At 47.7% G+C, this 114,251-nt stretch carries 102 protein-coding genes and 1 tRNA gene (1 of these 103 only partly in view); 50 read left to right on the plus strand and 53 right to left on the minus strand.

All coding sequences use genetic code 11. The features are described 5' to 3' along the window. Window positions 1-2,042, minus strand: partial view of a chromosome segregation protein SMC gene (smc, locus tag ACO0LE_RS09270; protein WP_422960102.1) — the 5' portion only. Its footprint begins 1,483 nt before the window's first position; 2,042 of the gene's 3,525 nt are visible here — the first part of the coding sequence; the start codon lies at window positions 2,040-2,042; the stop codon falls past the left edge of the window. A 415-nt stretch (window positions 2,043-2,457) separates the two neighbouring features. Here smc and dapC point away from each other — a divergent pair, with 415 nt between their 5' ends. The 7 genes from dapC to ACO0LE_RS09305 all read left to right on the plus strand — a co-directional run bounded on the left by dapC (window position 2,458) and on the right by ACO0LE_RS09305 (window position 10,416). Next, complete coding sequence (dapC, locus tag ACO0LE_RS09275) at window positions 2,458-3,696, plus strand: succinyldiaminopimelate transaminase (protein ID WP_422960103.1); 1,239 nt, start codon at window positions 2,458-2,460, stop codon at window positions 3,694-3,696. Window positions 3,697-3,788: 92 nt separating this feature from the next. Further along, window positions 3,789-4,619 (plus strand): 2,3,4,5-tetrahydropyridine-2,6-dicarboxylate N-succinyltransferase, encoded by an 831-nt coding sequence (dapD, locus tag ACO0LE_RS09280; protein WP_422960104.1) that lies wholly within the window; start codon window positions 3,789-3,791, stop codon window positions 4,617-4,619. 97 nt (window positions 4,620-4,716) lie between these two features. After that, window positions 4,717-5,853, plus strand: a complete 1,137-nt coding sequence (locus ACO0LE_RS09285; protein ID WP_422956698.1) for a PilT/PilU family type 4a pilus ATPase — start codon at window positions 4,717-4,719, stop codon at window positions 5,851-5,853. A gap of 8 nt (window positions 5,854-5,861) precedes the next feature. Beyond that, window positions 5,862-6,242, plus strand: coding sequence for an ArsC family reductase (locus ACO0LE_RS09290; protein ID WP_422960105.1), 381 nt, complete (start codon window positions 5,862-5,864; stop codon window positions 6,240-6,242). Window positions 6,243-6,247: 5 nt separating this feature from the next. After that, window positions 6,248-7,375 carry a succinyl-diaminopimelate desuccinylase gene (gene dapE / locus ACO0LE_RS09295; protein ID WP_422960106.1) on the plus strand — a complete coding sequence of 376 codons (1,128 nt, stop codon included), beginning with the start codon at window positions 6,248-6,250 and terminating at the stop codon, window positions 7,373-7,375. Next, window positions 7,372-8,268, plus strand: a complete 897-nt coding sequence (prmB, locus tag ACO0LE_RS09300; protein ID WP_422960107.1) for a 50S ribosomal protein L3 N(5)-glutamine methyltransferase — start codon at window positions 7,372-7,374, stop codon at window positions 8,266-8,268. The genes dapE and prmB overlap by 4 nt, the downstream gene beginning before the upstream one ends. A 156-nt stretch (window positions 8,269-8,424) precedes the next feature. After that, the gene (locus tag ACO0LE_RS09305; RefSeq protein ID WP_422960108.1) at window positions 8,425-10,416 is read left to right on the plus strand and encodes an ATP-binding cassette domain-containing protein; all 1,992 of its coding nucleotides are present in this window, start codon (window positions 8,425-8,427) and stop codon (window positions 10,414-10,416) included. A 72-nt stretch (window positions 10,417-10,488) separates the two neighbouring features. On the opposite strand, the gene ACO0LE_RS09310 is transcribed toward ACO0LE_RS09305, so the two are convergent. Beyond that, on the minus strand, window positions 10,489-11,061 hold the full coding sequence (locus ACO0LE_RS09310; protein ID WP_422960109.1) for a hypothetical protein: 573 nt from the start codon (window positions 11,059-11,061) through the stop codon (window positions 10,489-10,491). 878 nt (window positions 11,062-11,939) lie between these two features. On the opposite strand from ACO0LE_RS09310, the gene ACO0LE_RS09315 reads away from it, so the two are divergent. The 3 genes from ACO0LE_RS09315 to ACO0LE_RS09325 all read left to right on the plus strand — a co-directional run bounded on the left by ACO0LE_RS09315 (window position 11,940) and on the right by ACO0LE_RS09325 (window position 14,146). Then, entirely contained in the window at window positions 11,940-12,473 is a 534-nt protein-coding gene (locus ACO0LE_RS09315) for a GNAT family N-acetyltransferase (RefSeq protein ID WP_422960110.1), read from the plus strand. A gap of 48 nt (window positions 12,474-12,521) precedes the next feature. Then, a complete protein-coding gene (locus ACO0LE_RS09320) occupies window positions 12,522-12,902 on the plus strand; it encodes a tautomerase family protein (protein ID WP_422960111.1) in 381 nt (126 codons plus the stop codon). Window positions 12,903-13,033: 131 nt separating this feature from the next. Beyond that, window positions 13,034-14,146 (plus strand): NADH:flavin oxidoreductase/NADH oxidase, encoded by a 1,113-nt coding sequence (locus tag ACO0LE_RS09325; protein ID WP_422960112.1) that lies wholly within the window; start codon window positions 13,034-13,036, stop codon window positions 14,144-14,146. An 88-nt stretch (window positions 14,147-14,234) separates the two neighbouring features. On the opposite strand, the gene ACO0LE_RS09330 is transcribed toward ACO0LE_RS09325, so the two are convergent. From ACO0LE_RS09330 to ppsA, 10 genes are all read right to left on the minus strand, one after another. Further along, a complete protein-coding gene (locus ACO0LE_RS09330) occupies window positions 14,235-14,825 on the minus strand; it encodes a hypothetical protein (RefSeq protein WP_422960113.1) in 591 nt (196 codons plus the stop codon). Between the two features lie 32 nt (window positions 14,826-14,857). Beyond that, the gene (locus ACO0LE_RS09335; RefSeq protein ID WP_422960114.1) at window positions 14,858-15,421 is read right to left on the minus strand and encodes a hypothetical protein; all 564 of its coding nucleotides are present in this window, start codon (window positions 15,419-15,421) and stop codon (window positions 14,858-14,860) included. A 319-nt stretch (window positions 15,422-15,740) separates the two neighbouring features. Then, window positions 15,741-16,127, minus strand: coding sequence for a 2OG-Fe(II) oxygenase (locus ACO0LE_RS09340; RefSeq protein WP_422960115.1), 387 nt, complete (start codon window positions 16,125-16,127; stop codon window positions 15,741-15,743). Between the two features lie 99 nt (window positions 16,128-16,226). After that, a complete protein-coding gene (locus ACO0LE_RS09345) occupies window positions 16,227-16,943 on the minus strand; it encodes a DNA alkylation repair protein (RefSeq protein ID WP_422960116.1) in 717 nt (238 codons plus the stop codon). A 292-nt stretch (window positions 16,944-17,235) separates the two neighbouring features. After that, window positions 17,236-18,129 (minus strand): DNA ligase, encoded by an 894-nt coding sequence (locus ACO0LE_RS09350; protein WP_422960117.1) that lies wholly within the window; start codon window positions 18,127-18,129, stop codon window positions 17,236-17,238. Between the two features lie 266 nt (window positions 18,130-18,395). Then, window positions 18,396-21,044: a polysaccharide deacetylase family protein gene (locus tag ACO0LE_RS09355; protein ID WP_422960118.1), complete on the minus strand. Its 2,649-nt coding sequence runs from the start codon at window positions 21,042-21,044 to the stop codon at window positions 18,396-18,398. Window positions 21,045-21,352: 308 nt separating this feature from the next. Further along, on the minus strand, window positions 21,353-23,293 hold the full coding sequence (locus ACO0LE_RS09360) for an SPFH domain-containing protein (protein ID WP_422960119.1): 1,941 nt from the start codon (window positions 23,291-23,293) through the stop codon (window positions 21,353-21,355). 146 nt (window positions 23,294-23,439) lie between these two features. After that, complete coding sequence (locus ACO0LE_RS09365; protein WP_422956681.1) at window positions 23,440-24,396, minus strand: SPFH domain-containing protein; 957 nt, start codon at window positions 24,394-24,396, stop codon at window positions 23,440-23,442. Between the two features lie 80 nt (window positions 24,397-24,476). After that, the gene (locus ACO0LE_RS09370; protein WP_422960120.1) at window positions 24,477-24,911 is read right to left on the minus strand and encodes an NfeD family protein; all 435 of its coding nucleotides are present in this window, start codon (window positions 24,909-24,911) and stop codon (window positions 24,477-24,479) included. Window positions 24,912-25,335: 424 nt separating this feature from the next. Further along, a complete protein-coding gene (gene ppsA / locus ACO0LE_RS09375) occupies window positions 25,336-27,753 on the minus strand; it encodes a phosphoenolpyruvate synthase (protein WP_422960121.1) in 2,418 nt (805 codons plus the stop codon). Between the two features lie 273 nt (window positions 27,754-28,026). Between ppsA and ppsR the strand changes: the two genes are divergently transcribed. Together ppsR and ACO0LE_RS09385 are read left to right on the plus strand one after the other, a co-directional pair. Beyond that, window positions 28,027-28,875, plus strand: coding sequence for a posphoenolpyruvate synthetase regulatory kinase/phosphorylase PpsR (gene ppsR / locus ACO0LE_RS09380; RefSeq protein ID WP_422960122.1), 849 nt, complete (start codon window positions 28,027-28,029; stop codon window positions 28,873-28,875). A gap of 48 nt (window positions 28,876-28,923) precedes the next feature. Next, window positions 28,924-30,513, plus strand: coding sequence for a methyl-accepting chemotaxis protein (locus tag ACO0LE_RS09385; protein ID WP_422960123.1), 1,590 nt, complete (start codon window positions 28,924-28,926; stop codon window positions 30,511-30,513). A 226-nt stretch (window positions 30,514-30,739) separates the two neighbouring features. Here the strand turns inward: ACO0LE_RS09385 and ACO0LE_RS09390 are convergent, their stop codons facing one another. The 8 genes from ACO0LE_RS09390 to ACO0LE_RS09425 all read right to left on the minus strand — a co-directional run bounded on the left by ACO0LE_RS09390 (window position 30,740) and on the right by ACO0LE_RS09425 (window position 37,275). Then, entirely contained in the window at window positions 30,740-31,540 is an 801-nt protein-coding gene (locus tag ACO0LE_RS09390; protein ID WP_422960124.1) for a TrmH family RNA methyltransferase, read from the minus strand. A 21-nt stretch (window positions 31,541-31,561) separates the two neighbouring features. Then, window positions 31,562-32,170: a ribonuclease HII gene (gene rnhB / locus ACO0LE_RS09395; RefSeq protein ID WP_422960125.1), complete on the minus strand. Its 609-nt coding sequence runs from the start codon at window positions 32,168-32,170 to the stop codon at window positions 31,562-31,564. Beyond that, entirely contained in the window at window positions 32,163-32,450 is a 288-nt protein-coding gene (locus tag ACO0LE_RS09400; RefSeq protein WP_422960126.1) for a glutaredoxin family protein, read from the minus strand. The genes rnhB and ACO0LE_RS09400 overlap by 8 nt, the downstream gene beginning before the upstream one ends. Before the next feature lie 406 nt (window positions 32,451-32,856). After that, window positions 32,857-34,350, minus strand: coding sequence for a DegQ family serine endoprotease (locus ACO0LE_RS09405; protein WP_422960127.1), 1,494 nt, complete (start codon window positions 34,348-34,350; stop codon window positions 32,857-32,859). A gap of 7 nt (window positions 34,351-34,357) precedes the next feature. Next, complete coding sequence (locus ACO0LE_RS09410; RefSeq protein WP_422960128.1) at window positions 34,358-35,365, minus strand: MucB/RseB C-terminal domain-containing protein; 1,008 nt, start codon at window positions 35,363-35,365, stop codon at window positions 34,358-34,360. Between the two features lie 5 nt (window positions 35,366-35,370). After that, window positions 35,371-36,090: a sigma-E factor negative regulatory protein gene (locus tag ACO0LE_RS09415; protein WP_422960129.1), complete on the minus strand. Its 720-nt coding sequence runs from the start codon at window positions 36,088-36,090 to the stop codon at window positions 35,371-35,373. A 92-nt stretch (window positions 36,091-36,182) separates the two neighbouring features. Beyond that, complete coding sequence (rpoE, locus tag ACO0LE_RS09420) at window positions 36,183-36,785, minus strand: RNA polymerase sigma factor RpoE (protein WP_422956671.1); 603 nt, start codon at window positions 36,783-36,785, stop codon at window positions 36,183-36,185. Window positions 36,786-36,849: 64 nt separating this feature from the next. Next, on the minus strand, window positions 36,850-37,275 hold the full coding sequence (locus ACO0LE_RS09425) for a hypothetical protein (RefSeq protein ID WP_422960130.1): 426 nt from the start codon (window positions 37,273-37,275) through the stop codon (window positions 36,850-36,852). On the opposite strand from ACO0LE_RS09425, the gene ACO0LE_RS09430 reads away from it, so the two are divergent. Further along, complete coding sequence (locus tag ACO0LE_RS09430; protein ID WP_422960131.1) at window positions 37,274-37,405, plus strand: hypothetical protein; 132 nt, start codon at window positions 37,274-37,276, stop codon at window positions 37,403-37,405. The genes ACO0LE_RS09425 and ACO0LE_RS09430 overlap by 2 nt on opposite strands. Window positions 37,406-37,421: 16 nt before the next feature. On the opposite strand, the gene fabF is transcribed toward ACO0LE_RS09430, so the two are convergent. The 8 genes from fabF to ACO0LE_RS09470 form a co-directional block, all read right to left on the minus strand. After that, the gene (gene fabF, locus ACO0LE_RS09435) at window positions 37,422-38,663 is read right to left on the minus strand and encodes a beta-ketoacyl-ACP synthase II (protein WP_422960132.1); all 1,242 of its coding nucleotides are present in this window, start codon (window positions 38,661-38,663) and stop codon (window positions 37,422-37,424) included. A 76-nt stretch (window positions 38,664-38,739) separates the two neighbouring features. Beyond that, on the minus strand, window positions 38,740-38,979 hold the full coding sequence (acpP, locus tag ACO0LE_RS09440) for an acyl carrier protein (protein ID WP_008449912.1): 240 nt from the start codon (window positions 38,977-38,979) through the stop codon (window positions 38,740-38,742). Between the two features lie 135 nt (window positions 38,980-39,114). Continuing rightward, complete coding sequence (gene fabG, locus ACO0LE_RS09445; RefSeq protein ID WP_422960133.1) at window positions 39,115-39,867, minus strand: 3-oxoacyl-ACP reductase FabG; 753 nt, start codon at window positions 39,865-39,867, stop codon at window positions 39,115-39,117. Next, window positions 39,864-40,805, minus strand: a complete 942-nt coding sequence (fabD, locus tag ACO0LE_RS09450; RefSeq protein ID WP_422960134.1) for an ACP S-malonyltransferase — start codon at window positions 40,803-40,805, stop codon at window positions 39,864-39,866. The genes fabG and fabD overlap by 4 nt, the downstream gene beginning before the upstream one ends. Before the next feature lie 105 nt (window positions 40,806-40,910). After that, the gene (locus tag ACO0LE_RS09455) at window positions 40,911-41,897 is read right to left on the minus strand and encodes a beta-ketoacyl-ACP synthase III (RefSeq protein ID WP_422960135.1); all 987 of its coding nucleotides are present in this window, start codon (window positions 41,895-41,897) and stop codon (window positions 40,911-40,913) included. Next, window positions 41,894-42,970, minus strand: coding sequence for a phosphate acyltransferase PlsX (gene plsX, locus ACO0LE_RS09460; RefSeq protein ID WP_422960136.1), 1,077 nt, complete (start codon window positions 42,968-42,970; stop codon window positions 41,894-41,896). The genes ACO0LE_RS09455 and plsX overlap by 4 nt, the downstream gene beginning before the upstream one ends. Window positions 42,971-43,185: 215 nt before the next feature. Beyond that, window positions 43,186-43,368 carry a 50S ribosomal protein L32 gene (gene rpmF, locus ACO0LE_RS09465; protein WP_186945318.1) on the minus strand — a complete coding sequence of 61 codons (183 nt, stop codon included), beginning with the start codon at window positions 43,366-43,368 and terminating at the stop codon, window positions 43,186-43,188. A gap of 121 nt (window positions 43,369-43,489) precedes the next feature. Then, window positions 43,490-44,008 carry a YceD family protein gene (locus ACO0LE_RS09470; RefSeq protein WP_422960137.1) on the minus strand — a complete coding sequence of 173 codons (519 nt, stop codon included), beginning with the start codon at window positions 44,006-44,008 and terminating at the stop codon, window positions 43,490-43,492. A gap of 157 nt (window positions 44,009-44,165) precedes the next feature. Between ACO0LE_RS09470 and ACO0LE_RS09475 the strand changes: the two genes are divergently transcribed. The 3 genes from ACO0LE_RS09475 to ACO0LE_RS09485 all read left to right on the plus strand — a co-directional run bounded on the left by ACO0LE_RS09475 (window position 44,166) and on the right by ACO0LE_RS09485 (window position 46,998). After that, window positions 44,166-44,780, plus strand: coding sequence for a Maf-like protein (locus ACO0LE_RS09475; RefSeq protein ID WP_422960138.1), 615 nt, complete (start codon window positions 44,166-44,168; stop codon window positions 44,778-44,780). Between the two features lie 125 nt (window positions 44,781-44,905). Beyond that, window positions 44,906-45,706 carry an SAM-dependent methyltransferase gene (locus tag ACO0LE_RS09480; RefSeq protein ID WP_422960139.1) on the plus strand — a complete coding sequence of 267 codons (801 nt, stop codon included), beginning with the start codon at window positions 44,906-44,908 and terminating at the stop codon, window positions 45,704-45,706. A gap of 131 nt (window positions 45,707-45,837) precedes the next feature. Beyond that, window positions 45,838-46,998, plus strand: coding sequence for an iron-containing alcohol dehydrogenase (locus ACO0LE_RS09485; RefSeq protein WP_422960140.1), 1,161 nt, complete (start codon window positions 45,838-45,840; stop codon window positions 46,996-46,998). Window positions 46,999-47,121: 123 nt separating this feature from the next. On the opposite strand, the gene ACO0LE_RS09490 is transcribed toward ACO0LE_RS09485, so the two are convergent. From ACO0LE_RS09490 to ispD, 3 genes are all read right to left on the minus strand, one after another. Beyond that, window positions 47,122-47,394, minus strand: a complete 273-nt coding sequence (locus ACO0LE_RS09490; protein ID WP_422960141.1) for a DUF4404 family protein — start codon at window positions 47,392-47,394, stop codon at window positions 47,122-47,124. 41 nt (window positions 47,395-47,435) lie between these two features. Beyond that, the gene (gene ispF / locus ACO0LE_RS09495; RefSeq protein ID WP_422960142.1) at window positions 47,436-47,972 is read right to left on the minus strand and encodes a 2-C-methyl-D-erythritol 2,4-cyclodiphosphate synthase; all 537 of its coding nucleotides are present in this window, start codon (window positions 47,970-47,972) and stop codon (window positions 47,436-47,438) included. Window positions 47,973-48,302: 330 nt separating this feature from the next. Then, the gene (gene ispD, locus ACO0LE_RS09500) at window positions 48,303-49,022 is read right to left on the minus strand and encodes a 2-C-methyl-D-erythritol 4-phosphate cytidylyltransferase (RefSeq protein ID WP_422960143.1); all 720 of its coding nucleotides are present in this window, start codon (window positions 49,020-49,022) and stop codon (window positions 48,303-48,305) included. A 93-nt stretch (window positions 49,023-49,115) separates the two neighbouring features. Between ispD and ACO0LE_RS09505 the strand changes: the two genes are divergently transcribed. The 5 genes from ACO0LE_RS09505 (at window position 49,116) to ACO0LE_RS09525 (ending at window position 56,267) form a co-directional block, all read left to right on the plus strand. Continuing rightward, on the plus strand, window positions 49,116-49,298 hold the full coding sequence (locus tag ACO0LE_RS09505) for a hypothetical protein (RefSeq protein ID WP_422960144.1): 183 nt from the start codon (window positions 49,116-49,118) through the stop codon (window positions 49,296-49,298). Then, entirely contained in the window at window positions 49,288-52,710 is a 3,423-nt protein-coding gene (gene mfd / locus ACO0LE_RS09510; RefSeq protein ID WP_422960145.1) for a transcription-repair coupling factor, read from the plus strand. The genes ACO0LE_RS09505 and mfd overlap by 11 nt, the downstream gene beginning before the upstream one ends. A 32-nt stretch (window positions 52,711-52,742) precedes the next feature. Continuing rightward, window positions 52,743-53,609: a phosphoserine phosphatase SerB gene (gene serB / locus ACO0LE_RS09515; protein WP_422960146.1), complete on the plus strand. Its 867-nt coding sequence runs from the start codon at window positions 52,743-52,745 to the stop codon at window positions 53,607-53,609. 236 nt (window positions 53,610-53,845) lie between these two features. After that, window positions 53,846-54,913: a phosphotransferase gene (locus ACO0LE_RS09520; RefSeq protein WP_422960147.1), complete on the plus strand. Its 1,068-nt coding sequence runs from the start codon at window positions 53,846-53,848 to the stop codon at window positions 54,911-54,913. Window positions 54,914-55,007: 94 nt separating this feature from the next. Continuing rightward, window positions 55,008-56,267 (plus strand): acyl-CoA dehydrogenase family protein, encoded by a 1,260-nt coding sequence (locus tag ACO0LE_RS09525; protein WP_422960148.1) that lies wholly within the window; start codon window positions 55,008-55,010, stop codon window positions 56,265-56,267. 106 nt (window positions 56,268-56,373) lie between these two features. Here the strand turns inward: ACO0LE_RS09525 and ACO0LE_RS09530 are convergent, their stop codons facing one another. Continuing rightward, entirely contained in the window at window positions 56,374-57,258 is an 885-nt protein-coding gene (locus tag ACO0LE_RS09530; RefSeq protein WP_422960149.1) for a DMT family transporter, read from the minus strand. Between the two features lie 802 nt (window positions 57,259-58,060). Between ACO0LE_RS09530 and ACO0LE_RS09535 the strand changes: the two genes are divergently transcribed. From ACO0LE_RS09535 to ACO0LE_RS09560, 6 genes are all read left to right on the plus strand, one after another. Further along, window positions 58,061-58,753 carry a glutathione binding-like protein gene (locus ACO0LE_RS09535; RefSeq protein ID WP_422960150.1) on the plus strand — a complete coding sequence of 231 codons (693 nt, stop codon included), beginning with the start codon at window positions 58,061-58,063 and terminating at the stop codon, window positions 58,751-58,753. 7 nt (window positions 58,754-58,760) lie between these two features. After that, on the plus strand, window positions 58,761-59,984 hold the full coding sequence (locus ACO0LE_RS09540; RefSeq protein ID WP_422960151.1) for a DUF2863 family protein: 1,224 nt from the start codon (window positions 58,761-58,763) through the stop codon (window positions 59,982-59,984). Window positions 59,985-60,331: 347 nt separating this feature from the next. Continuing rightward, complete coding sequence (locus ACO0LE_RS09545; RefSeq protein ID WP_422960152.1) at window positions 60,332-61,522, plus strand: acyl-CoA dehydrogenase family protein; 1,191 nt, start codon at window positions 60,332-60,334, stop codon at window positions 61,520-61,522. A 10-nt stretch (window positions 61,523-61,532) separates the two neighbouring features. Further along, window positions 61,533-62,672 (plus strand): acyl-CoA dehydrogenase family protein, encoded by a 1,140-nt coding sequence (locus ACO0LE_RS09550; RefSeq protein WP_422960153.1) that lies wholly within the window; start codon window positions 61,533-61,535, stop codon window positions 62,670-62,672. 185 nt (window positions 62,673-62,857) lie between these two features. Further along, on the plus strand, window positions 62,858-63,322 hold the full coding sequence (locus ACO0LE_RS09555) for a MaoC family dehydratase (RefSeq protein WP_422960154.1): 465 nt from the start codon (window positions 62,858-62,860) through the stop codon (window positions 63,320-63,322). Between the two features lie 24 nt (window positions 63,323-63,346). Beyond that, window positions 63,347-63,799, plus strand: coding sequence for a MaoC family dehydratase (locus ACO0LE_RS09560; RefSeq protein WP_422960155.1), 453 nt, complete (start codon window positions 63,347-63,349; stop codon window positions 63,797-63,799). Window positions 63,800-64,107: 308 nt separating this feature from the next. Here ACO0LE_RS09560 and ACO0LE_RS09565 read toward each other — a convergent pair whose 3' ends face one another. The 4 genes from ACO0LE_RS09565 to ACO0LE_RS09580 form a co-directional block, all read right to left on the minus strand. Continuing rightward, window positions 64,108-64,593 (minus strand): CYTH domain-containing protein, encoded by a 486-nt coding sequence (locus ACO0LE_RS09565; protein WP_422960156.1) that lies wholly within the window; start codon window positions 64,591-64,593, stop codon window positions 64,108-64,110. 25 nt (window positions 64,594-64,618) lie between these two features. Then, a complete protein-coding gene (locus ACO0LE_RS09570) occupies window positions 64,619-65,749 on the minus strand; it encodes a M14 family metallopeptidase (protein WP_422960157.1) in 1,131 nt (376 codons plus the stop codon). Window positions 65,750-66,012: 263 nt separating this feature from the next. Further along, a tRNA-Pro gene (locus ACO0LE_RS09575) sits at window positions 66,013-66,089 on the minus strand. Window positions 66,090-66,173: 84 nt separating this feature from the next. Then, window positions 66,174-67,220, minus strand: coding sequence for a patatin-like phospholipase family protein (locus tag ACO0LE_RS09580; RefSeq protein ID WP_422960158.1), 1,047 nt, complete (start codon window positions 67,218-67,220; stop codon window positions 66,174-66,176). 204 nt (window positions 67,221-67,424) lie between these two features. Between ACO0LE_RS09580 and ACO0LE_RS09585 the strand changes: the two genes are divergently transcribed. Further along, window positions 67,425-67,691, plus strand: a complete 267-nt coding sequence (locus ACO0LE_RS09585) for a hypothetical protein (RefSeq protein ID WP_422960202.1) — start codon at window positions 67,425-67,427, stop codon at window positions 67,689-67,691. Window positions 67,692-67,784: 93 nt separating this feature from the next. Here the strand turns inward: ACO0LE_RS09585 and tssA are convergent, their stop codons facing one another. The 12 genes from tssA to ACO0LE_RS09645 all read right to left on the minus strand — a co-directional run bounded on the left by tssA (window position 67,785) and on the right by ACO0LE_RS09645 (window position 80,663). After that, on the minus strand, window positions 67,785-68,831 hold the full coding sequence (gene tssA / locus ACO0LE_RS09590; protein ID WP_422960159.1) for a type VI secretion system protein TssA: 1,047 nt from the start codon (window positions 68,829-68,831) through the stop codon (window positions 67,785-67,787). 89 nt (window positions 68,832-68,920) lie between these two features. Continuing rightward, window positions 68,921-70,174, minus strand: a complete 1,254-nt coding sequence (locus ACO0LE_RS09595; protein WP_422960160.1) for an SEL1-like repeat protein — start codon at window positions 70,172-70,174, stop codon at window positions 68,921-68,923. Between the two features lie 63 nt (window positions 70,175-70,237). Then, complete coding sequence (gene tssH, locus ACO0LE_RS09600) at window positions 70,238-72,973, minus strand: type VI secretion system ATPase TssH (RefSeq protein WP_422960161.1); 2,736 nt, start codon at window positions 72,971-72,973, stop codon at window positions 70,238-70,240. 32 nt (window positions 72,974-73,005) lie between these two features. Continuing rightward, a complete protein-coding gene (gene tssG, locus ACO0LE_RS09605) occupies window positions 73,006-74,085 on the minus strand; it encodes a type VI secretion system baseplate subunit TssG (protein ID WP_422960162.1) in 1,080 nt (359 codons plus the stop codon). Continuing rightward, entirely contained in the window at window positions 74,049-75,893 is a 1,845-nt protein-coding gene (tssF, locus tag ACO0LE_RS09610; RefSeq protein WP_422960163.1) for a type VI secretion system baseplate subunit TssF, read from the minus strand. The genes tssG and tssF overlap by 37 nt, the downstream gene beginning before the upstream one ends. A gap of 1 nt (window position 75,894) precedes the next feature. Continuing rightward, window positions 75,895-76,389 (minus strand): type VI secretion system baseplate subunit TssE, encoded by a 495-nt coding sequence (tssE, locus tag ACO0LE_RS09615; RefSeq protein WP_422960164.1) that lies wholly within the window; start codon window positions 76,387-76,389, stop codon window positions 75,895-75,897. A gap of 228 nt (window positions 76,390-76,617) precedes the next feature. Beyond that, window positions 76,618-77,064 (minus strand): STY0301 family protein, encoded by a 447-nt coding sequence (locus ACO0LE_RS09620; protein ID WP_422960165.1) that lies wholly within the window; start codon window positions 77,062-77,064, stop codon window positions 76,618-76,620. Further along, window positions 77,061-77,441 (minus strand): BPSL0067 family protein, encoded by a 381-nt coding sequence (locus tag ACO0LE_RS09625; RefSeq protein WP_422960166.1) that lies wholly within the window; start codon window positions 77,439-77,441, stop codon window positions 77,061-77,063. The genes ACO0LE_RS09620 and ACO0LE_RS09625 overlap by 4 nt, the downstream gene beginning before the upstream one ends. Window positions 77,442-77,588: 147 nt before the next feature. Further along, entirely contained in the window at window positions 77,589-78,080 is a 492-nt protein-coding gene (locus tag ACO0LE_RS09630) for an Hcp family type VI secretion system effector (RefSeq protein ID WP_262835752.1), read from the minus strand. Window positions 78,081-78,115: 35 nt separating this feature from the next. Continuing rightward, window positions 78,116-79,600 (minus strand): type VI secretion system contractile sheath large subunit, encoded by a 1,485-nt coding sequence (tssC, locus tag ACO0LE_RS09635; protein WP_422960167.1) that lies wholly within the window; start codon window positions 79,598-79,600, stop codon window positions 78,116-78,118. Window position 79,601: 1 nt separating this feature from the next. After that, window positions 79,602-80,111, minus strand: coding sequence for a type VI secretion system contractile sheath small subunit (gene tssB, locus ACO0LE_RS09640; RefSeq protein ID WP_422960168.1), 510 nt, complete (start codon window positions 80,109-80,111; stop codon window positions 79,602-79,604). 72 nt (window positions 80,112-80,183) lie between these two features. After that, window positions 80,184-80,663, minus strand: a complete 480-nt coding sequence (locus ACO0LE_RS09645) for a hypothetical protein (protein WP_422960169.1) — start codon at window positions 80,661-80,663, stop codon at window positions 80,184-80,186. A gap of 356 nt (window positions 80,664-81,019) precedes the next feature. Here ACO0LE_RS09645 and tssJ point away from each other — a divergent pair, with 356 nt between their 5' ends. From tssJ to icmH, 3 genes are all read left to right on the plus strand, one after another. Then, the gene (tssJ, locus tag ACO0LE_RS09650) at window positions 81,020-81,628 is read left to right on the plus strand and encodes a type VI secretion system lipoprotein TssJ (RefSeq protein WP_422960170.1); all 609 of its coding nucleotides are present in this window, start codon (window positions 81,020-81,022) and stop codon (window positions 81,626-81,628) included. Window positions 81,629-81,771: 143 nt separating this feature from the next. Then, the gene (gene tssK / locus ACO0LE_RS09655; RefSeq protein ID WP_422960171.1) at window positions 81,772-83,112 is read left to right on the plus strand and encodes a type VI secretion system baseplate subunit TssK; all 1,341 of its coding nucleotides are present in this window, start codon (window positions 81,772-81,774) and stop codon (window positions 83,110-83,112) included. Between the two features lie 14 nt (window positions 83,113-83,126). Continuing rightward, window positions 83,127-83,903, plus strand: coding sequence for a type IVB secretion system protein IcmH/DotU (gene icmH / locus ACO0LE_RS09660; protein ID WP_422960172.1), 777 nt, complete (start codon window positions 83,127-83,129; stop codon window positions 83,901-83,903). A 92-nt stretch (window positions 83,904-83,995) separates the two neighbouring features. On the opposite strand, the gene ACO0LE_RS09665 is transcribed toward icmH, so the two are convergent. The 4 genes from ACO0LE_RS09665 to ACO0LE_RS09680 form a co-directional block, all read right to left on the minus strand. Further along, a complete protein-coding gene (locus tag ACO0LE_RS09665) occupies window positions 83,996-84,772 on the minus strand; it encodes an OmpA family protein (RefSeq protein WP_422960173.1) in 777 nt (258 codons plus the stop codon). A 4-nt stretch (window positions 84,773-84,776) separates the two neighbouring features. Then, a complete protein-coding gene (gene tagF / locus ACO0LE_RS09670) occupies window positions 84,777-85,763 on the minus strand; it encodes a type VI secretion system-associated protein TagF (RefSeq protein ID WP_422960174.1) in 987 nt (328 codons plus the stop codon). Continuing rightward, complete coding sequence (gene tssM, locus ACO0LE_RS09675; protein ID WP_422960203.1) at window positions 85,763-89,665, minus strand: type VI secretion system membrane subunit TssM; 3,903 nt, start codon at window positions 89,663-89,665, stop codon at window positions 85,763-85,765. The genes tagF and tssM overlap by 1 nt, the downstream gene beginning before the upstream one ends. A 207-nt stretch (window positions 89,666-89,872) precedes the next feature. After that, window positions 89,873-90,715, minus strand: a complete 843-nt coding sequence (locus ACO0LE_RS09680; RefSeq protein WP_422960175.1) for a M15 family metallopeptidase — start codon at window positions 90,713-90,715, stop codon at window positions 89,873-89,875. Window positions 90,716-90,949: 234 nt separating this feature from the next. Between ACO0LE_RS09680 and ACO0LE_RS09685 the strand changes: the two genes are divergently transcribed. From ACO0LE_RS09685 to ACO0LE_RS09775, 19 genes are all read left to right on the plus strand, one after another. Continuing rightward, complete coding sequence (locus ACO0LE_RS09685; protein ID WP_422960176.1) at window positions 90,950-91,897, plus strand: hypothetical protein; 948 nt, start codon at window positions 90,950-90,952, stop codon at window positions 91,895-91,897. Between the two features lie 317 nt (window positions 91,898-92,214). Then, window positions 92,215-92,922 (plus strand): hypothetical protein, encoded by a 708-nt coding sequence (locus ACO0LE_RS09690; protein WP_422960177.1) that lies wholly within the window; start codon window positions 92,215-92,217, stop codon window positions 92,920-92,922. A 7-nt stretch (window positions 92,923-92,929) separates the two neighbouring features. Continuing rightward, complete coding sequence (locus ACO0LE_RS09695; protein ID WP_422960178.1) at window positions 92,930-93,316, plus strand: hypothetical protein; 387 nt, start codon at window positions 92,930-92,932, stop codon at window positions 93,314-93,316. A gap of 62 nt (window positions 93,317-93,378) precedes the next feature. Next, window positions 93,379-95,619, plus strand: a complete 2,241-nt coding sequence (locus ACO0LE_RS09700; protein WP_422960179.1) for a type VI secretion system Vgr family protein — start codon at window positions 93,379-93,381, stop codon at window positions 95,617-95,619. Window positions 95,620-95,621: 2 nt separating this feature from the next. Next, window positions 95,622-96,236 carry a DUF6484 domain-containing protein gene (locus ACO0LE_RS09705; protein WP_422960180.1) on the plus strand — a complete coding sequence of 205 codons (615 nt, stop codon included), beginning with the start codon at window positions 95,622-95,624 and terminating at the stop codon, window positions 96,234-96,236. 47 nt (window positions 96,237-96,283) lie between these two features. Next, entirely contained in the window at window positions 96,284-97,378 is a 1,095-nt protein-coding gene (locus tag ACO0LE_RS09710) for a DUF2169 family type VI secretion system accessory protein (protein ID WP_422960181.1), read from the plus strand. A 1-nt stretch (window position 97,379) separates the two neighbouring features. Then, the gene (locus ACO0LE_RS09715) at window positions 97,380-98,474 is read left to right on the plus strand and encodes a hypothetical protein (RefSeq protein WP_422960182.1); all 1,095 of its coding nucleotides are present in this window, start codon (window positions 97,380-97,382) and stop codon (window positions 98,472-98,474) included. A 12-nt stretch (window positions 98,475-98,486) separates the two neighbouring features. Then, window positions 98,487-98,876 carry a DUF4150 domain-containing protein gene (locus tag ACO0LE_RS09720; protein WP_422960183.1) on the plus strand — a complete coding sequence of 130 codons (390 nt, stop codon included), beginning with the start codon at window positions 98,487-98,489 and terminating at the stop codon, window positions 98,874-98,876. A 4-nt stretch (window positions 98,877-98,880) separates the two neighbouring features. Beyond that, a complete protein-coding gene (locus ACO0LE_RS09725) occupies window positions 98,881-100,140 on the plus strand; it encodes an HNH/endonuclease VII fold toxin-2 domain-containing protein (protein WP_422960184.1) in 1,260 nt (419 codons plus the stop codon). Between the two features lie 12 nt (window positions 100,141-100,152). Further along, window positions 100,153-101,202 carry a hypothetical protein gene (locus ACO0LE_RS09730; protein WP_422960185.1) on the plus strand — a complete coding sequence of 350 codons (1,050 nt, stop codon included), beginning with the start codon at window positions 100,153-100,155 and terminating at the stop codon, window positions 101,200-101,202. 11 nt (window positions 101,203-101,213) lie between these two features. After that, window positions 101,214-101,603 carry a DUF4150 domain-containing protein gene (locus tag ACO0LE_RS09735; RefSeq protein WP_422960186.1) on the plus strand — a complete coding sequence of 130 codons (390 nt, stop codon included), beginning with the start codon at window positions 101,214-101,216 and terminating at the stop codon, window positions 101,601-101,603. Window positions 101,604-101,607: 4 nt separating this feature from the next. Further along, the gene (locus tag ACO0LE_RS09740) at window positions 101,608-103,020 is read left to right on the plus strand and encodes a hypothetical protein (protein ID WP_422960187.1); all 1,413 of its coding nucleotides are present in this window, start codon (window positions 101,608-101,610) and stop codon (window positions 103,018-103,020) included. Between the two features lie 15 nt (window positions 103,021-103,035). Then, window positions 103,036-104,064, plus strand: a complete 1,029-nt coding sequence (locus ACO0LE_RS09745; protein WP_422960188.1) for a hypothetical protein — start codon at window positions 103,036-103,038, stop codon at window positions 104,062-104,064. A 298-nt stretch (window positions 104,065-104,362) separates the two neighbouring features. Then, complete coding sequence (locus ACO0LE_RS09750) at window positions 104,363-105,388, plus strand: hypothetical protein (protein WP_422960189.1); 1,026 nt, start codon at window positions 104,363-104,365, stop codon at window positions 105,386-105,388. A gap of 218 nt (window positions 105,389-105,606) precedes the next feature. Continuing rightward, on the plus strand, window positions 105,607-106,752 hold the full coding sequence (locus ACO0LE_RS09755; protein WP_422960190.1) for a hypothetical protein: 1,146 nt from the start codon (window positions 105,607-105,609) through the stop codon (window positions 106,750-106,752). 54 nt (window positions 106,753-106,806) lie between these two features. Then, on the plus strand, window positions 106,807-109,059 hold the full coding sequence (locus ACO0LE_RS09760) for a hypothetical protein (RefSeq protein WP_422960191.1): 2,253 nt from the start codon (window positions 106,807-106,809) through the stop codon (window positions 109,057-109,059). A gap of 176 nt (window positions 109,060-109,235) precedes the next feature. Beyond that, window positions 109,236-111,494: a hypothetical protein gene (locus ACO0LE_RS09765; RefSeq protein WP_422960192.1), complete on the plus strand. Its 2,259-nt coding sequence runs from the start codon at window positions 109,236-109,238 to the stop codon at window positions 111,492-111,494. A gap of 179 nt (window positions 111,495-111,673) precedes the next feature. Then, the gene (locus ACO0LE_RS09770; protein ID WP_422960193.1) at window positions 111,674-113,119 is read left to right on the plus strand and encodes a hypothetical protein; all 1,446 of its coding nucleotides are present in this window, start codon (window positions 111,674-111,676) and stop codon (window positions 113,117-113,119) included. Then, entirely contained in the window at window positions 113,116-113,544 is a 429-nt protein-coding gene (locus ACO0LE_RS09775; RefSeq protein WP_422960194.1) for a thioredoxin domain-containing protein, read from the plus strand. Before ACO0LE_RS09770 ends, ACO0LE_RS09775 begins: the two co-directional genes overlap by 4 nt. Window positions 113,545-114,006: 462 nt before the next feature. On the opposite strand, the gene ACO0LE_RS09780 is transcribed toward ACO0LE_RS09775, so the two are convergent. Continuing rightward, window positions 114,007-114,138 carry a hypothetical protein gene (locus ACO0LE_RS09780; RefSeq protein WP_422960195.1) on the minus strand — a complete coding sequence of 44 codons (132 nt, stop codon included), beginning with the start codon at window positions 114,136-114,138 and terminating at the stop codon, window positions 114,007-114,009. Between the last annotated feature and the right edge of the window lie 113 nt (window positions 114,139-114,251).

Genomic DNA, 114,251 nt, shown 5'->3' on the forward strand with positions numbered 1-114,251 from the left:
TCGGCCAGCATGTGCTGAGCGCGGGATTGCTTTGTAATATTGTCGATCTCTTGCTGACGGGCGAGCACGCCATCCTGCTCAGAATCCGCCGCATAAAAGCGCACACAGGTTTTGCTGATGACATGGCCTTGTCTGGTGATAAAGCAGGCACCGGCAGGTAGCTTATCGCGCTGCTGAAATGCGTTAACAACATCGTCGGCGGCATAAACCTGGTGCAACCAATCCTGCATCAGGCTACGCACGCCGGCATCATTGAGTTGCAGTAGGGAGAGCAAGGGCTGTAAGCCGGGAACCAGATCTATTGCGGGGGCAATTACTTGCGGCGTATATAAAGCAAGCTTGGCAGGCGGCGCATCGCTAAAGAAGGCTTTCGCCCAGTCGAGATTTGACATCTCCAGCGCTGACGTACGCTCGCGCAATACCGCTTCTAGTGCGGTTTCCCAGCCTGCCTGAATATGGAGTTTTTGCCAGAGCTTAGGCAATCCGCTCAGTTCATGCTTCTCTAACCAAGGCTGTACTTTGCCCTGACTTTGTACTTTTTCCTGTAACTGCTTGAGTGCCTGCAGACGTGCATCAAGCTGAGTCGATGCCGCAGTATCAAGATTCACTTGCTGCTGAGCGGCGCGGCGCTCCTCTTCCAGCAGAGGCAAACGCTCTTGCGCCTCTTCCAGTTGCATCGACGATTCTTCGAGCACCTGTTTTTTCTCTTCGAGTTGTAGCGAGAGATTTTCCAGATGCGCATTATCCGGCATGGTCAGACCTTGTTTTTCCTGCTGCAGACGTTCTTTACGGGTCGCCAGCGTGTTCAGGATATTCGATGCATTGCGCTGATGTGCGGACTCCAGCTCAATCTGCTGCTGCAACTGCATGATTTTGGCACGCGACTCGGTAGTCTTGAGCTGAGCCTCACGCCAGACCTGCTCTAATGCGGGAATTTTATCGTTATGTTGCTGCGCGATTTCCTGCGCCTGTTCGGAACGTTCGTTGAGCTCTTCAACATGGACTTCCGCCTCGGACAAATCGTCCTGAAATTGCTGCCCCTGACGTTGCCACTGATCTCGCTGCGCAGTCAGCGAATTTAACTGACTTTGCAAGCGGCTGCGAGATTCAATCACGAACTTGATTTGCGCTTCCAGGCTGCCGATTTCTGCATTGGTCTGGTACAAGTGACCTTGCGCCTGATGCATTTTGTCGCCGACCGCATAATGCGCCTGGCGCATCTGCTCCAGCTCCAGCTCAACGTGACGCAGCTTAGCAGTTTGTTCTTCCAGATCAAGCTGGGTTTTTTCTATTTCGGCAAAATGACGTGCCTGCTCGTCCGCGGCTTCATTTTTGCGCAACAACCATAGTAATTTTTGTTTTTCTTCCTGATCGCCTTGCAACTCATTATATTTATTCGCGACAATCGCTTGCGCTTCGAGTTTTTCTAGGTTGGTATTCAGTTCGCGCAAGATATCTTCCACCCGGACCAAATTTTCATGCGTGTCATGAATCCGATTTTCAGTTTCCCGGCGTCGCTCTTTGTAACGTGAGACGCCCGCAGCCTCTTCGAGGAAAATCCGCAACTCTTCAGGCCGCGCTTCGATAATCCGTGAAATCATACCCTGACCAATGATCGCGTATGCACGGGGACCGAGACCGGTTCCCATGAAAATATCCTGAATATCCCGGCGACGGACGGGTTGACCGTTGATGTAGTAGGTAGAGGTACCGTCGCGGGTCAGCGTACGCTTGACAGCGATCTCGGCATATTGGCTCCACTGACCGGCGGCTTTTCCCAGACTATTGTCGAAAACCAGCTCTACCGAGGAGCGTCCGGCGGGTTTGCGATGCGTAGAACCGTTAAAAATAACGTCCTGCATCGATTCGCCGCGCAGCTCTGATGCCTTGGACTCACCCAAAACCCAGCGCACTGCATCAATAATATTGGATTTTCCGCAACCGTTAGGGCCAACTACACCCACCAGCTGCCCTGGAACCTGAAAGTTAGTCGGATCAACAAAAGATTTGAATCCCGACAATTTAATGGAAGTTAAACGCACGTTATAAAATTTTGTTATCTTTTATGTTCAAATTCCGCTCCAGGAAACGACAAAATCGTGTCAAATTTGTCTGTATTTCTGTAAGCACCCGATCCTATCTGATCATCATAACATTTTGACGCCGCCGAAATCCGTTTTTGATACAGCATTCCACGACTGTTACTGTGCCGCAAGCCTGGTCTGAGCGCTATAATACGTTGCTTATGCGTCGACTATGTGCGGCTCATGTGTCGCTTATAGATCTCCTTATACGTCGTCGGTTAGTGCCGGTCAGCGTCGATAATATAGACGGCTTCATGCGCAGCTTAATCCGCTATCGGGTGTTTCACCTGGCTGCACCTAGTCGTATTTGCTTTACATGATGTTATGAGCCGCATTCTTCAACTTCAGTTCCACAACTAAATGTGAATTTCCAGTGAATCCTTTCCTGCAAAAACTTCAGCCCTACCCGTTTGAAAAACTAAAACGATTGTTTGCGGACGTCAAACCGAATCCTTCATACAAAGCGATCAGTCTCGGGATTGGGGAACCGAAGCATCCGACGCCGGCATTTATTCGCCAGGCAGTCACGGATCATCTGGATGGCTTGAGCGCCTATCCGTCCACCGCAGGCTCGGACGCATTGCGTCTTTCGATCGCACAATGGCTGGCACGTCGCTATGACATACCGGCGCTGGATGCTGCAAGCCAAATTTTGCCTGTCAACGGCTCCCGCGAGGCGCTCTTCGCGCTGGCGCAAACGGTCATTGACCCAAGTAATAATGAGCATGGCAAACCGATTATTCTGTGTCCGAATCCGTTTTATCAGATTTATGAAGGCGCCGCCTATCTCGCTGGCGCAGAGCCTTATTTTGCAAATGCCGATCCGGCACGTAATTTCGCCCCCGATTACAATAGCATTCCCGATGAGATCTGGAAGCGCGTCCAGCTACTCTATATCTGCTCGCCCGGCAATCCGACCGGTGCCGTGCTGACCATGCACGACTGGAAAGAATTGTTCGATCTCTCGGACAAATACGGCTTTGTGATCGCCGCGGATGAATGTTATTCCGAAATTTATTTCAAACCGGAGGCGCCATTAGGCAGCCTGCAAGCCGCACGCGCCTTTGGCCGCACTGATTATCGCCGCCTGATCACGTTATCGAGTTTGTCAAAACGCTCGAATGTGCCCGGCATGCGTTCCGGCTTCGTTGCAGGTGATGCAGAGATTATTAAAAACTTCCTGCTATACCGCACCTATCACGGCAGTGCCATGAGCCCCAGCATCCAGTCTGCATCGATCCTGGCCTGGAATGATGAAGCCCATGCGCAGGAAAACCGTGAGCAGTACTGTCAAAAATTTGCGCAAGTCACACCACTTTTACAAGAAGTTCTGGATGTAAATTTGCCTGATGCTGCCTTTTATCTATGGGCTAAGGTCGATAAATTAATTGCGATTTCCGACACCGACTTCGCCAAGCGTCTTTACCAAGAATATAATGTGACCGTTTTGCCAGGAAGCTATCTGGCACGTGATGCCCACGGCATCAATCCCGGTCAAAATCGCATCCGTATGGCACTGGTTGCCGAAGTCGAAGAATGCATGGAGGCAGCACAACGCATCGTCGCCTTCACCAAGAAACTTGCCGCTGAATCGTCCCAAACGCCGTCGTGACCGCCATGAGCAGGCTTTAAAATGATACCAAAGCGAGCAATACCTCATTCACTTACTTACTTAACTATTTTCTTCAAACTGACTGAACTAACATGACTCAACAATTACAGCAAATCATTGATCAAGCCTGGGAAGATCGCGCCAGTTTCTCACCAAAATCAGCGCCCGCAGAATTACGCGAGGCAGTTGCCCATGTATTGGCAGAACTCGATTCCGGCGCCCTGCGCGTGGCAGAAAAAATCAGCACCGGCAACTGGCAAGTCAATCAATGGATCAAAAAAGCCGTCCTGCTGTCCTTCCGCCTGGAAGACAATATCGTGATGCCATCTGGCGATCACATGCAGTTTTACGACAAAGTACCGACTAAATTTGCCAACTACACACAAGATGATTTCGTCAATGGCGGCTTCCGCGTGGTACCGCCTGCCGTGGCGCGTCGCGGCAGTTTTATCGCTAAAAACGTAGTCCTGATGCCGTCTTATGTCAATATCGGCGCCTACGTCGATGAAGGCGCCATGGTCGACACATGGGCAACCGTAGGTTCGTGCGCGCAAATCGGCAAGAACGTTCATCTGTCCGGCGGCGTCGGCATTGGCGGCGTTCTGGAACCGATGCAAGCCAATCCAACCATCATTGAAGACAACTGCTTCATCGGCGCGCGTTCTGAAGTTGTTGAAGGCGTCATCGTGGAAGAAAACTCCGTGATTTCCATGGGTGTCTACATCGGCCAGTCAACCAAAATCTACGATCGCGCTACAGGCGAAGTCACCTATGGTCGCATTCCTGCCGGTTCTGTTGTAGTCTCTGGAAATCTGCCGTCCGCAGATGGCAAATATAGCCTCTACTGCGCAGTGATTGTAAAGCGTGTCGATGCACAGACCCGCTCCAAAACGAGCATCAATGAATTGCTGCGCGGCGCGTAAATTTCCGTTTCACTCAGGGGAGCTGGACTCCTCTGACGGAAGATGTATTGTGAATGATCATTTTCGTTTTTGAATCGTTTTTGAATAGGGACACACCATGGCAATGGATCGCTTATTCCAGTTGATGAAAGAAAAACAGGCGTCTGATATGTTTTTCGCCATGAACTCGCCCATCCATCTAAAAATTAACGGCAACCTGCTGCCGATTAATCAGCAGAAAATGGATCAGGCGAATATCTTGTCACTGCTGAGTGAAGTGGTGGCCCCGGAGCACATGCAGCAACTCGAACGCGAAAATGAACTGAACATCGGTATCGGCGCACCAGGGATTGGCCGCTTCCGCTTGTCGGCGTTCCGTCAGCGCGGATCGGTATCGGCCGTATTGCGTTTTGTTCCCGGACATATTCCTGCGCTGAACACACTGCACTTGCCGCCGGTGTTATCCGATCTGATTATGGAAAAACGCGGCTTGATCCTCGTCGTCGGTGCAACAGGATCAGGTAAATCAACCACCATCGCATCCATGCTCGATCATCGCAATGAGCTGCGTACCGGGCATATTCTGACGCTGGAAGATCCGATCGAATATCTGTTCCGCAGTAAAAAATCGATTGTGAATCAGCGCGAAATCGGCACCGACTCCGATAGTCTGAAAACCGCACTGAAAAACTCTCTGCGTCAAGCACCAGACTGCATCTTGATCGGTGAGATCCGTGATCTGGAAACCATGCTGGCAGCGATTGCCTATGCGCAGTCCGGCCATCTGGTTCTTGCGACACTGCATGCGAATAATAGTTATCAGGCATTGAACCGGATTATCAGCTTTTTCCCGATGGAAAACCGCAATGCGCTGTTACTAGATTTGTCCTCATCGATCCGTGCCATTATTTCGCAACGCCTGATTCGCTCCATCGATGGCGGCCGCTGCCCGGCAGTCGAGATCATGCTCAATACCCGCTATGTCGCAGAGTTGATTGAGCAAGGCGACATCTTTCAGATTAAAGAAGCGATTGAAAAAAGTCTGTCACCAGGCTCGCAAACCTTCGAGCGTGCATTAATGCATTTGATCCGGGAAGGCCTGATCAGTCAGGAAGAAGGTCTGGCCAATGCAGACTCTGCCAATAACCTGTTGTGGCTGCTGAACAATGAAATGGATCAGACACAGTCCGCACCAGAACCCGAACCGGAAAAGAAAGAAGAAGCGTCTTTCACCGAGTTCACACTGAATATGTAAAGAGAAGAATGCACTCACTCGTTTTATATGGCATCCCGAATTGCGATACCGTCAAAAAAGCCCGCACCTGGTTGCAGGAGCAAGGTATCGCGTTCACCTTCCATGACTTTAAAAAAAATGGACTGGATCGCGCAACCATTCAAGACTGGTTACAACACAAAGATCTCGACATTCTGATCAATCGCAAAGGTACGACATGGCGCGCATTGACTGATGAACAAAAAGCCTCCGTCAGCGACGTCGATGCCGCCATCGCATTGATAATCGCATCACCATCCGTGATCAAACGTCCGGTTTTACAGATGCAAACAAGCTCTGCCGCATCAGCAACAACGTCGCATATCGAAGTCGGATTTTCGGCTCAACAATACCAACCTCTTTTCAAGTAATCGCCATGAGCAAAACACTCGCGCTGACAGAAAAACTGATCGCGCTCTCTTCCGTCACACCGGAAGATAAAGGCTGCCAGGACGAATTAATTTCCCTGCTGAGCCCACTCGGTTTTACCTGCGAAACCATCCAATCTGGCGACGTCACGAATCTGTGGGCACGTCGTGGTACAGCACAGCCTTTACTCGTATTTGCCGGCCATACCGACGTCGTCCCGACGGGTCCGGTCGATCAATGGCAATCGCTGCCGTTCACACCAACACATCGCGACGGCAAGCTATATGGCCGTGGCGCCGCCGATATGAAAACCTCGATTGCGGCCTTCGTCGTCGCCTGTGAAGAATTTATCGCGGCAAATCCCGACCACAAAGGCTCCATCGGCTTTTTGATCACTAGTGATGAAGAAGGTCCGGCAACTGACGGTACCGTCGTCGTCTGCAATCAGCTCAAAGCACGCGGTGAACAACTCGATTACTGCATTGTTGGCGAGCCGACGTCGGTTGATCAACTGGGCGACACCATCAAAAATGGTCGCCGTGGCACGATGTCAGGCAAGCTGACCGTCAAAGGCATACAGGGTCACATCGCCTATCCGCAGCTCGCCAAAAATCCTATTCACCTGGCAGCACCGGCATTGGCTGAAATGGTCGCCGAAGTCTGGGATGAAGGTAACGAATATTACCTGCCGACCTCATGGCAAATATCGAACATCCATGCGGGCACTGGCGCATCGAACGTCATTCCCGGTTCGATTGTGATCGATTTCAATTTCCGGTTTTCTACCGCCAGCACAGCCGAAGGATTGCAGCAACGTGTGCATGCGATTCTGGATAAAAACAGCATGGATTACGACCTCAAATGGACCATCGGCGGCCATCCTTTCCTCACACCAAAAGGCGAGTTAAGCGATGCCTTAGGTGCAGCGATTCACGCAGAAACCGGCGTCACCACAGAATTATCGACCACCGGTGGAACGTCGGATGGCCGCTTCATCGCCAAAATCTGCCCGCAAGTCGTTGAGTTTGGCCCCCCGAATGCCAGCATCCACAAGATTGATGAGCACATCGAAGTGCGTTACATCGACCCGCTCAAAAACATTTATCGCCGTACTTTAGAAAATCTACTGACATGAGCAACCTGCCCGCCTCCATCTTCCTAACCATCCGCGATTTATTGCGTCATGCCGTCACACGCTTTAACACCGAAAAATTATTTTTCGGCCACGGCAGCGCCAACGCGCTCGATGAAGCCGCCTATCTACTGCTACATACACTGAAACTGCCACTGGACAAGATTGATCCTTTTCTGGATGCCCGTCTGTTACCGCATGAAATCGAAGCCGCTTTAGCTGTCATCGAACGCCGGGCGATCGGCCGGGTACCAGCGTCCTACATCACTAATGAAGCTTGGCTAGGCACCTACAATTTCTACGTCGATGAGCGAGTCATTGTGCCGCGTTCGTTCATTGCAGAATTGATCCCCGAACATTTTTCACCTTGGGTTCAGGACCCGGATGCAATTACCAGCATTCTTGAATTGTGCACCGGCTCCGGCTGCCTGCCCATCATGCTGGCAGATGCCTTCCCCGACGCACAGGTTGATGCGGTCGATATCTCCAGGGATGCATTGGCGGTTGCACAGCGCAACGTCGACACCTATGAGTTGCAAAACCGAATTACCCTGATCGAATCCGATCTCTATGCCAATGTACCGGACAAAAAATACGACCTGATTATCACGAATCCGCCTTATGTCAATTCCGGCTCGATGAGCAAGCTCCCGCAAGAATATTTGCATGAGCCGCAAATCGCACTGGCAGGCGGCGAAGACGGCATGGATCTGGTGCGCAAAATCGTTGCAGGTGCAGCGCAGCGACTGAACAAGAACGGGATTCTGATGGTAGAAATCGGCAACGAACGGGCGTTTGCAGAACAGGCATTTGGCGATCTGGGTCTGACCTGGCTCACCACTAGTGCTGGTGATGACATGGTATTTTTGCTCCATGCAGACCAATTGACCGGATAAAACGTCGTCCCGTAGCTGAATCCGCCACACGGCGCACAGCCACAAAAAAACAGATACTAGGTACCAGTATCAACTAGCAGCAACCAAAGCCGCACAACTGATGTGCGGCTTATGCATTTTTAAACAGATACTCCCCATTTTTTAAGTTAGTACACAATGATACGTCTTCAACAAGTCATCCTGGCGCGCGGCACCAAGCCTTTATTCGATAGCGTCGATGTCACGCTCAATCCCGGCGACAAGATAGGCTTGATCGGCTCCAACGGCGCGGGCAAATCCAGCCTGTTCGCCATGTTGCGCGGCGAGCTGCATCCTGATCAGGGCAGCATCGAATTCCCCGCCAAATGGCAACTCGCCCACGTCGCCCAAGAAACACCGCCACTGGAACGCAGTGCGATTGATTACGCGATTGACGGCGATACCGCGTTACGCAAACTCGAAGCCCAGTTAGCCGAACTCGAAGCCCAGCCCGACACACCGGAGAATGGTCTCGCCATCGGTGAGATGTATGGCGCACTGGCCGATGCCGACGCCTACACTGTGCGCTCACGCGGTGAACAATTATTGATCGGCCTCGGCTTCACGCTGGCTCAAATGGAGCAATCCGTCGCCAGCTTCTCCGGTGGCTGGCGGATGCGCCTGAATCTGGCGCAAGCACTGATGTGCAAATCCGACTTACTACTGCTCGATGAACCGACCAACCATCTGGATCTGGACGCGATTATCTGGCTGGAAGACTGGCTCAAACGGTATACCGGCACTTTGTTGATCATTTCCCATGACCGCGATTTCCTCGATGGAGTAGTCAACGTCGTCGTACATATTGACGAGCGCAAACTCAAGCGTTATTCGGGCAACTACTCCGCTTTCGAGCGCCAGCGTGCTGCACAGCTGATTCTGGCCCAAGGTACCATCCTCAAACAAAACCGCAAACGCGCCCACCTGCAATCCTTCATTGACCGCTTTGCCGCCAAAGCCTCCAAAGCCAAGCAAGCACAAAGCCGTATCAAAGCACTGGAGAAAATGGAAGAGCTCGCACCACTGCGCGAAGCGGCTGAATTCTCATTTGAATTCCGCGAACCGCTCAGCGCACCGAACCCGATGCTGGTCATGGAAGACGTCAATTGCGGCTACCGCGTTGAGTCCAAAACCGATCACAGCTTTACCGAGAGAACGATCGTCTCCGACGTCAAATTCTCCCTACAAATCGGCCAGCGTATCGGCCTGCTCGGTGTCAATGGTGCAGGTAAATCCACCCTGATCAAAACCATCGTCGGCGACATCGCCCCGCTGTCCGGCACTATGCAGACAGGTAAGGGCCTGTCCATCGGCTACTTTGCCCAGCATCAGGTCGAAATGCTGCGCCATGACGAATCACCACTCTGGCATCTGGCCCATATAGCACCGAATGTCCGCGAACAAGAATTGCGTAACTTCCTGGGCGGTTTCAACTTCCCCGGTAGCATGGTCACTAGCCCGATCGCCCCGTTCTCCGGTGGCGAAAAAGCCCGTCTCGCCTTGGCCATGATCGTCTGGCAGCGCCCCAACCTACTGCTACTGGATGAACCAACCAACCATCTGGATCTGGAAACCCGCGAAGCACTGACCGAAGCACTCGCCCAGTTCGAAGGCACACTGGTCGTCGTCTCCCATGATCGCCATCTGCTGCGCGCCACCACGGATCAATTCATCATCGTTGCCGACGGAGAGTTATTGCCATTCGACGGTGATCTGGACGACTACAAAGACTGGCTGTTCAAAAACAAACTCGCCAAAGAATCCGCCCCGTCAGTACCAGCAAAAACCAAAGAAAAACAAGACGCTTTGCCACAAGCAAAACCAGTCCCCGTGGCCGAACAAATCGACGACAAAGAAAAGAAGCGCCGTGACGCCGAGCAACGACAAAAACTCGCCGCACAACGCAAACCCATCGAATCCAAGATCAAACGGCTAGAAGAACAAATGGCCAAACTCAACGCCAAGAAACAAGACATCGCAGCCCAGCTCGAAGGCAGCGACATCTACAGCGATGCCAACAAAGAGAAGCTAAAAGGTCTCTTACTGGATCAGGCGTATCTGGTGAAAGAGCTGGAGCAAACAGAAGCAGACTGGCTGGAGCAGCAGGAGTTTTTGGAGGCAGTGTCGTAAGAAATCCAGCGTCGTTGCATTAGGATGGTGCGAATGGCTTTGCGCAATCGCACCCATTATGGCCGCCCTCCCCTATAAGTTTGGACGAATTTTTTCTTTGGCATCCCACAAAACGTCGAATGCATCTCCGTAACCAAAAAAACAAACATTTTTTGAGTTATCGTCAAAAGCATAGCGCCACGTTTCAAATGCACGCGATGAACACAATAAAAGATTTGTTAGATTTAACTTTAGTTCATGGCCAAGAATTTCCTTTGCATGTCTTTTAATTTCTTTAAAGTCCTTATTTGCATCACATAATTTTTTAAAGGAATCATTTGCTTCTCGCTTAACAGGAGTGCTGATATTTTCATATAACTTAACTAAATTATGACCTGTCTCCCAAACTTTTGTTTCATAGTAAATAATTGCCTTTAAAAGTATTTCCAAACTAAAAGTAGCATTGACAATGTAAGGTGTATAAAAATCAGAATCTGGCTCTCCAATAGAAGAAGTGGCTACTAGAATATTTGGGGTTTTCCCAATGATAATAGGAAAATATTTCATCTGGTCTATTTGAGAGTTTGACGCTTTTTCAGCAAGGACAACTGTAGCTTTATGAAAGCGTCGAATTTGGGCTTCTAAATGAGCAACATTTACGTTCATATATAAATTCCCAAGAATTACATTATGGCCTTTAAGCAAATGTAAACAACATTTCCTCATCGCAATACGATATCTAACAATCCTTACCTAGCACTTTCATTAAACCCTCACAAAACCAATCCGCAGGATAAATCCTCATACCAACAGCTCGGTAAAGAGTTGAACATGGTCAATTAGCAACAAGCTGAACAAAGTCATATCTCAAAAGGTTGGCGCGTACATATTCCACATACCGACCACCGATAATCCATTTAATCACGAATTGGGCGCGCCCAAAAATGTCGTTTCCATCTACCCCGCCTGCCTCCCTGCATGCATCAAAGATGCGAGTGATACGGCTCTAGGAAAATCTCGCGAAAAACACGTTTTATCAGACGACATCCTGAACTGAAATCGCTGTCGCTTGGAGGTAAGCAAAAAACAAAAGTATATGTTCAGGTAAAACTACCCACTAACAATATTAAGTGATGCACAATGTCTGACAAGCTTCAACACGTCTCACAGCAATGCAAACTTGCGCACCAGAAAATCATTGCCATGTCTTAGGAGAGGGATAATGGTAGAGAATGATGTTCCTCTAGATACGAATACACATTAATAATTCGACATAAATTAGGCGATCATTTCAGCGATAAACCGTTTACTTGAAACTGCGTAATAGCACTAATGCTAACTGCAAACGGCATCAACCACAAACACTACGCAATATGAACATATACTCCTACTCAGTACATTTAATAAACCAGACGATCATTGGGCGATAGAGCCTATTTTGATAAAAACAGGTGGAGTATATTAAAATCAGTGCTACTTCAATCATTCATGTAATTTAGGCTTTGGATAACTATAGCGCTACCGGCAACCTTACGACCGTCACCATGCCCGTCATCATCACACCTGCAAGCAGCACACACACCGATGCCGTGCTCGATTTTGAGATGCAGAATCGCGCCTATTTCGAGCAATGGGTACATAGTCGTACCGACGCTTACTATCAGCCAGCGCGTGTGCGTGCCTCATTGCATGCGGCCGAGACTGAGCGTGAGCAGGATAAGTCGTTTCAATATCTGATCTGGACGACGGCATCAGATACGATTCAAGCAGAATTAATCGGCAGGATTAATCTGACGAATATCGTCCGTCCGCATTACAACAAGGCGACGCTCGGCTATCGCATGGCGCAGCATGCAACTGGCAAGGGGCAAGCCAGCGCGGCGGTACGACTGATCGTGCAAGAAGCCTTCGGCCCGCTCAAACTTTGGCGTCTCGAAGCTGTGGTGCGACCATCCAATATCGGGTCAACGAAGGTGCTGGAAAAAAATGGCTTTAGCGTCTTTGGCAAGTCGCGGCGCAGCGTTGAGTTACACGGCGAATGGCATGATCTTTTGCACTTCGAGCGACGGACCGAATAATCGATTAAGCTAGCTGTTCCTATTTTGCAGTTAGCCTAAGGAACGCGTATGCCACTCATTACACTTACTGTTCGCAAACCCAAATCCAGTGAATTCAAATCTGCCGTACTGGATGCCATTCATTCTGCATTAGTCACGTCCGGCGTACCCGACACGGACAAATTCCAGCGGGTATTGGAATTGGATGCTGACGACTTTCGGTACGATAGTCATTACCCGGATCTTAGCTCCGCACGCACAGACGATTTTGTGTTGGTCGAAATTCTCTGGTCGGCTGGTCGCAGCGTCAAAGTCAAGAAAAAACTCTTAGAAGATCTGATGCAAAAACTGACTCTGGCGGGGTTGCAACCCGAGAATGTGATGGTCTGCTTTAAAGAAACGACCTGGGAAAACTGGTCATTCGGCGGAGGCCGCCTGATTCATACTTAGCACCAACTTCAGTAATGAATCTGATCGCCTAGATCTTGTGACACTGATCACTAGCAATTGAGTATCGGTCATCGATCGTTGTATATCGATCACCACATCCTGTTGTATTCGTAAATACAGAAAGAATATCTATGAGCGCCCTTTTTACGCCAGTCTCTATCGGCACACTTGAGTTAAAAAATCGCATCATCATCGCACCGATGTGTCAGTACTCTGCAGATGACGGACAGGCGACTGACTGGCATATGTTCCATCTCGGCAGTCTCGCTTTGTCCGGTGCCGGCATGTTAATTATCGAGGCAACTGCCGTGGAGCCGGAAGGCCGTATCACACCAGCTGATTTAGGTTTATGGTCGGATGCGGCTGAAGCTGCATTAGCGCGTGTGCTGAAGGCATTGCGGACTTATTCGGCAATGCCGATTGCAATTCAGCTCGCGCATGCAGGACGCAAAGCATCGAGCCAGACGCCATGGGATGGCGGGCAATTGATCCCGGTTGCCCAAGGCGGCTGGCAGACCTCATCGGCATCGGCAGTACCCCATAGCGAACACGAAACTCCGCCACTGGCGCTGGATCAGGCAGGATTAACAAGGGTAAAAAATGCCTTCGTTGCAGCCGCAATACGCAGCCACAAACTAGGTCTTGATGCGATAGAAGTACATGCAGCCCATGGCTATCTGCTGCATCAATTTTTATCGCCCATATCGAATCAACGTAGTGACCGATACGGCGGCAGCTTGGAAAACCGCTTGCGTTTTCCGCTGGAGGTATTCGAGGCCATGCGAGCCGCGATACCCGCAGACACCCCTGTCGGCATACGAATTTCAGCAAGCGACTGGGTTGATGGCGGATGGAACGTAGAACAGAGCACCGTCTTTGTGAAAGCCTTAGAAGAACGTGGCTGCGCTTTCGTCCATGTCTCTAGCGGAGGTATTTCGCCACATCAAAAAATTCCGGTCGAACCGGGCTATCAGGTCGGTTTCGCCGCACAGATCCGCCAGCACACAAAGATGCCTGTCATCGCCGTTGGCCTAATCACAGAAGCAGAGCACGCCGAGTCGATTATCGCCGGCGGACAAGCCGACATGGTTGCCCTCGCCCGCGGCATACTCTACGATCCACACTGGCCTTGGCATGCTGCAGCAAAATTAGGCGGCACGGTAGACGCCCCGCGCCAATACTGGCGCTCACAGCCACGTGAATTAAAAGCCTTGTTTGGTGCGACGTCGATTGGTCAGCGTTAAAATTAGTTTCTAATACAATCGACCAACATAAAAAATGAGTGCGTTAAACGCACCCATTTTTAAAATATCAGAAACAACGTTACAAAAATTATTTTTGTAACTCAGGTGCTTCTAACAGGATTTTTTGCATTTTCACCAGGACATCCTCGGTCGCTCTTTTACCACTTAACGAATGATCTCTCTTAAATTCGTCAAATTCAGCTGACCCGTCACCTGATGCTTTTTTCACTAAAATCGTTTTCCCGGCAGCATCGCTGATACTACAGGTAAGTTCTGCATTGAACTTAGTCGGAGGCCATGTAAATGGACTTGGGGAAGATGAATTTGTCACTAAGCTAGGAGTGATGATGTAACTGATGCTATTTTTACTAATAGCATCGGCGTCATTTAAACTCTTTAGCTTTGTAACGCTGCCAAATGTATTGGATAACATTCTGTAAAATCCATTTTCAATATCACGATATGGCATATAGCTGACTTTATCTCCACCACCCCCAGGCGTAATCACTTCTTTACGTAAAATATCGTCTGCTATGTAATAGGCGACATTTTTATTGATTTTCTGAGCGGTAGCACTAGGTGCAATTTTATCTACCGCTGGAGAAATGACAATCGGGTGAGCGCAGGCACTTAGTAGTAGTGCAGTAAAGACGGCTGAACATAAACTTAAAACACGCATGTGAATTTCTTTCTAAAAATTAAATAAATACCCTATTTGAGCGAGTCAATAAACGCTTTATCGGCATACAAAGAAGCCAATAATTTTTGAACCGTTGGAGAATATTCCTGCACTGCACGAGGTATAGCTACAGCACCGGCAAAAGAAGAAGGGAATTCGCTGTTAATTGATTTCACCTGGTCGTATGTAGTTTTCCCGTCCTTCTTCACGATGAAACGCGCCTCTACAATGACAGTGCCGACACTAAATCCCGACGCATCAATGTCATTTTTCAGTAAAGTTCCTGTGATCTCCAGATTTGCATTTGGCGTAAATTTTCCCGCCAAGGTTAACTCTTGCTTGATAGCTTCTGACAGATAAATTGCATAGGAGGCTTGATAAGGTGAAGCGAGACTGGATCCACGAATGCTAATAGGATTCGCATTTTTAGGATCATTTTTTGACGCAAATTCACCTATCTTTGCGGAATAATTTCCAGCATCTTTTAAAGCCTGAATATTATTTTGTGAAGGGTCATACTTAGGCGCCATCATTGAGCAACCTGTACTTGCGACAACAATGGCGAGTCCTGCAAATGCGGTAATAATTCGAGACATTTTCTTCCCTTGATTTATGATTTTTATCGTTTAATTTCTTTAATAAATAACCAAAACATGTGAATGGATTGGTTATCGCTTGAATTGACAGGCCACAAAAATACACTTTATTGATCATTATTATTGAAACCAATACTGCTAAAAAAATGTTAACAACATTTTTCAATAAAGCAACATATTATGCATGTAGCAATAAGAGTTTGACAAGATAAAGAGCTCAAAAAAAACGGTATTCGCATCCTCCTTAAGCCAAGGAAGTTGGATTTACTATTACATTGCATGATTAACGCCAGGCTAGGACTAAGTAGCAAACTCGCGACTACCCGGATTTTGTTACTCGACCCAGCACCCAACCAATCGACAGCACATAGCGACTTCCGCCAGCAACGCGGGTGACGCTGTGTTCGCAGGTGTCGGGGCGAAATAGCTTGATTCTTTTTGAGCTGTAAATTGGTGTCGCACAGATAAAGTCGCCACCGGAACGCGGTGATTTCAGGATGAGATTGAGCCGGTAATGACGTCCATTTTGTACAGGATCGGTATGCGGCGGGATTTCGGTACCGTCGGGATAGCGGATGATGTAGCTGTCGAACGGAAGCGGCCAGGGTGCCGTGAGCAAAAGCATTTTGTCATACCCTGTGCCCTGCCTGCCTCGTTGCCAGCGAAAAGCTTTGGATAGATACATGCCCAGGGATGTGAGTGCCATAGCGGTGTGGTGGTTTGGTATTAGTGATGAATGTAGACGGCGAAGATGAACGATGTATTTTCGTGATGTCTATGCCCGATTCCGATGTGCAGGTCGTGGTCAGAGTTTATGTAAATTCTTACTGGTCTCGCGCACGCTCAATCCCGATAATTGTTCTTGGTGTGCCTGTAAAAACTGACGGATAAAATCAGGATCGTGCCAGGCATAATCGCGTAAAGCCCAGCCAATCGCTTTGCGAATAAAAAATTCTTTTTCTTCTGCGCAGAGTAATGCATAGCGGCTGAGCCGATCGACATCAGTCGCCTCACGCCAGCCAAGTTGATGCAACAAAGCGATGCGTCTCACCCAAAAATCAGGATGCTGAATTGCCGTATCCATCAAGGCTTGCACTCGCCTGTCTGGCGTGAGATGCGCTCTCAGCACATCACCAGTTATACCAGCCAAGCCATCAACGGTATCCCACCATGATTTGGATTGCGCCAGCGTGAGTAGCTGCGCAATCGTATTTGCCAGGGTTGCCGCTGTCAGAACAGGAATATATTTCGCCAGCAGATCAATCGCGACATACTGGTACTCACGTTCGGGTAAAGACCAGAGCTGATCTGCCATTTCAAAAAGTTGAGCGACAGTTGACGGCGTGAGCGCACGGATCAACGGCATGACAGCTTGACGACGCACCGGAGCAGCAATGCCAAGATAATCGAAGCGATCTTTCATGTAAGCGCGCATACCTAGAGCGCGCTGCGGATCGGCGAATGGGATCAAGGCTTGCTGAAAGTCAGGAATGATGGAGCTTTGGGTGATTCTGTCTGCCATGCAATACAATTCCTAAAACTCAATCCGCAATATCGGTGAGGCTTAGCGAGCAAAAACCGTCTGAAAGGCGCATCAACATTGCGCAATCTGTTTCGGAAGTTTCTAAAAACCTCCAAATTAAAAAATCCCATTGACAGGACTTACGCCAAAACCAAGACCTCTCAACACAGAGGCACGGAGTACGGAGCACATAGCGGAGAAAAGCAGGAGTAAGCGGTACGGAGTGTTTTCAGAAATCCCCTTTGCTGATACGCAACAGTCAATGTCATCCCTCGCCTGCTACGCTCGCTCACTACTCACTGGGTCTGCTGCGCAAAAAACTCGCAAACTTAGGCAACCCCGTCGAAGTCAGATCACGATAGCGATAAGTGACTGTGCTGCCGATCGCCGGCGGATCGCGGCGCTGTGCGTCACTCAATCCGGTTCCCAGGCGGAAGCGCTGCCCATCGGGAGTTTGCACGACCAGTGCACCTAACAAACCCTGATATTTACCATGCCCTGCTTCATGAGCGACGACAACGGCTTCGGCATCGAGCTGCGGTTTTAGCTTCAGCAATAACTCGGATCGCCCTGTCTGCCAGGTCGCATCCGCCTTGTGCAGCATCAAGCCTTCACCACCGCCATGAACAACTTGCGCAAGTTGTTGCTTGAGGCTTGCTTTGTCTGCGATACGTGTCTGCGCTAATACCTGCAACCAAGCGACATTCGCTTTCGCCACGCTTGCCTCTATGCTAGCAATCCGTTGCGAAAAGTCGCCCTCGTCGTTTGGCAGTTCATACAGTTGATAGCTAATTGACTTCCACTCGGTATCATCGGGCTCCTGGCGGCGTACCGCAGCGGACACCTGATCAAAGCGGCGGCGTCCCATCCACAGTTCGCCATCCAGAGCATGCTTTGGTAATGCCGCAGTAAACCAGGCTGGCGCGTGGATTAATTTGCCGCTGCGAAAACGCAAGTGCTGTCCATCCCAATATGCCCGCACGCCATCAAGCTTTTCACTCACCAGATAGCGTGCAACATCAAATTTATCTGTGTAATTTTGCGCTAGTAATAAAGGCGGCGCAGTAATTTCACTTTGAGCACTCGCAGACTGTGCTGCGTAGACAGAAACGGCAGGATGCAAGACGCCGCTGAGCAATAGTAGCGCAACTATTTTTCGCAATGGTGGGAGCTGAGGTGTTTTCATCAAAAATCCAATCGCATGAAGATTTTTAGTAAATTCGCTACAAAGGATACAAAGGGACGGACACAACCTGAATCAAGCAATACATAACGGCGACATAGAATGGTAATGCCGTTCAGTTCAGCCATAAAAACCTGAAGTCTTCATCTCTGGACAGCCAGAGACGCCAATAGATTCCGGCCTTCGCCGGAACGAGAAAACTAAGGCTAGGCTAGGCTTAACTGGACTGCATCACTCAAGAGGACTAATTTAACCCAGTTCGATTTAATTCAATTCAATTTTTTTAAAGCTTCTTTTACCGCCGCTGCGCTCGGGCTATTTGGCGCAAGTTGCAAGAAATTGTTGTAAGCGACTTTAGCCTTCTCATTTTCGTTCAGGCGAACGCGGGCATCACCAAGGTTCAAATACGCAACGGCTCTCGACGGATCGATCTGTAGAGTATTTTCAAACCAGCGAGCGGCCTCGGCGTATTTCTCTTGTTTGAAATAGACAAAGCCCAGGTTATTCGCCGCCAGACCGAAGTCAGGCCGGTATTTCAATGCCTCGGTAAATGCCACCTCCGCCTGCGCATATTGCTTCTCACGATAATGTTGCAAACCTTGATCATTAGCGCGCTGCGCTAGCTGACGAGACGAGGCATCGACGGGTTTGGGTGAGGCAATTTTTTGCTCGCCACCGTTCAGGTTCTTGATGACGATTGCAGTATCGTTACCTGCCTTAACACGTGCGCCATCGAGTTTGCTGTTGAGCGCAATTGCGTCGGCCGATAACTGATCCGTTTTTGCATTCAAAAATTCTGCTTCACTACGCACCTCGAACACAAATTCACCCCCCTCTGATCCGGGCAAACTGCCGAACGCTGGCGTTTGTTGTGAGACGCTGGAGACAGCAGGAGCGATGTAGGCGGCGAGCTCTGTCGCGGTGATCATACCGTCACCATTCAGATCCGCCTTGCCCGATAAGGCTTGCAACAGCGTCCAGGTAAAGACTGAGTGTCCGTTCGGACCGCCGTCGGCGACCAGCTGATCGGCACCGCCGGCCGTTAACATCTGGCGACCAAGTCGCTTCGCATTCTCACGCAAGAACGAACTGCTGCTACTGCCGCGCGTCAATCCCAGTCCGCTGTAACAGGCATCCATGACAAACAAGACGTGCTTGGCATTCAGGTTCTCGGCAATGTTCTGTAAGTCCGTCATGGGGATCGCATCAACAGAAACCTGCTCAGGATCAGAATCGACCGGAATAATGTAGCCAAGGTTACGACCTGAACTCAGTTTGCGCGTGGCGCCATGACCGGCGAAGAAGACAAAGACACGATCGTCTTTTTTCAATTGGCCGTGCCCCAGCTTATCGTGAAACACCGCAAGAATATTATTTCTGGTGGCATCAGCATTGGTCAGCGTGATTACCTTATCACCCGCAAAACCCATGCGATTGACCAGTGTGTCGCGGATCGCATTGGCATCTTGAACTGCGTATTGCAGTTTCGGCCATTTGGCATAGTCGTTAATCCCGATGACAACAGCCCAACTGTTTTGATAATCGGTCGTGACATTGAGTTTTTCTACCGGTGCCTTGTTATCTTTGCCGATCTTAAATTCATTACCATCCCATCCTGCAAAACGATAACCGTCCGCGATCAGCCTGCCTAATACCAGCGGCAAAGCCTTGACAGTACGTTCATGAATGTCATGGAACAAAATGATGCCGCGCTGCTCTTTATCGACCGTGGCGAGCACACGATTGGCAATCGAGTTCGGCACCGGATCGGCCCAATCTAAGGAGTCGATATTCCACATCACCGAGCGCAATCCCAGGCTAGACAAAATCTCCATGCCCTCTTTATTTTTCGCGCCGTAAGGGAAGCGGAACAATGACGAGCGCGCGGGATCGATTGCTTTCAGGAGCTGATCGGTTTGTGCAATCTCTGCATGCAGGCTATCGCCATTTTGTTTGGACAATAAGGCATGACTGAAACTATGGTTTGCTAATGTGTATCCTGCAGCGAGTAATTTTTTGCTGGTATCCGCATTCTTATTCAGTTTTTCTTTGCCTTGCGCATCAATGCTGCCGACATTGCGCCCCACCTGAAAAAAGACTGCAGGTACATTGTATTGCTTCAAAATCGCTGCGATTTCTTCGGTGTAGGTTGAGTGTGGACCATCATCGAAGGTCAGTACGACAGTTTTGGCTGGTAGGCCTGTTCCGAAAATTTCTTTCTCTTTTGCTGAGTTGCCAGCGACTTCTGGCATTTCCGGATAAGGCAAAATCACGCCGTAATCTTTCAGAATTTGTTCACGCGGATATAGTTTGCGCAATTTGGTCAGGTAGTCATCCCAGCGCTCGCGCTTGAGCTCAATCGAGCGCGATTCAAAACGGGAAAAGATATCCTTGAGTTCCTTGTCGTATTCTTTCTCGATCTCGTTTAAAGCTGCAAGATCCTCAGTGACCCGCTTGTGCAGTTTGATCGCGGGTAAAGTCTGTTCACTGGCAATGGCTTTTTGTAATTTGAGCAAAACTTCCTGGAACGCCAGACGGTCAGCATCGTATAAACCATCACCAGATTCGATGAAGCTTAGCATCGCATCAAATGCTGCTTCACGCTCAGTGGTTTTGTACGCTTGTACTGTTTTTAAATATGCATCAACATTCTCCAGCCGCACAAGATTCTCATGAAACAAGGCTTGACCTATGCGGTTCGCAGCGGCTTTCTCTTTGACCGACAACGTTTTTTCATCTGCCAGCAATACAATGACTTTGCGATACGCAGCAAGAATATCGTTGAATTCTTTGGGTAATCCGTTTGCCGCCCGATCAACTCCGGGTAGGGCTGCAACTCCGTCAACACTGTCAATGGACTTCTTGGGGGTCGGTTGAACAAAAAAATAAGCGGTAATTGCTACCGCTATTGTGATCATAACTGCGACAAGCGCTAGAAGAATTCGACGAGATTTCATCATGAAGATATTTGACTAAGGGAATGACGTATCTTAATTCAAATTAGCTCAGGCATGAAAAAAACATAACGATTTGACATTCAATGGTGTTTGATGCCGAACATCAGATGATAGAAATGATTTAGCCAGTCACCGCATCAGTAATTACATCACTCACTACAAGCGCACTTGCCTTACCCCCCCCCTCTCCCGCAGACAGGAGAGGGTTGTGTCTACAATCGTTTCTGCAATAGTTGCTACTTTTGTTTTTGCGTTTATATGAGAAGAGCTTACGACGCAATCACAACTTCTTTTTTCTCACTCTTATTCAACAAGTCTTTTGCAGCCAGCGCGAGAAAAGCATCGACCGCTGAGGCGCTGCCGCTACCCCCAGTTTGTATGCTTGGCACCATCGCAATATGGCCTTTCTCTATCGCCTCGGCAAAGCGCAGCAGCACAGTTTGCTGGAATTGCAGCTCTGGTCCACCGTAGGCTTCGACGTTCAGGCGAGTGGCCTTGGCCTGCGCTTCGCCCACTTGTTGCAGTTGATAGGCCTCGGCGTTCGCGAGCGTACGTTTGGCATCGGCCGCACCCGATGCTGCCTGGCGTGCTTCTTCGGCAGACTTGATTGCTTTCTGTACCGCTGCACTACCTTGGTTTTCAGCGATTTTGACAGCAAGCTCAGACTCGGTAATCGCGGTCTGTTGTTTGGCTTTAGCTTCGGCCTCGCGCAAAATACGTTCTTGTACTGCGGCTGTCTCTTTGGTTTTATAAGTTTCTAACTGTTCTCTGGAGACCTGACGCTCACGCAATTGTTTGAGGATGACTTCAATTTGTGTGTCACCCGCTTTAGCCCGCGGCGTGCCTATCAGAACCTCATTCAGAGTCAGGTTATATCCTTCAAAATTCTTGCGCATTTCGGCTTTGGCGCGCTCTTGAATGTCGGAACGTTCCTGCAATAATTCAATCAGGGTTTTGCCCTGACCAATATTTTTAAAATAAGCAGCAACCATCGGGTCCAGCGTTTGTTCGACCAATTTTTGAATATCGCCAAAACGCTGTATCACGAGCGGCGCCATTTTGTAATCGATGTTGACGACGACAGACAAAGGCAGATCGGGCTCGAATGCGTCCTTGGTAATCAGTGACACTTCGCTTAGATGTTTGTCGAGCTCATGCGAGCCGACCGCGCCTGATTGCCACTTCAGAATAAAATTCGTGGTCGGCACATCAATCACGCGCTTGGCATATGGATTTAATGCGTATTTACCCGGTAAAAGAGGTGTGACCTGCACGCCTTTTTCATCACTACTGACCAATTCACCATGACGATAGGCGTCACCAGTCACATCGTTACCAGCTTTGCCGGTATAGGACACGACGACACCGACGTAACCAACCGGAACCACGCGTTTTTCAACGATTTCATATGTGGCGAAACGGGCGTTCAGATAATACGTACCTTCGACCAGCACTTGCAGTTGACGGCCTTTGTAGCCACCGGACTCAATGAATACCTCGGGATTCTGGAAGTCGTGATGATAACTACTGCTTTCGTGCGGATCTGCACCGACAACAGGTGCGACGATCGTACCTTCAGGCAAAGACTGACCTTCATGAGTCGTGATCACAGCGAGCTTATCGTCACGTATCACTAAAGGCTGGAAGCCATTGCGGGTACGCAGTTCACCCAGCATCTCGGCCAACTGCCCGACTACTTCGCCGTCGGTACTGACGTTGCCATCACCCGGCAAAGGCAAGGCGCATACCTTATCTGTCGTCAGTACCACAAATTGAGCGAGATTGATCGCGTAAGTACCTTCACGCAAAATTTTTCTCTGCAAGCCTTTTTGACCGCCGCTGGTCAGAAACCCGCGCACATCGGTGAAGTCATTCGCGGTCTTGTTGCATGCCAGATTCTGCGTCGGTGCCATTGCCTGACCATCACGGGCAAACACGTACGCCAATGTCCCCTGCTGTATGGTCACCAGATCATGCCGGTGAATCGCATACTGGAATGGAAAGAACACATGAAAACCGCCGCGCAGCACTTCGGGTTGAAAACCGGCCTCCCCGTTCAGTGCGATAAAACCGTGTTCTAGAGAACCGGAAGTAGACCATTTCTTTTCAACGATACCGATTTTTTCATTCGATATATAGACCAGTATATTGCTGGTGTAGAGAAGGATCATCACTATAAAGACGATGATGCCTAAAATAATTTCAAACATGAGAATATCTCTTTCAAGTTAACTCCGATGGTTCGGAAATGCAGCAGCCCGACTGGCACTTTGTGAGCGCCTGCCTTACTGCTTTGCTGGGTATTGTTACTACGGGGCAGCGCTGAGTCTGTCACACTCCTCGCTGAATCAGGACATCAGGACGGTCGTCGCGGTGCAGCCACTTCGCTAGCGATGACTTTTTGGGATTTGGCTACTTGCATGGCGGTCGCAATCAGACCGCTCATATCGCCGAGATTAGCCGGGACGATAATTGAATTATTGGTTTTTGCTAAATTCGCAAAGGCGCTGACGTATTGTTCTGCGACTTTCAGATTGACCGCATCTGCGCCGCCGGGGGATTGAATCGCTGCCGCGGTTTTACGAATCGCTTCGGAACTTGCCTCTGCGATTGCGAGAATCGCAGCGGCCTGACCTTGGGCACGATTAATGGAAGCCTGTTTTTCGCCCTCGGATTTTGCGATCGATGCTTCGCGCTCACCCGTCGCAATATTGATCTGCTCTTGCTTACGCCCTTCGGACGCGGCGATCAGCGCACGCTTCTCCCGCTCTGCCGTAATCTGCGCCTGCATTGCATGCAGAATTTCTTTTGGTGGCGTTAGATCCTTGATTTCATAGCGCAGGACTTTGACACCCCAGTTAGCGGCAGACTCATCAATCGCGTTCACGATGGTAGTGTTGATGTGATCGCGCTCTTCGAAGGTTTTATCAAGTTCCATCTTACCGATGACAGAGCGCAAGGTCGTTTGTGCTAATTGCGTAATCGCAGCGATGTAATTCGATGAGCCGTAAGAAGCACGCATCGCATCCGTGATCTGAAAATACAAAATACCATCGACCTGTAACTGCGTATTGTCTTTGGTAATACAAACTTGCGGCGGTACGTCGAGCGGGATTTCTTTTAATACGTGTTTGTAGGCGATGCGGTCAATAAACGGCACCACGATATTTAAGCCTGGCCCAAGAGTCGCATGATATTTACCCAGTCGCTCGACGACCCAGGCATGCTGTTGAGGTACGACATTGATCGTTTTAACGACGAATACGATCGCCAGTACGAAGAGCACCAGAGCGACGCTTCCTATATTTTCCATATTCTTACCTTTATTGTTTTAAGTGATGATACGTAATTCTGCTGTTGGTCTTTGTGAAGACATTGATCAGATCAATTTATTTACGAAGGCCTTACAATCAAACGGCTACCTTGTATTTCTTCGATAATGAAAGCACCGGGATAGCCAGCCGAGTGCTGCAATTCCACATCCCACATTGCTCCGCGATACATGGTTCGTGCGGTGTATTTGCCGTTACCCTGATCCTGCCACTCCTTCACCTGAACACTCATACCGATATCCATATTGACGTTAGGATCGCGAGCCGAATCCTGATTCTTGGACCAGCCATACTTGCTGTTATGCAGAGCCAGAGTAGCGGCACTGCCGACGACGGCAACCGTGATCAACTGCATCGCAGGACTTAAACTCAATATCGCAGCCAGAGCACCCGCTACCAGACCAACTGCGATCATTAGTAAATAAAAGGTACCAGTAAATAACTCAAGTATCACTACTACGCCTGCCAGCACCAGCCATGTCATCCATGCATTCATATGATTAACTTCTCCTTATTTCTATTTATTGTGCTTGTTATGATTGTCGTGATTTTTATGATTATTTTATTAAATTCATTTCATCATTCTCTACGATGATATCGAAACAATCATCGGTAATCGTTATCAAAATTTACCCACAAAAAAGCCCCCGTTACCGGATGGTAGCGAGGGCTTTTCTTGGAATGCTGAGGAAGTTTTGATTTTCTTTTTATTACTGTTTCGACACGAGTAGTCTAGTCCAAATTTTAAAAATCACAAGCTTTATCTATCCCGTTTAGTGCAATTTTGTTGCGGCGCACCAACAAGAAAAAAGCGCGACTTATTGTCAGATGTCCTGATTAAAGTCGCGCTTTTTATAGCTACACCATTACTGTCGGGCGGTGCGGCGAGTCACTGCTCTACCTCGTTGGATCAGGCCGTATTACTTAGCTACTGCTGCCAGCTTCTGCCAGGTATCAATCACCGAGTCAGGGTTCAGGGAAATGGATTCGATTCCCTCTCTCATCAGCCATTCTGCAAAGTCGGGATGATCCGATGGTCCCTGGCCACAAATACCGACGTACTTATTGAGCTTGCGGCAAGCAGCAATTGCTTTGGATAGCAAGGCACGCACCGCAGGGTCGCGTTCGTCAAAATCAGCTGCTAGCAATTCCATACCCGAGTCACGATCCAAGCCCAGCGTGAGCTGAGTCAGATCGTTGGAACCGATCGAGAAGCCATCAAAGAATTGCAAGAACTCTTCAGCCAGAATCGCATTCGATGGGACTTCACACATCATGATCAGGCGCAGGCCGTTTTCGCCGCGTTTCAGACCGTTCTTGCCAAGCAAATTAACTACTTTTTCTGCCTGACCCAAGGTGCGGACAAACGGCACCATGATTTCGACATTGGTCAATCCCATGTCATTGCGAACACGTTTCATGGCGAGACATTCCATCTCGAATGATTCGGCAAAATCACTCGCCAGGTAACGGGCTGCACCACGGAAGCCGAGCATAGGATTTTCTTCATCCGGTTCGTAGCGTGAGCCGCCGATGAGTTTTTTATACTCATTCGATTTGAAATCCGATAAACGCACAATCACTTTTTTAGGCCAGAACGCTGCGGCAATCGTTGCCACGCCTTCGGCCAGTTTATCGACATAAAACGCTTTTGGGGATGCATGTCCACGCGCCACAGACTCAACTGCCTTCTTCAGGTCTGCATCAATGTTCGGGTATTCCAGAATCGCTTTGGGATGTACACCTATATTATTGTTGATGATGAATTCCAGACGCGCCAGACCAACACCTTCGTTCGGGACGGATTGAAAATCGAATGCCAGTTGCGGATTGCCGACGTTCAGCATGATTTTTAATGGCAGCTTAGGCAATTCGCCACGCAATTCCTCGGTCACTTCAGTTTCCAGCAAACCGTCGTAGATTTTACCTTCGTCACCTTCAGCGCAAGAAACCGTTACCAGCGTGCCGTCTTTGAGTATGTCGGTTGCATCGCCACAGCCAACCACGGCAGGTACACCGAGTTCGCGCGCGATAATCGCTGCGTGGCAAGTACGGCCACCGCGATTCGTGACAATCGCTGCAGCGCGCTTCATCACAGGTTCCCAGTTTGGATCTGTCATATCGGCAACCAAAACGTCACCTGGTTGTACACGCTCCATCTCGGATGGATCATGAATCACACGGACACGTCCTGCGCCGATCTTCTGACCGATGGCACGACCGGATACTAATACAGTACCAGTGCCTTTGAGTTTAAAACGTTGTTGTGCGTCGGTCGCTTTTTGCTGCGACTTCACGGTCTCCGGACGCGCCTGCAAAATATAGAGTTTGCCATCACGACCATCTTTGCCCCACTCGATGTCCATAGGACGACCATAGTGTTTTTCAATGATGACTGCGTATTTTGCCAGCTCAACAACTTCAGTATCGTTCAGCGAATAGCGATTACGCATTTCGACCGGCACATCGACAGTCTTCACAGAGCGGCCTGCTTTGGCTTCGCCGGTAAATTCCATCTTGATCAGCTTGGAGCCGATATTGCGGCGAATCACTGGTAACTTGCCGAGTTCCAGCATCGGTTTGTGAACATAAAATTCGTCAGGATTTACTGCACCCTGCACCACTGTTTCACCAAGACCGTAGCTAGAAGTAATAAAGACGACATCCTTGAAGCCAGACTCCGTGTCAATCGTGAACATCACGCCAGCCGCTCCCAAATCGGAGCGCACCATGCGCTGAACACCGGCAGACAGAGCAACTTCTGCATGGGTAAAGCCTTTGTGCACGCGATAGGAAATTGCACGATCGTTATACAACGAGGCAAAAACATGCTTCATTGCTTCCAGCACGTTGTCGATGCCGACGACATTCAGGAAAGTCTCTTGTTGACCGGCAAATGACGCATCGGGCAAATCTTCAGCAGTTGCGGAAGAACGCACTGCAAATGACATTTCCGCAGTTGACTCCGCAACGAGACGGTTATAGAACTCTTCGATTTCTTGTTGCAGGCGCGGCTGGAACGGTGTGTCGATAATCCATTGACGGATCTCCGCACCGGCTCTTGCCAGCTCTTTGACATCATCAATATCCAGATTGGCCAGGCGGTCGGCAATGCGCTGCGCCAGTGGTGCGCCGCCATTTTCGCTGTAAGACAAAAAATCGCGGAAAGCCTGTGCTGTGGTGGCAAATCCACCTGGCACACGGACACCAGCTGTTGCAAGCTGGCTGATCATTTCGCCTAAAGATGCATTTTTTCCGCCGACGGATTCAACATCCGTCATGCGTAAATGCTCAAACGAAGCGACGTAAGTTGCCCCGGTATTTGCTGCGTTGGACATAACAACCTCTTTTTTATGGTAAGAAATCTTTGCTGTTTTCCATACAAACTGCACCGTGTTGCTTCGTCCATCGCTGTTTTTTTGTTATTCTTAACGCTAATAGACTAAATAGACTCAGACACTAATACATAGACGAGAAAACCTATCGCCAGCCATTTTACATGGTGTCCTGCAAAATTTGCCCATGCGTCATGAGAATTTAGCGTCTTTTTTGTTATATGCATAGAAAGAGTTTTATTGTGCATTTCCTTCACAACATAGACAAAGCGCCCCATGCCTGATCCACAACACACCCCTATGCCTGCCGCCAACCGTACGGTATTTTTTGTTTCCGATGGTACGGGGATCACCGCAGAGACTTTTGGCCACTCAGTTTTGACCCAATTTGACCTGAAATTCAAACAGGTCAGACTGCCATTCATCGATACTGTAGATAAAGCCCATGATGCAGTGCGTCGCATCAATGAAGCCCTGGTCACTGACGGCAACCGTCCGATTGTATTTTCCACACTGGTTAAAACCGATCTGGCTGACGTCGTCTTTAAGTCCAAAGGTATGCACATGGATTTGATTCAGACTTTTGTTGCCCCTTTGGAGCAGGAACTCGGTGTCAAATCAACACATACCATCGGCCGCAGTCACAATATGACCGATTCGGAAGAGTACAAAAACCGGATTGAGGCAATTAACTTCTCTCTGGCCCATGATGACGGACAGTCACACAAAAATTTATCTGCGGCTGATGTGATTCTGGTAGGAGTGTCACGCTCGGGCAAAACACCGACCAGTTTATATCTGGCGATGCAATACGGGATCAAGGCGGCAAATTATCCGTTGATTCCCGATGACTTTGAGCGCGGCAAACTGCCATCGAATCTGCCGCCGTTTAAAGCGAAAATTTTTGGTCTCAGTATTGCGCCTGAACGCTTGTCCGAAATACGTAATGAACGCCGGCCGGGAAGCAAATACGCCTCGCTGGAAAACTGCCGCTATGAAATTAATGAGGCCGAAGCCATGATGCGTCGCGAGGGAATACGCTGGTTATCGTCTACGGCAAAATCGATTGAAGAAATCTCTACGACGATACTGCAAGAAATTAAGTCGGATGTCCGTGTTTACTGATGTAGTCTCCACATAACACCCCTATAAAAACACTCAAGAGAGGCGACAATGAAACTCCGTACCCGCATCATTTTATTGTGTATCAGCACTTTGCTAGGCATCACGGTCATCGCGTCCGTGTCGCTGTATACGTTGCATCAGACCATGATGTCCGAGAGAGTAGCGCAAATCTCAAACATGGTAGAGATGGCAAGCGGTGCGATTGATAAAGCCTATGCGCTGGAACAGTCAGGCAAACTCAGCAAAGAAGAGGCGCAGAAACAAGCCAAACTCGCAATCGGTAGCCTGCATAAAGATGACCTGTACTTTTTTGTCCGTGACTACACAACGGATCTGCTATACGTCCATCCCAATGCATCCCGCATCGGTGTGCCGCAGAAGGATATGAAGACATCAGGCGATCGTTATCGAGCAGCATTGGCAAAAGATAGAGTCGGTATCGTCAGAGCGGATGGCACCAGACCAGGAGTCAAAGAGCCGGTGGCAAAAATGTATGCCGTCATCAAATTTGCTCCATGGGATTGGCTGGTCGGAACGGGTACCTACATTGACGATATCAATGACGAATTCTGGAAACAGGCATTTACTCTTCTAGCTATTGGCGCAGCATTAATGATTATCGTCGCTAGTCTGGCATGGCATATGTTGCGCAAAATTCTCGGCCAACTCGGTGGCGAGCCGGATTATGCCGCAGGTATTGTAGAGCAAATTGCGGCTGGTGATCTCACCGTCGAGATTGATACCAGCGCATCCGATCAGCATAGCCTCCTATTTGCGATCAAGACGATGCGAGACAATCTTGCCAGCATTGTGAGTCAGGTACGCACTGGAGCAGAGTCGGTCACGACGGCATCGAGCGAAATCGCCGCTGGCAATCTGGACTTATCCTCCAGGACAGAACAACAGGCCGGATCACTAGAGGAAACCGCTTCGACGATGGAAGAACTCACGTCGACAGTAAGACAAAATGCTGACAACGCGAAACAAGCAAATCAGCTGGCCATTTCTGCCTCTGAAGTAGCGTCTCAAGGCGGTACCGTGGTCGGTCAGGTTGTCGACACTATGGGTTCCATCAATGAATCGTCCAGAAAAATTGTCGACATCATCAGCGTGATTGACGGCATCGCATTCCAGACCAATATTCTGGCGCTCAATGCGGCGGTCGAAGCCGCCCGTGCTGGCGAACAGGGACGTGGTTTCGCAGTCGTTGCAAGTGAGGTCCGTAACCTCGCACAACGCTCCGCGGCAGCAGCGAAAGAGATCAAGGTACTAATCGACAACTCGGCAGAGAAAGTCGACGCCGGAGGAAAATTAGTCGAAATGGCGGGCGCCACAATGCAAAAAGTAGTCGCCAGCGTCAAACAAGTGACGGATATTGTTGCCGAGATCTCAGCGGCAAGTCAGGAGCAAAGTTCCGGCATAGAGCAGGTAAATAATGCGATTGTCGAGATGGACAATATGACGCAGCAAAACTCAGCACTGGTAGAGCAAGCATCGGCAGCAGCACAGGCACTGAACGATCAGGCCGCGGGACTGGCCGGTATTGTAAGTGTGTTTAAACTCAATCACGGAGAAACACAGGCAGCAAACAAAAAAACACCAATACGCGCTAACCCGAGCTTGCATATGCTGCGCTGACCTTGGATAAGCACCTGAGTTGATGATGGCCTATTAAGAATTGCGCTACGTAAAACAAGCTAGTCTGAATTAGATCGCTAAATTAATTAAGTTAATTAAATTAATTAAGTTAATTAAGTCAGCAACCTCAACTAATCAGCGAAGTAACTGAAAAATAAAAAGGACATGGAAATTCATGTCCTTTTTTAATTTGCTTACTATAAATAATTGCTACAAATTATTTCGCCTAAAGCGATTGCCGCACTTGCTCAAAAAAACAGATCGCAGCACTGGCCGCCACATTCAGTGACTCAATCTCCGGGCGCTGCGGTATGGTCACAGAGTCCGTCGCAAGCGCCATTAAGTCTTCCGCTACGCCCTGCCCCTCATGGCCGAACAACCAGGCAACAGGGCGATTGAGCTGCGCCTGATAAATCGTTTGTATATTGTGCGAACTTGTTGCCAGAACCGGGATTGCCGCATGACTGATCAGATGATGCAGATCGGCATTTTCAACGATATTCAATAAAAAATGAGCGCCCATACCCGCTCGCATGACTTTGGGTGACCAGGCAAAAGCGGTGCCCGGACTGCAAAATACATGACGGATACCTGCGGCGGCGGCGCTACGCAAAATCGATCCTAAATTACCGGGGTCTTGCAGATTGTCGAGCATGACAGCCGACTCTTGCAGCACGTCTGGTGTCATTGCTTGCGGTGTCGCGACGACAAACATAATACCGACGCCGTGCTCAACCTGGCTTAAAGCGTTATACAAAGCATCCGGCAAACAAATACATTGCACTTCAGTAGTTTCAGCAGATTTAGCAGATGCACATAGGGCAAGTATCGAAGACACCTCGTGATGCTGGACACTGGATTCAGCGACGATACACATGTGCGGCGCACCAAGATGGTGCCAGTAAGCTTCGCATAGATGGACGCCATCAAGCAAAGTGCGCCCGGATTTACGACGAACCTGAGAACTGGTGGCGAGTTGCTTTAATTCTTTGTAGAGCGGATTATCGCGCGAAGTAATGGATTTCATATCAGCGTAGTTCAGCCATGGTTAACGTTGGATCAGCAGTGCTTTGACAGGCGCATAAGATTTGCGATGTATCGGCGAAACACCATGTTCACGCAAGAGCTCAAGGTGCAGCGCAGTCGGATAACCCTTGTGCTGATCGAGTGCATATTTCGGATATTGCAGATGCAGTTGTGCCAGTGCGTGATCTCGTGCCGTTTTTGCCAAAATCGATGCGGCGGAAATAGCCTGCACTTTATCATCTCCCTTCACAATGGCTTCAGACCGCACGGACATGACAGGACACCGGTTGCCGTCGATCAGTGCCAGCGTCGGCTGGATTTTTAATGCTTCGACAGCACGCCGCATCGCTAGCATGGTGGCCTGCAAAATATTCAGTCGGTCGATTTCTTCCTCAGAGCATTCGGCGATTGCCCAGGCCAAGGCATGTTGTTTGATCTCGATAGCGAGCTGATCACGTTTTTGCTCGCTCAGCTTTTTAGAGTCGCGCAGACCGGCAATCGGATGAAGCGGATCAAGAATAACGGCAGCGGCCATTACCGGTCCAGCCAAAGGGCCGCGACCTGCTTCATCGACACCACAAATTACTTCGCCCGCATAATCAAATAGCGAAAATGTCGCTGTATCACCCATGTAAAAACGCTTCCAATTTTGTTTGATCTAAAAAGTAATGACAAATCTGTTGTGCCGTCTGATGTTCTTTTTTCCCGATCAATACCGGCACCAGCTCATCATAGAGTGCCAGCAACGCCTCATCTGCATCGACATCCAGAACCTTAACAGCAAAGGCAGGACAATCCGGATAGGAATCGAGATATGCCTGCAATTGCTCAAGCATGTCGTCACAGAGATGGCAATAACTACGGGAATATAGAGTGAACTGTATCATCGGGTGGTTGCTGACAGAGGACATATACGGATACTCCCCATTATTTTTAAAAAAATAGGCATTAATCCGCTTATTTTATGAAGGGCATGAAAACATACTACTCCAGAGTATCTTAAAAATTCACACGCCACATCAGGCAAAAAGCAATCAACCTGGAATGTCGGCGCGATACACAACATAAACTAAAACCACTGAATACTGCGTTAAATGACAGCACCAGGAGACATTAAGAACGAATTAAGTAGATTAAGGCAGCATTATAGTCGGCGATGACATCAGGCGTAACGTTTGAGTGAGTTTGCACAATCGGGATTTTTGAAGCACCTCGTTTGCTGACAAATATCACGCAGCGAATAAAAAACTGCCCGCAGTTTTGCGGGCAGTTTTGATCGAATTACACTCTTAAGCTAAATCGATTCTTTGAGTACGGTTATTGTGACGTCGGACGTATCAGGATAAATTGAGAAAAATTATCACGGCGTACCAAGAGTGATGCCGCTTTTTTCGGATCTAGTTTGGACACCATCGCTGCGAATTGCTTGGCATCTTTGATGTCAATCTGATTCAGCATGAGGATAATATCGCCCTGATTTAAGCCTGCCTGTACTGCAGGCCCTTCAACCGACTCAATCACAACACCTGTTACGCCAGGCAGTTCTTTCTTTTGCGCGGCGCTCATATCGGCAACGTAGATACCGAGCGCATTGGTGGCCTGATCACGCTTCGGTTTTTTATCGGTTTTTTGCGCGGCTTTGGTATCCGGCTCTGCCTCAGAAACGGTGATAGCCAGATCGCGGGCCGCGCCTTTGCGCCAGACGGTAATCGTCGCCTTGCTGCCTGGCTTCGTCATACCGACAATACGCGGCAGATCCGCTCTCTTTTCAACAGTGATGCCATTGAACTTCAAGATTACGTCACCATCCTGAACGCCTGCTTTTTCTGCCGGTGCGCCAGGCTCCACTCGAGTGACCAAGGCTCCCTGAGCTTTTGGCAGGCCAATCGACTCTGCAACCTCTTTCGATAAATCATCAATCGCTACACCGATACGACCACGAGTCACGCGCCCTGCGGATTTCAATTGCTCAACGACACGCATCGCCTCATCAATAGGAATCGCAAACGAGATCCCCATATAACCACCTGAGCGGCTGTAGATTTGCGAATTAATACCGATAACTTCACCGCGCATATTAATCAGCGGACCGCCCGAGTTACCAGGATTAACTGCGACGTCTGTCTGAATTAAAGGCAGGAAGTCGCCTGTATCACGCGCCTTGGCGGAGATGATCCCTGCGGTCACCGTATTATCAAGATCAAATGGGGAGCCGATCGCCAGCACCCATTCACCCGCTCTGATCTTATCGGAATCACCCACTGTCAGGCGCGGAAGTTTGCTACCGTCGATTTTCAATACCGCGACATCCGTACGCTTATCCGTGCCGATCACTTTCGCTTTGAATTCACGCTTGTCCGTCAGCTTGACGTAGACCTCAGACGCGCCCTCAACCACATGGGTATTGGTCAGCACGTAACCGTCTTGTGAAATAATAAAACCCGACCCTACGCCACGCGGCACTTCCTCTTCTTGCTGCTGAGGAGCTTGCTTACGACCTTTTGGCGCCGGTGCTGGTTGTTGTTTCGGTATAGGCATGCCGAAGAAGCGACGGAAAAATTCCTGCATCTGCTCATCATCACCACCCATGCCTAGCTGGCCTTGCTGGATTTTCTCTGTCGTGCGGATGTTCACTACGGCGGGACTTGATTTTTCTACCAGATCGGTAAAATCCGGCAAACCGCCGACAACAGCGGGAGCCGCCTCAACTGGTGCAGCCCCAATGATTGGGGGAGTAATAAAGCCGAAACAGGTAGTAAGTAATAAAGTAGAAACGACTTTGTCGACAGAAATAAATGTAGATTTTTTCATGGCGTCATCATTTAGGTTTAAATTCAATAGAGTTCATGACTTGCTTAATTGCAGCTAAAGGCACTTCTCCTACTACCGTCAACCAATACTCACCCTGGCGCTTTCCCATAATAGTCACCGCCCCTTGCTGCAAACTACCTTCGGTCCGACCCTGAGTGTCCGGCTCGATAAACACGGAGATGGCAGCGAGTCCATCAGAAAAAATCATTTGTATGACCTGATGGGGCTTGGCTTGGCTGGCATCGGATGATGCCGCTGCATTATTGATTGGGATCAGACGCTTCATCTCACGAGTCTTTTTAAACCCCGCAGGCAAAGCCTTGACTACCCAACCGGAGTTAATGTTGGGTTGCACCGTCAGATTTTCAATATGCCATTGCGCCGTGTTTTGAAAACTTGGTTTGACGCGATTTTTATCGACTTCACCAACTAAAATCTGGGTGAAAGCGATCTGCTCGATCACTTCATTTTTTGCATTTACCGTCTGGGCACGTAACAGCAAACCAGTGGATTTATCCATGCAGAGACGATAGCCATAACGATACATATCCTTAGGCTCAAAGCTCAGTATCTGGCATTCCGCACCGGCAACGCGACTCTGCTCTGCTTTTTTAATCAGATAGGACTCAGGTAATGATTGTGCATTACTGGTCAATAAGGCCGGGAAAATTTCCTGGGTGACGTGCTTCTCGACTTGAATGGTTTTGCTCTCAGGTAGATAGCAACTGACCTCATCATTGCGCCGGATATATTCACGGGGTTTGCCATCCAGAATTTCTAATTTTTCCAGCTCTACGTTACCGTCCAGAAGATGCGTAATCCGTGAGGTACGCATCTGGTTCGCTTGCTGATAAACAAAAGTGCCGGTGTAATTTAATTTTTGTGCAGCAGTCTGCACTTTGCGCAGCATCGTCTGCACATCTTGTGCGTCCTGGCTTTGCGCGCACAAGATCGGCGATGCTACCAGTCCTGTCGTCAGCACAAAGAGAGAAAAAGATAAACGCTTAAACAACATAGAGTCTACTTTTCCGGAACAAATGAAGCGGATGAGGCGGAGGCCGCAGCTGGAACTGGAGCTGCTGCGTTTTCAATACCGTTGCTAACCCCACTGCCCACCGCGCTACCGGCTATGTGATTGGCCAATTGCGAACCACTGACAATAGACGGAGAAAATTTTTGATGCGCCTGTAAATAACTATCCAGCCGTGGATCGCGCAACATCTCGATTTCATCTGGCGCTTTATTTTTTGATTCCATTGCTGGCGCTGTAATAGCGTCGGCAACTAATTGCACAGGACTATTTGGAGCTTCAGTCGCTTTACTCATCTGAACTGAAGATGCACTGTTGCCGTGAATATAAGGTGTAATTTGTGGAACAAGCATAAAAGCCAGCACGGCCATTGCAGCAACGCTGAGCATGGCGGTATAACGGGTGAAACGAGATTTATCAGCATTCTGGCTTAGATTTGTCGCAAGATGTGCGATAGGTTTCGGCGCCAGGATTACCGGCTCGGCATCCAGCAATGCGCTCATTTTGGAGGAAAATCCAGGACTGACATTTATTGCTAAATCATCTGAACGCAAGACATCGCCGATCTGGTGGTAGATATTCCAGGCTTGTCGCTCGTCCACATCGGCATGCTGACTCAAACTGGCGAGCATCGCGTCCAGTTGTGCATTACTTAACTCATTATCGAGCAAAGCTGAAATGCTTTCTTTTTTGGTGTGATCTATGTTCATGATTTTATCCACATTTTTTACTGCCTGTTCTTTTGATCTGTTTTGCTGCTCATCTGAGAGCTTTCAGCTTACAGCTTACAGCTAGGGTCAGGTCACCATCGCTGATCCAGACTGGTGCCGAGCACCGGTCGTAATTTTTCGGCAATTGCCTCACGCGCCCTAAAAATCCGGCTTCTCACTGTGCCGATCGGACACAACATCACTTCCGCAATTTCATCGTAACTAAGTCCTTCAATTTCTCGCAGAGTAATCGCGTTACGTAGTTCTTCTGGCAAAGCCTGCATCGCGCTATTGACGGTATCGGCAATCTGTTTGCTGGCCAGCAGGGACTCCGGAGTATTAATGTCTCTTAGTCCCTCGGCGTCGGCAAAAGTTTCTGCTTCTTCGATATCTGAGTCCGTTGAGGTCGGGGCACGACGTCCCTGAGTGACCAGATAGTTTTTGGCAGTGTTGACGCCGATTCTGTATAGCCATGTGTAAAACGCAGAATCGCCTCTGAAATTCGCGAGTGCACGATAGGCTTTAATGAAGGCCTCTTGCACGACATCCTCCGCTTCTGCCTGATCATGGACGAGCCTAGAGACGAGCCGCATTAGTTTCCTTTGATATTTGGAAACCAGAAGCTCAAATGCCTTTTTGTCACCGCGCTGCACACGCTCAACAAGGAGTTGATCAATCTCGCGCTCTGTCGTCACTCACTCTTTCCTAGGTTCGGGGTAATCTCAACGCGATTATATGTAGATAGATGCATAGCGAGGCTTAAAAGTTCCCCATCGTCAGCGATGTATTTTTCTGATTACGTTCATGAACGGCAAGCCAGCGTAACGACACACTCAAAGCGCGCCAGGCAGATGCATCAACACTATCACGCAAAACCGGCACAATCTGCACAACACCCTGCTCCGGACGTAAATGCAACATCATGAGGCATGGCCAAAGTGTCGTTTCCCGGCACAGTTGAACCACCATCACCGTGGCATCTTTACCATTACCAGGAAATTTTCTGATTATCATACGGCCTGAAGCAGCGATATCCAGACTATATGCTGAGCGCCTTTTGATCAGTAGTATAAAACGCGCCACCATTAGCGTGCTCAGCACAAACAGCAAAGCAAATTGCAAGATGTTATTAAGCTGCAGCATGAAAATACTATATGCCGCCGCCACCATTGCAATGAGCAACATGGCACAGCTAGCTAAAAGTAATCCGCGCGATGGCAAAATACGGACAGAGACAGCAATTGACATGGCAGCACCAAAAGAAAACGGCACTTTAATCCAAAGAATCAAAGTGCCGGCAAAACTTACGCGTTAGTTATAACAGCAGCCAATCAAATTTTACTAAAAATCAATGTACCGTTAGTACCACCAAAGCCAAAAGAATTTTTCATCGCAAAATTTATGGTCATATCTCTGGCTGTGTTCGCACAATAATCGAGATCGCATTCCGGATCCTGATTAATGATATTGATCGTTGGAGGAGATACTTGGTTATGCAATGCAAGCACGGTAAATACAGACTCCAGGCCACCAGCACCACCCAACAAGTGACCTGTCATCGACTTGGTCGAATTAACTGTCATTTTGTAGGCATGATCTGCGAAAGTCGCTTTGATCGCATCCGTTTCATTTTTATCACCCAAAGGCGTGGAAGTACCATGCGCATTCAGATAATCAATTTGTTCCGGATTGATCTCGGCATTTTTCATCGCATTCAACATACTGCGACGCGGGCCGTCCATTGAGGGCGATGTAATGTGATACGCATCACCGCTCATGCCAAAGCCTAAAACTTCCGCATAAATTTTGGCACCGCGAGCTTTCGCATGTTCATACTCTTCCAGCACCATGACACCAGCACCTTCGCCAAGAACAAAACCATCACGGTCTTTATCCCAGGGACGAGACGCTGTCGCAGGATCATCATTACGAGAAGACAATGCACGGGCAGAGGCAAAACCACCGAGCCCCAACGGAGAAATCGTTGATTCAGCGCCACCGGCAATCATGACATCGGCATCACCATATTCAATCATGCGGGCAGCGGAACCGATGCAATGCAGGCCCGTAGTACAAGCTGTCACAATCGCCAGATTTGGCCCTTTCAAGCCAAACTTAATCGATAAATGACCAGAAATCATATTGATGATTGAGGCTGGAACAAAGAATGGACTGATACGACGGGGACCGCGTTCAGTCAACACCTCTTTGGTTTCCTCAATCAAAGGCAAACCGCCAATACCAGAGCCTACGATGACACCGATACGATCGGCATTTTCTTCCGTCACGGTAATGTCACTATCCCGGAAAGCCTGCATCCCGGCAGCGATACCAAAATGAATGAAGGTATCCATATTGCGGGCTTCTTTAGCCGGGAGATAATCCTCGACGTTGAAACCTTTTACCTCTCCAGCAAAATGCGTAGAAAAAGGCGTTGCATCAAATTTGGTAATCGTGGCGATACCGGATTTACCTGCCGTCACGGCTCCCCATGCGTCAGCAATAGTATTGCCAACTGGCGAAACGCAACCGAGACCGGTGACCACGACACGACGTTTAAGCGTACGGCTCAAGCGTTTCTCCTGGACTTGAAAACTGGTTATGCTTGGATTCTGGGCAGCACATCAAAAGCACTGCAGCGCTGCTGAATTAGGCCTTGACGTGCGCAGTAGCGTAGTCAATTGCTTGCTGAACAGTAGTGATTTTCTCAGCTTGTTCATCAGGGATTTCCATTTCGAATTCGTCTTCGAGTGCCATGACCAGTTCTACTGTATCGAGGGAGTCAGCACCGAGATCGTCCACGAAGGAAGATTCAATTTTGATGTCTGCTTCTGCGACGCCCAGTTGCTCGGCGACGATCTTCTTAACGCGTTGTTCGATATCTGACATATGGTTCTCCATGAGTGGTTACAGAAAGTGCGCGCATTTTAGCAGGTTTGTGCGCAAAAAAAGCAAGTAAGGATTTTACCAGCACATCTCCGTCTAATTTCGGCGATTGTTGTGATAAATATCAATAAAATCATTTTAACCTAAATACATACCACCATTCACATGGAGCGTTGTACCGGTAATATAGCCAGCATCAGGCGACGCAAGGAACAAAGTTGCAGCGGCAATATCCTCCGGCTGTCCCAATCTTGCCAGCGGAATTTGTTGCAAAATCGCCGCTTTTTGATCCTCAGTTAACGCCTTTGTCATATCAGTATCGATAAAACCCGGTGCCACGCAATTGACAGTAATATTGCGGCTACCAATTTCACGCGCCAGAGCGCGGCTCATTCCAGCAACACCTGCCTTGGCAGCGGCATAATTCATTTGACCCGGATTACCGGAGGAACCAACGACCGAAGTAATATTAATGATGCGGCCATGCTTGGCTTTCATCATGCCGCGCAAAACGGCACGTGACAGACGTCCGACAGCGCTCAGATTAGTAGAGATAACATTATCCCACTCCTCCTCTTTCATGCGCATCGCCAGCTGATCTTGCGTGATACCCGCATTGTTAACCAGTATAGATAAGCTACCAAATTCTTTTTGAATTTCTTCCACCAAAGAAGAACAGCGCGCGACGTCATTGACGTTGAAGGCCACGCCTTTACCTGCGTCCGGCCCAACTGCCGCCAGATACTCAGAAATAGCCAAAGCGCCCGATTCAGAGGTTGCCGTACCGATTACACGGGAACCCGCTTTAGCCAGCGCAATTGCGATGGCCTTCCCAATACCGCGTGAAGCGCCAGTGACCAGCGCAACCTGATTTGCTAATTGTTGAGTCATTTCAGAATTTCCATTACTTTGTCTAAAGACGCCTGATCAAATAAAGCGTCACCAATTAATTCGCCGTGAATTCGTTTGGTCAAACCAGCTAATACTTTGCCTGGACCGCATTCAATTACATGCGTAATGCCGCTGCTGCCAATTTTTTGCACGGTTTCTACCCAGCGCACCGGATTAGCTGCCTGGCGCACTAAAGCATCTTTAATCGCAACAATCTCAGTCACGATTGCAACGTCGACATTATTAATCAAAGGAATGGCAGGGGCATTAAAAGTCAATCCAGCCATGTAGTCACGCAATTTATCTGATGCAGGCTTTAACAGAGATGAGTGGAATGGCGCGGATACCGGCAACGCCAAAGCGCGCTTCGCCCCTTTGGCTTTAGCAATCTCACAAGCACGCTCAACTGCGGCCTTAGAACCGGCAATCACGACTTGCGCAGGCGCATTGAAGTTGACGGCCTCAACCACCTCGCCAGCATGCCCCGCAATAGCCTCGGCACAGGCGGCAATCACATCCTCATCAGACAGGCCGAGAATTGCCGCCATTCCGCCCTGCCCTACAGGCACAGCACTTTGCATCGCTTGCGCGCGGAAGCGCACCAGTGGCACTGCATCTTTAAAATTAATCACACCAGCAGCAACCAGTGCCGAATACTCGCCCAGACTATGTCCTGCCACCAAGGCTGGCAAAGCGCCTCCAGCTGCAATCCATGCGCGGTAACAGGCAACCGCCGCCGTCAACATCACTGGCTGCGTATTGGTCGTTAAATCCAGGGATTCTTTCGGCCCTTCAGCAATCAATTTAGCGAGATCGAACTGCAACGCATCGGATGCTTCTGCTACGGTTTGCTGGACGATACTGTTATCGGCAAAGCCATTCAACATACCAATAGCCTGCGAACCCTGACCGGGGAAAACAAATGCAAATTGAGTCATAAATCTTGGTTAATAAAGAAGTTAATGAAGGAAATGACAAAAATTTAGATGCCGTTGAGAAAAACCAGCCGTGCAAGACAACAATCATCTCAACGAGGTTCCATCTCACATCTTGATAATCGCAGCACCCCAGGTAAAACCACCACCTACGCCTTCGATCATAATTGTCTGACCCGGCTTAACCCGGCCATCCCTGACGGCAACATCCAAAGCCAGCGGAATCGACGCGGCCGAGGTATTACCGTGCTGATCGACGGTAACGACCACCTTTTCCATCGGCATACGCATCTTTTTGGCCGTGCTTTGCATGATGCGGATATTCGCCTGATGCGGTATCAGCCAGTCTATCTGCGAGGCATCCATGCCGGCGATTTCCAACGCTTCGTTCGCGACTTTTTCCAGCAATGAGACCGCAAGCTTAAAGACCGCCTGGCCGTCCATATACAAAAATGCATTACCGGTAATCGCACCAGAACTCACGTTGCCCGGTACGCATAAGATATTCGCGTAACTACCATCAGCATGCAATTTCGTTGCCAATACACCAGGCTCAGACGAGCGCGACAGAACAACGGCACCAGCACCATCACCGAAGAGGACGCAAGTAGTACGATCTTCAAAATTTAAAATACGGGAAAAAACTTCCGCACCAATCACCAGCACATTCTTGTGTGCACCAGATTTAATCATGCTGTCAGCCATGGCAATAGCGTACATAAAGCCACTACAAACCGCCTGCACATCAACCGCTGCGGCTCCGTTTGTAATGCCCAGCTTATTTTGTACAACGCAGGCAGTGCTCGGAAAGCCACCGAGAAAATCCGGCGTTGAGGTCGCCAGAATAATCAGATCGATATCGTTAGCCTGCATATCAGCGGCGTCCAGCGCACGCTTCGACGCCTCTACCGCCAGATCACTGGAAGTCACATCGGCAGCAGCATAATGGCGCGCAGAAATACCGCTACGCGAAAAAATCCATTCGTCTGAAGTTTCTATCCCTTTTGCAGCCAGTTGATCCGTTAATTGCTGATTGCTTACCTTGTTGGGTGGCAGATAGCTGCCAGTACCGATAATTTTACTGAAAAAAGTCATGCGGTTTTCTGTGCCATGGGTTCATTAAGTTCCTCCGACATCGCGTCCGTCGCTGGCATCAGTTCTGCCATGGATGTGGAGATACGAGACAATACATCATTTTTTGCCGCATCGAATGCGCGCTGTATCGCCCATTCGTAACTGTACTTATCGGCGCTGCCGTGACTCTTAAACACCAGGCCACGCAGACCCAGCAAGCTGCCGCCGTTGTAGTTAGATGGGTTCATTGTGCGGGAAATAGACTTCAGCGCACTACGCGCAATCAAAGCGCCCAGCATATTCAAAGGACTACTCTTAAAAGCATCAGTCAATGTACTCTTGACAAACCGCCCCATACCTTCGGCAGCTTTTAGCGTCACGTTACCGACGAAACCGTCACAGACGACGATGTCGGTTGTACCTTTGAAAATATCATTGCCTTCGACATTGCCATAAAAATTCAGCAATCCACGCTCATGATCCGCACGCAGCAGCTGTGCGGTTTTTTTTACGACGTCATTACCTTTAATATCCTCTTCGCCGACATTCAACAGACCAATCGTTGGCTTCGACTTGCCTTCCAGGGCCGACACCAGCGCCGAACCCATAATAGCAAACTGATGCAAATGCAAAGGTTCGCAGTCAACATTAGCCCCGAGATCCAGCATGTAAGTTGGTTTATTTTTTTGATTAGGCAACATACTGCAAATCGCTGGCCGGTCCACACCTTGCATTGTCTTTAGCACATAACGCGATACCGCCATCAGTGCGCCGGTATTGCCAGCAGAGACGCAGGCTTGCGCCTGACCATCCTTGACCAGGCTCACTGCAACGCGCATGGATGAATCTTTTTTACGGCGCAGAGCGATCTCGATAGGATCATCCATCTCCACCACTTCTGTGGCATTGAGAATCGAGAGACGGGGATGATTGAGTGCGCGATTTTTTTTCAGTTCTGCCTGAATATGTGATTCAAGCCCTACCAGAATAAATTCAGCATCGGGTTCGCGGTTCGCAAACGATACTGCCGCTGCAACTGTGACTGCCGGTCCGTGATCTCCGCCCATGCAGTCAATGGAAATTTTTATTGTCATGTAGTGATACTAAACTTCATCCCGAAGCAGCTATCTTATCAAGATTGAGATAGTCAGGTCGCACTATTTCTTTCTGGGATTAATAAAAACGCACCAAAAAGAGGGATTTTATGAGGGCAAAACAAGAGAAAATTTCTAATAAAGAATATTTCTCCCATAAAAAAAGCGGCGCCAAGTACGAGACTCGTTACGCCGCTTTACTATCTAAGAAGAGATTACTCGTCGTTCTTAGTTTTCAATACTTTACGACCACGGTAAAAGCCGTTTGGGCTGATGTGGTGACGCATATGTGTTTCACCAGTTGTTGGCTCGATACCTAATTGCGGAGCAACCAGGAAATCGTGTGAACGGTGCATACCGCGCTTGGATGGTGATTTTTTGTTTTGCTGAACGGCCATGATAACTCCTAATACTTCAAAAAATGTTTCTAAAATTTAACACACTTGTTTGTACGAATTAATTAACAAACAAGAATCCCTAACAATACTTCGACCTGAGTGTTTTTTCAGAATAATGCCACTAGGTACGCCCATTTATCTTCTTCAGCACAGCGAATGGCGACGCTTTTTTACTCGCTTCTGCATCAATCGGTGCCGCTGACGAATCTAATGAATCATCTGGACATACTGCATGTTTGGGCGATTGGGGTATTTCTAACAGCGCCTCATCTTCAATCAAATCGATGATATTCAATGTTTTACTGCCTACAACTACATCAACCTCGTCATTATCCAATAATGCATCTATTTCATCTGCACTACCTTCATCTTTGGCGAGAATTAATACTGATTCCGAATCCAACTCATACACAAAAGGAGTCAAGCAACGCTGACACATCAATTGAATCTGACCACGCACAGCCAGTGTAAGCTGAGGGTGGCCAAGCTGATCCTTGGCGCCTGTCAATGACCATGTGAGAGCACCGTCCTGCGTAGCACTTTCTTCGGAAAGACGAGGCAAATCCGCAATTAAAACACTGCCTTCACGGTGCTCGTTAAGCTGGCAAAACGAGAACGCGTCGATCACAATTGCTTGCATAGGATTATTTGAACCCAGAAAACCTGCGATAATACCAGAATTGCCCCATGCAAGTCAAAGCCCACAAGCAATTATTGTGATTTTGTCGGCAATGTTTTATGAATGGACTGCATTTTACGCCATACTCTTGCCAAATTCATTATCAAATTCCAAATACATGCCCATCAACCCGACTAAAGTGCGCTTGATTTTAGCATCCAGCTCCGTTTATCGCCGCGAATTATTGTCTAGATTGCAACTACCATTTGAATCAATCTCGCCCGATATTGTTGAACAGGCATTTGCCGGTGAACTTCCGGAACAGACCGCGCTGAGACTGGCAAAGCAAAAAGCCATGGCAATCACCGAATCCGCACCCGGCGCGCTGGTGATCGGCTCCGACCAAGTTGCCACGCTCGACGGACAGCAGATCGGCAAGCCCGGCAACCACGCCAACGCCCTGCAACAATTGCAAACTATGCGTGGCCGGGAAGTCGTATTCCACACTGCACTGTGCTTACTGGACGCCCGCGTTCCTGGCAAATGGACAACGCAACTCGAAGACATCACAACAACTGTGCGATTTCGCGACCTCAGCGACGCAGAACTGGATGCGTATCTGCACATCGAACAGCCTTATGATTGCGCTGGTAGCGCCAAAAATGAGGGGTTGGGCATCGCGATTATTGAAAAAATCGACAGCAGCGACCCGACCGCGTTGACAGGTCTACCACTGATCGCCCTGACTGGCATGTTACGGCAAGCAGGCGTCAGTTTTTTTACCCAACCCTGATTATCATCTAGGCAAAACAAGCATCCCTTGATAAAACAGGGGAGTATTCTTAGCAAATATTGATAATCCGCATATCTTATGCGGGCAATCAACAATCAAATTCATATACCCTACCCAGTATACTTATGTCCGGCACACTTTATCTGATTCCCAATACCTTAGGTTGCGCAGAAGACCAGCAACAGACATTACTACAAAGCATCATCCCCGACACCGTCCAGCAGATGAGCGCAGGGCTGACACATTTCGTCGTTGAAAATGCCAAGACCACCCGTGCTTACCTAAAAATGCTGAGTCAGCAGCACCCTCTTGCGATGCCCTTGCAAGAAATTGTCATGAGCGAACTCAATGTCAATACTCCGCCTGCCGCACTCGAAGGCCTGCTTACACCATTACTGGCCGGCCACGATCTTGGCTTGATTTCAGAAGCTGGCGTACCCGCCGTCGCAGATCCGGGTGCCAACTTAGTCCGCCTCGCACATCAACGCGGCATCAGAGTGCGTCCATTAGTCGGCCCATCGTCCCTGCTGCTCGCCTTAATGGCCAGCGGTTTAAATGGCCAGAGCTTCGCCTTTCATGGCTATTTGCCCACCGATGCAGCGCAACGCGCCAAGCGGATTAAAGAGCTTGAAGACCGCTCCCGCAAAGAAAAGCAAACCCAGCTATTGATAGAAACACCATACCGTAATGCGGCAATGCTTGAGGCACTGGCGAATTCCTGCCATCCAGGTACCCTGATTTGCGTAGCGACCGACCTGAGCCTGAGTAGCGAAATCATCAACACCAGAACCGCCGCCGAATGGAAGGCAAAAATTCAGGCAAACAAGGCACCCGACTTTCATAAAAAGCCCAGCGTGTTTTTATTCCTCGCGCAAATACACATCAAAAAAAAGAACGACCGATCACAAAATCTGAAATTGCGCTAGGATAGCGACCAGATCTGTTATTTACATATTCACCTATCTGTCGCTTAGCCGCTTTACGGATAACGCAATTAAGTTATCCGGATAATGAGCACAAAAGCGAAGTCAGGCCATATCAACTCAAGGAGACGCTCATGTTGAATTTCGATTTTTACAATCCTACCCAAATCATGTTTGGCAAAGGCCGCATTGCCGACCTCGATAAAGTCATTCCCGCAGACGCCAAGGTACTAGTGCTCTATGGCGGCGGCAGCATCAAGCAAAATGGCGTATTCGACCAGGTCATGAACGCACTCGGCTCACGTAGCATCACTGAATTCAGCGGCATCGAACCGAATCCCAGCTACGAAACACTGATGCAAGCCGTCGACTCTGTAAAGAAAAACAAGATCGACTTCCTGCTCGCCGTGGGCGGCGGCTCAGTGATTGATGGCACCAAATTCATCGCCGCAGCGACATTGTTCGACGGAGAAGATCCATGGGCGATTCTCGAAAAAGGCGGCCGCAATGTCACGCAGGCATTGGCTTTTGGCAGCGTACTGACCTTACCGGCAACCGGATCAGAAATGAATAGCGGCGGCGTCGTCACCCGCAAATCCATTAAAGCGAAAATGGCATTTTCCAGTCGCCATTGCTTTCCAAAATTTTCCATCCTCGATCCGACAACAACCTTCACGCTACCAATCCGTCAGGTCGGCAATGGCGCGGTCGATGCATACGTCCATGTGATGGAGCAATACATGACCTATCCGGTCAATTCGCCGGTACAGGATCGCTTCGCAGAAGGTTTATTGAAAACCCTGATCGAAGAAGGTCCAAAAGCCTTGGCGGCTCCGGAAGACTATGATGTCCGTGCGAATCTGATGTGGTGCGCAACCATGGCGCTGAACGGCGTGATTTCTACCGGCGTGCCGCAAGATTGGTCCACCCATATGATAGGTCACGAACTGACGGCATTACATGGCATCGATCACGCCCAGACACTGGCAATCGTCTTGCCTAGCATGCTAAGAATCCGTAAAGAAAGTAAGCGCGCCAAGCTGCTGCAATATGCGGAACGCGTCTGGGATCTGCGTGACGGTAGCGAAGACAGTCGCATTGATCGAGCGATCACGATGACACAAGATTTCTTCGAGCAAATGGGCGTTAAAACCCGTCTGGCAGATTATCAATTAAATGCCGACAACATCCCGCCAATTCTGGCTGCGCTTGAAACTCATCGCATGGTGACGCTTGGCGAAAAACGTGATGTGACATTGGACGTAAGTCGTCAGGTGCTGGAACTTAGTCTGTAATTTGGTAGGAACTGCTACCGGCTGCTCAACTCAGAGCAGGTCATGAAAAAGCCCGCAATAACGCGGGCTTTTTTTATTCGGATCGGCATGATACTCATACATGCACTCTGGCATGTGGCTGTGCTACACGCCGATTTTTTCTAGCATGCCGCCCAGTTCTCGCAAGACCGGCTCCAGCTTCGGATGCTGTGCCGCGAATTGTGCTGACAAAGCTTGAGAGCGCTCACTCAATGCAGTAAAAATTGGATCACCGGCTGTGTCATCGCGACTCAAGACTTGCACAATATCTTTATCGAGCGCCTCCAGCAAGGAACGCAGTTCGACATCCACCGTATCCGCTTCCTGCAAACTGTCGTGCAATTGCTTTAACAGGTCTTTTAAATTTTGCTTATCCATCATTGTGCTCCTTGGTATTAAACATCTTCAGTGTAGCCCTGTCATACGCGAAACACCAGCACCACCGCCTCGGCGGCAATCCCCTCCTCCCGACCAAGATAGCCAAGACGTTCGTTGGTTTTAGCCTTGACATTAATTTGTCCGGTATCCACTTGCAGATCGGCGGCGATATTCGCCACCATGCCCGCAATATGCGGTGCCATTTTCGGCGCTTGCGCAATGATGGTGGCATCCAGATTGCCAACTCTAAAATCAGCCAGATGCAACCGCGCTACTGCCTCGCGCAACAAAACACGTGAATCAGCACCAGCAAATCGCTTATCCGTATCCGGAAAATGTCGCCCGATATCACCGAGAGCTGCTGAGCCAAACAAGGCGTCCGTAATTGCATGTAACAACACATCAGCATCCGAATGCCCCAGCAATCCCGTAGTGTGAGGAATATCAACGCCCCCGATAATCAGTTTGCGCCCCGTCACCAGCGCGTGACAGTCATAGCCCTGCCCGATACGAAATGGCGGAAAACGAGGATCAGGAGTTGCTGATACGCTGCTCTCAGCAGATATATTAGTAGTCATAAGTAATTAACAAAAATAATAGTGAGGGTGAATTTGACGAAGATTTGACGAAGATTACGCTTTGCTCACAAGTCGGTTCACCATTCAACCCGGATTCCCCATCAGACCGCGAACACTTCGTAAAAACGCCGATGATCTGCGGTCATTCAATGCATTAGTGCTCTGGCGATGTGAATATGAACGCTTCAGCGAGAATACATCTCCATCAACAACAACCGCCAGCAGGTTTTTCAGAATTAATGGGGAGTATAGTCAATAACAGGCATTCATCCGCAGATTTTATCTAGGAAAAATTTAATACTCCACTCCAGTATAGCCACGGCAGTAATATTATTCAGGCGTACCCGCCAAATACGACTGCACCAGCGCAAGGTCACTTGGTAGAGTTACTTTAAGATTGCGCGGATGACCTTTCACCATCATGGGCACATGTCCCGCAGCCTCCATCGCACTTGATTCATCCGTCACCTCCCCCGCCGCATCCAGCGCGGCACTCAATGCAGCATGACGAAACATCTGCGGCGTCTGAGCCAGCCACAAGCCTTCGCGTGAAATGGTAGCAAGCTTACCGTCCTGCAGTCGCTTCACAGTATCGACCACCGGTAACGCCAGCAGACCACCACTGACATGATCACCCACGCGAGTGATCAGCTCTTCAATCAATGCAGGCGTCAATCCAGGCCGTGCCGCATCATGTACCAGCACCCAGTCGTCCGGATCAAGCTTGGACTGAATTGCCTGCAACCCATTACGTACCGTCTCACGCCGGGTCGCGCTACCACAGCGTAAAACACTGACTTTGTAACTTGCCGCATCAAGTCCACGCAATGCGTCATCCACGTAGGCGTCATACGCGCTGACAACGACATAGACATGCTCAATCAAGGGCGCCGCCAGAAATGCCTCTACGGTGTAACGGAGAATCGGCACGTCATGAATCATCAAATATTGTTTCGGCACAGCCCCCCCCATTCGCGCGCCAACACCCGCGGCGGGAATCAGGGCAACATATTTTTTGCGGGTCAGATCGGTTTGTAAAGAGCTGGTCATCAAAGCACTGGGTTCCTCAAAAGCAAAGGCTGCATCGTTTATAATTGGGGATTAAGGTAGTTATTAATTTGCAGCCATTTTAACCGCCAATTCATGGCAGCGAAGTTCTTTGAAGTGCTTTCGCATGCGTTGTTGAAACCGGTTTTACGGGCGGGTAAGCGATATGGCCCGGACGAATGTGCGGCTCCATCGCGACTCAACTGCAATACAACAGCAACTCAAGCGCAGCTCAACCGCAATCCAACAGATACCCGACCACTCAGCAATGGCATTTGATCTCGTAAAAGCCTTACCCAAACCTGGCAACCGCTTCGTCCTTCCTGCTTTACATGGCTCTGCCGATGCATATGCTTTATCGCAGGCAGCTACCGCGCTGAAAGCTCAGCAGCGCATGCTCAGCATCGTTGTTGCAAATCCAGCAGATGCACAACGCTTGCTCGACGAAATTCCGTGGTTTGCTCCCGAATTGCGTTGCCATTTGCTGCCGGATTGGGAAACCTTGCCCTATGACGCGTTCTCACCGCATCAGGATCTGGTATCGGAACGTTTATCCACGCTGCATGAGATACAAAACGGCAATTGCGATGTATTGCTGGTACCCGCCACCACGGCGCTGGTACGCATGGCCCCGCCGTCGTTTTTGGCTGCCTACACGTTTTTCTTCAAGCAAGGCGAAACGCTGGATGAGTCAAAACTTAAATCGCAATTAACGCTGGCTGGTTACACTCACGTATCACAAGTCATGTCACCTGGAGAATATTCCGTACGTGGCGGCCTGATCGATTTATTCCCGATGGGATCGGTGCTGCCATACCGTCTGGATCTGTTCGGTGACAGTATCGAAACCATCCGCACCTTTGATGCCGATACGCAGCGCTCGCTGTATCCGGTCAGAGAAGTGCGCCTCTTGCCGGGGCGCGAGTTCCCGATGGATGAGGCGGCGCGGACTGCATTTCGCGGCCGCTGGCGTGAGACTTTTGAAGGCGATCCGTCGCGCTCCATGGTGTATAAAGATATTGGCGGCGGGATTGCCTCTGCCGGGATTGAATACTACCTGCCGCTATTTTTTGACGAGAGCGCAACCCTATTCGACTATTTGCCAGACCATACACACTTCACTCTGATCGGCGATATCGAAGAAGCGATTCAACGGTTTTGGGTAGATACCCGATCACGCTATCAGTTCTTAAAATCGGATCGTGAACGGCCGGTATTACCGCCGGAATCCATCTTCTTGCGGGATGAAGATTTTTTTACTGAACTCAAATCTCTATCTCGCTGGGTTATTCAAAAAGATCCAGCCGCATCGGAGCTCTCCAGCAGTCTGCCCGACGTCGCCGTCAATCGTCGTGCCGATGATCCGCTGACAAATTTACGGTCGTTCCTGTTGCAATCCAAACAGCGCATCCTGATCTGCGCAGAAACGCTGGGACGACGCGAGACGCTGCAACAGTACTTTAACGAATACAACATCACACTGGCGCTGTGCGAAGGCTATGGCGATTTCATCACCGCCAGCGACAAGCTGATGCTGGGCGTCGCACCGCTACATGCCGGATGCGTACTGGCTGACGGCATTGTGTTTATCACCGAAGCCGAGTTATACGCAGGTTCCGGCAAACGCATAGGACGCAAGAAGCAGGAAGCAGTCACTCAGGTCGAGCACATGGTGCGCGATTTGTCTGAACTCAAGATCGGCGATCCTGTCGTGCATACCAATCACGGCATCGGGCGCTACATGGGACTGATCAGCATGGATCTGGGCGAAGGAGAAACCGAGTTTCTGCATCTCGAATATGCCAAAGATACCAAGCTGTATGTGCCGGTATCACAACTACATGTGATCTCACGTTACTCCGGCGCGTCGCCAGATGATGCGCCTTTGCACAGCCTGGGTTCCGGGCAATGGGAAAAAGCCAAGCGCAAAGCCGCCCAGCAAATTCGCGATACCGCTGCCGAACTCCTGAACCTGTATGCCCGTCGCGCCTTGCGTCAGGGACATGCGTTTGAATATTCGAATAAAGATTACGAAACCTTTGCCGATAGCTTCGGCTTTGAAGAAACCGCCGATCAGGCCGCCGCCATTACCGCCGTCATCGGCGATATGACATCAGGCAAACCAATGGACAGGCTGATCTGCGGCGATGTTGGCTTCGGCAAGACAGAAGTCGCCTTACGTGCCGCCTTCGTTGCTGTCATGGGCGGCAAACAGGTAGCAATTCTCGCACCGACTACCTTGCTGGCGGAGCAGCATGCGCAGACCTTTGCCGATCGCTTTGCTAACTGGCCGGTCAAGATCGCCGAGTTGTCTCGTTTCCGCTCTGGTAAAGAAATTGCACAAGCTATCAAAGGCATGGGGGACGGTACGCTGGATATCGTGATCGGCACTCATAAATTATTGTCTGAAGATGTCAAATTTTCACGCCTCGGTCTGGTCATTATCGACGAAGAACATCGTTTCGGTGTTCGCCAGAAAGAAGCTTTAAAATCCCTACGCGCCGAAGTCGATGTTCTGACGCTGACAGCAACGCCGATCCCGCGTACTCTGGGCATGGCGCTGGAAGGTTTGCGTGATTTTTCCATCATTGCTACTGCACCGCAAAAACGACTGGCGATCAAAACCTTTGTCCGCAGCGAAAATGATTCAGTGATCCGCGAAGCCTGCTTACGCGAATTGAAACGCGGCGGCCAGGTCTATTTCCTGCATAACGAAGTCGATACCATACAAAACCGTAAAGCGATGCTGGAAGCATTATTACCAGAAGCACGCATCGTCGTCGCTCATGGTCAGATGCATGAGCGGGATCTGGAAAAAGTCATGCGTGATTTCGTCGCGCAACGTCACAATATTTTGTTGTGCACGACAATTATCGAAACCGGTATTGACGTTCCCACGGCCAATACCATCATCATGCACCGGGCCGATAAATTTGGTCTGGCCCAGCTACATCAATTACGTGGCCGCGTCGGCCGCTCGCATCATCAGGCCTATGCATACTTGCTGGTAAACGATGTGCAAACCCTGACCAAACAAGCGGATCGTCGCCTGGAAGCGATTCAGCAAATGGAAGAATTGGGCAGCGGATTTTATCTGGCAATGCACGATCTGGAGATTCGCGGTGCCGGTGAAGTACTGGGTGACAATCAATCCGGCGAGATGCACGAAATAGGCTTTCAGCTCTACTCAGATATGTTGAATGAGGCGGTGCGCTCACTCAAGAACGGCAAAGAACCCGATCTCGCAGCGCCTTTGTCCAGTACAACAGAAATTAATTTGCACATCCCTGCACTGCTGCCGAACGATTTCTGCGGTGACGTACATGAGCGGCTATCCATCTACAAGCGTCTGGCCAATTGCAGCAAACAGGATGCGATTGATGATTTGCAAGAAGAAATGATTGACCGCTTTGGCAAACTGCCTGAGCCAGTCAAGACGTTGCTGGAAACACACCGTCTGCGCGTAGCAGCCAAGCCTCTGGGCATCATCAAGATTGATGCGCATGCCGAAGCAGCGACTTTACAGTTCGAGCCAAAACCACCCATTGACGCAATGCGCATCATCGAACTGGTACAAAAAAATAAACATATCAAACTCAATGGTCAGGATAAGCTGCGGATTACCGCAAACATGCCAGATCTGGCAACCAGAGTCACACAAATTAAAACAGCACTGCGTGCGCTGCACTAAGCTCTATTCCATCTACACATATTTCAAAAAAAATGCACTTAACCATACAAGGCCTGAGACAAATTCTGACGACAGACCTGGCGCTGATCAAGCACATCGCAGGCCTGACCCATGCAGAAAAAATTATTGCCATTACGCCGCAAGCAGTTCGCCTTGAAAATCTGCGTTGTGAAAAAGAGTTAGCCGTACTCAAAGCACAGATCGAAGCAGATTGTTTAGCAGCGCATCTGGACGCGACACTCAGTGAATCGACACAAACTTTAGTCGATTTCAAATTAGTTGCGATGGACATGGACTCGACCCTGATCACCATCGAATGCATCGATGAAATCGCCGATATGCAAGGCCTGAAACCGCAAGTTTCAGAAATCACCGAAGCGGCAATGCGCGGTGAGATCGAGTTTCAGGAAAGCCTCACCCGTCGTGTCGCCTTGCTAAAAGGTCTGAATGCAAACGCTCTGCAAAAAGTGTATGACGAGCGTGTGCGCCTGTCTCCTGGCGCAGAAAACATGCTACAGACAGTGCAGCAGGCCGGCTTGAAAACCCTACTGGTATCGGGTGGTTTTACCTTCTTTACCGATCGCATGAAAACCCGTTGCAATCTCGACTATACGCACGCCAATGTTCTCGAAATCGATCAGGGAAAACTGACCGGAAAAGTTATTGGCGGCATCGTTGACGCATTAGAAAAGCAACGCACCGTTGAACGCATCGCAGCAGAACTAGGCATCTCAGCCAAAGAAGTCATTGTCATGGGCGACGGCGCGAACGACCTCAAGATGATGAGCATTTCCGGCCTGTCAGTCGCCTTCCGCGCCAAGCCTGTCGTCAGAGCGCAGGCTGATGTAGCATTGAATTTTGTCGGGCTAGATGGGGTGTTGAATATCCTGCACTCCTAGAACGCTACCGAAAAAATTGATTATTAATTAGCAAACCCATCCGCATTTGCCGATGGGTTTTTTTATAAATACTAGAAAGTTTCACTGCAGTTAAAAAATAGTACGGACGTACGATTTTTTGAGATAGAATAGTTTGATACCATGTTTGAGAGATGTTCTAAGTGCTACACCTAGGTGTATCGTGGCAGCTACTCAAACAGACCAAAATCACTCTAAAGCGATCAACAGGAGACACGATGTTTGAAGAATTCATGGGCACCATGCCGGTAGCTGACCGTCAAAAGTTTGAAGTGGGTGCGCTTGCCGAGTATATGCGCCAGCATGTCGAGGGTTTTGATGCGAAAACGGCTGATAAGCTGACTGTTGAACAGTTTAAAGGCGGCCAGTCAAACCCTACCTTCAAAATCACTGCTGGTAATCAACGCTACGTCATGCGCGCCAAACCAGGGCCTGTTGCCAAGCTACTGCCTTCTGCGCATGCAATAGAACGTGAATTTAAAGTCATGGATGCGCTGAATAAAGCAGGCTTTCCAGCAGCGAAGCAATATGCTTTGTGTGCTGATGAAGACGTCATTGGACGCGCCTTCTACATCATGGAATTTGTTGATGGTCGTGTACTCTGGGACCAGTCTCTACCAGGAATGACACCTGCTCAGCGCGCCGATATCTACGATGAAATGAATCGCGTCATTTCGCAATTGCATACGATTGATTACGCGGCGATTGGCCTGGCTGATTACGGCAGACCCGGCAATTATTTTGCAAGGCAGATCGACCGCTGGACCAAGCAATACAAAGCGTCGGAAACTGAAAAAATCGAGGCGATGGATAATCTGATTGCCTGGTTACCGAATAATATTCCCGCCGGAGATGACACCAGCATTGTGCATGGCGATTACCGCCTCGACAATACGATGTTTCACCCGACAGAGCCACGTATTCTGGCGGTGCTGGATTGGGAATTATCGACACTCGGTCACCCGCTTGCAGATTTTTCCTACCACTGCATGAGCTGGCATGTGACTGCGGGTCAATTCCGTGGCATTAAAGGTCTGGATCATAAAGCGCTTGGGATTCCTAGCGAGCAAGATTACATCGCCAAATATTGCGAGCGCACTGGCAAAACAATTCGCCAGGAAGATTTTAGCTTCTATCTTGCTTATAACATGTTCCGCATGGCCGGTATTTTGCAAGGCATCATGAAGCGCTACGTCGATGGCACAGCATCCAGCGCACAAGCGAAAAAATCCGGTGAGGCAGCACGGCCAATGGCAGAGCTCGGCTGGAGTTACGTTAATAAATAACACATATTTTATAGAACAAATTTTATCGATGTTTCAATATCGCAACCAAAAAACAAAACCCTAAAACAGCAGGCTAACCCATCAGGAGACAAGCATGGAATTCGACTATTCGGATCGTTGCAAGGAATTGCAAGGTAAATTACTCAAGTTCATGGATGAGCATATTTATCCAAATGAAAAAGCCTACAAAGAAGAAATTGACCGCAATGGGCTTGAAAAAGGTAACCGCTGGATCGCGACCAAAATCATTGAAGACCTGAAGCCAAAAGCCCGAGCACAAGGTTTGTGGAATTTATTTCTGCCAAAGTCGGCACGTGCTCCAGAGGGTTTATCCAACCTCGATTACGCTCCCTTGTGCGAAATCATGGGTAGAGTCGGCTGGGCGCCGGAGGTATTTAACTGCTCAGCGCCCGATACCGGCAACATGGAAACCATCGAACGCTACGGCACCGAAGAACACAAAAAACAATGGCTGGAACCCTTACTACGCGGTGAAATCCGCTCCGCGTTTGCGATGACAGAGCCAAACGTCGCCTCATCCGACGCCACCAATATCGAAACACGGATTGATCGTGATGGCGATCACTATGTCATCAATGGACATAAATGGTGGATTTCCGGCGCAGGCGATCCGCGCTGTGCCGTCTACATCTTGATGGGTAAAACCGACATCAACGCCGCACGTCACTCGCAACAATCAATGATATTGGTCGATGCAAAAACGCCGGGCATTACCGTCGTGCGCCCTCTTCCGGTATTCGGCTATGACGACGCACCGCATGGTCATTGCGAAATTTTATTTGAAAACGTTCGCGTTCCCGCCTCCAACCTGCTGCTAGGCGAAGGGCGTGGATTTGAAATCGCTCAGGGCCGTCTTGGCCCTGGTCGTATTCACCATTGTATGCGTGCGATCGGCGTCGCAGAGCGGGCACTGGAACTCATGTGCAAACGTCTGAACAGCCGCGTCGCCTTCGGTAAAAAAGTATCCGAACAAAGTATCTGGCGCGAGCGCATTGCCGAGTCACGCATTCAGATCGATACAGCACGTTTGTTGACGCTGAAAGCCGCTTATATGATGGATACTGTCGGCAATAAGTTTGCGCAAGCAGAGATCGCCATGATCAAAGTGCTGGCACCGAACGTCACGCAACAAGTGCTGGACTGGGCAATTCAGGCGCATGGCGCAGGCGGTGTTTCAGGCGACTTCCCGCTGGCAGCACAATGGGCAGGCAACCGTACATTACGCCTGGCAGATGGTCCGGATGAAGTCCACCGCAATGCAATCGCCAAACTCGAACTGGCGAAACATATCCATTTGACGGAAGACTTGGGTTTGCCAATTACCCGTTCGTAAACCAGAGAATCACAAAAATTAAACGGCGAAGAATTTCTTCGCCGTTTTTGCATTTTTAAGTAAATTTTTAGTGCAAATACAGTGGCCTATTGCAAACAAAAATCTCTCATTGGCTTTTACGAGCATGCAAATATGTCGCCATCGACGTCGCTAGCAGTACAATGCCGCAACCGGCGATTACTCTTTGTGATGGTGACTCGTGCAAAACAAAATAGGCTAATACGATCCCATAAACGGGTTCCAATGAGGTCAATAGACTCGCCAGTCTGGTTGACACATGACGCAAACCAAACATAAACAGGCCGTGCGACAACGCTGTAAAGACAACACCCAACAACGCAAGTCCTAACCAGCCGTTTATCGCAATTCCTGACAATGCCTTATTAAACAAAACAAACGGCAACAGGCTTAGGCAAGCAACACCATTCTGATAAAAAGCAAGCGTAAACGGCGCCACAATAGCGCCTTGCCAGCGATTGAGCAACGCTAGTAACGCAAAGCTAAATCCTGACACCACGCCCAGTGACAATCCGAGTAACGCGCCTTTTTCACTCATTTGATCTGGTCGTTCATCGCTCATCATAATTACCATACCGACAAGCACTACAAGGGCTGAAATCCAGTCGTGCGTGTGTCGGGGCTCTTTAAATAACCATGGTTCCAGCCAAGCGACAAATAAAGGGAAGCTGGCAAATCCCATTAATCCATATGCTACTGGCGCCACCTTAAGGGCGGCAAAAAAAGTAAGCCAATGGATTGCCAGCAGAATCCCGCAGATGAATACACTTTTAGGCAGTTCAAGTATAGAACGCCAGGTAACTTGACCCTGTATTAATAGTACTGGGAGCAATCCTAAAGATGCAAACAAAGTTCTACCAAATACTAAAGCCAAAGAGGTAACAGCCAGTGTCTTCCCTAATACTCCTGCGCTTCCAAACAACAATACGGCTCCATGTATAGCTAAAAAAGGCCAAATACGCTTATTTTTCATATGATTGCTGATAGGATATTAGCGGGGTAATTTACTAAGACTATTAAAAACAAAGTTTTGCTTAATCGAATGGTAAAAATCCAACGTCAAAATGTGACCGGCAAATCCGCCACCAAGTAAGGGCGTATAGTCGGTTTAATCTGCACGACAACAATAGGGTTTGTATGATTGCTTACATTCTACGAAGTATCAAAGCGATCAACGATGCCACTCATGATAAATATTTTCTTACCTGGTTTATTCCCCTAGTCATTTTCGCCGTTATTATTACCGCTGGACTATTTGATCTATTTGGTTTTGATAAGACTTTTAAGATAGCGCATCAATACACTATTCATTGCCGCAATCTCACGGATAAAGAAGCATTAGCGATGTTGCTTTGCGTTTTTATTTCTGCTTTTACTTGCATCCTAGTAATTGGTGAGCTCATTAATTTTGCAGAAAACAGAAAACAGAATCGTCCTATCAATCACTTTAGTTTCATGCTCAGCACATGCGTATGCATGATTGCAGTATCAACGACTTATGTTCTGTCACATAAATGGTGCGCCTAAAATAAAAAACACACTCTTCTATATTGATTATCCATATCGGATCGCCGCGACAGCCATACGCAATCAAAAGTAGCTATCAAGTTACAACGCCAGCCGACTCAAGATAAGAACGGATAATTAGTCGGCAAAAAATAATTATCTATTCAAAAAAATTCAAATCACTGCGTGCAAACGGAAACCTCTGCATAATAGGGTTCTTTGTTTGAATTGTTAATTTTTTACTGCGCAATAATCTCCTGGAGACCCTGATGATTGATGTTTATTCCTGGCCTACCCCTAATGGTCACAAAGTTCATATCATGCTGGAAGAATGTGGCTTGGCATATCGTGCGATTCCTGTGGATATCGGTGCTGGCGATCAGTTTAAAGAATCGTTCCTGGCAATCTCGCCGAATAATAAAATCCCAGCCATCGTTGATGCTGATGGTCCTGACGGCAAGCCGATTTCTTTGTTTGAATCTGGTGCCATTCTGTTGTATCTGGCTGGCAAAACAGGCAAATTATTGGGCAAAACCGATCGTGAAAAATACAATACCTTGCAATGGTTGATGTTTCAGATGGGCGGACTAGGTCCCATGCTCGGTCAGGCGCATCACTTCCGCATCTACGCACCGACAAAAATTGACTACGCCGTGGATCGTTATACCAACGAGGCCAAGCGCTTATACGGTGTGCTGGATAAGCAATTGGCTGAGACAGAATATCTGGCTGGCGATACCTATACGATTGCTGACATCGCCAGCTTCCCGTGGACGCGATCAGCAGCAAACCAAGGCATAGACTGGGCTGACTATCCCCATGCAAAGCGTTGGTTTGATGCAATTAATGCTCGTCCTGCGGTGCAACGCGGTGTCGAGGTATTAGCAAATTTGCGTAAGCCTCTGGTTGATGACAAGGCAAAAGAAGTTCTTTTTGGTAAAACGCAATACAGTAAAAAATAAGGTTCACATGCGTCGTCCCCCGCAAAACAAAAGTACCAAGCTCTCGCAGGAAAGTCTTCGTCTGGTCAATCTGGCGGTAGCAGTATCGCAGTCTGCCAGCCGGATTGAGGATGGCGCGTGGCAAAAACAGCTTGATGCTTTAGTGAGGAAAAATCTCAAAGCACATCACGCCCTGCTCGACAACGCTGCCGAGCATGTGTTTAAACATCACCCCGAAGCTTATGAGGTGATGATTGAGACGCTAGAATCATTGAGCACATCTCAAGCGTTTGAGCATGATGGTCAGTGGTTCGATGCGCTGCTGATCACGGCGCCGGTGCTTGCATGGACGCGTTTTGAAATCTCTGCCGGGCAAATTGCAACAGATCATGCCCAGTTACTCGCGACGCAATTGCAATCTTGTCTATTAACATCGCAAGCAAGATTGCATTTGCTGCCCACCCTGTATTCGCTCGATCAGTTGCCACGCAATCATAGCGAGACTGCGGTGCTACTGGAGCGCCTGGCGCAGGCGGAATTAAAAGGGCTTACACCGCAACACTCACAAGACTTACTGCCAGTGATTCCATTTTTGGCCGATATCCGTTTTATGCTGGCGGTCGTGATTGTGCCGCAAGCTCAGCCACTTTTTCAATGGCAGGAGATTGCGGCTCCGTTCGATTGTGCACAAGCAAAAACGGTTGCACTGGAAAAATGGACTGAGCAAGCAACACCCACACTGAGCCGCCTGCTGCCGGGCTGTCATATCGACCTGTTAATGCCGGAGGCTTTTTATACCGCCTGCCGCGAAGCTGATATCAAAATACGGCCTGCGTTACTGCGCTCTGCCGTGTTCTATCTGACACAGCACCTTGATGTCGACGCCAGTGAACTACAGACCATCGTCGCAGGGTTTGGTGATGAAGATTCGCCAGGTCAGATTGAAGAATACCGGATCAGTTTTTTATTAAAATCAGCACCTGAAGTGTTGTACGGTGTGGTCTGGCCTTTGTATCAGCCTGACGATCAGGTCAATGCCATCGATAACCCTACTGAGAATATCTGTGTTGGTGAAATTCCTGCAATCCTCAATGATTGCGGCGTATCGGACATACGTAAAATCGACGATGTATTTTCGATGGAATTTTGCGATGACTGTCATGCGCCGCTCTTCCCCGATGCAGATGCTGACCTGGTCCATGCAGAGATGCCCGCCGATACGCCCGCACAAGGCTCGGAGCATTTTCATTAAGATCGCAGTCGGAATCTATCAAAAAAGCGGAAATCTTTGTTCCGCTTTTTTTTGCTTTTTTTTAAAGTATTTCCCGGTTACCACCCATGCATTGCCCGTTATGGACTGGCTCAGAATAATCCAATTATTTGCTTGCCACCGTTATATAAATCCGTTGTACAATTAGTTTTGAACGGTCGTGCTTTTTTATTTATGATGTAGATATCGTTCTTTTTCCGGATACTCCATACCTAATGTCAGCACTTCTTACATTGACTTATATAAAGGCCGAATACGGTATGAGGACTCAGCGGACAATGGACTGACAGGCCGATCAGAGTACAGCGACCAATAACAAAGGAGACAACATGGATTTGAATTACACGGCGGAAGATCTGGCTTTTCGCGATGAGGTACGAGCCTACCTTGAGGATAATTTACCGGCCGACCTCAAACAAAAAGTATTGAACCACAAACGCATGGCACGCGAAGATTTTGTCCACTGGCATAAGATTCTCGCCAAACAAGGCTGGGTTGCTACAGGCTGGCCCAAGGAGTATGGAGGTACCGGTTGGACGGCAACGCAGCGTCATATTTTTGAAGAAGAATGCGCCCGCGCTGGTACGCCAGCCATCTTGCCATTCGGTGTCAATATGGTCGCTCCCGTCATTATGGCCTTCGGCAATCAGGCACAAAAAGACTACTACCTGCCGCGCATCCTGAATTGCGATGACTGGTGGTGTCAGGGTTACTCCGAGCCGGGCTCTGGTTCTGATCTCGCTTCGCTGAAAACCCGCGCCGAGCGCGATGGCGACTATTACATCGTGAATGGTCAAAAAACCTGGACAACGCTAGCGCAACATGCCGACATGATATTTTGCCTGGTGCGTACAGAATCCGGCGGACGCAAGCAAGAAGGTATTTCCTTCCTGTTGATCGATATGAAAACGCCTGGTATTACCGTACGCCCTATCATCATGCTTGATGAAGATCATGAAGTGAATGAGGTGTTCTTCGATAACGTCAAAGTACCGGTACAAAACCTGATTGGCGAAGAAAACAAAGGCTGGACTTACGCCAAATATCTGCTCGGTCACGAACGTACCAATATCGCGGCAGTCGGTCGCGCCAAGCGTGAGCTGGAGTTTCTCAAACGTGTGGCCAATGAACATCAGAAAAACGGTAAACCGCTGATTGATGATCCGGTCTATGCCAGCAAAGTCGCGAGCCTCGAAGTCGAATTGATGGCGCTGGAAATTACTGTTCTCCGTGTGATCTCGCAAGACAGTGGCCGTCCGGGACCGGAAGCGTCTTTGCTCAAAATTAAAGGCACAGAAATCCAGCAGCGCCTGACCGAATTGATGATAGAAGCGGTCGGCCCTTACAGCCTGCCATTTGATCCGTCTTTCATGCATGGTGACACTGAGCATAGTGTGATGGGCGACGACGATGCCGCTCCGCTCGCATCTTATTACTTCAACTTCCGCAAGACGTCTATCTATGGCGGCTCTAACGAGATACAAAAAAATATCATCACCCAAATGATTTTGGGTCTGTGAGGAGAACACAATGGATTTCAGCTTAACTCAAGAACAGCAGCAATTTGCCGATGCGATCAAACGCTGGGTCGCCAAAGATTATAATTTTGAGTACCGTAAAAAAATCATCGAATCACCAGAAGGCGTATCCGATAGCGCTTGGGCTGCGCTGGCAGAATTAGGCGCCATGGCGCTGCCGATCCCTGAAGATCAGGGAGGCTTTAACGGCAATGCGATTGACATGATGATCGTGATGCAGGAACTTGGTCGCGGCATCGTCATCGAACCGTATTTTGCGACGGTGTTCGGGGCAGAATTTTTGAAGCTGGCTGGGGCACACACCGGCGTCCTGGAACAGGTCGCTGGCGGAGAAATCAAACTCGCCGCAGCCCTGGCAGAAAAACAATCCCGCCACGACCTGTTTGATATCGCAACAACCGCAACAAAAAATGCTGACGGATTTATTCTGAACGGGACTAAGACCGTCGTTCTGCATGGTGCGCAAGCGGATCAGTTGATCCTATCGGCACGCAGCAATGGCGCTCAGCGTGACACAGCAGGAATCAGTCTGTTCCTCGTAGCTGCCAATAGCGCGGGCATCAGCCGTCGCGACTATCGCACGATTGATGGTTACCGTGCTGCGGATATTGGTTTCAATCAAGTTCAGGTACCGGCCAGTGCACTCATCGGTGCTGAGTCTGCGGGATGGGAGATACTCGATGCAGCATCCGACTATGGTGTGACCTTGTTATGTGCTGAAGCGGTTGGCGTGATCGAGGCAATTACCAACGCGACCCTGGAATATCTAAAAACCCGTCAGCAATTCGGCGTGCCGATTGGTAAATTCCAGGTCTTACAACATCGCATGGCAGAAATGTTTATGGAGATGGAACAGGCGCGCTCGATGGCAACATTGGCGGCTGTTAAGGTCTCATCCAGTGATGCAGAAGAACGTCGCCGCACTGTCTCAGCAGCCAAAGCACGGGTCGGTCAAGCTGCACGTTTTGTCGGTCAAAATGCGGTGCAGCTACATGGTGGCATGGGTGTGACGAACGAATTGCCAGCTGCGCATATGTTTAAACGATTGACCATTATCGAGCTGTCACTGGGCGATACGGATCATCATCTGGCACGTTTTGTAGCGCAGCCAGGCTTCAAAAAAGCGGCATAAACAGCAAGAAGTAAGTAGTAAAAACTCTGAGTACCGGCCATCAACAAGCACGCACTGCCCCTTGCGAACCTGCATTGTTGATGACCGTTGCAACCTATGCTTGCATCCAGTTTTTGTAATTACCCTCGCACTATCTCGTAACATCCTTCGCAACATCTCTTGCAGTATCAAACGAGGAGACGCACATGACAGTAAAAACCTATCAATGGTATTTCGAAGATTTTATTCCTGGTAGCGTCATTGAATTAGGCCAGCGCACACTTGGCGAAGCCGAGATCATCGACTTCGCAGAACAATTTGATCCCCAGCCTTTTCACATCGATAAAGAAGCCGCCGCTCATTCTATTTTTGGCGGCGTGATCGCCAGCGGCTGGCACACCTGCGGCATCATTATGCGTATGGTCGTTGATGGGTTTCTCAACGACTCGGCTAGTATGGGATCGCCGGGCTTAGAAGAAGTACGCTGGATATTGCCGGTAAGACCAGGAGATACTCTGACCGTCAGTGCAGAAACATTGGAAAGTCGTCCATCGACGTCCAAGCCAGACCGCGGTGTAGTCGTCACTTTGTGGAAAGCCATCAATCAAGATGGCAAACTGGTCTGCACCATCAAAGGCATGGGCATGTTTGGCCGTCGTCCTGCAGCATAAACTAATCATTATCACGGAGACAAAATGCGTGAAATACACAATTTAACAGAACTCAAATCCCTGGTCGGTCAGGATGTTGCGACCTCAGACTGGGTAGAAATAAGCCAGCAAAGAATTAATACGTTTGCCGAGGCGACCGGCGACTTGCAGTGGATTCATATTGATGTAGAACGCAGCAAACGCGAATCACCGTTCGGCGGCCCGATTGCACATGGGTTCCTGACTTTATCCCTGCTACCGATGCTGATGCAAAACGCAATCACGATGAGCGACGTCAAGATGGGCGTGAACTACGGCCTGAATAAAGTACGCTTCGCATCCCCCGTCCCGGCAGGCAGCAGAGTCCGTGCCAAAATGCATTTGCTCAGTGTAGAAGATATCAAAGACGGCGCCCAAATGACTTGGGAAGTCACAATAGAACGCGAAGGCAGTGATAAACCAGCCTGCGTTGCCGAATCAATTTCGCGCCGGTATTGAGCCGATGTCGACAATCCCAGGCCCGCAATACTGACGTATTGCTAGGCCGAGGTTACCAACTCTGCCTGGAGTACCATCTTGATTAAAGGATTTTTATCAATTCCCTAAAAGAATACGCAGAATTCGTAGCATCCGCACTATCCATGCGCCTTACAGAGCATTAATGGCTTGAAAGGCTCATGGATAGTGCGGATTCAATTTCAAAAGCGTCTAAAATTCTTTAATCGACATTTTATGAACCGCCTACTTCAGGCACCTAGGTAAACCGACTGAGCTGTTGAGTGAAAACCAATTTAGCCATGATTAGATTAAGATTTAGGCCACAGGCAAAACGGATACTTCAGAAGATTCGCATTAGCATAGCGATGGTCGTGACTGACCTCTGCGCCAAGCCATGCCGGACGCGCAAATTCCTGGGTCTCGAATTGCAGCTCAACTTCAGCGACAACCAATCCGGCATTATCGCCAAGGAACTCATCAACCTCCCAGATCAAACCATCGTAAGCGATACGGTAGCGGAATTTTTCGATCAAAGGTTGTGCGCACAATCCGACCAATAATTCTTTTGCGTCAGCGACGGGGATAGGATATTCCCATTCTCCGCGGGAAAAACCTTCTGTCTTGCCCTTGATCGTCATCACAGCATGTTCACCCTCGATGCGCACACGCACAATGCGCCCGGGGTCGGAGCAAATATAGCCCTGGCATAAATGAACGCCCTGCCCTTGCTGCTTCCAGTCCTGATCCACTACCAGAAACTTACGTTCTATCTCTATGCCCATGCTGTGCGTCACCAGTTTGCTTAGTACGTGTAGGTTATTAATTGATCTGGTTAAGTGAGGTCAAGATAGGCTGCAACATCGCCTCCCCCAGCTTCATGCTGCGCGCGCCATCCCAGCCGACTTCCATATCCGGCAAGTTAGCATTGTCTTTAAACGGCAATTCCAAAGTGAGTGACACACACTTGAAAGTATGGCCGATGTACTTGGATGCCAGCTTCAGGACATCTTCATTGTACTTGCTTGCTTCATAGCCAAACTTAGTTTGAAAATCCGGACTTGCCGCGACAAAACTATCCACAAACGCCTGTTGTTCGGTAGCCTGTTTTTCGCTGAAGCCATCAAGCATTTCACTACCGGCAACGAAGACATAAGGCAAAGCCTCGTCGCCATGAATATCCAGAAACAGATCGCAGCCAACTTCATGGATTTTATTCTTCACATGAAAAACTTCAGGGCTTGTCTCCAGCGATGGCGTCATCCATTCACGATTCAGGTTGGCACCCGCAGCATTAGTGCGCAAATTGCCGCGTACGGAACCATCAGGATTCATATTTGGCACAATATATAACACTGCCTGATCCAGAATACGGCGGGCGATTGGATTTGCCACATCAATCAATGCGTTCAGTGTACCTTCGACCAGCCATTCCGCCATCGTTTCACCAGGATGCTGGCGCGCAATGATCCAGACTTTTTTCCTGGCAGCAGGATCGCCGACAACCACCATATTCAGATCGCGACCATCGACTGTGCTACCGAGATCCTCAACCCGCACCAGCGGCGACTGCTCAACACTACCCAGCACAGCCAGATGACGTTCCCAGCTATACGGCTCGAAGTACGCGTAGTAGACACTATCAAATTCTGGCGAATGACTGATGGTCATTACCTTGCCGTCAAACTCAGTATCGACACGGAACCAATTCTCACGATCATAGCTCGCTAACGCCTGGTAGTTTTTCCAGCCGGCAGGATAAGTTGATTCGCCAGCGTTCAGAATATGCATCACCACATCCTGATCACGTGCGCCTTGTAAACGAAAATAAAACCATTGTGCAATATCAGCATGAGAATCTTTACGCAACTTCAATTCAATCGCATCTGCTTGCATCGCTTTAACAACCTCAATCGCACCTGCATCGAAATTTTGACTAATTTTGATAGACATATGTTGCTCAGTTCTTTCTGATCCAGAATTATTTTTCTGTGTCGGCTAGTTTGGAATAGCCGCGACCCGCAGGCGCAGCAATAAGAACGATATTGTCACAGGTTTTATACGATTGTGAAAATAATTTAGTCATTTTTACGCTTCAAAGATACTAAAAACCCGGAGAATCTGCAAAGTGTAGATTGAGACCTAGCCAGGGAACTTATTGGCCTGTCGGGCAATAAAAAAGGCTTACAGAAAATCTGTAAGCCTTTGATATTTATTGGTCGGGACGGCAAGATTCGAACTTGCGACCCCGTGCACCCCATGCACGTACGCTACCAGGCTGCGCTACGCCCCGACGCTGAGCGAAAGATTATAGTGCATGCTTTGTTTTTTTTCTATGAAAAATTAATCATGCTAATGACACCGTATTGCTATCCCATTATTTGAGGTATTTTTTAACTGCCTGAATGCCCCGCTGATAACCATATTCCCACTGGGCGGCGATTATCTGTTGATAATCTGCGTAACTTTTTGATGCGACCAGTTCTATTCGATTTTTGAGAATGTGTATCTTTTTCTCAATCTGAGTATGAGGAAGAGTCTTTTCCATGTCGGCAGTATCGACCCATGCTTCTGCATGTTGCTGCATAACGTTACTCAACCTCAAATTACCGTCGAACCCCATTACAGCACGTAGCGCGGGGAGTGAAAAGCTTGCGTCATAATAGCTCTTCACTTCCATGACGACGTTATCTGCAATGCGATGGGCAATTTCAATAGGAAAGAGGTCAATCACTCCGCCCATATAGTCGCTCCCCTGATAGTGGTGGCAAGGAAAATAAAACATATCAGAGACGGAAGCGCGTGCCGCTTCTGCGATGGGCATGGATGTCTCGGTTGCTATATGAGTAGCCACAGCGCTGCGGGGTAAATGCCTATCGCTAACAGGTGAGATCATCTCGTGCAACATCATTGCCGTGCGCTCATTACAAAATACTGTTTCGCGAAATAAAGGTTGTACACCTCTCGGCTTTCCGATATCACTTTCGGCATAAAGCAGCTTTCCTGCAATGATAGCGACTGCTGGCTTATCATCGTTTTCAACCGCATCAGGCAGAGGCAGGCCCGGTGGAATTTCAAACAGATAATCGTGATGCAAGTCGGGGATCTGTGCAGCACCTGAAGCAAACAAACGCCGATGCAAGGCGGCACCCAAGGCGCCTGAAACGGATGCTTTAGGGCCTGATCTCATCCTACACCAATACGCATACATCTCAGGAGAACTTACCCAGTCTTTGCGCTGCACATCATCCGGCAAGCCTTGAATAATTGCAGCCGCAATCGCTCCGCCACAACTCGCCAGCAAAACATCGGGCTTTTTCTCAGCGTCACTCAAGGCCGCATAGATACCGAGGTAATATGAAAATCGAAATCCACCTCCAGCCATGACCATACAACGTTGATACTTATGTTCCGGTGGCTGCATAGGAGGATCCAAAGATATAAATTAGGGAAAGAGTTTGAAGATAAAAATAGCAACGCGCCAATGTTATATCACATCAACCTAAACACAGGTTCCATATGGCAATGGCAAATGGAATAGCCTATTGTAAAGCTGAGGTCAAAACAAAAAACACCCGTCTGCACATACTGCGTAGAATGCGAACTTTAGATTGCAAGGATGACCAAAGTGAAGAAAACCGGACTCGCCAAAAGTGACGCGAAAAAATTAATGGGCAAGATGCAAGCAGCAGGTCCTGCCGCTTTCGGAAACAGTCCATTGACTACCATTGACAAACGAGAACAAAGAAAAATTGACCAGGCACTAGGCTTAGTGCCGTTTGCCGTCAAATTAAACAGTGAATTGGTGCGACAGTTACAAGAACGTGCTCAGGAACAAGGCATCAGTCTAAACGAAGTCGTCGCGACGGTAATAAGCCAAGGATTATCTGCTTAACTGTCAGATATGAGGTGAAGTCAAATTCCAGAAGAAATCTGCCAGAGTAGAGACGCCTGTGCAGATTTTCTGTTTATGAAGAGGCAACTCCTCTTATCTCTTTATACCAAGAAGTTCTTCGATATGTCCCAGCGAGCCTTCGTCTTTGACAACGGCTCGCAGCCATTCGTGTAAAGGTAAATCACCCCAGTCCGCTGCTTTTTCTGCCAGATAAATGACGGGGCTATGAGGCTCAGTTCTGCGAAAAAATTCCGCGACTAAGCGAAGCTGCGCGAGAGCCTGGGTTCTCGTTTGAATAGTACCGGCAAGGGGTGTTATTGCGGACATTTTTTGTTCATTATTGAGAATGGGGATCGTCATTTCTGGCTCTTCGACTGGATGACTTTCTGTTTGTGCGCCAACATCGCGAGCAAATGGCAAGATAAGCCGTATAACAGCCTCGAGTGCTTCTTTGGATGCCGTGAACCCGGGGCCATCGATGCCTAACCAGGCATCTACAGCCTGCTCTAACTCAATCAATGCGCTAATACAATAACGTGCGTCTGTCAGCAGATTTTGATAAAAAGCTCTGGAAGATTTTTTACGTGCTGACTCTACATCCGCCAATTTAAGATGTCCATGATGGCGACTGGCATCTTGTCTATCCTCATTTGTTGAGTTTGCACGGGCAAGCTCAAATTGAATCGTTGAATATCCAGAATCTTTACCTTCTGTGATCGGAATTTCACGTACTAACTGTACGGATCGTTTCAGCAACCAGTGTAAATTCCCAATACGTTGTCCATATCCATCTTCGTCTGGTAGTGGATATAAGCCTTCCCAAAATTTATCGCATAATCCCGCCAGCAATAAGTAAGCATCGCCTAAGCCGCGAAACTGGTTTACTTTTGCGCTTGCTTCGGCCAGCCAAACTGCAAGGCGTAAATCTTTACTTTTAGACTGAATTAAATCGGAACAGTTTTTTACCACGAACGGCCAATCGGCCTCCTTTAATTCAGCAACCCATTCTCCCTGATCAAGAGAAGGATCGTCAAACCGGCGAGCTTGGGCAATCGCATCGAGTTCGGTCGAAAAAGATAAATCCTCTCCGCAAGGGTCCGTTGGATTGATGGGTAAGAGAAGCTGATCAACAGCAAGCATAATTTTTCCTAAAACGGTCAATGGGGCCATATGCCGTGTGATTAGACATTATTTTGCCTTGGATCATACGTGCATCTAAATTGTTCGGGTTATTTGAATTTAATCTGCCATTCCCGTGCCATCGTCTGAGCATGTTCAATCTGTTTCGGCGTCATCATTGACTCAGCTACTTTACGATTTTTGATTGCATCTTTATCACCGCTGGACGCCGCCAGATTGAACCACATGTGTGCTTGCTCTATGTCCAATGTTACTCCCTGGCCGTTTGCATATACCCATCCCAGGTTATATTGAGCCTCGGCATGTCCTTGTTCTGCGGCCCTCACGTACCACGCCAAAGCCTCTTTATCATCCTTTACCGTACCTCTGCCATTGGCGTACATAGAGGCCAGATTGTACTGGGCCATAGCGACACCTTGCTCTGCTGACTTACGATACCAGGCGAGGGCTAATTTATAATCCTGGGAGACAATTTGACCTGACTCATACATGGCGCCAAGATTGTATTGTGCGTTAGCCTGACCATGATCTGCTGCTTGCTGAAACCATGCCATTGCGGACTTGTCGTCTTGCCTGACGCCACGTCCTAGCGCAAGCATGACGCCTAGGCGATACTGAGCGCCAGGATGCGCTTGCTGTGCAGCTTTTTGGTACCAACCGACTGCCGCAGTGTAGTCTTGCGCTACGCCATAACCGTTTTCGTACATTTGTCCTGTACTAAATTGTGCATCCGGATATCCTTGATCCGCGGCCTTGCGATACCAAAGAATTGCCAGCTTAGCGTCCTTCGTAACGCCTATACCTTTTTCATACATGTAGCCGAGCTGATATTGCGCATTGGGTTCGGCCTGCTCCGCAGATTTGCGCATCCACAGAATGGCAGTTTTTTCTTCTTTATTTACTGCCCTGCCATTTATATACATTAATGCCAGCTTATATTGTGCTTGCGCGTTACCATGCATAGACGCTTTGCGGTACCAGGTCATTGCCGTCTTGGGATCTTGTGATGCGACACGCCCATCGTCATACAGACTGCCTAAGCTCAATTGTGCTTTTGCATATTCCTGATCTGCTGCTGCCTTGTACCATGACATCGCCAGCTTGTAGTCTTGTGGTACACCCTGACCGTTTTCATACATAAGTCCGAGATAATATTGCGACTCGGCATCCCCCGCATTTGCCAGCTTTCTGAACTGAGTAAATGCAGTGGAAAATTGACTATTTTTATACTCATTTAAAGCTTCATTTATTCCACTAAATGCGGGTATTGCTTGCATACCTATTGCAAAATAAATGGAGACATAAAGTAAATTTTTTAATCTTTTCTTCATCAGGTCACTCATGGTTTGTCTCTGTATTTACCTGAACTCAAATGCCATAATTCAAACAAGAAAAAAGTTTATAGTTTATTTCATGGTGTATTTGAATTGTCCCTGTTTTGTCGCAGTGACTTTGATTTTGCTGATAGCCATGCCCTCTGCCATCTTCCCTAAAACAGATTCAGCTATCTCCGGCAACAGAGTTCCGTTCAAAATATTATCGACATTGCGAGCACCGGAATCAACCTCTGTGCAGCGAGATAATACGGCCTCTACAAGGGCATCATCATAGGTAAAGACAGCCTTATGATTGTTGGCGATACGCTTTTGAATATGACCGAGTTTCAACTCAATAATTTTAACAAGTACCTCATCTTGAATCGGATAATAAGGCACAACCTTTAACCGCCCGAGAAATGCGGGTTTAAATGCCTTCATCAATTGTGGACGAATTTGCTGCTCCAACTCTTCAGGTGAGGGCAAGTCATTCACCTGTTTATTCAGGCACGCTTGCATCATGAAGCTCGACGCCACATTAGAGGTCAGAATAATGATGGTATTTTTAAAGTCGACTTCACGACCCTCAGCGTCGTCCAGCACGCCTTTATCAAATACCTGAAAAAATAATTCCAGAACATCCGGATGAGCTTTTTCAACTTCGTCCAGCAGAACAACACTATACGGATTACGGCGTACAGCCTCGGTCAAAACACCGCCCTCACCATACCCGACGTAACCAGGAGGCGATCCTTTTAAACCAGAGACGCTATGCGCTTCTTGATATTCACTCATATTAATCGTGATGAGTTTGCGTTCACCACCATACAAAATATCCGCCAAGGCCAAAGCTGTTTCAGTTTTACCGATACCTGAAGGGCCGACAAATAAAAAGACACCTTTAGGTTTATTCGGATCATCCAGATTGGCGCGCGAGGTCCGGACCCGTTGCGCAACCGCCTCTATCGCGTGGGATTGACCAAGTACCCGCTCCTCAAGTAATGCTTTCAAATTGAGCACTGTCTTTATTTCGTCCTTAACCATTTTCCCCAAAGGGATACCGGTCCAGGCAGCAACAATCTCGGCAATAACATGTCCGTCGACCTGTACAGGCACCATCGGAGTCTCGCCTTGCAATATCTTCAGTTCATCAATTTGCTTCTGAATATTTTTAGTGAACTCATTAGCTTTCGCCGTTTTTTTAATAATGTTAGTAGTTAGGGTAATTGGAGGAGTTAATGAGGTATTTTGTAGTTCGTTATCAGTTGGCATTGACGATGTTTCTAAGCTGACGCGTGCCATCTTGATTTGCGCTGTCAGTATTTTTTCTTTTTCCCATTGGTTAGTATGTTGTGTAATTTCTGCATGAGCACTCTCACTTGTCTTGCGCAATTCGAGTAAACGCTCAGTATGGCTTGCACCGCTGCTCTGCTCTCTTTCGAGCATCGCTATTTCGGCATGTATCTGTTCCAGTTTTTTTGTAATAGACTCCAGCGCTACTGGAGTCGCATTTTGACCGAGCGCTACTTTTGCACAGGCAGTATCGAGAAGACTAATCGCCTTATCAGGTAATTGCCGGCCACTGATATAGCGATGCGATAAACGAACCGCTTCAGTGATCGCTTCATCGTAGATACGTACGTTAAAATGTTTTTCCATCAGTGGCGCCATGCCACGCAACATGGCGCATGCAACTGTCTCTGTTGGCTCTTCAACTTTAATCACTTGAAAACGACGTGCCAGTGCAGCATCTTTTTCAAAATATTTTTTATACTCACTCCAGGTTGTCGCCGCGATCGTTCGCAGCTCGCCTCTTGCCAATGCAGGCTTTAGCAAGTTGGCGGCATCATTTTGTCCAGCCTGACCACCGGCACCGATCATGGTGTGAGCTTCGTCAATAAACAAAATAATCGCGTGTGAGCTTTTTTTGACTTCATCAATAACATTTTTTAAGCGATTTTCAAACTCTCCTTTTACGCTCGCACCGGCTTGCAACAGCCCCATGTCTAAAGTATGAATCTCAACGCCCTTTAAAATATCAGGAACGTCATTCAATGCAACACGCAAAGCCAATCCTTCAACTACAGCAGTTTTTCCGACACCTGCTTCTCCCGTAAGAATTGGGTTGTTTTGACGGCGACGCATCAGGATATCAATTGCCTGACGAATTTCTTTATCACGTCCAATCACCGGATCTACCTTACCGTCACGTGCGCGTTGCGTCAGATTCGTTGTGAACTGATCTAAGGCAGGCGTTTTGGTTTGAACTACCTTATCAGCCATGTCGCTTACAGGGTCAGAACCATCCGATTCGGCATCCTGTCCGTTACCATTTACTTGCGACTCTTGCGAACCTTCAGTGATTTTTTGGAGGTGATGCTTTAGGTCGTCTAGTTTGAACTTAGCGAATAATTTGGAGCCACGATAAGCAAGCTGTGACAAATCAGGTTCGGTAAGTAGGGCCAGCAACAAATGACTACTTCTGATCTGACTTCCTTGATCAACACGATTGTCTAGGGAGGCGATGAGCCACGCATGTTCAAACAGTTTAGGCAAATGCGGAGAGAACACTGGCGTGCGGGCATTACCGGTTTTAAAGCGACTGATTTCGCTACGCAGATCCGCATCCAGGCTTGCCGTACTGATACCTGACTTGCGAGCAATAATTACAAAGTCGCTACTTACTTGCTCCAACAATGCTAGAAATAAATGTTCGATATCTACTTCATAGTGTCCCAAGCCTACACAGATACTAGCTGCGCGGGTCGCAGCAATCCGTGACGTCTCGTTAAGTTTGCTAATCAGTGTTTTAAGATTGACGCTCATTCCTGCTTCTTCCTTGATCTGATAATTTTTTATTAAAACGCATGAATATCGTAGCGAACGTCGCAACGATGACTCATTTCCGCTCCCGACAACAAAAAGGTATCCCAGCCTAAGCGACCACCATTGCGATGAGACTCCAAATTGATTCCGCAAACCTCTTTAGCGTCGAGTACTAATTGGATTTCATATTCGAGACAGCTACTGGTGAACATGGTCAGCATTTTCCCCAGAGACTTTGCACATTTTCCACCGGGTAAAAATGCATCGAAGTCTTTTTTTCTTAGTGGCCCAAGTGTCAAACGTAAACGTAAATCCCTTTGCCATACTCGAGCACCAACTAAAGCAACAGAGCCCAATATCGCATTGTTTGTACCTAACATTGTTTGCTGATCTTGCGGCACGTCATACCATTGACCAATAAACTGATCCACCTGAATAGGTATACCAAAGTATTCACTGATGACACCGCGAATATAGGATGCTGATGCCGGACGATGCTGCATCGCTGATGAAAAATATCCGATAGATTCATCACATATTCCATCGGCATCATCCAGACGCCCTTTTAAGGTGGGATATCCAGTTCCTGCTAAGGACAAGAGTAATGGTAAAAAACGATCTTTTCCATCGACTTCAAATTTAAATTCCAGACGATATTTTCGCCATGCTTCATAAAAAAGAGTTAAAGCTCGATTTGAAAACGTGTCAAGAAAGGCACGCGGGCTATCATCTTTTTCATACAAGATATGGCTGGCAATCTGTTCAGTGTAATGGTTTGGCAAAGAACCGTTACCGCCTAAAAATCCCATGAAGGCTGGTGTCAGACTGATGTGATCAAGCTCATCCTTTTGTAATGCTTCTAGTAATCCAAGATCCGTTACTTCCAGCGTTTTAGGGTACAACGAGAGACTTTCAATTTCACTAGCGGGAAAATTGAGAGAAATTGAATTTTTAAAACGTACATAGTCTGCGACGGCACCATCATTTGACACGCCGTTTTTTTTCAACCACAACTCAATTAATCTTACCGCTTGAAAAAACTGAAACCGATAAGGTTCATCAAGTAATCGTTGAATTACACTAGGCTCAAATCGCCGCTTCGCGGTAAGCATCGCAACAATTCCTCCCCACTTCTTTTTGAGACGATCACCAGTTGTGTAAAGCTATTTGCGTGTACATAGAGTCCCAAGAATCGATCAATGACATCCGCAAAAACATGAATTCCACTACCGACAAAACCTTCTTCATCGATCATCATTCGAACCTCAATACCACGCACTAAACAGGCAAAAGGATTACCCGGCAACCAAGCCTTGGCTGCTTTATGTTCAATGCTGACAATGCCGCGAATCTGCCGTTGAGAAATTGCAGAGCGAGGTAAATCGTACAAGGTTAACATTTCTTGAAATGCTTCCAGACCGCCGTTACTCAAAGACAAGTGGTTCAGGGATAAATGGGAGATAAGGCGCCAATGCGCCCCTCTTCCTCGTTCAAAAGAATAGGATTCGGATGGCTTACGTAAAAAATTAATTGACTGTACGGGCAAGCCACCTTCTAAAAATAAATCCCCCCCTGGTAGACCGTAAGTAAGCGATGCAGGCAAATCGCGATTCGTGCACGTGAGTTCTATACTTAGTGTGTCGGTTTCTATCGCGGCAGGATCAAAGTCGATATCAACGATGGATATTTCAGTTTCATAACCAGGGCTTTTTAATGCGACCATTTCATCTCTTCGCATTACCCAGTAATGGCCTTTTTTCGCTACTCGCTCGCCATGTCGTAAAGAGTAAAAAGGGCGAAATTCCGTCACGGACTCACCTTGAGGTGTTTGCCGTACCAATTTCACCGAATCAATTGAATGTACTTCATAGGCGTAGGCACGCCGAGAATCTGCAATGACTGGATACCGCTCAGTTGTTTGAGTCAGACGGATAGGTTCACCATGCTGACTAAACAAATTAATCACAGGCGTACATCCAAGCACCACATGATTAGTTGATAGCGTGCTCAACATGCGCGAAATATTGGAGTCGCTTCTCAATCCGGTAAGCGCCAGATGCAAAGTAAATTCCTTACAATTTTCAGGTAAAGAGCCCTTCAAAAAAGATAAATCAATATCAAAAAAATTGAATTTTTCCGGACATGAAAAGTATTCCGTCAATAAACGATATGCAGGATGAGAGCGCGATGAAAACGGAATCAAGGATTCGTCCTCGGTAAATCCGACGGCCTTAATTGGTAATGATTGCAAGCTGATCCAGGAAAGCTGTCCAGGAATTTCAATATAGGCTTTCACACCTCGCATAAATAGTGTATCTCTGAGCGCGGCACAAAATGAAGGTTCTCCATCAATAAAGGCGCGTAAGAAAGGAACTGCTATTTTTTTCAAACAAATTTGTTGCGACAAGGCGTTGACAGTAATACTAATTTTGGAAGTGGCCAACGGAGGAAGAACAACTGAATCCGGTGCTTTCAAGATCGGATCAAATGCAACTCTTGACAAAGATATTGGCGCAACATGGACGTCGTAAGCCGTTCTAAATTTGCAGGCAACCCCCTTAACCTGACCTGTTGTGAGCTGAGTTCCGCGAGCGATCACCGATGGCACTGTCATCTGCCTTACGGCATCACTGCACTCTATGCGCGCAATAGAGCATGAGGGAAACGGTCGTAAATAATGCGGGTACAGGACTTCAAATAATGCTTCCGTAAACTCGGGATAATCATCATCTAGTCGTTTTGAAATACGTGAATTCAGCAGTGCAAATGACTGAATCATTCGTTCAATATGCGGGTCCTCGCAAACCTCGCCAGACATCAGCAAACCGCCGGCAATCTTCGGATAACGCTCAGAAAATTCGCGTGAATAACGCCTTAAGAATCCAAGCTCACGCTCATAATAGGGAAGTAATTCGTCCAATTTAATCGCCTGTACGAGCCATGCGGCGCGTTTTACTAATTGAATAATGCAAAGTGGATGGTTGAAGTACCGCGTCAAAATTAACGGGCTCTCGCGCTAAGTCCACGACCAATAACGCCGATATCGCGAAGTTAAGTCGATTAATTGATCCCTCGCGAACCTCAAGCGATGCACGCACATTTCTTAGACGAGGTTCATGGCGAGAAATAGCTTTTTCCAGGCATCGGCAAATATAAGTACGATCATCTGTACTTGCCAGACTAAGTCCTGCAAAGTCATTCAACCCGTAAGTGAGGATGGAGTTATGACACTCAGGGTAGAGTTTTAATAAAGCTTCAGGCCAAACAGTACGAGTATTTAATAAGGCCTCTAAATCTCTGGCAACAGTATCTTTCAGTTCTTCTATAGATAAGCGCACAACAACGCCTAGATTCTTATTTTCAGATGCGCCTATTCCCATCAAGCGATCAAACAGACTCGGTGCAAAGCCATTCATTTTATTCCATTCAGTTGTTGATTTTTTCCAAACCAAGACAACAACAAACCTGCAAATTATCAGACAGAATCAAAGAACATCAGATGAAATAAGTCATCCATAAAACCTAAGAAAATCCTGTTAAAAAATCTTTAAAACGGGATCTTTTGTTCACGAAGAAGCGATTGGTTTAAAGAGATTTCTTCAACTTCGCAACCGTCATGTCAATTTAGTAGTGCAGCCAGCAACTCAATGGCAATTAACCTCTTTTACGACTGGCAAAGTAAATCTTCCGTCATAGGTCACAGAACAGGTTTGAATATTTTTGGGTAGTTCTCTCGCCACAGTTGCTTTTGTCTCGCTATATAAACAAGAAATCCAATAAGCTTTATCTGACGGAGAAAAATTCCAAGTCGCACTATTTTCCTTATTTTTTGTAAATTCTTTTGAGGGAAGTAATATGAAACTTTGTGCTGGATTATCGTTCGAAAACATTACATTCACAAATCGATGCATCTTATTTGTTCCATATGCATTCCACCCCTCAGGCTGTTCACTTATTGTTTGCTCAACATGCAGTTCACCAGGACAAACAGGTACGACATTGGCTGCAAATGAAAGCGGAGACAGTGCAGCAAAAACAAAAAAAAATATGGATTTAATTTCAGGCAAAAACATCATTGTTCTATGGCTCATTTGATGATGGAAAACGCATCGCCATTGTTGCTTGGATCGACATAATTACCATCCTTATCTTTCCCTTTGAACGCTAGTCGTCTCTTTTGTATAGTGCCGCTCTTTGTCCATTGATCAACGACCCATATTCCTAATACGTCCTGAGAGATATACAATGCGGCATGATTGCCACTACCATGATTAGGATATTTCCCATCAACAAAAGTAGCGATTGCTGTACCTTTTTTCAGTGAAAGATTTTTTCTGACGACATCCCCTTCTCTCCATAAGGAGGCCGCAGGAGCCTTTGCGAATTCTTTGACCAAAGCCACACATTGCTTACTTCCCACCTGGGGCTGACCTTCCAGTGTTTCAGCTTCTTCAAAAATATATGGCATTCATTTTTCCATTCAACAACGGACTGTTAAACAAGGATTCTGCAAAAACTGAGCAATTTCAGCACACATAAAACAAGTGTATAAGTCGATGCATTCTGCTGATCAGGACAACAAAACACATCGAAATTACTTCACTATTACAAATACTTATGCTGTTTTGTTTGCGGAAAGATCCCACCCACCAGATGTGTTACCACCAGATCCACCGCCAATTTTTTGTTGTGTGTATTTCCATTTAACCTTGGAATATTTCAACCCAACTAATTCAGTCAAGATATCGCCCTCGGTTACCATTGGGGATACGCTACCAATCAAGACATTTTCAATTTCAACTTCAAAATACTTGATACGCTGACCTTGTCCATCTGCACGCATGAACTCCAGCTTTGCTTTCGCAATAGTTTTTCCTGATGAGCAGTTCTGCAACAATAATGGACTTGCCAAATCTGCGATCTTTGAGATTACGATATCTTTATGTTCGCAACGCTCTGCAGTATGTCCACCGCCTGTAGAAGCAGTCGCGGACTTCGGCTGTAACACTTCCCATTGAACAGATTTGCACTCTATCCAATCTTTATGTGTATCGTCAGTAGATTCACCCTTGATACCATCAATTTGCAAGTAGACGTCGATTGCCATTGTTCACCTTCCTGTGTAAAAAATTCAATATAAAATTAAGATTTGGTCGACTGCGGTAACTCCGCGACCAAACGGAGTGAAACGGACAACTCATCGAGTTGGAAATGTGGACGCAAGAACGAAACAGCACGGTAAACACCAGGACGTCCAGGTATTTCTGATACTTGGACAGATGCCTCACGTAGTGGGAATTGTGCTTTTTGTTCCTGACTCGCGTTATCATCAAGCAACACATATTGCGTCAACCAGCGATTAAGAAAATCTTCAACATTAGAGGCCGCGGCAAAACTACCAATCTTGTCGCGCATCATGGCCTTCATGTAATGTGCGATACGAGACACTGCGAAAATATATTGCAGTTGAGCCGATAAAACAGCATTGGCATTAGCGGAATCGGTATTATATTTTTTTGCTTTTTGAGCAGACTGGGCACCAAAGAAGGCGGCGTAATCTGTATTTTTGCAATGTACGAGAGAAATAAATCCCAGGTCGCTTAACTCTTTTTCTCTACGATCAGTAATAGCAATTTCGGTTGGACATTTCAGTGCAACTTCGCCTTCATCGGTTTTAAATGTATGAGTAGGCAAACCCTCAACTAAGCCGCCGCCCTCAACACCACGAATTGCCGCACACCAGCCAAAATCTTCAAATGCTTTCGTCAATTTAGTACCGAATGCATAGGCTGCGTTACACCACAGATATTTATGGTGATCAGTACCATCAACATCTTCAACGAAGTTGAATCCCTCAACAGTAGCACCATCAACTGGATTAAAAGGCAGGCGACCGAGGAAACGCGGCAATGTGAGACCCACATAGCGAGAGTCTTCCGATTCCCTAAAAGACTTCCATTTGGCATACTCGACTGTATCAAATACTTTTGACAAATCACGAGGCTTACCAAGATCACTATATGTTTCCAAACCAAATAATTCAGGTGATGCAGAAGAAATAAAGGGGGCGTGGGCAGCTGCTGCGATATGCGACATTTGTTCAACAAAATACATATCTTCCGGCTGACGTGTAATTTCAAAATCGCCTAGCAATGCACCAAATGGCGCGCCACCAAATGTACCGAATTCTTCTTCATAGATTTTTTTGAACATAGCACTTTGGTCAAATTCCAAAGCACTCTGAAAATCTTTGACCAGATCGCGTTTTGTGGCGTTAAGCAATTTTATTTTTAAACTTGTACCTGTCGCCGTGTTCTTGACTAAATAATTTAGCCCTGTCCAGCTACCTTCTAACTTTTGAAATTCTGGTGCATGCATAACTGCACTTAACTGACGTGAAATCAATCTATCCAATTCAGCTACGCGGGCATCAATGGTTGCAGACAAATTATCTGAAACAACTACCGTGCCTTGCATTACCTGATTAACCAGTTCAGAAATAATATCCTTTGCACGTGAATGCTCTACACTGGATTTTGCCACTTTACTTTGCTCAACGATCTGATCAAGCAATGCAACCTCAGTAGTTCCGGAATTAGCGGATATCGTATTAAGTTGTGCTGACATGTTAGCTCTCCTGCTTCGTCGTTTGTTTGCTCAAGCTAACCAGCTTCTCCGTGTTGTTGAGGACATCATTTAAAATATCTTCAAGCTTGTCATTCCCAGCTAATTTATTACGCAAATCGGCAAGTTTTGTACGAGCTTCCAGCAATTTTTTTAATGGTTCAACTTGCTGAACGATAGATTCAGGTCGAAAATCGTCGATAGATTTAAATTTCAGATCGACGGCAAACTGACCACCTTCATCGCTAAGTTCATTTGCGACACGAAATGCTGCTCTTGGCTCGATACCCTTCATCACCTCATCAAAATTATCGCGATCAAGCGAAACAAATTTCCGGTCTTTTAAACGTTTCTGCTCAATTTCTGAGTTGCCGCCAAAATCACCCACAACGCCAAGAACGAAAGGCAACTCTTTATTTTCAATAGCATCACCGATTTCTACGTCATAAGTCATCTGCACTCTAGGTGGACGAACTTTTTGCAATCGTTTTTGAACACTTTCGCTTTTTGCCATGACAACTCCAAATAAGACTAAAAAATTAGGTCTAGAAAAACTAAACCATCGACAACGAAATAACGTTGAAATTTATTTCAAAATACCAAATGGATTCGAGCTGCCCTGCTCTTTTTCACCCACCTTATTACTACCTGCAGGAGCAGGCTTGGTCGCTAACGGACGGGGAGCCGAGCTAGATGCCGACTTATTTTTTGCGGGAACCAACAAATTTTCACCAAGACTTTCACGGAGCAACTTAGCCAAATCTTGCGCCTCAGTCCGCAAACTTCCGGTTAAATTATTTTGCTGACTCAAATCTGTTAATGCCTTAGTTGATAATCGCAATCCACTTACGGCGATAATGCTATTTGCCAATTTATCAGCGGGATCACGCTGCAAAACTTCTTGCGCATTCATGATTGCCTCACCGTAATTTGCAGCATCAAATTTCATTTGTGCAATTTGAGCCCAAGGTGCTTTATCCGCCGGAAAGGCATTAGCCGCATTCTTCAAAATTGCCAGCGCCTTATCTTGCTGTCCGGCCGCCGATGCCAGCTCGGCGTCTGACATCAATGCTTCCATTTTAATAACTGGGGGCGGCGTGCCAGTTTTCACCGGATCCGTTACGCAAGCGCTCAAAGAAACCACAAGGAGCATGCAGGGGAAAATTCGAAAATTAATTACCATGGAAAAAGCAATCCTAAAAACAATACAACCTTATTAACTTAATTATCATTAAAGCAATTCACTTAATTATCATAACGACAAAATAATGAAACTACAATAATATTTTGGTTTCAAATTGATACCAATTCATCAAAATTGTAATAATTTTAAACAAATGCAAAAAAACAATTTTTTCATGCTATTTCACTACTTAATTAAATATTAATGATTTAAAACTCAACCTCATTCCCTTCCAAAAAATGAACGATCTCATATTTGTAAAGGCACTTTGTGTTGCCGTATCAGTAAGCCTTGCAGGTTGCGCGGCAGTATCCACCGTTAGTTCAGTGGCAAATATCGCACTTGAAGCAAGTGGCCTAAAAAAACCTGAGCTACCAGAAGTACCAGACGCACAACAGGCACCAAGGAATATTTCCATTCGCTTGCATGCATCAGAAAATTTGAATGTAGACCCAAATGGTCGACCTTTAGCCTTAGTCAGTCGCGTTTACAAATTGAGACAAGGTGCTGCATTTCAGCAGATACCGTTCGAGGTGTTTCTAAGTCCACAAAAAGAAAAAGAATTGTTAGGAAATGATCTGCTCGAGGTGAAGGAAGTAACACTTGTTCCAGGCCAACGCTATGAAGTCATTGAAAAGGTGACTAAAGAAGCCTACTTCATTGGAGTCGTTGCACTATTTCGCTCCCCGGCGCAACAACGTTGGAGAGCGACATTTGCTACAAAAGATGCGGAAACATCAGGTATTACTATTGGACTTCATGCCTGTGCTCTGACCGTGGGAATCGGTTCCGCGGTTTTGGATAAAGAAAATCCGGGTAAATTATTAGCACCCGTTCGCTGCCTATAAAGTTGCAAAAGTACCTACATCAATAATTTATTAATATGTCAAAATACCAATTAATTTGAGTTCTTTTGAAATTAGTAACTGTTACTAATTTTGAGCTCAGCAAAAACAATTGCATCAAAACCACCAATTACTGATCACATCACATGACTTCTAAAATTTTATGGGGCGAAGGTTTATTTTTACGCCCACAGCATTTTCAACAACAAGATCTGTATCACGAAAAGCGTTTATATGAAGTCACGAATGCCTTGCATCCTTATGCTTGGGGTATTACGGCAGCTCAATGGGACAAGGATGCACTAGTAAATAACACCCTGCGAGCGACAGAATTATCCTTGATATTTCAAGACGGAGAAATTGTCCGGGCTCCTTTAACTGACGAACTTCCACACGATATTGATCTCAGCGATATTCCTATGTCGCAACAATCCATTATTTATTACGCTGCCATTCCTGCCATGAAGGGATTTGGTGGAAATTTTTCAACATCAGGGCAAATCAGTAACAGCACACGTTACAAACAATCGAACCAGGAAATACCAGATTTATTTACACACGCAGCAAATGCGGAACTGTCCTTTTTGAAAAAAACCTTACGCTTTGTTTCCGAACTGGAAGCGAGGGACTCTTATGTCAGTTTCCCGGTAGTACAACTGCGCAGAGTGTCTACTGGAGGTTTTGAAATTGATCCAAACTTCGTCGCCCCCAGCTTATCGATCCGTAGCTCGCCAATTTTGTATTCACAACTTCGTCGGCTAATGGATGCATTACAAGCAAAAGTCAATGCGCTGTATGGCCATCACCGGGAACCGAATAAAAATATTATAGAGTTCAGATCAGGAGACATTTCCTCTTTTTGGCTGTTGCATACAGCAAGCTCAGCCTTTGCACAGTTGACACATTATTTCAATCATCCAGCCTTCCACCCTGAACGCCTATATGAACAATTACTAAGCTTGGCAGGCGCGTTAATGACGTATTCAAAGAATTATTCTTTGTCTGATTTACCGCCATACAATCATGTCCAACCTGGACCTGCTTTTAGTAAGTTAGACAAAATCATACGGGAGCTTTTAGATACCGTCATTTCAACAAAATACTTTTCTATTGCACTATCCGAGGTTAAGCCGTCATATCATCTTGGCTCATTAGACTCAGGAAAAATCGATGAGAAAACACAGTTCTATCTTACAGTTGCAGCCGATATGCCGGCTATAGAGCTAGTCGACATTGTGCCCTTGCGATTTAAACTTGGCGCACCAGAAGATGTAGAAAAATTTGTCCTATCCGCGATGCCTGGAGTAAAGCTACTTCATTCGCCACAAGTTCCGGCTGCAGTTCCTGTAAGACCAGATACCTACTATTTTTCTATTGAGAATAAAGGTCCAATGTACGAGCGTATGTTGCAAGCACAATCCATTTCAATTTATGTCCCATCCGGCATTCGCGATCTGAAAATCGAGCTGATTGCTATAACGTCTTAATTATCCAGATGAATATGAACACAGCACCCTCACTACTAAGTAACAACTCAGCGCGTTATGAAGGCTTCGTCAATGATCCGTCGTCATCCGCACATTCATTATTAGATTTAATGTACGACGGTTTCTACGCATTATTCATGCTAAAAAATCGCTGTGCACCTCAAGATGATGAGAGCTTCTTAACAAAGATGACTCAGTTTTTGAGTGATTTTGACCGTAACGCAAAGAAGATGGGCGCGTCAGCTGACGATATACACTCAGCAAAATATGCATTTTGTGCTGCAGTTGATGAAATTATTTTACGTTCTCAGTTTGACATCCGCAGCGCCTGGGAGAGACGACCGCTTCAGTTAGCGATGTTTGGAGATCAGTTGGCTGGAGAAAATTTCTTCCACCGGCTAGAAGAGTTAAGAGCGAAAGGCAGTCCTCACATTCAAGCCCTAGAAGTATTTCATATGTGTTTATTACTAGGATTTGAAGGTAAATATATCATCGAGGGAACCGAAAAACTTAACTATTTAACGGCGCGATTAGGGGATGAGATTGCTCATATGAAGGGAAAAAGTAGTGGATTCTCTCCACATGCAGAACGCCCGGATCAAATAGTAAATAAGTTGCGCAACGAAATGCCTTTATGGGTCATTGCCTCTGTATTTGCACTCATCAGCATCTCAGCCTACATTGGGCTCCATTGGGGATTAACGAAATCGACTGAAAATAATATCAACGCATACAACGACGTCGTTAAAATGACGCCACATGCAGCTAATCTGACAATTACGCTGCCGTAAAATATATCTTAAAAAAAAGCAGCGCCCTTATTTAGGTAGCTGCTTTCTTTATCTAGCTATTACACAGACGACGATGAAAATAGCTGTGCATATTATTGCGCAACCCTAAATTCAATGCGTCGATTACGAGAGCGCCCATCTGATGTTTCATTACTCGCAATCGGACGATCAGAGCCTTGACCAGAAGTTGCAATACCCTCTGCGTTGATATTCTTCGTGATCAGATATACCTTTACGGCATCCGCTCTAGCCTGACTCAACGACAGATTCGATACGCGTAGTCCCTGATTATCCGTATGGCCTATCACTTCAATTTTTCGATTACTAATTTTTTGCAAAGCCAAAGCCATCTCATCCAAAATAGCTTTGCCGCCTGGTGTGAGTGCAGCTTTTCCGCTTTCAAATTCAATAATGCGATTTGCGAGAGTCGCATCTAACATGTTTTGCTCTGAAGCGGAGACGCGCAAACCGTTATTTACCGTATAGGTCGGATTAAGATTGGTAGCGATGTCACTGGCAATCTGCTGACGTTGCGCCTCATTTGCAACTTCACCCCGAACGCTGACCGTATTACCATCAATTTTCAACTGTCCTTTACTAATCAACTTCAGATTAGGATTAATCAATTTTTGAACATACGTATTCCAATTAGCTGGTAATGCGACCTGCCCTACCGCAATTTGATCGACAACCCTGTCTGCACCGTAAAGCTCACGTAATTTCGCAAGAACACTCGCCTTACTCGCCTCATCAGGAACAGTACCACTCGCCAGGACTTGGCCTGGCGCAGGCGAAATCATTGGTGGTACCGTATTTTGCGACCATGCAAATTTTGAAGTCAGCAAGAGAAAAAATAAAATAATACGCATAACGTTAAGCTCCAATAAAAGCTTCGCAGAAAGAGTCGCGAGCGGACTTCAACGAAAGATCCGGCTGATCCAAGTAGCTAGATAATTTTTGTATGTTGTAGTTAGAATGAATCTGTTCTTCTACCCATTGCACATTTTCAAACGAAATATGATGAGACAGTCCGACCTGAGCATCCATGATCGCCTGTAGAGTGCGCGGCGAAGCGCCACTAAAACCAACGATCATGGATGGTTTATGTTCTATCTGAGTGAAAAACACCGCTAGTTCAAAGTCAACTTTTAATAAGAAGGGGGTAATCAAATTCATCCAAAACGATGCCACCAAATAACGATATATCGGGTCAGCAGGTAACGGAATCACCAGACTTTTTTCCAAACGACTTGAGCCGCTGGACATTACGGGTTCTAACAAAAAACCTAAAGCCAGCATGACTTGTCGGACTGATCCTGTGAAACCCGTTTGTGCCAACATCGCGTTCAGTGCACCGACAGTCTGCGCATATAAAAAATCCGTGAACGCAGCCTCATAAGCAGCAGGAGTCAATTCCAAATCAATATTCGTCGCAGACATTTTTTGCAATGAAGTCACTGGATTTTCAGAGTTAACAATCTCATTAACAAAAGACTGCATATGTTTCCAGAGGCGAGCCAACACTAGTGGATGACGCTGAACAAATTCTGGAGGATCCTCAATCTCCATCGTACTCATTGCCAAAAATGGAAATCTACGTTGTGCCTCATCCGTACTTGCCACAATATGTCCGGCAATAGAACGCTTACGTCGAGGTCCAATAAACGCAAAATGCATCGGTGGCACTGCATCATAGGTGATTTTCCAACGAGGATCTAAGGCCAATAATTCCATTGCCTGCGCCAACCAATCGTCGATGACGGGGATCAATGCCGGATTATCTGTCGCTTTAACAAAATCGCCGCGGCTAGGTATTTTTCCAAAATAACCAACCGCTGTTTGAGTCGCATTCTTATTCATTACTTGCCCCCGTTCGTAGTTGCAGTGGCACCAGTAATTGTTGTCGATGATACGCTAGAGGGGTTGAGGCTATCGCTCATGGTTGGAACCCCACCAACGATAGACTCAGGAAGTTTTACGCCACGAAATCCTTGCCCCTGCGGGGAATTAGATCCCGTAGCCGCAGTTTGCGGACTGCTAATCGTTCTCAAATTAAACGCGACAGTGATATTGCTACTGACCCAGGACAACTCAAATACACCACCATCCTTACGCTTACGGCTAGCCGTATTAATCATTCTCTCTAGGCCAAAACGTCCCGGTTGATTGAGTACCTCAATAGTTTTACCGTCAAAAGTTACTGCCGTAATACGGGCACCCGGCGTTCCTTGTGGATTAGGCCAGACCATATTCGTCCACTGAGCAGGTGTATTGCGATAACGCAATTGTTGCCCATCAATTTCAACTGTGTATTCCAAGGTGCCTGGTGCAGGTAAGGGTTGAATCTGAAACACGGTTTGCGCCTCTGCACCAGTCGAGCTGGCAACACCACCAGCACTTAACGGCGCTACCCATCCTGGAAAATTAGTGACCACTTGTGGGATCAGGGAAATTCCCATGTTGGCCCATGTCTTCGGTACCAACGTATCTCCACGCCTGACAATCAACGCTCCCATGGATGTATTAGCAAATTTGGCGATGGCCCCCTCAGGCCCGAAAATCTGTCCGATCTCTGAGTTACTTGCCTCTATTTTTGAATCTGGAGTAAACGGATATTTACCCGCCAAACTTTTTTGAAATGGTTCATAGACCTGGGCTACCCAAGTTTTATTTACTTCCACTTCACTTGGCTTCACGATCACCGCAAAACTTTGCATCAAAGGCCTTACCAATAATGGCCGGATCGCCGCCTTTTGCTCGTCTGTCATGCCGGTTAACATTTGTTCATCAACATACTTTAATGCTTCAGCTAATTCAGACCCACCGCCTTCCAAGGTCTGCTGCATCAGTTGCTTAGCGCCTGGCCCTGTATCGCCCTGATTCTTTAGTTGATTAAATCGACTGCGTACCTTTGATAAAGCATCCATATAGCCACGCATTAATGAGGCATCTTTATCCTTGCTACCAACCAATTTGGCGACACCGGAAAACTCGCGACCGACGAGCCCCATCGGTATTTCGGTTTTTGGCAAATTGCTTGCATGAATATCGAGATTCACATTTACTGGCGTTGGATTTTGTCGAAGAATCGTCTCCTTAAACCAGCCGACAATCCCCTTTTGAGCACGCGACAAACTGTCATTGAGCAACGAAGGATTGTCCCAAGACGTTTGCTGATAAATCGTTGCTACAATTTTGTTAATTGGTGATGTTTGAGGGTCACCAAGGCGGTTCATTGCCACGACGGCACCATCGAAGCTGCTCAATTCAGAAACAGAAACGCCTTGGACAAACTTTTTCCATTCTTTTGCATATTCTGTTTTGTACATCTCGACTAGAGATTTTTGAATTTGCTCAGGGCTACCCTCCAGGGTCAAATCATCTTTAGATGCAGTTTTTAATACCCAGTCAGCGCTTTGTAATTCCTTATTTGCGGCATCCTTAAATGCGTCTTGTATAAAATTTTGCCAAGCATCTCGAGTAAATGTTCCTGGTACCGCATAGCTTCCGACCACTAACTCTTTATTTTCGTCGCCGACAATTTTTGCGACGGTAATAGCTGAAAATCTCGTAGCTGCTCTGGCTTTCACATCAGCGTAAACGCGATCTCGTGCGGGCATACCTTTGACTACACGGCGCAAGTTCTCTCGTGACTGGTCAACCAAAGCCAGTTTATTGTCGAGTTGAGGCCATGACGGATCACTCATCTGTGTGAGATAAAAATCAATCATGCGTTCGGCGCTGCGAATCATCTGTTCACGCGACATCGCACCACGATTGCTCTCCAGCCAAACGCGCCAGAACCGGGTCAACTGGTCATTAAGATGGCTCGACTCAGCACGGGCTTTGTCGCCTAACATCAAATAAGTTTTAAGCGCGTTATAGGCATCTTCCACGTTCGTGGGAGATACATCTTTAAACTGCTGAGCCGAATTAATAATATTTGTAGCAACTGGAGAAGGCACCAAACCATTAGCATTAACCGCGACTGCACTTGCAGCACTAGGGGCGGACGTTAAATTGATGACATTTGCTGTAGAAACCCCAGCAAATTGAGGGGCCTTTGTCATTGGCTCTAATTTACCTGCGTTTGCATTCACCTCAGCAAGAAACGCCTCTAAATTTAGAGCAACTGGTTTCAACATCACCTCCTTCATACCCGAGAAATATTCTTCACGTAATTTACGTTCTAGAATGTCACCCTGATATAAACCCATACTGAGCGACCATGGTCGATTGGTGCGATATTGATCTAACTGCTCGATACGATCCTGTAATATTTCTAGCGCCTCAAAACGTGATTGCAAATCGATCCGTTTTTCCTGTAGCTTAATCACCTTATCCAGATCTGCCTGGACATTAGCAACCAATTGCCTGTTGCCCATGTACGACCAACTCCATGCACCAAGCAAGAGTCCAACTAAAACTGTCGCGGCAAAAAAAGTGGTGTATCGGAGTTTTATCTTGTTACGGCTAGCATACTGCGCCACTAGATCTTTATCCGCAAAGATCACTTTGCGAAATAAATCCAATAAAAAAAATCCGTGCTGGGAAGAAATCTCCGCTTTTGGCTGCGCCTTCATTTTCAAATCAAACCGTTGAGCAATGCGCTCGGACGATGCACTGACAGAGGCCCCCTCTTGCAAGGCACTTGTAAAATAAAATCCCCGAAAGATCGGTTTGAACTGAAATGGATTTTCTTCAAAAAGAGTGGCGATAAAAGCTCTGAGCGGACTTTTAATTGAAGCGAATTCCAAAGGAAAAGTAAACACGCCAGGAGGCATGCGGTCGCCTCGATTGAGCGACATACTAGCCAGACTGACTTCCTTTAAACCATCATATAATTCGTCGAAGCGCGTATCAAAAAAATTAAGCATATCCTGATTGCTACTCTTAAGATTATAGGGAAGCGTGGCTCCCCATACTCTATCTCGCTCAGCACGCTCACTATCTAGGAAAAATTCACTAAAACCAGCAATCAAATCAGCCTTGGTAAAGACCACGTAAACAGGCGCGAAAACTTCTAACCGCTCAGTCAGTTCCTGCACTCTCTGACGCAAGTTCTTAGCCAGATTGATACCAAACTCAGGCCGATTACCAGTCAGATCGGCAATACTAACGGCAATAATAATACCGTTGATTGGCGCACGTTTACGGTACTTCTTTAGGAGATCAAGGAAACCAAACCACTCCCATCTATCCTCTTCATTAACCGAATATCGACCAGCAGTATCGAGGACGATTCCATTGGTAGTAAAGAACCAATCGCAATTTCGCGTGCCGCCAATACCTTGTACGATTTTTCCATTTTTATCCGCAAATGGAAATTGCAAACCTGAATTGATAATCGCCGTACTTTTACCAGCCGCAGGATTCCCGAGAATCATGTACCAAGGTAATTCATAGAGAGCGGCTTCTCCAGAAACCAACCCTAATTTAGATGTTTTGATCGTAGTAATGGCATCAAGCATGCGCTTGCGGATCCAATCCACCTCGGTCTTATTTGCATCAACATTCTTTGCCGGCTTATCTGCTTGCTGCTCCAACATCTGGCCAAATTGTTGCGATGAGCGCTTTTCACGTCTTCGTAACAGTAATTGATATCCAAAATACGCTAGCAAACTAATGAAAAAAACAATTACCGCCCAGAACATCGAGATTTGCAATAAATCTGCAGCTAAAAATAAAAATCCTGCAAGTGCCACAAAACCAATAACAACCAGAGTTCGCTTATCAGTTAAAAACTGCCAAATTCGATGCATGATGAAATAAGTAATAAAAAAATAAATAGTAAGGAACCAAGGTGGACCATAAATCAACAACGGGCCTTGATGACATTTAAGCGATGCGAACTAAGATCCTCATTTGTAATTCAAGACAATTCTCAATAGAAAGACAAAACAAATCAAAGAACTATTGGGACATATTGACGACATTCCCCTTACATTGGATCGGCATGACTAAGCTAATCACTTGGTTTTGTGAAGACTGGCTGATCGCAACTCCGTATGGCCAAAATCCATCATTTTCCAACGCCCACCCCAATGCAAACCAAGCGACTCAGCAACCTCTCCATATAACTGATAACCACGCATTGCCCATTCATCCTTCTCAGATATGACCAATTTTCCATTTCGTAAAAATGCACAATCAGCGGCAAGTCCATATTGATGAAAACTTTGAAAAGCGGCCGCATTGGTCACGTTACTGCCCATGGCAGCCAGCATGTTCTGCCGCTCAGGACTGCGATAACCTTCCAAGATAGCCATCTCGTAGCCATGTTTTTCTTTCATGATTTTAAAGACCAGCAACAACCTTTGAGAAAAATCATTATCGAGTAACTGCCAATTTCTACTTGCATTGATCAACATCGGCCGAACTTGCAATACCTCCTCTGTCGTAAATAAGATCGGTGGCAATGCGGCGGGAGGCACTAACTGCTCGCCCTTTAACAACTCTGCAACCTGAGTATTTACTTGTCTCGTTGAGACATCAAAGCCATCCAACATCGTTTTATCGCTAGCCAGCCACGCAACCAATGGAGGTAAACAAACAGCGACTAAGCAAACTAGCAACATTAAAAAATGTCGCTTCACAAAAACAGAACACGAACCCAACAGAACAATTAAGCCCCTTCTGAGTTCATCAAAACCAATTTGTGGAAAGCGTCTTCCATTTTCAAAAAAACGGTCTATTCGCACGCCAACGTCTTGCAAAGTGCGCATAACAGACTCTCTTCCTACTGGAAATAACAATAACCAGGCGGCAAAGCAAGCAAGCAAAAAATAAAGAGTAACCAACAAAAAAAACACTCAAAACCTCAAAATAATTGGCAGACTCAAATTAGAAATAATTAATTGTCATGCTTATTAATCAACCATTACAATAGAGTATAACTTAGTATTATAACAATCTGAATTTGCAATTTAATAGTTAGTCAACGAATTAAATCCTCTCTTTGCCGATATCTGCATCAAAAGAGACGGGTTGAAATTTCTCTTTTATTTATAAAAAGCAATATTTTTATCGCTTGTTAGGAGTAGATTTTGTCAAGGCCTGAAGAGAACCCATTAGGTAAAAGTAAGCCGAGTTTATTGTCGTCAGCAAACAATCCCGTTACTGATAACAACCGTATTCTCGCCAGTCTCGAAGAGAATAATAAGTTATTTGATAACGCAAACCACAAAACCAGCAAACGCTCAATTGCCCTGAAAATAGCCCTGGGTACCTTACTGCTTTTGCTGATGGCGGGTCTGTGGGCCATGTACGAAAATGCGACCTCTCCTGTGCAGCGTCCAACCGAATTAGTGAAGAGAGATGCCCAAATAGCACCAACTGCGGTCTTGCGCCCCATCTCGCCAGATGACTCAGACAAACAATCTTCGTCTAAGCTCGAACCAAGCAACCAGGCAGCAACCATCGTTGATGAACCCGATCCACAAACCAAAATGTCATCAACACGTAGTCCGCACAACAATATGCAAGAAATACTTTCTGCAACCCCAGAACCAGATGCGCTTAAAAAAGCGCTGGAAGCAAAACCAGCGACATCCGTAAATACCAATAACATCGCCGTCACCCATGCGACAGAATCAGATAAAAGAGAAAAATCCATTCCGGCAATAACTGGCGCTAAAACAATACAAAAAAACGCATCAAAAATAGCGGCAACTCCAACAGGGAATCCCCCGTCTGCAAAATCGGTAGCAGACCCCGATGTAACCTTGCTCACTGCATTGGTTGCTCATACACATACCACCACGCAAACGGATTCCACACAGGCAAAACATCTGACGAATACTAAAACTCAACCGGCGAGCTCAGGCGAGGAAAACGCGACGGCAAGCAATAAATTGAAGCCTGTTGCGCGCAAAGAAACCGATGTAACGGCGGACCTTCTCCAGCAGTGCAAAAAGTTAGGATTAGCCGAGGCAGAGTTATGTAGGTGGCGCATATGCTCTGGAAGATGGGATTCCGACAGTGCTTGTAAGTGATTGTAACGAAGACAATATAGCCAAATAGTGTTGTGATAAAATAATTTGTATTGTCATATTTGCACTTTTTGAATCACGATAACCTAAATAAGCTCGATCCCTACGTGACACGACAAACATCGCGTCGGTCACTGTACAGGCCTATTTTCGCAACCCACACAGCAAATACTGCAAACGCTTCGCCATGCATTCAATCTCTGAATTGACAGCAACTCATTGGTTTGCATGATTAAGGATCGGCAAATTGAATTGCTGTTGAGAAAATAGTTTTCTTAGCACCAGACAGATGGATAACCAGCACATGATGTTCTACAACAATGCCTGATTACGTTATTGGAAAAAGTGCGCCACGGATATCACCCGATCCGGGCTCGGGGCAATGGTGCTCAGAAACGCAGACAGCTAATTTTTTAGTCTATAAGCGAGCGCTCGAAATGGCGATGGATACGCACGCCGTTGACGTCACCATCGGTGTGGATGCAGTAAAGCACATGCGTCATTACATGAATAACACCGGCAATGACTACATGTTAGACATGGCGGATTTACTCAAAAAATCGTCACAACTAAAGCAGAAATACGAAGCTGATTTAGCCTTAGCAAAAACGTTTGTGAAAAATCTAGCCGACGGTGAATACGACATCACGTCACAAAAGTTAGGTCATGGCTACTTCTACAAATCTCAAGATATCAATTTGTTTTTTGCGATAGGCGGCTATTCATTCTGGGGGCAAGGCAAAGTCAACATCAGCTCACAAAAAGGTATCACCACGTATGTCCTGGATTTTGAGTTTCATTTTTATGACCGGTACAACTGGGATGGCGGAAAGTCCGTCACTATTGCCGGCATTCAAATTACCGATGCGTTCATGCAAAAATTCCATCGACAATGCTATGCAAAAGAATTCGATGTGCGAGGCCTTTTCAAACAAACGATGAGTTGGACAGAAAACAAAACCGCAGAAAAAAACAATCCACCTGCAAAAAAACCTCTCAGCAATCCTTTTGAATCACTGATGAAATAAGGCTCGCATGAAAAAGTTCGTTTTAGCTTTACTCATCGTTGTCTGCTGCGCCTCTTTGCTGCTCAATCTAAAGATGGCATCTACGACCGCACAATATTCGCACCTGGTTGCGGTCAGTTGGGGCGACAGTAAATATGCGCCCGCTCTATATGGCGCCTATGTTTTTACCGAGCCCAAAGATAAGGCCAGAGTAGTCCGGGCAACTGTCTACATTGACAGACCAAGTTTCTGGATCAGTGAACAACATCAGACCATCGATCTCGGTATCGTACAAGACGATGCCGAAGCGGTCGCCCGCTGGGGCAAAATTCTGTGGTCGGATGAAGGTGTCCAGTTCGGCTACGACAAACAAACTGTGCTAATTAAACGGGCAGATTTAGAGTCCCATCGATAGACAAGATTGACAAATCCGCCGCCGCTATAACCACTGCCCTAACTGCCTTCATTTAAAATCCTATGAGCACATTCCTAGACAACCTCACCAGCCGGCAAACCAACCGCATCTTACGATTATCGTTCCCCAACGATGACGGCCCAGACGATGCGCAGCTCTTACCCCAGGTCTTGAACGCCAGTGAACATATCTCTAAGGATTTTGACTTTGTCGTCGAACTGATTTCCGACAACGCCGAGCTCGAATTAAAACAACTCATCGGTAAAATGGTCACCATCGAGCTGGTGCGTGAAGACGGTAGCCTGCGCTATTTCAATGGCTATGTCTTTCGCTTCAGTCTGGACCATGTAGACGGCAACCTTGCCTACTACAAAATGCAGCTCTGTCCTTGGCTAGCCTATCTCAGCCACCGACATGACAACTACCTTTTCCACGGCAAGACCCTGCAAGACCAGACCGAAGATATTTTTGCCGACTACCCGATCAGAGATAGTGAATTAAAAATTCAGGGCACCGATCCCGTCATGACCGATGCCTGCCAGTTTGGCGAAAGTGATTACAACTACCTGCATCGTCGCTGGGAAGCCGCAGGCTGGCTCTATTGGTATGAACATCGCGCCGATGGCCACACCTTAATACTGGCAGACCAAAGCGACGTGCAATGTCCACCGATTGATGGTGACCCGCACATGCAATGGCAAGCCGAAGGTGGCTCCGTAGATGACGATGGCATCCACCGCTTCACCCCGGTGCGCACCCTCATGCCCACCCATTACACCGCCAGCAGTTTCGACTTTAAACAACCTCGCCCGCTACTAACCGACATCCCCACGACCACCCAACAAGGCGATGTCCCCGCACTCGAAGTCTACGAATATACCGGCGCTTACGGCTTCCAGAATCAAGCGCAGGGAGAAGCCCTCATCAGCACCAGTATGGAAGCCTTAGAAGCGTGGTCAAAACGCTTCGAGGCCACCAGCAATGACCGCACAGCTCAGCCGGGCCGCAGCTTTACCTTGACAGGACATTTCGATATCGGACAGTCCAGCCAAGATGCCAGCGATGCCGAGTTTGTCATTCTCGATGTCTTCCATTTCGCCCAAAATAATTACCAGATCACACACCAAGGTAGTGGCGCTGCCGAATACCGGAATGTCTTTACCTGCCTGCGTAAAAAGATCCCCTGGCGCCCCGCCCGTGGCTACAACAGCCAGTCCACCAAGATTTTTGGTATCCAAACCGCGCTGGTAACCGGCCCGGCTGGTGAAGAAATTCATACCGATGAATATGGTCGTGTACGGGTGCAATACCACTGGGACAGAGTCGGCAGCTACGACGAAAAGAGCTCCGCCTGGGTGCGTGTCGCCACAGCCTGGTCCGGCAGCAGCTTCGGGATGACCTCGATCCCCCGCATCGGCACGGAAGTCATCGTCCAATTTTTAGACGGCAATCCAGATCGCCCTCTCATCACCGGCATGGTCCCCAATGCCGCCACCATGCCCGCCTGGAGCTTACCCGCCAACAAGACCCAAAGCGGCATCCTGTCACGCTCAACACCTGGTGGTCACTACGATACCGCCAATGCGATTCGCTTTGAAGATAAAAAAGGTGCAGAACAACTCTGGCTCCATGCAGAAAAAGACCAGCTCACCGAGGTCGAGCATGATGAGGATAAATGGGTGGGTCATGACCGTCGCAAAACCATTGATCATGATGAGACCAGCCATATCAAGCATGACCGGACCGAGACCGTCGACAACGATGAAACCATCACCGTTCACAACAACCGTAAAGAACGTGTTGATCACAACGAGACCATTAGTATTGGCGATAACCGGACTGAGGATGTGGGGCAAAATGAAACCATCTCTATCGGCAGTAACCGAAGTGTAACGATTGGCGGCAGAAAATCAGAAACAATCGCGCTGCTCAAAACAGAAACCATCGGTCTCGCAAAAATGCTCACCATCGGTGGTCTTTATCAGACAACGGTCGGTGGCGCTAAAAATACGACCGTAGCGCTCATGCAATCTGGGCAAGTGGGTTTATCCGACTCACAAAAGGTCGGGCAAAACAAAACTGCTGAAATTGGAGAAAATTACACGATTCAGGTGGGTAAGCAGACGATCATTACCTCTGGCGAAGAGCTGTCAATTACTGTCGGCAAAGCGAGCCTCGTTATGAAGTCCGATGGCACCATTACCATCAACGGGCACACCTTCAACGTAGGCACTTCCGATGAACAAGTCTTCAAGGCCGATGGCAACATCACGCTCAAGGGACAAAAAATTCTGGAGAACTAAATATGCTTCAGAAACAAAGCTCGCCTCAACCCTCCCCTAACACGACTGCCACATTGGATCAGGTAACACCGGCCCATCATGCGTTGTTAGAAAACGTTGTGACGCAATCGCAACTTCCAGTTCGCCATGCAGACGGGATTGCTATAGGCGCACTGGAAGCGTTTGATGCCAGTGGCAAACCGCTGATTAGCATTGCTGCATTTGGCTTGTTATCTCTTCCAGCTCTGAGCCTGATTCCCTTAAGCAGTGCAAATCTAGGCGCGCAACTGGCATTAGGATTTGAGTTTGGCGACACACAACGGCCGATTATATTAGGCCTGATCATGTCCGCAACTTCACAAGAAGTGGCGCCCTCTTCGCATGTCATACCGCCTGCTGAGTCACTAACTGCATCAACAGACGAAAGCGCCGACGATCACTCAGGCGAAGAAGAACTCGACCTCATCGTCGATGGGCAACGCATCGTTCTACAAGCACAGCAGGAAATCGAATTGCGCTGTGGCGATGCCGCGATCATCTTAAGTGCAAATGGCCACATCCAGCTACGCGGCACCTATATCACCAGCCACGCCAGCGCAACCCAGCGTATTTTGGGTGGCTCGGTCAGTGTCAATTAGAGGTCAATATGGAAATGTTGGTCGCTTCAAAACACCTATTGGCTGAGATGACAACCACGCTTGATATACAAGGACGCGAACATTTAGTCATCGTCGTCAAGGCTAGCTGGCAGATCCCGCACGGTGGCCAGCGGCCTCGACCGATCATCCCCACACCTTTAGCACAAGCTGACGAATTTATTGGTGAACCTGGTGAGAGTGCCATGCGCTACGGTGCCGATTTCGCCCGATATAAACCGCGCTGTGATGTCCTGTTTGATGCGCACGCTCATGCGCCACAAGCGCAGGAAGTCAGCGAGTTGATCGCTGGATTTCAGATTGGCGACTTAAAAAAAGGGGTAAAGGTAATCGGCCCACGTAAGTGGCGAAAAACATTAGGCATTTATAGCTTTAGCAAACCTCAACTGTTCTCCAGCATGCCCCTGCACTACGGGCTGGCATTTGGTGGCACGCGCACATATCAAAAAGGAAGCGGGGATAACGCGCAGATCTTGACTGAAGCACTCCTCGCCAACCCCGCAGGTAGCGGATGGGGTGGAAGTAAAACCGCAGGCAATCTAGATGGTGAAGCAGCACCCTGCCTTCAGGCACTGAACGAGACCATCAGCAGCCCGACAGGCAAATACACCCCTGTCGCCTTCTCTGCGGTGGCACGGCACTGGCAGCCGCGCACGCGATACGTCGGCACTTACGATGCCCATTGGCAGCAAGAAATTTGCCCTTTTTTACCTGAAGATTTTGATGAACAATATCATCAATGCGCGCCGCAAGATCAGCAAATAGCCTACCCCAACGGCGGTGAAGAAGTCATTCTGCGCAACATGATGGCTGGGCGCGATTACGTCCGTTTTAAACTGCCCAAATTAGATCAGCTGCAAGTGCGCATACTGCGCAAAGACTATACGGTAGCAACACCAACAGCAGTAGTCGATACGCTGTATTTCGAGCCAGAAAAAGAACGCTTCTCAGCAATTTGGCGCGTTAGCGTCCCCATACAAAGACGCATACAAGAATTTAGCACTGTGGCGATAGGCCCCATTGATGTCGATTGGTGGCATAACAAAATCATGGGTCTTGACGGTCAAGGCTGTGCCGGATGTGGCAGCAACACTAGCCAGCAGAAGCAGAGACAGAGGACATAGCATGAGTAGTTTCTGGAATATTCTCAGACCCAAAGCCAACCCAGAGCCACAGATGTTAAGGCTAGGCATACGTGCAGCAGGATTGTGCTGCGCGGTTGGCTACCATCTGCGTGCTGCCAGTTGTGCATTGCGTGCCAATATGGACCACTTTCAGGAGAGTGAGTTTCAATCGCGCTTGGGTGATCCGATCTTAGTGGCACGCCTGCCAGAAACCAATTTATGGGGGCAAGAAAGACTGACGCGATGGCTAACTTACGCCATTAAAGACTGCTTACAACATATGCCTGAATTAGATACCAGCAAAATTCCTTTACTTTGGATCGCACCAGAACCGGGGCGCAATGGTACGGCAAGTGCCGAAGCAGATGACACTAAACTCCATTGGTACGCAGAAATATTTGATCTGGCAGTGAGCCAACTCGACATGCAATTTCATCCAAGTTCTGCGGTGCTGCCACAAGGGCGCGCAGGCTTGGCTGCGGCCTTAGCGCAAGCCATGGGCCTTCTGCAAGATGCACAACATCCTTACGTACTCTTAGCAGGTGTCGATAGCTATCTCGATGCCGCCACCATCAACCACTATTTGCATGACGAGCGCTTGCAAGTGCCGGGCAATTCAGACGGTTTTATCCCCGGTGAAGCGGCTGCTGCCGTGCTCTTGCACAAAGTAGATGCAACCGATGCTGGTGTCCACATTACCGGCTATGGCCAAGGGCAAGAATCAGGGAGGCCAGATGGCAGCGTGCCTAGTCGCGCCCAAGGTTTATCGCAGGCGATACGTGCTGCATTCAGCAACAGCACACAATCTTATACGGAGATGGAATTTCGCATCAGCGATCAAAACGGTGAGGCCTTCTTTGCACGCGAAGCGGCCAACGCCATGACCAGGGTCGCCCCCACAGGCGGGCAGAAATTACCCCTGCTCACCATGGCCGATTGTCTGGGCGAAGTCGGTGCTGCCACCGGCCCCGCTATGCTGGCCTACTTATCCAAGCTGATGCCGCACAACGCCAGCCCTGGCCAAAGCGGCCTGCTGCATCTGGCGAACGACGACGGCCTGCGTTGCGCTGTCGTGCTGCAATACACCTCAACTTAAAAAAGACCGTCCATGGAAACCAACGTTTTTGCAAACGACAACGAGATCTGCTCTAAAGCAGCAGACGGTATGTCTTCCGCCGCCTTTCCGGATCCTTGCTGGAGTCCCCCTGCACCAACTGCCGGGCCTGTGGTACTGCCTTATCCGAATACGGCGTTTGCAAATCAACTTGCCAATGGCAGCACCACCGTGTTCATCTGCGGCACGCCGGTAGCGCTTAAAGACGTCTCTTATCTAGCCAATAGCGTTGGTAACGAACCAGCGACACGAGCCTTCGCCAAAGGGCAAAAAACCGGCGTCATCAAAGGCAAGGCCTACTTTGTTGAGTGGTCATCCAATGTCAAGTTTGAAGGACTCAATGTGTGCAGACACAATGATCCTATGACGCATAATCACGGGTGATGGGATGAGTACAATTGGAAATACACCAGCTAAGTACTATCTTGATAACGAAGAAGCAAAGAAAAAATGCGCAAAAGATATAAAGGATATGGATGCCAAATGTAAACCCGACGAAAAAAATAAACATCGCGGCAAAGGCAAACCGAAATCCCGTGAAAAACATAAGGATGCTGGCAAGGAATCGAGTTGGGTATTGGATCATTGTGGACCGCTCTTGGTTCAACCAGGAGAAAATTTCACCGAATGGCTGGATAATTTCAAAGACATCGATGGAATAATGAAAAAGTTGGCGCAGGATTTGGGCGACAAAGTCATTACACAAATCGAAAAAGAAATTCTTGAATATGGTGGTAAAGCCCTGGCTAAGTTTGCGATACGGCGAGGGCTAACCGGTTGGATACCTGTTGTTGGCTGGATCATGACAGCGGTGGACGTGGCGACGACTGCATACGATGTCTCAACCAGAGTCGGAGAGCTTAAAACTGTCGTATCCGACCTTAAATCCACGGTAAGTAATTTACAGGAACAGGCCAGTAAAATCACCGGCACTTTTGATACGTATAAAGATAAACTTAAAAATTTCAGCAAGCTCTCAGAGACAGAGCAGAAAAAAGTCGCAAGAGAAGTGATGGTCGATGTGCAGTCGGCCTATGGTGCTGCAAACCCATGTTTGCGAGCGCGTAAGTGCATGTTGGTGCCGTTCAATAAAGGCGCTGCAGATAAATGGGCAGGGAAAGGATGCTGCCCCGGTCAGACAGGCCATCACTTATTGCCAGACGCGATGTTTAGAGATCCTGTTGCAAGTGAAAAAGCAAAGGAGGCCTGGAAAAACGATCCTAAAAATAGAAGTGCAACGACGAATAAATTCAAGTCCATGAGCCGTGAAAAACTCCCCAAAAAAGAATGCTGGGATGGCTATAGTGAGGGTGGATCACCGACAATATGTGCCGAAGGTGCCAATCAGCACGCTGGTTCACATGGGGTATTGCATACGTTAACGCAGACAAAGCTCAAAGCATCCGGAAATATCGGCAAGAAAGAGATGTCCTATAACGATGCTCGTGATCTGACGCTGACAGAAGTCAGTAAAACATACGGTTGTGATGAAAAATGTATGAAGGCGCAGCTGGATGCATATTACTGCGGAAAAGCTGCTAGCAAGCAGCCAGGATGTCCAGATTGTGAACACGCCAAAGTTGTGCCAAATTCTGGGATGGGTACTGATGATTTACCGGATCAATCCGCAGGTGATGTTGATGGTTAATTGGAGAAGTGTATGATTTTTGATCGAGATAGTTGGAAAAGAATTTGTGATGGTTTTTTCATTCGCGATTGTACTATTGGTTTTGAGGATGGCAGGCTAGGATTTCATATGGTCGAAGAAACCGACGATCACCATCTCGACGATGGTTGGAAAACTCGGTTCGTATCAGTAAGGATGAACGAACCGATGGAGAGTAGATTCTTTACATTGACAGGTGGGAATCTTAGTTTTACCACCATATCTTCAGCGTGGGCACCAAGCCAAACTGAATTTGTGATGGCGGATGTGTTGTGCCGTGTTTGGAGTTATAAACCAAAAACGTATAAGGGCAATGAACCCGAGGTTCCATTTGATGGGAAGGGATATGGTCTGCCAGATGTAGGTGAAATTGGCAGCACAATAAATAAAGTTGTACGGGTAGGAACAAGTGTTTATGGCGTGGGAACACCTTTACGGGTTTTCCAGAGAATGCCTAACCAGCAATGGCACGAGCATAAGGGAATACCTATTCCAAAGGAGTTCAAGAGCAAAGATAGAGAGACCGTTCTTAATGCAATCAGTAACAGCACTTTCTTCGATTTAGCTGGCTTTTCAGAAGCGGACATGTACGCAGTTGGTGATGCCGGAATTGTTTGGCACTTTGACGGAAAGCTCTGGAAACAAATTGCATTTCCAACCAATTTACGTTTGCAAACGGTAACCTGCGCGGGCGATGGCAATGTGTATATCACTGACATACGTGGATCATTATGGTGCGGCCGTGGTGCCGAATGGAAGCAAACTGCCAAATCCGACAGAAGCTTGCCATTTGCTGATGCTGGCTGGTTTGATGGCAGACTGTGGTGTGCCAATGATTACGGAATGATGGTATTCGAAGGGAAAACGTTCGTTCAAGCGCATCAGGCCAAGGTCAATCCCATCCCCACAGAAGTTGCTTTACTGAGTCATCGATTTGACATCTCACCAGACGGCAAGCAAATGCTTGTTTGCGGTGGACACGGCGCAGCAATGAATCGTGACGGCAAATGGGAAGTGCTTTTTAATGGCGACGATTTTCAATAAATCAGTCGTCCATGGAAACCAACGTTTTTGCAAACGACAACGAGATCAGCTCAAAAGCAGCAGACGGCAAATCATGCGCTTCTTTCCCTGATCCTTGCTGGAGCCCGCCAGCACCGACTGCAGGGCCGGTGGTACTGCCTTACCCTAATACGGCCTTCGCAAATCAACTGGAAAATGGTAGCACCACGGTGTTTATCTGCGGTACGCCGGTTGCTCTTAAAGATGTGTCTTATTTAGCCAATAGCGTAGGTAATGAACCGGCTACGCAAGCTTTTGCCAAAGGGCAAAAAACCGGTGTCATCAAAGGTAAGGCCTACTTCACTGACTGGTCACCCAATGTTAAGTTTGAAGGGCTCAATGTGTGCAGACACAACGATCCTATGACAAATAACCACGGGTAAAGTCATGACAACTGCCGCACAAAAAATTCAAGCGAGTAAAGCAGCCGCTCAGAAAAAGCGCAAAGCGACCGGCGATGCTTCTAAAAAAGACAAAAAAAAACCAGCAAAAAAAACTAAGACTGGACATATCTCCACATCAAATACGGCCGCATATCATTACTTTGATCGTAAAAATGTTAAAGCTGTTTGCCAGGATGATAAGAAACGTATTAGAAAGGCCTGTAACGACAAAGCAGACGCTGAGGAAGAGTCTAAAAAATCAGTAGACAGCGCTAGACTTGATCCCAAAAAAACCAATGCCACCACAAGAAGTTTAACCACTACCTTAAAAAAAGGCCTGACTGCAATTGACGGTCTTGGCAAAAAAAAGAGCGGTTACACGCAAAACGACAGCAATAAATGGATGGAAAATCACTGCGGTGGATTATGGAATAAACCAGGTGGCGTAACTGACCCCAAAGGTGAAAAAATACCGAATACCGAAGCGTTTAAAGAACAGATCAAAGACAAAGTAGGAGATCTTACTAAAGCGGCGGAAGACGTAGAAAAGGTTGCGAAAGAAAAATTAGAAAATTATGCCAAAGACTACTTCAAAGACCACGCAAAAGATGTCATGGATAGCGCGGCTGAAAAAGCCGCCAAGCGTATCGCTTTAATCCGTACACCTGCATTGGCCGGGCTGGTCTCTCGCCTGGGCATGTGGGAGTCAATGGGACAACTGATCGGTAACGCAGCCGGTGCCATCGTCACTGGCGATATAGAAACGAAGTTCAATGCTGTCGTCAAAACAGTCGAGGATTCAGTTGCAAAAGTGGCCGAATATAAAAAGCTGCTCACGACTGGTTTGGAAGACGCTATGGCCAGCACCATGGCAGGTATTGCGGTAGCCAACCCCTGTATTAAAGCGCGTAAATGCTTGCTTGTGCCATACAAGGATGCAGACAAAACGGCAAAAGGCAATGGTTGTTGCCCAGGCCAGACTGGTCACCACGTACTGCCCAGCGCCATGTTCAATAAGTATGCGCCAGTCACCGATGCCAAGGGCAAAACGACAATGAAGGCCGATGGTAAACGCGATTGCTGGAAGAATTACGATCACGATCAGGCACTTACCATGTGCCTGGAGGGAACGACTAACCGCGCTACCAATGGTAGCCATGGATTGGCGCATGCGGGTACAGCAGAAATTCTCCAAGATCAGCGCAATTCACCGGATATGCCCTATACCAAGGCAAGAGACGAGATATCAACCATGTTTTCCAAGGCCTACGGCTGTAATGCAAAGTGCATCCAGGCGCAACTAGACGATTCATTGAAAGACAAGCATAGTTGCGGCGATTTAAAGAAGGCACAAGTTACACCCCATTCTGGTGAGTCTGGTGGCGGTCCAAAAGTCGACGGCGGTAAAAACGATTAACTATTAGGAAAACAAATGAAGCCATTATTTGATAAGAAGCATTTTATTCAGTTGTTGAGGGGTTATACGATCTACGATTGTGCGATCAATAACAAAGATCGGTATTGTTTTTTGTTGGTGGAAGAAGCTGATAATCGCGATACCCTTCCACGCACTCGTTTCGTAATTGTTTTGGCAGACAATCCTATGGAAGAAAGATTTGGATGGTATGAGACAGGCGACCTCACGTTTACTACCTTTGTGCGTGGCATTAATCCCCCTGAATATGTGGGGGTTGATACGAGAAGTAATGTTTATTCATCCAATGCACAACGCAAAGGGGAAGAAAAGTCCATAGACCAAGTCATCGATATGCGTACGCATCAAGGGGGCGCTGGTATTGTCAGAAAAGTGGTGCGTGCAGCGGGACAAGTCTATGCCCTAGGTAATTACAGAAAGATCTATCGCCGCATAGGCATGGAACAATGGATAGAGCTAGGCCAAGAAGGCAAAGGCGTGCCGGTACCTGCGGACATCGAAACAGGAAAAAGCTATTCTCAGGGTTTAGGCTTCCGCGATATGAGCGCCTTCTCAGCAGACGACATGTATGCAGTCGGCGGCGACGGTGATGTCTGGCGTTTTGACGGTAATAAATGGCATAACTGCCCGATCCCGACAAATGCTGATTTACGCACGGTGTGCTGCGCGGGCGATGGTCAGGTCTACATCACAGAAATGAATGGCAGTGTCTGGGCAGGCCGCGCCGACAAATGGAAGCGCATCGTTGTAGCAGACATCGCGCCCGGCTATCAACCGGTGGATGCAGTCTGGTTTAACCAGCGCCTGTATCTGGGTGGGCAAGAAGGCTTATGGACTATCGATATCAAAAATAAGAGTCTCGTACCTTTGGACGAAGTAGAAAGTGACGCACCAAATGCCACCAACGGCGGTCGTCTCGACCTCAGCCCAGATGGTAAATATCTACTCACGGCCGGGCCACACGGCGCATGCCTCAACGATGGCACAGGTTGGAAAAGGCTGTTTAGTACTTTTGATTTTTTGTGATGCCATATAAAAGCAGGTTTGCCGTCATAGGATTGAAGTTTTAATTTTATGATGCGACACCGCCACCACGCACTTCCCATGCGCCTGTTGGCGGCATGTGCTTGGAAAAGTGCATGGATAGTGCGTGGTGGAGTGATGTATTTTTGATTTTCTCGGGAAAAATCAAGGCGACACGAAGAAAAATCGTCACTAAACCAGCGCTGTAGTTACCGAGCTATCGGCAGATTCATTTGGCATGAAGCCAAAACTAAGGCTTAGCACTACGAATGCTGGAACTGAAGAATAGGACGATTTGTTTATGCAGATAACACTGAAAGAATACGAAACTAATTTAAGTACCTACTATGTTTATGGTTGCGCCGTAAGGTATCGCACAAGATTTGGTTTTATCGTTAATCGATGGTTTACTGATGAAGAGGTGGAAGAGGAAGAAAAGAACCGCACGGGATTTGACTATCGCGACAAGCGTCTGGTTACTTTTTTTAAAGATGGTGATCCTGGAAAACAATGGGGCTCTACACTTTTTACGGGCTGGGGTACGGTTCACATTGGTGCTGCAACACAGCCGCAAAGCCAATTTATCGCGATTGAATTGGAGGACGACCTCGTTTATGTAATCGGCAGTGGAGTTAGTTACGACGACGCACTGGTCACTTCTAAGTTGCCAAATAGTCCGAATCGTGGCGGCATCCGGCGCATAAAAATGATCGATGGTTATGCTTATGTTTGTGGCGGTAATCGGTCTGTCGGTAAACGTCTTGGAAAAGGACAATGGTTATCTCATAATCACGCCATTCCGCCCGAGGGCGATAATGTTGACGGTGGCTTCGACGATATAGCCGGCTTCAATGAAAATGATTTATACGCTGTAGGTGGCAAAGGCGACGTCTGGCGCTACGACGGCAAGATTTGGCAGCAAGTGGCCTTTCCTACCAATACCTGGACCAACACCGTTTGCTGCGGCGGCGATGGCAATGTATATATTTCCTGCTATGAGGGTCTCACCTTCATGGGCCGAGAAAACCGCTGGAAGAAAATTTACGACGGTGGTATTAACCTCGGTTTTAAAGACATGGTCTGGCACGAAGGCAAAGTCTGGTGCACCAACGATCATGGCTTATGGACCATAGAAAACGGCAAGTTAGAGCGGGTCAATGACTTACCTTCAGAGATCTATGTCTGCTCGGGTAGTTTATCGGTCAATGACGGTGTAATGCTAATGGCAGGCTTGGGCGGCGCAGCCTATAGGGAAGATGGCCAATGGCACAATCTCTTTCTGCGCGGTGAAATGGAAAAAGCCGTGCGCGAAAAAAACGCAGAATAGTTTGACGAGTAATAGTTACAGTATTTGAAGACATAAAATATACGATATCGCCAGCACGCACTATCCATGCGCCTGTTGGCGGCATGTGCTTGGAAAGGCGCATGGATAGTGCGTTGCAGACCAGTGCCTATTTGAGTTTTTGGGTCACAATCATGCGGTGTTTGATTTGTTACCCATAGCACAGTACTAAATAGAAATATTCTTTTGGAAAATCAACTATGGCCGTAAATAGAACTTCTTCATTTCAATTAATTAATTTGGCTGACGACGCAGACAGAAAATACTTTCAAACTTTTTTACCAAAATGGAATTGCGAGCATGTTGAATTAAAAAATAAAGTTTTTGCTTTTTATGCTGACGATGCAATTATCGATGGACATCTGTGGCTTGATTTCGAAGCTGGCTGGATGACTAATAATCTGGCTTGGCGTAGTTCTTTAAATATTGCGGAAGACAATAGCCTGCAAAAAAATTGTCGCGTAAGCGGATTGGTTGTCACTGGCAGTCTATCTTTATCAGGCTCCGTCATTAATAAAAATGGTAATTACGGCCCTTCTTTAGATGTTGGTGGCGGCATACACGCACACAATCTTATAGGCGGGGGGGCTTATATTACAGTGATTGGAGCGGCAAAGATCGACGGCGTGACTTTTGCTCATTACAACGATGGCAGCTTGTCGATTGGGGAAGAGTTAGATTGCCCCGTGATTATTAATGAAGGCCATGACCTAAGTTTTAAGTCCCATCGTAATAATAAAGTGCATATTGATGGAGATAGTTCTGATAAGAAGATCATTTCCAATACCGATGATGATGGCAACACTGTAATTCCCAAAAAACTAAGGAAAGATTTAATTACGGACATTGTGGAATGGGACGATGTATTAGTGCATCTTTGTGAAGGTAAAAATATACTGCTATCGCAAGGTGCTAAATCATCGCTTAAAAATAATGCCTACTGGTTAGAACGGATAAACCGTGATTGTCGTAATTTGGCAAAAGTACCTGAGGAAGAAATTACTGCAGAATTATGTGAAATAGCGGTAAAACAAGGCGGATTTGCTTTGCAATATGTTCCGGAAAAAATGAAAACATTAGCGCTGTGCGAATCAGCTTTAGATATTTCCTCGAGGTGGACTGATTATGCGGGAGCAAATTTGCAATATATTCCAAGCAAGATGATCACGAAAGAGCTTTGCTATAAAGCGGCTAGAGCAATTACCTGTATTAAATTTATACCCAAAAAAATTCTGGATTACGATCTGGCATATGAAGTGGTTAAATTTAATTCGGATGAGATAGAAAATATTCCTAAGGAGTACAAAAAAAGAATGCTGTTGCTGTTGGCAGGTGCAAAGACTTGAGGTACAGAGAAACTATTAATTAAAAATTTAAACAAATAAAGCGGCAACTTCAACATGAACCAAAATGATTTTCCAGCGCCACTTCCATGGTCTGATTACCCTCAAATTGATATTGAATCCTTTCGTGAACAATTTCCTGAAATTCTGTTCGGCTATGGTCGGACTGAAGAAAGCGAAGATGATCCCTGGGAGGCATTTTGTGCAGAATTTGAAGACGCGTCCATCCTACTAATCATCGGGCAAGTACATTTAACTCAGGCGCATATGCAAGAGTTAAGCGATACCGGCCACATAATCGTGGTGGATGGCGATGTGGATATTGAAGGCGATATATGCTCATTGCTTTATGTCAGTGGAGATATCTATTGCGACAATATTTATCTTGGATATTGTTTCAGCGGAGGTTTGCCCGCGTATTCAGCGACCGGTAAAATCGTTGCCAGACACTACGCACATATTGGAGCTGAAGACCACGAAATGATGGTGCCTGCTCCGGCGATTTGGCTTGAAACGCCTTACCTTTTTTCTTGGTTTGGCAACATTGACCAACTTAAGTTATCTTCCGATACTTCGATATTCATTGTGGGAGAACGTGGTTATGACGACGGCTTGGATATGTACGATGCAGTGTTCAACGGGCACGATTCGGTTTATGTTCTCAAGCCGGAACATGCTAGTCACTTGGATAGCGATGGTTCAGACGAGGATTTCTGGAATCTCTTCTCGATTAGAAAGGATCTGCAAAACGGAAATAGCATTTTCATCGAAGGTTTTGACCCCGCATGTATGTCGCTTCAACGTGCGGGCGACGATGCGCTTTCTTTGAATGATTATTGCAGGGCTTACCAATACTATAAAGCTGCAGCAAACATCTCGCCACAGTCCTATTTCGCTTTGTTTGGAATGGCAGAATGTTTGCATTATGTTCACGCTTACGGGCAAGCGCTGATTCAATACCGAGCGGCGGCAAGTTTGATGCCAGCACATCAAAATAATTTAATCAATGGCGCCTTGAATGACGCCGCGTGGTGTGCCGTGCGTAGCAATCAATATTCCGTGGCGATTGAGTTGGCAACGAAATCAATTGAGTTCAATCAAAACTACACCAATCGCGGAAAAGAAGCTCGTGGAGAAGCCTATCGCTGGCGCGCAGAAGCTCTGTATCTGATGGGCGAACCAACAGCGGCCATCGCTGATCTAAAAAGAGCACTGGAATTCAGACCCCGACACCTAGAAAGTAATTGGTTAATGGGCCTCATGTATTACTTACAAGGCGATGAAAAGTTAGCTCGTAGTTTTCATGCTAAAACTTGCGGCAAGAATGGAGATTTGTGGCTCTATTACGATCAGGCAAAAAATACCAATGATCTGAACGAGGTCTGCACTAATGTGGACTGGGATCGCCTGTCGTTGTCAGACTTTACGGCATTGGTGAAGGATGAGACATATTGGTGCGACTACATACGTAATAATGGTTCTGGCAAGCTGAATCGAGTGCCTGTAGTTATGCGCAGTGCCAAGCTCTTTATGACTGTCCTACAAAATGAAATTCCTAATTTATGTGGGTGGGCGCAATTTACCGATCCCTTCCCAGACACTGCATTTACGCCAGAGGTTGTGGAGTACTTAGTTCGATGTGGCGGCGTGAATTTGAGATATGTGCCCAAAACGATGATCACCAAACAGCTCTGCATGCTGGCAAATATAGAGGCTCGTTCGTTTGATGCCAGCGCAGTGCCGGTAGAAGTGTTTGACGAAGAGCTGTGTTTTCATGCTCTTAGTTGCGGCGCTGCGCTTGAGGATCTTCCTGAGCACATACTAAGCAAAGAGCTGTGCCTGCACGCCATACGTAAGAACCGTTATGCATTGGAAAAAATCCCGGCCCATCTCATTGACGAAGAATGTCATTTGACCGCCATCGTCTTTAGTGATCCATATTTTGTGAAAACCCATATTGCCAAGCCCTACAAAACACCTGCGATGCTCATGCGGGCTATCGACATGGATAAGCGCGCACTGGACAGTATTCCAGGCAATATGTTTGACGCCGAATTATACAAACACGCCGAAGCGAGATATGGTAATGATCCCGATTGGCTAGCCATCGTGGCGCGGCATGATCAAGCTAGTTGCGATGCAAATGATTTTTCCGCAACGTGTGCAGAGCAGTGCTGGAGCGCGTTGTGGGATGAAGCGTTTATGCTAAGACATATCGCTAAAGAAGGATACCGACTTGCGTCATATGAGATCCCGAAAGCGCTCTACACAGAAGTCATCGCGCAGGCTTGTCGCAAATTAGCTGAGTAAATGCTGCTCGATTCTGAAATTGCGGCAATCGACTTTTGGGCGAAAGTGAAATAGCGCGAAGAAAGTGACGAGTGATTTCCGATATAGCACTGCAGTAGCTTGGAGCAGTGGCTATAAATGCTTACTTTTTGAAGTTTTAATGATAAAAAATAATTGTCTGTAAAGTGCCTAATGTGATGCTAAAACCTCTGTTTGTAGAATACGACGATGTTACCGAACTCGCCCGCGCACAGTGGCTACAGCGCTTGCCAGACACGTTAAGCCGGATGAAGGAATATTTGGGCGACAAAGACATCCCATGGGGTGTTTATGAAGGCGATTTACATATCAAGAATGGTTGTGAGCACCAAAGCGCCCTCATCGTCAACGGTAACCTCACTATTGATGGCGTATATGATGATGGACTAACCGGTCTGATCATCGTGCTTGGTGACATGCGGGTCCATAGCGTAATCAGTTGGGCTGGCGTGGCTGTCAGTGGAGATTTGTACGCGAGAGACTTAGTGTATGCCTATTACAACGACTTTACTTTTGAAGTGGGGGGAACCGTACATGCCCGAGCTCTGGTGGTATCTGATCGCTCCTTTAGTGCCAATAAAATCAATGCCACCATGCGTTTGCGAGATGTTAATAATGATGAAATGGCAAATTACGTGCGCGCTGTCCGCGAGTTTGTACCTGAGGTATTGGTTGATAGCGTATTAGAAATTTTCGAAGATGACGAATCCATCATCCGGTTAAAACCCAATTTTTCCGTCACCCGAGAACGTTTGGCGATGGGTTTACCCATTTTTCGCGAACTACCCGCCCCCGAGCTCGTAGCCAAAGACTTGTTAGCCGTAATTCGTGGCAGCGCCCCGCCTTCAGCTTTGGCAGCATTGGCAAGTACGGATGTTTTGATCGCGATAGTGGCAGCTGCGCGGACAGATCTGCCTGTAGCTGCACAAGCTACGCTGGTTAAAGCAGCCCACCCCGCAGTAATGGAGATACTGGCAAAGAATCCGAAAGTTGATCAACAGTTGCTGGATGCGATTGCTGCAGTATCGCCAGAAGTAGCAAGATTAGCAGCGCAGCACCCACGAGCATCCGCCAGCTCGATTAGTCAATTGCTCTCTAATCCAAACCCTGCAATGCGGGAAACATTGACCGAGCGCGACCGCCTACCTGCATCGGTGGTCAATCAGCTAGCCTGTGATGCCAGCACCGACGTTCGGCTAGGTATAGTGTATCGACACAAAGATGCATTGTCAGATGCAACGATAGATGTAATGGTAGGTGATACCGATGCACAAGTGCGGGAGGCGTTGATTGGTGCACGTCTTAAGCCACAACATTTTAGTTTGTTGGCACAAGACCCTGAAGTTAAGGTCCGGTTGCGGCTGGCGGAAAACTTGGTGGAGCAAGCCTTGTTTCGTACTTCCGCATTGCTGTCAGCAGCCGACAGAGAAGCTCTGGCGCTGACACTAGTACTAGATCAAAATAATGCAGTACGCTTTGCGGTAATGCCCGCCTTGTCGGCAGACGAGCAAGAGCGCTTATGGGATAACTCTAGCCCAGTTGATATTGAACGCATTGCCTATCGGCTAGCCGGGGTAACGCGCAGCGTGCTTATGATGCAGCGTATTTCCAACATCTCGACGTCTCCAGATAATTTGAAGGAGCTGGCAAAAAATCTAGCCTTGCCCAAAGCTGAACAAATGCGACTGATGGATATTGCCCTTACACCAGTCAGTTCCAAATGGTGGGCGCGTTTAGGAGGTCTGGCATCTTCCGGAGCATCTAAAAAGCAAGCCAAAGTTATGGCAGATTTGATGGCGGAACTAGTACGCAATCCCAATTTGCATGAAGAGGTTGTTCTGCGCGCTGCTGATCATTGCATTGCAACTTCTGGGAAGCCATATTTCTGCAAATCATTACTACAGCGCCAGCTTATACCTTTGGCAGTGTTGGAGCGACTTAAGGGCGTGCGGAACCAGGACTTTCAAAATGATTTTGCCTTGACAGTGTTGATGCGTCACAATTCCACCCGCGAACTTATCGAATATGCGGTGCCTCTTTGGTACGATAACACCAAGCTGATCAGCGAATTCGAAAAATTGCAACCCCTTAAAGACGATGCTTGGTGGTTAGCTCTGGCAAAAGCCAAAAGCGAAGACCTGCGCGAAATTGCCGCAAGAAATCTCCATACGCCACCTGCGGCACTTTCTCGCTTGAGCAAGGACAAGGTACCGGAAGTCGTTTCTGCGGTGGCTTCCAATCCGGCCAGCCTCACGCACTTATGGCCCTTGGTGCTACTACAGATGGCCTACCACAACCCAGCCCTCAACGAAGCGCAAGCGCAAATGATGTTGCACCAGGCAGAGACAGACAGTGAGTTCAATGCATCTTATATCTGGGAGTCTATTGCGGAACGACAATTGCGGGCGTGTGATTGAGTGAATTGCATGCCGCGGTAGGGGAACTGCAAAAGGAAACTAAAAAAGAGGAGAGTAGGTTCTAGTTTGCTCATAGAGTTTAAGGGATAAGTTTTCAATTTTTCATTGCACACTCGACCCTATAAATTTTCCTTGTTACTATTTTGCCGATGTTTTTTAAATAAACGAATAGCCCTTTTATGTCCTCGCAAACCCCGCCTCCAGTCATCGCCCCACTAGTTCGCCGTCATGTCGAAGACGCTGCCTTTTACTGGGCCCAGCATGATGCGTCAACTTACTCGCCACGCCTAAGTTTGTCTGGTCTGGCACGCTTTAGTGATTTATTAGATGCGCATCTGGAAGGCGTTTTAGTTGCCGATAGCACCGGCTGGCAGCCAACGCTAGGCGCGCTGGAGCGTTGGAAGCAACCTGGCGAAGCCTTTGTCTGTGCTTATGCCGCTCTTTATCGTGACGAAATGGCGCAACTAGAGGCACTGTTAGCCGTAGTGCGGGCGCGCCCGGATGAACTATTGCGTGGTGTGATCAGCGCATTGGCATGGGTGCCGCAGGCATCGGCACTGGCAGTCATCTCACGCTGGACCCAAGATGATAGCGATAGTGTTATGCAAGTAGCTGCCTTACGTGCCTTGGCATTGATAGAGGCAAGACGCACTGAGGCAGAAAATGCGACGGAAGGCGGGATGGAAGATGCAGCCCCTGTGCAAACAGCTTTATCGCAGCCGTTAAGTCATTTTCTTGCAAGCACAGATGCCCATGTAAGGGCAGCTGCTTGCCGTGTTGCTGCCAACACGCCGAGCGATCAACAACTTGAACTGGCCTTGAGTAATTGTCTGCAAGACGCTGATCTTGCCGTGCGGGCTCAAGCTGCCATTGCCGTGGCACTACATGCGCGCAGAGCAGAATTCAATGCCGCGAATAATCGTACTGAACAAAGTGAAGACATTGGCATCCTCGCGGCAGAAACCTTATGGCAATGTATCGTCAGCCAAGTGTCTTTAGTGGCGGAGAGTAGTGGTTGGTATCGCAAACAAGCCTTACGCAGGCTCAATCGCTGGGTACAGCATTTGGCAGGAATGATCCCGCTGGGCAATCCGCAATTGTCTGCGTTATTAACATTTATGCCGGCACGGGTAGGCTTGCGTTTTGTTGCCTACCATGGCGATCCAGCCCATTTGCCCTACGTACTAACGCATATGACGGACGTAGAAACGGCGCGTTATGCAGGTTGGGTTTGGCAAACTGTTACCGGAGTTGATCTGGTTAGTGCGGGTCTCGCTCTGGCAGAATCTGAACAGGCAGCTAGTCCCGCTATTAGCGACGCACGACTGGACGCTGATCTAGGTCTAGCGCTACCAAATGCCGCCGCCGTAGCTGCTTATGCAAACACCACGCTACATAGCGGGCAACGCTATTTATTAGGGCAGGTCTTAACACCGACGTCGGCCTTAGCTTATCTTGACGAATCAACGCAAGCTATCCGTAATATTGCCGCTAACTATCTGCAACTAAGCCATCCGAACCTAAGTGTCACAGTACGTGGTCCAGCACACCAGCAAGTGGCTGCGCTGGAACAACTGCAGGCCGTGTTGCAGAAAGATCTGATTAACGTAGAGGACGCAGCATGATCAGCCAAGCACAGCTAGATCCGTGGGATGATGCCAGCCTATTGGCGCAGCGATTAAGCCCGGCTAACGCTCAGCTTTTTATTCTTATCGGTGCGGAACAATGGTGTGCCAAGTGCCGCGACTTGCGTCCACAGTTTGATAGCCTAGCTGCCCAGGCCAAGCTGGACGAAGTCTGGCTATGGCTAGATTTGGAAGACCATGCCGAATTCATCGGTGATTACTTACCCGAAAATCTCCCGATGCTAATCGCCTATCAAGGTGAAAACATCGTGCTCTGCCAGGTTGTGGAAGATGCCGAGCAATCACTCAATGAGTATCTCGAACCCATCCGAGCTATCCGACACGCCCCCTACTCTGCCCTACCAACAATGCAAGATCCTGGTATTCGATCTCGCTTATTGTTGCAAGATTGGGCAAGTGAATAGAAATCTCATTTTGAAAATTTCTTGTTAATCTTCACTCGAATAACAATTCTGTAAAACCAAATGGCGGTAAATTTCCTATCCTCTACAGCTGTTTTTGTTAGTAAGCCCGCTTACATTCGCGTGCAACACTAGGAACAGGTAGTAACCGCTTGAGGTTCATTCATATAACGGCATGGCGATTAACTTCGGCATCGTCGACAACCAGTGTGGTAGTAGGCGCTGAATTAATCTTTGGTGGTCAATGCAGTGTGAATAGTAACGACAGAGACGCCAATCGTGTAGGTAGGAAATACCGGCTAACGCCAGAGCAAGCACCATAACATCCTGACTCTGATCTCGCCGCGGAACAGCTGGCGGTTACGCATACATCCTTTGAAGCGAATCCCGTTGTTCGTGACTTTGCAGAACCGTGGTGTGTCAACGCTATGACTGCCCCAACTACCGGTAATCGATTCAGTAAAATCAGCCGGACAGCAATACAAAAATACTGTCTCTGAAAGCCTGCACGGCTTTGCCGGTGAAGCCATGGAAAAAGGCGGCACGATTGCTGCTGCAGGTGGTGGAACTGCTGCCGTTGGTGGGTAATCCCCCCATTTTTAGCGCGAGCTATGAGTAGAGGCTATGCGGCAAGTGCGAGTTTCTGTTTCGGGGTGATGCCGCCGATGCCCGTGTTGGGCCGGTCGTGATTGTAAGTCCATAACCAGCTG

Source organism: Undibacterium sp. Xuan67W (assembly GCF_049340165.1).
Classification (GTDB): Bacteria; Pseudomonadota; Gammaproteobacteria; order Burkholderiales; family Burkholderiaceae_D; genus Undibacterium.

Bases quoted from the DNA above. Each gene is read 5' to 3' on its own strand.
- dapD (WP_422960104.1), top strand. From the start codon at position 3,789: ATGACTCAACAATTACAGCAAATCATTGATCAAGCCTGGGAAGATCGC.
- ACO0LE_RS09285 (WP_422956698.1), top strand. From the start codon at position 4,717: ATGGCAATGGATCGCTTATTCCAGTTGATGAAAGAAAAACAGGCGTCT.
- ACO0LE_RS09290 (WP_422960105.1), top strand. From the start codon at position 5,862: ATGCACTCACTCGTTTTATATGGCATCCCGAATTGCGATACCGTCAAA.
- dapE (WP_422960106.1), top strand. From the start codon at position 6,248: ATGAGCAAAACACTCGCGCTGACAGAAAAACTGATCGCGCTCTCTTCC.
- prmB (WP_422960107.1), top strand. From the start codon at position 7,372: ATGAGCAACCTGCCCGCCTCCATCTTCCTAACCATCCGCGATTTATTG.
- ACO0LE_RS09305 (WP_422960108.1), top strand. From the start codon at position 8,425: ATGATACGTCTTCAACAAGTCATCCTGGCGCGCGGCACCAAGCCTTTA.
- ACO0LE_RS09310 (WP_422960109.1), bottom strand. From the start codon at position 11,061: ATGAACGTAAATGTTGCTCATTTAGAAGCCCAAATTCGACGCTTTCAT.
- ACO0LE_RS09315 (WP_422960110.1), top strand. From the start codon at position 11,940: ATGCCCGTCATCATCACACCTGCAAGCAGCACACACACCGATGCCGTG.
- ACO0LE_RS09320 (WP_422960111.1), top strand. From the start codon at position 12,522: ATGCCACTCATTACACTTACTGTTCGCAAACCCAAATCCAGTGAATTC.
- ACO0LE_RS09325 (WP_422960112.1), top strand. From the start codon at position 13,034: ATGAGCGCCCTTTTTACGCCAGTCTCTATCGGCACACTTGAGTTAAAA.
- ACO0LE_RS09330 (WP_422960113.1), bottom strand. From the start codon at position 14,825: ATGCGTGTTTTAAGTTTATGTTCAGCCGTCTTTACTGCACTACTACTA.
- ACO0LE_RS09335 (WP_422960114.1), bottom strand. From the start codon at position 15,421: ATGTCTCGAATTATTACCGCATTTGCAGGACTCGCCATTGTTGTCGCA.
- ACO0LE_RS09340 (WP_422960115.1), bottom strand. From the start codon at position 16,127: ATGGCACTCACATCCCTGGGCATGTATCTATCCAAAGCTTTTCGCTGG.
- ACO0LE_RS09345 (WP_422960116.1), bottom strand. From the start codon at position 16,943: ATGGCAGACAGAATCACCCAAAGCTCCATCATTCCTGACTTTCAGCAA.
- ACO0LE_RS09350 (WP_422960117.1), bottom strand. From the start codon at position 18,129: ATGAAAACACCTCAGCTCCCACCATTGCGAAAAATAGTTGCGCTACTA.
- ACO0LE_RS09355 (WP_422960118.1), bottom strand. From the start codon at position 21,044: ATGATCACAATAGCGGTAGCAATTACCGCTTATTTTTTTGTTCAACCG.
- ACO0LE_RS09360 (WP_422960119.1), bottom strand. From the start codon at position 23,293: ATGTTTGAAATTATTTTAGGCATCATCGTCTTTATAGTGATGATCCTT.
- ACO0LE_RS09365 (WP_422956681.1), bottom strand. From the start codon at position 24,396: ATGGAAAATATAGGAAGCGTCGCTCTGGTGCTCTTCGTACTGGCGATC.
- ACO0LE_RS09370 (WP_422960120.1), bottom strand. From the start codon at position 24,911: ATGAATGCATGGATGACATGGCTGGTGCTGGCAGGCGTAGTAGTGATA.
- ppsA (WP_422960121.1), bottom strand. From the start codon at position 27,753: ATGTCCAACGCAGCAAATACCGGGGCAACTTACGTCGCTTCGTTTGAG.
- ppsR (WP_422960122.1), top strand. From the start codon at position 28,027: ATGCCTGATCCACAACACACCCCTATGCCTGCCGCCAACCGTACGGTA.
- ACO0LE_RS09385 (WP_422960123.1), top strand. From the start codon at position 28,924: ATGAAACTCCGTACCCGCATCATTTTATTGTGTATCAGCACTTTGCTA.
- ACO0LE_RS09390 (WP_422960124.1), bottom strand. From the start codon at position 31,540: ATGAAATCCATTACTTCGCGCGATAATCCGCTCTACAAAGAATTAAAG.
- rnhB (WP_422960125.1), bottom strand. From the start codon at position 32,170: ATGGGTGATACAGCGACATTTTCGCTATTTGATTATGCGGGCGAAGTA.
- ACO0LE_RS09400 (WP_422960126.1), bottom strand. From the start codon at position 32,450: ATGTCCTCTGTCAGCAACCACCCGATGATACAGTTCACTCTATATTCC.
- ACO0LE_RS09405 (WP_422960127.1), bottom strand. From the start codon at position 34,350: ATGAAAAAATCTACATTTATTTCTGTCGACAAAGTCGTTTCTACTTTA.
- ACO0LE_RS09410 (WP_422960128.1), bottom strand. From the start codon at position 35,365: ATGTTGTTTAAGCGTTTATCTTTTTCTCTCTTTGTGCTGACGACAGGA.
- ACO0LE_RS09415 (WP_422960129.1), bottom strand. From the start codon at position 36,090: ATGAACATAGATCACACCAAAAAAGAAAGCATTTCAGCTTTGCTCGAT.
- ACO0LE_RS09430 (WP_422960131.1), top strand. From the start codon at position 37,274: ATGGCACAGCTAGCTAAAAGTAATCCGCGCGATGGCAAAATACGGACA.
- ACO0LE_RS09425 (WP_422960130.1), bottom strand. From the start codon at position 37,275: ATGTTGCTCATTGCAATGGTGGCGGCGGCATATAGTATTTTCATGCTG.
- acpP (WP_008449912.1), bottom strand. From the start codon at position 38,979: ATGTCAGATATCGAACAACGCGTTAAGAAGATCGTCGCCGAGCAACTG.
- fabG (WP_422960133.1), bottom strand. From the start codon at position 39,867: ATGACTCAACAATTAGCAAATCAGGTTGCGCTGGTCACTGGCGCTTCA.
- fabD (WP_422960134.1), bottom strand. From the start codon at position 40,805: ATGACTCAATTTGCATTTGTTTTCCCCGGTCAGGGTTCGCAGGCTATT.
- ACO0LE_RS09455 (WP_422960135.1), bottom strand. From the start codon at position 41,897: ATGACTTTTTTCAGTAAAATTATCGGTACTGGCAGCTATCTGCCACCC.
- plsX (WP_422960136.1), bottom strand. From the start codon at position 42,970: ATGACAATAAAAATTTCCATTGACTGCATGGGCGGAGATCACGGACCG.
- rpmF (WP_186945318.1), bottom strand. From the start codon at position 43,368: ATGGCCGTTCAGCAAAACAAAAAATCACCATCCAAGCGCGGTATGCAC.
- ACO0LE_RS09470 (WP_422960137.1), bottom strand. From the start codon at position 44,008: ATGCAAGCAATTGTGATCGACGCGTTCTCGTTTTGCCAGCTTAACGAG.
- ACO0LE_RS09475 (WP_422960138.1), top strand. From the start codon at position 44,166: ATGCCCATCAACCCGACTAAAGTGCGCTTGATTTTAGCATCCAGCTCC.
- ACO0LE_RS09480 (WP_422960139.1), top strand. From the start codon at position 44,906: ATGTCCGGCACACTTTATCTGATTCCCAATACCTTAGGTTGCGCAGAA.
- ACO0LE_RS09485 (WP_422960140.1), top strand. From the start codon at position 45,838: ATGTTGAATTTCGATTTTTACAATCCTACCCAAATCATGTTTGGCAAA.
- ACO0LE_RS09490 (WP_422960141.1), bottom strand. From the start codon at position 47,394: ATGGATAAGCAAAATTTAAAAGACCTGTTAAAGCAATTGCACGACAGT.
- ispF (WP_422960142.1), bottom strand. From the start codon at position 47,972: ATGACTACTAATATATCTGCTGAGAGCAGCGTATCAGCAACTCCTGAT.
- ispD (WP_422960143.1), bottom strand. From the start codon at position 49,022: ATGACCAGCTCTTTACAAACCGATCTGACCCGCAAAAAATATGTTGCC.
- ACO0LE_RS09505 (WP_422960144.1), top strand. From the start codon at position 49,116: ATGGCAGCGAAGTTCTTTGAAGTGCTTTCGCATGCGTTGTTGAAACCG.
- mfd (WP_422960145.1), top strand. From the start codon at position 49,288: ATGGCATTTGATCTCGTAAAAGCCTTACCCAAACCTGGCAACCGCTTC.
- serB (WP_422960146.1), top strand. From the start codon at position 52,743: ATGCACTTAACCATACAAGGCCTGAGACAAATTCTGACGACAGACCTG.
- ACO0LE_RS09520 (WP_422960147.1), top strand. From the start codon at position 53,846: ATGTTTGAAGAATTCATGGGCACCATGCCGGTAGCTGACCGTCAAAAG.
- ACO0LE_RS09525 (WP_422960148.1), top strand. From the start codon at position 55,008: ATGGAATTCGACTATTCGGATCGTTGCAAGGAATTGCAAGGTAAATTA.
- ACO0LE_RS09530 (WP_422960149.1), bottom strand. From the start codon at position 57,258: ATGAAAAATAAGCGTATTTGGCCTTTTTTAGCTATACATGGAGCCGTA.
- ACO0LE_RS09535 (WP_422960150.1), top strand. From the start codon at position 58,061: ATGATTGATGTTTATTCCTGGCCTACCCCTAATGGTCACAAAGTTCAT.
- ACO0LE_RS09540 (WP_422960151.1), top strand. From the start codon at position 58,761: ATGCGTCGTCCCCCGCAAAACAAAAGTACCAAGCTCTCGCAGGAAAGT.
- ACO0LE_RS09545 (WP_422960152.1), top strand. From the start codon at position 60,332: ATGGATTTGAATTACACGGCGGAAGATCTGGCTTTTCGCGATGAGGTA.
- ACO0LE_RS09550 (WP_422960153.1), top strand. From the start codon at position 61,533: ATGGATTTCAGCTTAACTCAAGAACAGCAGCAATTTGCCGATGCGATC.
- ACO0LE_RS09555 (WP_422960154.1), top strand. From the start codon at position 62,858: ATGACAGTAAAAACCTATCAATGGTATTTCGAAGATTTTATTCCTGGT.
- ACO0LE_RS09560 (WP_422960155.1), top strand. From the start codon at position 63,347: ATGCGTGAAATACACAATTTAACAGAACTCAAATCCCTGGTCGGTCAG.
- ACO0LE_RS09570 (WP_422960157.1), bottom strand. From the start codon at position 65,749: ATGTCTATCAAAATTAGTCAAAATTTCGATGCAGGTGCGATTGAGGTT.
- ACO0LE_RS09580 (WP_422960158.1), bottom strand. From the start codon at position 67,220: ATGCAGCCACCGGAACATAAGTATCAACGTTGTATGGTCATGGCTGGA.
- tssA (WP_422960159.1), bottom strand. From the start codon at position 68,831: ATGCTTGCTGTTGATCAGCTTCTCTTACCCATCAATCCAACGGACCCT.
- ACO0LE_RS09595 (WP_422960160.1), bottom strand. From the start codon at position 70,174: ATGAGTGACCTGATGAAGAAAAGATTAAAAAATTTACTTTATGTCTCC.
- tssH (WP_422960161.1), bottom strand. From the start codon at position 72,973: ATGAGCGTCAATCTTAAAACACTGATTAGCAAACTTAACGAGACGTCA.
- tssG (WP_422960162.1), bottom strand. From the start codon at position 74,085: ATGCTTACCGCGAAGCGGCGATTTGAGCCTAGTGTAATTCAACGATTA.
- tssE (WP_422960164.1), bottom strand. From the start codon at position 76,389: ATGAATGGCTTTGCACCGAGTCTGTTTGATCGCTTGATGGGAATAGGC.
- ACO0LE_RS09620 (WP_422960165.1), bottom strand. From the start codon at position 77,064: ATGAGCCATAGAACAATGATGTTTTTGCCTGAAATTAAATCCATATTT.
- ACO0LE_RS09625 (WP_422960166.1), bottom strand. From the start codon at position 77,441: ATGCCATATATTTTTGAAGAAGCTGAAACACTGGAAGGTCAGCCCCAG.
- ACO0LE_RS09630 (WP_262835752.1), bottom strand. From the start codon at position 78,080: ATGGCAATCGACGTCTACTTGCAAATTGATGGTATCAAGGGTGAATCT.
- tssC (WP_422960167.1), bottom strand. From the start codon at position 79,600: ATGTCAGCACAACTTAATACGATATCCGCTAATTCCGGAACTACTGAG.
- tssB (WP_422960168.1), bottom strand. From the start codon at position 80,111: ATGGCAAAAAGCGAAAGTGTTCAAAAACGATTGCAAAAAGTTCGTCCA.
- ACO0LE_RS09645 (WP_422960169.1), bottom strand. From the start codon at position 80,663: ATGTCAGACGCCGAGCTGGCATCGGCGGCCGGACAGCAAGATAAGGCG.
- tssJ (WP_422960170.1), top strand. From the start codon at position 81,020: ATGAACGATCTCATATTTGTAAAGGCACTTTGTGTTGCCGTATCAGTA.
- tssK (WP_422960171.1), top strand. From the start codon at position 81,772: ATGACTTCTAAAATTTTATGGGGCGAAGGTTTATTTTTACGCCCACAG.
- icmH (WP_422960172.1), top strand. From the start codon at position 83,127: ATGAACACAGCACCCTCACTACTAAGTAACAACTCAGCGCGTTATGAA.
- ACO0LE_RS09665 (WP_422960173.1), bottom strand. From the start codon at position 84,772: ATGCGTATTATTTTATTTTTTCTCTTGCTGACTTCAAAATTTGCATGG.
- tagF (WP_422960174.1), bottom strand. From the start codon at position 85,763: ATGAATAAGAATGCGACTCAAACAGCGGTTGGTTATTTTGGAAAAATA.
- tssM (WP_422960203.1), bottom strand. From the start codon at position 89,665: ATGCATCGAATTTGGCAGTTTTTAACTGATAAGCGAACTCTGGTTGTT.
- ACO0LE_RS09690 (WP_422960177.1), top strand. From the start codon at position 92,215: ATGCCTGATTACGTTATTGGAAAAAGTGCGCCACGGATATCACCCGAT.
- ACO0LE_RS09695 (WP_422960178.1), top strand. From the start codon at position 92,930: ATGAAAAAGTTCGTTTTAGCTTTACTCATCGTTGTCTGCTGCGCCTCT.
- ACO0LE_RS09700 (WP_422960179.1), top strand. From the start codon at position 93,379: ATGAGCACATTCCTAGACAACCTCACCAGCCGGCAAACCAACCGCATC.
- ACO0LE_RS09705 (WP_422960180.1), top strand. From the start codon at position 95,622: ATGCTTCAGAAACAAAGCTCGCCTCAACCCTCCCCTAACACGACTGCC.
- ACO0LE_RS09710 (WP_422960181.1), top strand. From the start codon at position 96,284: ATGACAACCACGCTTGATATACAAGGACGCGAACATTTAGTCATCGTC.
- ACO0LE_RS09715 (WP_422960182.1), top strand. From the start codon at position 97,380: ATGAGTAGTTTCTGGAATATTCTCAGACCCAAAGCCAACCCAGAGCCA.
- ACO0LE_RS09720 (WP_422960183.1), top strand. From the start codon at position 98,487: ATGGAAACCAACGTTTTTGCAAACGACAACGAGATCTGCTCTAAAGCA.
- ACO0LE_RS09725 (WP_422960184.1), top strand. From the start codon at position 98,881: ATGAGTACAATTGGAAATACACCAGCTAAGTACTATCTTGATAACGAA.
- ACO0LE_RS09730 (WP_422960185.1), top strand. From the start codon at position 100,153: ATGATTTTTGATCGAGATAGTTGGAAAAGAATTTGTGATGGTTTTTTC.
- ACO0LE_RS09735 (WP_422960186.1), top strand. From the start codon at position 101,214: ATGGAAACCAACGTTTTTGCAAACGACAACGAGATCAGCTCAAAAGCA.
- ACO0LE_RS09740 (WP_422960187.1), top strand. From the start codon at position 101,608: ATGACAACTGCCGCACAAAAAATTCAAGCGAGTAAAGCAGCCGCTCAG.
- ACO0LE_RS09745 (WP_422960188.1), top strand. From the start codon at position 103,036: ATGAAGCCATTATTTGATAAGAAGCATTTTATTCAGTTGTTGAGGGGT.
- ACO0LE_RS09750 (WP_422960189.1), top strand. From the start codon at position 104,363: ATGCAGATAACACTGAAAGAATACGAAACTAATTTAAGTACCTACTAT.
- ACO0LE_RS09755 (WP_422960190.1), top strand. From the start codon at position 105,607: ATGGCCGTAAATAGAACTTCTTCATTTCAATTAATTAATTTGGCTGAC.
- ACO0LE_RS09760 (WP_422960191.1), top strand. From the start codon at position 106,807: ATGAACCAAAATGATTTTCCAGCGCCACTTCCATGGTCTGATTACCCT.
- ACO0LE_RS09765 (WP_422960192.1), top strand. From the start codon at position 109,236: ATGCTAAAACCTCTGTTTGTAGAATACGACGATGTTACCGAACTCGCC.
- ACO0LE_RS09770 (WP_422960193.1), top strand. From the start codon at position 111,674: ATGTCCTCGCAAACCCCGCCTCCAGTCATCGCCCCACTAGTTCGCCGT.
- ACO0LE_RS09775 (WP_422960194.1), top strand. From the start codon at position 113,116: ATGATCAGCCAAGCACAGCTAGATCCGTGGGATGATGCCAGCCTATTG.
- ACO0LE_RS09780 (WP_422960195.1), bottom strand. From the start codon at position 114,138: ATGGGGGGATTACCCACCAACGGCAGCAGTTCCACCACCTGCAGCAGC.